This is a genomic window from Sphingomonas sp. P4_D12 (assembly GCF_056401895.1).
In genome coordinates this window covers 154,164-267,500 of the sequence record NZ_JBFUIL010000001.1, presented here as the reverse complement: position 1 = coordinate 267,500, position 113,337 = coordinate 154,164, and the positions used below count along the sequence as shown (strand labels likewise).

The following is a 113,337-nucleotide window of genomic DNA, read 5'->3' as shown; positions in this document are numbered from 1 at the left end:
TCTTGGTAACGTTGGCGACCGGAAAGCGCACGGTGTCGATCAGCCCGCCGGCAGGGTCGTAGCGCCGCGCGCTCCAGCCGCCGAACAAGCCGGTCCACACGCAGCCTTCCGCATCGACGGTCGGGCCATCTGGATAGCCGTGGCTCTTGTCGATAGTGACGAACGGACGCAGCGGACCCAGCGAACCGTCGTCGTTGATATCCGCCTGACCGATCGTTCCCGCGAACGTGTCGGTGACGTAGAGCGTGGCGCCGTCGGGCGAAATCGCCGGGCCATTGGTCACGATCGCGGCCGGCAGCCCGGTATCCGAGACCTGTCCGCCCGACAGGCGGTAGAAGCGGCCCGACGCTTGCGCCTCGCTATCGTCCATCGACCCGAACCATAAGGAACCGTCGGGACCGACCACCGCGTCGTTGAGCCGATTGTCCGGCAACCCGGGTTCGACTTCGATCCGCGCCGAGAAGCTGCCATCGGTCGGATCGAAGCGATGGATGCCGGTCTTGAGTCCTGCGACCAGCCCGCCGCCGCCGGCCGGCATCACCCAACCCACCGGCGCCGGCGCGGCCCAGCGCGTGACCTCGCCATCACCGTCGAGGCGGTAGATGCATGGCGCCTTGATATCGACGAACCAGAGCGCGTCCCCGATCCATACCGGCCCCTCGCCCAGCATTGCCCCGACGGGGGCGACAACCTCGGGCGTGACGGTCACCGCCAGCCCGCGTCGACGAAATATTCGTGGCCCGTGCACATCCGGGCATCGTCGGAGGCGAGGAACAGCACCAGCGCCGCGACATCGGCGGGCTGGATGCGTCCGTCGAGGCATTGCGCGGCGACCAGTTCGGCCTCGGCCTCGGGCGTATACCAGCGTTCCTGGCGCGGCGTCTGCACATTGCCCGGAATGACCGCGTTGACGCGGATGCCGTCGCGGCCAAGGTCCCGCGCCATCGACCGCGTCAGCCCTTCGATCGCCGCCTTGGCGGTTTGGTAGAGCAGCAGATCGGGCAGAGCGAGATGCCAGCTGATCGACCCGAAATTGACGATCGCCCCGCCGCCCGCACGGCGCATCGCCGGGATGACCGCCTGGCTGGCGAAGAATTGGTGGCGCAGGTTCACCGCCATCCGGTCGTCCCAATACGCCGGGGTGATCTCGTCGATCTTGTGGCGGTCGTCATTGGCGGCGTTGTTGATCAGGACGTCGACGCCGCCGAGCTGTTCCTCGATCGCCGCGAAGCACGCCTTGAGCCCATCGACATCGGTCAGGTCGCAGCGGCTGTAGAGCACGGCATCGGAACCACCGAGCCGCTCGACCAGCGCGTGCGCCGCATCGTCCTGCACGTCGACAAAGGCGACCCGCGAACCCTGGGCGGCAAACGCCTCGACCAGGCCTTCGCCGATCCCGCTCGCGCCGCCGGTGATCAGCACGCGCTTGTCGGCGAGACTGGGATAGCTCGCGCGGGCGCTATTGATGGCGGCCTGCAGCATCAGTTCGCGGCCTCCGCGAGCACCGGTTGCGGCGTCAATAGCCCGCGCGCGGCGAGGTTGCGCATCAGATCGCCGATCCCGAACGACCATGCCGGCGCCGCCTTTGCGCTGGTGACCTTGTTGACCAACGTCCCCAGCCTTTCGCTCGAAATCGTGACGATGTCGCCCTCCTTGTGGGTGAAGCCGCGGCCCGGCGCATCGCGATCCTGGGTCGGCGCGAACATCGTGCCCAGAAACAGGGCGAAGCCGTCGGGATAATGGTGCTCGCTCATCGCCTGGCGCACCAGGTCGGCGGGGTCACGGCTGATCTGTGCCATGCTGCTCGACCCGGTCAGGCGATAGCCGTCCATGCCCTCGATCGTCAGGTCGACGGCCGCGGCGCGCACATCGTCGAGCGTGAAATCGCCATCGAACAAGCGGATCAGCGGGCCGATCGCGCACGCCGCATTATTGTCCTTGGCCTTGCCAAGCAGCAGCGCCGAGCGACCCTCGAAATCGCGCAGATTGACATCGTTGCCCAACGTCGCGCCAACCACCTCGCCACCGGCATCGACCACCAGCACGATTTCGGGCTCGGGATTATTCCAGGTCGAATCGGAGCGCACGCCGATCATCGCGCCGAAGCCGACCGCCGACAGCACCGGCGCCTTGGTGAATATCTCCGCATCGGGACCGATCGCGACTTCGAGATATTGCGACCACATGCCGTCGGCGATCAATTTGTCCTTGAGCGTGGCGGCCTCGGGCGATCCCGGCACTACCGCGCGCAGATCGCCGCCGACATGCGCGGAAAGACGATCGCGGATCGCCGCCGCTGCCCCGGCATCGCCACGCGCGCGCTCTTCGATCACGCGCTCGAGCGTCGACACCGCGAAGGTCACGCCGGCTGCCTTGACGCACTGCAAGTCGATCGGGCTCAGCCAGTCGAGCGTCTCGATCGCGCCGAGCCGTTCGCCGCCCGCGGGATCGAACAGACGCCGCGCCAAAAGGTCGGAGACGGTCGGCGCCACGCGTGCCATATCGTGCACGATACCGTCGACGACGAGCACCGGACTCGGCCCATCGGCACGCGCCACACGGCCGACAAAGCGACCTTGCCGCCAGTCCGCAGGCAAAAATTCGGCGGAAAACGTTTCCCAGCCGGCCATGTCCAGCCATCCCCTCGTTACTTTGGTAACGCTACCTTTACCGGGAAGGGCGGTATGTCAAGCCTGTGCATCGCCATTGCGACATTATGGTGGTTGGAGTGCCGGCCTCGCAAGATTGTTCGGCTGGCGTTGCTGACTTAGTGATTTGGCCATGGCCGCCATTGGTCATCGGCTATTGGCTTGCCTTGCTACCAAGCTCGTGATGCGTGCCGATATGGTCGCGGAAGGCATCCGCTTTGTCGCGTGGCACGCGTCCGCTCCAGCGGCGCACGATCACGGCAGCACTTCCAGCACGCCATGGCCGACAATGGCGACCTTGCCGCCGACGAGAACGGAATGGACCGCATCCGCCGTTCCGCGCGGCTTGACGTCGATCAGGCTCGGCCGCCCCGCGAACCTGCCTTGATTCAGCGCGAAGATCTCGCCGGATCGGGCACCGCAGTAGCGCATGCGATAAGCGCCGACCGTTCCGGCGGCGCTGCCGGTGGCGACGTCCTCGACGATCCCGTCATTGTTCCAGTGGCGGATTTCCAGCGCCGCCTCGTCCAACAGCACCGCAAATTGCGCGCCCGCTCGCTTCACCAGCGCGGAAATGTCGGTTCTGATCCGCGCCTTCTCGAGCGCTCCGGGCACAACCGGCACGATCAGGTACCGCAAGCCAGTGCTCACGACGACCATCGGCAACTGCGGGTGGAGATCGGACGGGTCAAGGTCGAAAGCAGCCGCCACGTCGTCACGATCATCGCATTCCCCCAGGAAGACCGCCTCTCCCTGATCCAGCATCGCCGCGAAGCCAGTTGCCGCGCGCTGCGTCACGACGCTCACCGTCCGTTCCGCCAGTTCGAAAATCCAATGGCGCTCCTCTTCAGGATAGCCATGGCAGTGCAGCGCGCACGCCGCGCCGATAATGGGGTGGCCGGCGAAAGGCAGTTCCGCGAACAGATCGAAAATACGCGCGCGATAGGTGCCTGGGATCGACGTTTCCGCAAGGAAAATGGCTTCGAAATGCCGGAGCTCGCGCGTGATCGCCAGCATCTGCTCCATGGTCAGATCGGGTGCATCCGTGAAAACGGGCAGGCTATTGCCTGCATAGGGGCGGGCGGCGAATACGTCGACGTGGAGATAGCGGAGGGCATTCATAAGAGAGGTCACAATCCGGCGGCGAGGCCGGCGGCCAACGCCGCGATTGCCGACTCGTCACGGCGATAGAAGGCCCAGCCTTTCTTGCGGGTTGGCACGAGCAGCCCGCAATCGGCGAGCAGGCCGAGATGCCGCGATGCAGTTGCCGGAGCAAATCCGAGCCGCTCCCTGATGAAGTCGGCACAGACCCCGTCGGTCACGAGATCGCCATCGACCTGAGGCGGGAAATTGGCGACGGGGTCCTTCAACAATTCAAGGATTTTCAACCGCACCGGGCTGGCGATCGCCTTTAGCGCGGCGAGATCGATCGCAGGCTCGCTATTTAGCATATTTGCGAAATAGCGAATTACTACCCTTCAAGGCAAGTGCAAAGGCGTGCTGATATTGAGCTGCGAAAAATCGGACTAACCCGGCACCCGAACGTCCTGCGCCACGGGTCGCACCCGGACGCCTTTGGCGGCCGCATCACCCTATTGGAGCGTGACCGTCTGCACCAAGCTGTCCATTTCGCGCGTGACGGCGGGGGTGATATCCATGGCGTTGTTCCAGCCATAGGTGTTGTTGCGTTCGACCACCAAACTGCAGACGTTGCGGGTGACGATGCGGCCAAGCGCCTCGTTCAACGCGCGATCGATCTGCTGCTGGCCGCGTTCCTGGGCAGCGATGAAGCGGACATTCTGCTGCTGCTCGATTTCGCGCGCCTGCTGATCGAGCGCGGCCATTTGCCGCTGATATTCGATCGGCGCGGTGGCGTTCTGGCGCGCCTCGAGCTGCCGCCGCTGCTGCTCGATGCCGTTCCGCCGCTGCGCGAGATCGCCCGACAGCGACGCCTGCATCTGCTTGAGCTGCGCCTGCATCGACTGACCCGCCCGCGACGCGCCGATCGCGCCGGTGCGCGACAACAGGCACAGGCCCTGGATCGGCGGCCCAAAGGTCTGGGCCGAAACGGGCGCCCCGATACAGACCAACAGAAAGGCGGCGAGCTGTCCGAACAATCGCATGCCGCCGCCTCTCGCCCAATCAGCGCGCGGCTGCAACCCGGTCCGCACAGGCCTGGTCCTGCCAGATCACCTCGGACACGGTCACGCTATAATGGCCAGGCGGTCGCTCGAAGCGGATTTCCATCCGGCAGCGAACCCGCTCGAGGCTTCCCGGCGCGACCGGAAAAAACAGCACATAATTCCACCGCCGGGTGATGCCCTCGCCGAAATGGGGCGGGCCGATCAGCCGGTAGATGCTGAACTTGTCGACACCCGGCGTGATCATCCGCACCGCCGCCGGGCTGACCGTCGCGCCCAGCTTCTTTTCCTCCAGCGGCCGGTGAGGGAAAGCATCCGGATCGACCTTCGCCACATAGACCGGAACGGGGGCAGAGGCGGCATCCTTGGCGGTCGCCGCGGAGCCCGAAAGACCGCAACCGACGAGAAAAGTAAGCGCGAGGAACTTGAGTCTCATTGCGTCCTCCTTTGGATCAGAACTGGATGCCGAAGCCGGCATTGGCACCGACCCGCTGCTGGGTGTCGTAGGTCACCCCGGCCTTGAAGATGGTGCGACCGTCATCCATCACCCGCGAAAGACCGAGCGAGAAGGCCGACTGACCCTGATAGGTGCCGGCACCGAAAGCGAGCATGCCGCGCCCGGGTTCGAACGCCTGGGGAAGACCCGCCGCCGCCAGGGCGCCGGCGGTTCCTGCATTGGCATTCCGCTGGACCCTCCCAAGGTCGTACTGGATCCCGGCCAGCTTGATATCGGTATAGGCATTGGCCGAGGCCAGCGTGCTGGCCATACCGCTGTTGAGCTGCTGGACGTTGACCGCATCGGTCGGCGCGACACCCGCCGCGACATTGCTCAGCACCGTCGCCGGGCCGCCGGGGTTGAATGTCACCGACTTGCCGCCGGCGTCATATTGCACCGAATTGCCCGCGACCTGCTGCACCGCATAGAGTTGCGAGCCGTTGACGGCATCGGACGATCCCGCGTTCACGGCACCGGCGCCGACGTTCCGGACGACATTGCCGCCCATATTGACCACCGTGTTCTGCCCCACGGATAGGCCGCCATTGGCGGTCACCGTGCCGGCGAAGGTCGGACTGTCGGCCACCGCGACCTGGAGCTGGTTGCCGTTCAGCGTCACGACGGTGTTGGATCCGGCGGTGACGTTGAGCGTGCCGTTCGACCCGATGTTGGTCGCCGGGCCGCCATTGGCCTGGATATTCCAGCCGGCGCCGGCGGTCTGATTGATCGCCTGCAACGCGTCGTTGACGTTGTTGTAGTTGTTCCCGCCGACGTTCAGGTTGGTCGTGACGGTGCCGGTGCTCGGATCGTAGCTCGAATTGCCGCCCAGCCCCGCCGCCGTGCTGTTGCCCAGGTTGGTGACGTTATTGGCGACCGTGGTGACACTGCCGGCGATATTGGTCACGCGGTTGTCGAGGTTGGTGATCTGGGTGTTCTGCGCGCCCAGCGCATCGCCGACATTGTTGTACGTGTTGCCGCCGACCGCGTAGCTCGGCGCGGTATAGGCGCCGGTGGTGGGATTGTAGGACGCGCCGCCGCCCAGCGACGTGGCGGTGTTCTGCGCGACCTGGTTGAGCTGGCTGACATTGACCGCATCGGTCGGCGCCGAGCCTGCCGCGACATTGGTGACCTGGCGCTCGGCGCCCGCCGCGCCGACCGAGACTTCGCCGGCCGAGCTTTGCGGCGTGCCTAGGCCATAAGCGGAATAGCCGATCCGCGATCCCACCGTCGTCACCGCGCCCGCACCGAGCGCGACGCTGCCCGCGAAGCTTGCATTGGCGCCGGGTCCGATCGCGATCGACTGGATTCCGGTGGCGACCGAGTTGGTGCCGAGCGCGATACCGTCGGCTCGCGAGACCCGGGCATTCTGGCCGATCGCGTTGCCGCCGGGCGCGGTCTGATCGACTACCGCGCCATTGCCGATGCCGACGCCATTGTCGCCATTGACCACCGTAGTCGGTCCCACGGCCACGGAGTCGACCCCGACAGCCAGCGAGTCCAAAGCCACCGAATTGGCGTGGAAATATTTGGTCGAGGTGACCGACACCGATCCGATCGCGCCCTGAAGCTGGCGGAGCGTCACCGCGTCATTCGCCGCGGTACCGTCGGCGACGTTGATGATCTGGCGATATTCGCCGGTCGTCGAATTGCCGACCGACACCGCCCCGAGCAGCGTGGCATCGCTGGTATTATAGGGCACGAAGCCCAGCCCCGCCGGAATGGCGCCGATCGAAGGGGCGAGCGCGCGATCGGAGAGCGACCCGCTGCCCAGCGCGAGCGAGCCATCGACGCTCGCCACCGCATTGTTGCCCATCGCGATACTGTCGGTGTTGTTGGCCACAGCCTGCGGCCCGACCGCGACGCTGTTGGTGCCTACCGCCTGGCTGTCGGCGAGCGTCGAGGTGGAGTGGAAATATTTGATGCCGCCGCCATTGGTGATGTTGGTGACGGTCGCCCCGATGCTGGTCACGGTGTTACCGAGCGTGGTGACGGTGTTGCCGAGGTTGGTGACCGTATTGCCGAGATTGGTCACGTTCGTGCCGAGGCTGTCGACCGCCTGGTTGGTGGCGAACAGCTGCGATCCGTTGACCGCATCGGTCGACCCGCCATTGACCTGTCCCGCCGCGACATTGGTGATCGTCCGCTCGGCACCGACGGCACCGATGCTCAGCGTGCTGGTCGGCGAGGTTCCGGCGAAGGCATAATTGGTACCGTTGATCGTGATGCCGCCGGTCGCCACTGCCGCCGTCGTGGTCGAACCGTTGCCGAGCGCGATGTCGCCGGCATTGTTGGCCACCGCATTGGGGCCGATTGCGACCGAGTCCGTGCCCAGCGCCTGGCTGTCGGCCAAGGTCGAGGTGGCATGGAAATATTTGATGCCGCCGCCATTGGTGATGTTGGTGACGGTCGCCCCGATGCTGGTCACGGTGTTACCGAGCGTGGTGACGGTGTTGCCCAGGTTGGTGACCGTGCTGCCGAGGTTGGTCACGTTCGTGCCGAGGCTATCGACCGCCTGGTTGGTCGCGAACAGCTGCGATCCGTTGACCGCGTCGGTCGACCCGCCGTTGACCTGTCCCGCCGCGACATTGGTGATCGTCCGCTCGGCGCCTACCGCACCGATGCTCAGCGTGCTGGTCGGCGAGGTGCCGGCGAAGGCGTAGTTGCTGCCGTTGATCGTGATACCGCCGGTCGCCACCGCCGCCGTGGTGGTCGAGCCATTGCCGAGCGCGATGTCGCCGGCGTTATTGGCCACCGCGTTCGGCCCGATCGCGACCGAATCCGTGCCCAGCGCCTGGCTGTCGGCCAAGGTCGAGGTGGCGTGGAAGTACTTGATACCGCCGCCATTGTTGATGTTGTTGACCGTGTTGCCGAGATTGGTGATGTCGGTCGTATTCGTCGCCACCTGCTGGTTGGTCGCGTACAATTGCGAGCCGTTGACCCCATCGGTCGACGTCGCATTGATCGCGCCCGGCGCGACGTTGGTGATGACCTTATTGCCGGCATTGATGCCGGTGGTAGTGACGCTGGGCCCGCCGGCGATGGTCAGGCCGCTAGTGTTCAGCAGCGTCCCGCCGGCCGTCACGCTGTTGACCGTCAGGTCGGGGTTGGTGGCGACCGTTATGTCGGTCCCGGTGCGCGTGACCTTGATATTCTGTCCGTCGAGGAACTGGACCGTGCCGCCTGGCGCGACATTGGTCGCCGCATCGCCATTGGTGCGGACGTTCCAACCCGCATTCGCCGCCTGGCTGGTCGCGAACAGCTGCGAGCCGTTGACCGCGTCGGTCGAGGTCGCACTGATCACGCCCGGCGCGACGTTGGTGATGACCTTGTTGGCCGCGTTGATCCCGGCGGTGGTCACGCTCGGCCCGCCGGTGATGGTCAGGCCGTTGGTGTTGAGCAGGCTGTTGCCGGTGGTGACGCTGGTGAACACCGGGGCGTCCGCCATTTGCAGGTTGATCGCCCCCGTCACCGGGTCGGTCACCGTTTTCAGATTGGCGCCCGAATAGCTGCCCGCCGTGGTCGCCGTGCCCTGGATGCTCAGGGTCGCGCCGAGGTCGCGATGGACGATGCCCGCGGTCGCGTCGTTGGCGGTGAAGTTCAGGCCGGTGGTCACCACGCCGCCGGTCGACGCGGTCAGCTGGCTGACATTGACCGCATCGGTCGGGTTCACGCCCGCCGCGACATTGGTGATGGTCGTGCCGGCCGCGTTGATCCCGATATTGGTCAGGCTCGGACCGGTGCCGCCATTGGTGGTGAAGCCGGTGCTGGTGATGCTGGCACCGCCCGCGCCGCCGACATTCACCGCGGTGCCGATCGCCAGGACCGGGGCGAGGTTGAACCCGACATTGTTGCTGGCCGCGGTCTTGCTGACCACGATGTTGCCGTCGCTATTGTTCAGGTCGACACTGGTGCCCGTAGCGCTGGCCACACCGACATTGGTCGCGTTGGCGCCCTGGGCCGTCACGTTCCAGCCGGCGGTGGCCGCCTGGCTGGTGGCGAACAGTTGCGAGCCGTTGACCGCATCGGTCGAGGTCGCATTGATCGCCCCAGGCGCGACATTGGTGATGACCTTGTTGGCCGCGTTGATCCCGGCGATGGTCACGCTCGGACCGCCGGTGATGGTCAGGCCATTGGTGTTGAGCAGGCTGTTGCCGGTGGTGACGCTGGTGAACACCGGAGCGTCCGCCATCTGCAGGTTGATCGCGCCCGTCGCCGGGTCGGTCACCGTCTTCAGATTGGCACCCGAATAGCTGCCCGCCGTGGTTGCCGTGCCCTTGATCGATAGGGTCGCGCCGAGGTCGCGATGGACGATGCCGGCGGTCGCGTCGTTGGCGGTGAAGTTCAGGCCCGCGGCCACCGCGCCGCCGGTCGACGCTGTCAGCTGGCTGACATTGACCGCGTCGGTCGGGTTCACGCCTGACGCGACATTGGTGATGGTCGTCCCGCCCGCGTTGATCCCGGCGGTGGTCACGCTCGGTCCGCCGGTGATCGTCAGGCCGTTGGTGTTGAGCAGGCTGTTGCCGGTGGTGACGCTGGTGAAGGCCGGCGTCGCCGAGGTCGCGATCTGCACTTCCGCGCCGTTCTGGGTGATCGCGATATTGTTGCCCGCCGTATAGGTCACGGTCCCACCGGGAGCGACGTTCTGCACGCTGGTGCCGGTCACCGTGCCGGTGCCGGTTGCCGCCGTGGTCGCATTCCATCCGGCCGACGCGGTGGTGTTCACCGCGGTCAGCGCCGACTGCACATTGTTGTAGGTGTTACCGCCGACCGACAGGCCGGCCGTCACCGTATCCGTCGTCGGATTATAGACCGACGTCCCGCCCAGCGAGGTCGCGACGCTCTGGCCCAGATTGTCGAGGCCCGTTCCGACCGCCCCGATCGCCTGGTTGGTGGCGAACAGCTGCGACCCGTTGATCGCATCGGTCGAGCTGCCGCTGATGCGGCCCGCGGCGACATTGGTGATGGTCCGTTCGGCGCCGGGTGCCCCGACGCTTACCGTGCTGCTGGGCGTGGTGCCGACAAAGGCATAATTGGTGCCGTTGATCGTCACGCCCGCCGTCCCCACCGCCGTCGCGGTGACCGAGCCCGAGCCCAGCGCCACATCGCCCGCGCTTGCCGCGGCGATGGCGCCGTTGCCCAGCGCGACATTGCCGGCAAGGCCGGCCGCGCCCGCGGTCGAGCCATTGCCGAGCGCGACGCTGCCCTGGCCGATCGCCTTGTTGTTGTTGCCGATCGCGACCGCGCCATTGGCCTGGTTCGCGGCCGTCGCCGTCGCGGTCCCATCGCTATTGGCGATGTTGTTGGCGCCGCCGGTGAACGCACCGGTGCCGCTGGCGAAGCTCGGATCGCCGATCGCCACCGCGCCGTCGCCGAACGCGGTGTTGGAGCGTCCGATCGCCACCGCGCCGCCGGCGGCGGTGCCGGCAGTGGCCGTGCTCAGATTGCCGATCGCGACGTTCGTGCCGGTCGCGCCGGTCGTGGCGGAATCGCCGACCGCGACCGAGGAGGCACTGCCGGATGTTGCCTTATATCCCAACGCGACCGAATTCGTGAAACCGGCAACCGTGTTCTGCCCGATGGCGACGGCGCGTTGCCCCGATGCCGAGGCTGCAGTCCCTAGGAGCGGGGTGCCGCCGCCACTGCCGATCGCGATGGCTCCTGAGGCGGTCGCGCCGGCCCCGGTCGTTGGGCCCGCGCCGATGGCGATCGCATAGGCGCTGCTTCCGGACGCCGCCGCCCCGAGCGCAATCGAATTCGTGCCGAGCGCTGCGGCTTGGGAACCGATCGCCGTCGCGTTGCTCTGGCCGGTACGCGCCGAACCGCCGACCGCGACCGCCCCAAAATCGGCGCCCGAACTTTGATTGAGGGCGCCATTGCCGATCGCGACGCTGTTCGAAGCCGCCGAAACCGCGTTCGGCCCCGAGGCGACGGAGTTCAGGCCGGTCGCGCCATTATTCGTGTAGTTGCCGCGCACGGTGCCACCGTCATTCACGCTGTAATAATGCCCCTGCACCGCAGCGGTGGCGGTGGTCAGCTGGCTGACATTGACGGCGTCGGTCGGGTTCACCCCGGCCGCGACATTGGTGATGGTCGTGCCGGCCGCGTTGATGCCGGTGGTAGTCACGCTGGGGCCGCCGGCGATGGTCAGGCCGTTGGTGTTGAGCAGGCTGTTGCCGGTGGTGACGCTGGTGAACACCGGGGCGTCCGCCATCTGCAGATTGATCGACCCCGTGGCCGGGTCGGTCACCGTTTTCAGATTGGCGCCCGAATAGCTGCCCGCCGTGGTCGCCGTGCCCTTGATCGTCAAGGCCGTGCCAAGGTCGCGGTGAACGATGCCGGCGGTCGCGTCATTGCCGGTGAAGTTCTGACCGGTGGTCACCACCGCACCGGTCGACGAGGTCAGCTGGCTGACGTTGACGGCATCGGTCGGATTCACGCCCGCCGCGACATTGGTGATCTTCGTGCCGGCCGCGTTGATCCCGGTGGTGGTCACACTCGGGCCGCCGGCGATGGTCAGGCCGGTGGTACCCAGCACCGTGCCGCCCGCGGTCACGCTGTTGACCGTCACATCGTTGGCCAGATCGAAGGTGACGTCGTTGCTGGCCGTGCCCTTGGTCACGACGATGTTGCCGTCGCCGTTCTTCAGGTCGATGCTGTTGCCGGTCGCGCTGGTCGCGCCGACATTGGTCGCGTTGGCGCCCTGGGCGCTCACCGTCCAGCCCTGGCCCAGCGCGCCTACTGCCTGGTTGGTGGCGAACAGCTGCGATCCGTTGATCGCATCGGTCGAGCTGCCGCTGATGCGACCCGCGGCGACATTGGTGATGGTGCGCTGATCGGTCCCGCTGCCGACGCTAACGGTGCTGGTCGGCGTCGTGCCGGCGAAATTATAGGTCGTGCCGCCGATCACCGCGCTCGCCGTACCGACCGCTGCCGCCGTGACCGAGCCCGAACCCAGCGCTACGTCGCGCGCATTGTTCGCGATCGCGGAGTCGCCGAACGCCACCGCGCCCGCCGCAAGCGCACTGCTGGTGTTGCCTAGCGCCACACTGCCCTGGCCGACCGCCTTGTTGCCATTGCCGATCGCGACCGCGCCATTGGCCTGGTTCGCGGCCGTCGCCGTCGCCGTTCCATCGCTGTTGGCGATGTTGTTGGCGCCGCCAGTGAAGGCGCCGGTGCCGCTGGCATAGCTCGGATCGCCGATCGCCACTGCGCCGTCGCCGAACGCGGTGTTGCCGGCGCCGATGGCGGTGGCCTTGCCGCCCGTCGCGGTCGAGCCCCTGCCGACCGCCACAGCATCGGTCGAGTTCGCCACTGCGCCGAGGCCGACCGCCACAGCGTTCGCGGCCGTCGCACTGGAATTGTTGCCGACCGCGACCGCGGCCGTGCCCGTGCCCTGCGCTCCCGAACCTGCGGCAACGGAGCCGATTCCACTCGACACTGCCCCATTGCCCAAGGCTAACGCGAAATTGGCCGAGGCATTGGCGGAGGGACCGAATGCTGCCGCGCTTGTCGCCGTTGCCTGTGCGGCGGTCCCGACCGCGGCGGCGGCGTTGCCGGACGCCGTACTCTGGCGACCGATTGCCATGGAGTCGGTCTGGGATGCGGTCACGTCCGTGCCGATGGCGATCGCGCTCCCGGCTAGGGCGCCTGTTCCGGCGCCGGTGCGGGCGCCCAGATAGATGGAGTTCACACCGCTGGCAGTCGCTCCAAGGCCAATGGCCGCGGCGTTGGCCTGGCTGGCTTGAGCGTTATGGCCGATCGACGTAGTGTTATTGACGGTAACGCCGATACCGGCATTGGTGCCGATCGCGACGTTGTCGGTGCCCGTGACCAGACTGCCCGCGGAGGCGGAAAGCGTAGCGTCATAAGCGACCGTGCCGTCGCCGGTGCCGAGGGCGACGTTGCGCTGGCCCGTGACGCCGGAACCGGCGCCTCTCAAGACGTTGGGGACACCCCCGCCGACAGCGGTGTTCTGTCCGCCGCTGACGAGCGTGCCCGCCGCAATGCCCACCGCAACCGAGCTCGCGTTGCCGGTGGTGGATCCCGCGCCAGCGCCCTGACCGACCGCAACCGTGCTGCCGCCGACGGCTGTCGCCTGCGCTCCGAGCGCGGTCGCACTGTTACCAGCCGCCTGAGCACCGTTACCGACGGCGGTGGAGGCAGTGCCTGTGGCGGCGGACACCCGGCCGAGGGAAAGGGAAGAATCGCCGCTAGCTACCGATCCGTAGCCCCCAGCCAACGCCCAGTTATTGCTGGCGGTGGAGCCGACGCCAACGGCGGTGGAATTTCCTCCCGTTGCCTGGGCGTTGGTGCCCAGCGCGCTGGCACCGGCCGCGGCGGCATTTGCTGCAACGCCAATCGCGACAGTGTTGATGTTGCTTGAAGTCGCGCCGCCGCCGATCGCCACGGCCCCGCCGGCGCCTGTGGCCGACGCGTCTTGGCCGATTGCCACCGAATATTGTGTCGATGAAATCGCGCGAGTTCCGATCCCAATCGCATTGAGCTGGGAAGCCGTCACATCGGTGCCGATGCCGATGGCCCCCTGCGCAAGCGCTCCGGTTCCCGCGAGGCTACGCGCGCCGAGATAGACAGAGTTGATCTGGGTCGCGGCGGCCTGGAAGCCGATGGCGACGGCGTTCTGGGCGGCAGCGTTGGTATTATGACCTTCCGCCACGGAATCCTGTCCAGATGCCGTTGCCGTATTGCCAATCGCGACACTATCCGCCCCGCTCGCGGTCGCAGTCTGGGTGGTCGTGCCGATCGCAATGCTCCGGGGCCCCGACGCCGTGCCGTTTCCGACGGAGGTCTGGGCAAATGCCGGCGCGGGCAAGCCGAGCGCGGCGATCGCGGCCAGGCCGCCGATCACGCTCGCCGGGCTCGCAGACGCCAGCAGCACCGAGCGGGCACCGCCGCCGAAGCCGAGCGATCCGACGCCCATGTCCTTGTGGTCGACGCCCAGCACGCGATGCGCGCGGCGCAGCACCGCCATCAGCCGCCGCCGCTGTGACCAGCTCGCGCCTTCCGCGCCAACGACCCAGTTTGCGGCAAAGCGAGTGCGACGAACATTCTGCGACTCATACCCGGACATGGCACTTCCCCTTGTTGAACTGGCCGCGGCACCTCGACCGATGGCCCGGAGCGAACACACAGCGTCCCCACCGCCCCGACGCGCGGGGACGCTTTCACGACTTCCGAACTTCAAATTACGGCTATTGGAGAGGGCCGAGCGACGCGCCTTGGCTCATCCCGGCCCTCCCGGCATCACCCGATGTCGGCGCCTCGCGCAACGGTCACCACCACACAGGCGTTGCCGCTGGCGATCAGCATCGCCTGACCCTGATTGCCGCCGAGATTGTAGAGCGGCACACCGGACAGCGAGCCCGCGATGACACTGCCCGCCGGCAGCAGGGCAACGACGTCCTTGCACGCACGCTGGAACGGCGCGACGCGGACCAGCTGCCCCTCGCACTTCGTGCCGACCGGCGTCGCCACGACGACCCCGGCAGCCTGAGAATTGTAGGCGGCGGTCTTATACGTCATGCCGAGCACACCCACCACGCCATGCGCGTCCGGCGCTGCCTTCTCGGTCTGCACTTGCCCCGAATAATCGGAGCCGAGCGCGACCGTCTGGCCGAGCGCCGAGAAGAGATTGGCGCATTTGCGCACGCCGAGCTGGCCGACCTGGGCCTGGAATGGATTGGCGGGTTGGGCCGGTGCCGCTGCCTGCGGCGTGGCGGCGACGTTACCCGCCAGAAAGGCGGTGCCCAACGTGGCGAGCATCAGGCGCCGCACGCCCCGTCCGGAAACAGTCGCGCGGCGGGAAAGGGCAGAAACTGCCCTGAATTGCTTGATCACACCAATACCCCTTTTCGTTACACAAGCGCCCCACTTGGATAATCATCCAAGAAGTTGCTTCGACACCCTCACCAATAGATGGATTAGACGTTTTGACCCCATCTGACCCCTTTTGTCAGCACTACCAGACTAAGCAGACAAATTGGGCTATGCAATAGGTATTAAACGGATTTTTCTTAGTTAACAGTGAGTTAATCTGGTCGGATTTAGTATGATATCGACGTCTAGATGGGAAAATATACTGAATGATACTAATTCCGACTGACTTTCGATTGTAAACAGTTGTAACGAAACTGTTTCAATTGTCGTTCGGGGACATGTTCGCGGCCGGCGCGGCAAGCGAGTCGGCGGAAATGCAAAGTCTGGAGTCGTGCGCGATCCGCTTTTTCGTCATGCCGGCCTTGTGCCCGTTCGAGCTTTGGCTTGCCCCCGGCAAGCCAAGATCGTGTCCGGGGGACACGATCTCGCTCGAACGCCACCAGGCGGCAAGCCCGGGAAAAGAAGCTCTTGCTATGCGCCAACCTGCACGGTGGATGCCGGGACAAGCCCGGCATGACGGCTAAATGTGATGCCCGACTACGACAGCTCGCTCCGACAGTTCGCTCCAAAGTGGCCGCGGTCGCGTGCTATTCGCAGCCCAGGCTAACGCTCGAGCGCGCGGCGCCTGTCCAATCGGAGTTGGGCCGAGAAGAGATAGCCTTGCCCGTGCACCGTCTGGATCGGCGCGGGGGAGCCGGTGGCGCCTTCGATCTTGCGCCGCAATCGGCGGATCACGGCGTCGAGATTCTTGTCCCCGACCGCATCGTCCGCATAACCGAGTTCAGCACGCAATTCCGCGCGCGAGACGACCGTTCCCGTCTGGCTCAGCAGGCGCCGGACGAATTTCGCTTCGACCGCGCTGAGCTTCACCGACGGCCCGTTCGGCGCCTGCAGCCTCCAGTGGTTGGTATCGAAGAACCAATCGGACGACGCGGCGGGTGCCGCACGCGCGACCCCGTTAAGGGCGAGGCGGCGGAGCAGGTTGCGCAAGCCGTGGATCAGCTCTTCGCCATCGACCGGCTTAGTGAAATGGAGGTCCGCCCCGCTCTCGAAGCACGCGATGCGATTGCGCGCCTCGTTTCCGGTGCTCAGGGCGATGATGCCGATATTTCCCATCCCGCGCAGCCAGGACAGAATATCCAGCCCTGCCCCTTCGGCAAGATCGGCGTCGACGACGGCGATATCGCAGCCGCTCGTTGCCATGGAGCGATAGAATTCCAGCGGCGATGCGATCGCTTCGACGTCGAATCCCTCACGCTGCAGGCACTCGTGCAGCACCGCACGAGATCGCGCATCCCCTTCGATAAGGATGATGCGCATTATGCTACCGAATTCGGCTGCGAAATCAGTCGCCGGAAATCTGGTAAAAAATCTAAGCGGATCAAATGGTTGAGAGATATACCTTGGAAAGGAAATACCAATTTCACCACAACCCCCTGATAATACGTCAGAGTAATTGCTTAGGTAGGTCCGGATCGGAACTCAATACGCCAGGCAAGCAGTTCATCGCATCCGAGGCATGTATCGCAGCGATACGGAATCGCATCCAGCAGAATACGGTGTTGAGAGCTTATTCTTCGGCAGGGCGATGATCGCAAAAATTCGAAAAGCGCGGCGCCACCCGGTTGCGTCGGTCGCGATGGCTTGCGAGGTTGCGGCCATGACCGAGCTTTGCATCCGTCCCATTCGGCCCGACGACGCCGCGTCGATCGCGGCGATCTATGCGCATCATGTGCTGCACGGCACCGCGACGTTCGATACCGAGCCCCCTGAGGTCGCGGCATGGCGCGAGAAGATCGCGTCGATCACCGCGCGCGGATGGCCGTTCGTGGTCGCCGAGCGGGACGGCGCCGTGGTCGGCTATGCCTATGCCACCCAATTCCGCGACCGCCCGGCTTATGCCGAGACTTGCGAGAACAGCATCTATCTCGCGCCCGACCAGCTCGGCCGGGGGATCGGATCGCGCTTGCTGGCCGCGCTGGTGGCGGCGGCGCACCGGGCGGGATTTCGCCAGATGATCGCGGTCATCGGCGGCAGCGAGCCCGCCTCGGTCGCGCTGCACGCCAAATGCGGCTTCGTCCATGCCGGCAGGATGATCGGCGTCGGCCGCAAGTTCGGTCGGATATTGGATACAATATACATGCAGCGCGCGCTGGACGGCGAGGGCTAGGCCGGGAGCCCAAGCTGGCCGCTGTTGTTGAACCGATCCATTCCCCAAACTCGTCATCCCCGCGAAAGCGGGGATGACGAACACGACCCAACCTAAAGACTCGCGCGCGTCACGCCGCCGGGCCGGAGCCCTCCGCGCCGGCCAGCCGCAGCACTTCGCGCAGGACGATCCGGCGCGCCAGGTCGATCGACAGACCCTGCTCGTCGCGCAGCCGCTGCCACGCCTCAAAGCTCAACATCAGGTCGATCGTCTCGAACCGCACCTCGTCCTCGGTGATCGCGCGCGGCAGAAACGAGCGCAGCCGCTGCCGCATCATCCCCAGCATGCGGGCATGTTCGGCCTGGATCGCCGGCGACATGTGGCGATGCGCGTCGCCCGCGCGCTTGAACGGCAACAGGCGTTCGTAGGTCGCCGTCCGTCGCTCGATCGCCTCGATCAGCTGGCCTTGCCACTCCGTCGAATCGAACGGGATCAGCCACATCTCATAATGTTCGGCCAGCCGCCCGGTCATCGCGGCGTAGAGGCTTTCCATGTCGGTGAAGTGCCGGAACACCGTGCGCAGGCCGACTTTGGCGCGCGACGCCACCTCCTCGGCGCTCGGCGTGATCCGCCCCTCGGCGACCAGCTCGAGCATCGCCGCGACGATAGCGTTGCGGCTGTTCTGGGAGCGGCGGCGGCGGCCGTCCGGCGCCATGACGTCGGGTGGGTTCATCAGTTGGACCAGTAAATATAGGTTTCGCCGGCGCGCGGCCTGGTACCAAGCGGCCGATCGATCGCGATCGGCGTGCGGATCAGCGAGGGCCAGGCCGGCTTTACGCTGTCGCGATCATGCAGCGCGATCAGCCCCTTGAGCCGCGCCACCACGTCGGGATGGAGCGAGGCGACGTCGCGCCGCTCGGTCGGGTCGGTCTTCATGTCGTAGAGCAACGCGACATGCGGCAAATCGAGCAGTTGCAACTTCCAGTCGCCGTCGCGCACCACGCGATACGGCCCGCTGCGCCAGAACAACGTGTTGTGCGGCGCACCGGTGCGCTTGCCCTCGACGAACGGCATCAGGTCGACGCCGTCGATCACGCGGTCCTTGGGGAGCGCCGCGCCCGCGACGTCGCCGGCGGTCGAGAAGATATCGAAATGGCTGACCGGCCCCGCAATACTGGTGCCCGGACGGATTTTCGCCGGCCAGCGCATGAAGAACGGCACCTTGACGCCGCCTTCGAAGAAGGTCGCTTTCCAGCCGCGATAGGGACGATTGATGTCGGGCAGCCCGATATAATGCGCGCCGCCATTGTCGCTGGTGAAGATGACCAACGTATTCTGGTCGAGCCCCTGCGCCTTGAGCGTCGCCATCACCCGCCCGACGCCGCGGTCGAGCGCGCGGATCATCGCGGCATACACCCTCAAACGGTGATCGGCGATCTGCGGCAGCGCGTCGTAATCGGCCTTGAGCGCCTGAAGCGGCGTGTGCGGCGCGTTATACGCCAGATAGAGGAAGAACGGCCGGTTGCGGTTGGCGCCGATCGCCGCGACCGCCTGATCGGTCAGATAGTCGGTCATGTAGCGCGCCGGCCGGAATCGCTCGCTGCCATTGTACTGGACGCTGAACGGAAGGTTGGCCCAAAGGAATTTGTCGATCGGGTCGAAATCCTGTTTCGAGTTTTCGATGTCGGGGCTGTTCTCGGGCAAATACATCTGCCCGCCGATCATGAAGCCCAGGCTTTCGTCGAATCCCTGTTCCTCGGGCCGCATGCCCTTGCCGTCGCCGAGATGCCATTTGCCGAGATGCATGGTGTGATAGCCGCGTGTCCGGAGCAATTCGGCGATGGTGATCTCGCTGCCCGGCACGCCCTTGTCGGCGGTGGTCGCCGGCGCGCGCGCGGCATCCTCGTCGAAGATCGTCTTGTGTTCCCAATCGGTCTTGAAGTTGGCGATATTGCGCGAAAACGCGGCGTCGGTGCGGATCAGGCCGGAGGGGAACCAGGCCGGCGGGTGAACTTCCGCGGGCGTGAATTCGTAGCCGAAGCGCGTGGGATAGCGCCCGGTCATCAGCGCCGCGCGGCTGGGCGCGCAGGTCGCATTGCCGGCATAGCCATCGGCGAAGCTCACGCCGCCGCGGCCCAGGGCATCGATATTGGGCGTCTTGAGCAAGCCCCCGGCGACCCCGCCGCCATTGAAGCTGATATCGTTATAGCCGAGATCGTCGGCCACGATCAGCACGATATTGGGCGGCCGTTTGTCCGCCGGCACCGCGGCGGTCGCGGGACCGGGCTGCCATTTGACCGGACGGTTGTCGGCGACGCGCGGCGCGATCCATCCCGGCAAATGGAGAAAGACGTAATCCTTGGCAGCGAACCCCGCCAAGCCGATCACGCCGACCGTGCCGAGCGTCCACTTGGCCCATGTCTTCATTGCCGCGGCTCCGCGTCGAACGTGCGCCAGCCCCAGGCCAGCAGTGCAATCATGATCGCTTCAGCCGCCATCGGCGTGAACGCGATCGTCGGCGCCCCGTCGGCGACCAGGCTGATCATGCGGCCGACGATGGCGATCGACAACAAGGACAGCGGGACGAGCAGCGGCGAGCGCCATGCCCGCCACGCAGCGACCAGCGCGAAGACGCCGCCGGTGACGAAGAAGGCGGTGAAATCGGCGCGCATCGTCGCCATTCCCTGCGTCCCCAACGAGGTCAGGAAAAAGCGCAATCCCGCTTGCGCCGGGTCGAGCAGGAAGCCGAGCCCCAGCACGATGTTGAACAGCCCGACCAGACCCACGACAACGCGAACGATAGTGCGCATCCGACCCCTCCCCTGTTTTGCGCATTGTAACACCCGCAACGTGCAGCGCAATGTTTCGGCATTGATAATGCCAAAAGATGCGCGCATCCTTCCGGCATAGGGAGAAGGGGATGCGGAAACGGATCGTCGCCGCAATCGCGGTGGCTTTGGCGGCAGTCATCGGCATGGCATCGTTCCAGCGGCAAGCGGGCGCGATGATGCTGGGCGCGGCGCTCGACGAGCGCGCCGGGCTGGACCGGACGGCCGCGCTGAGCGATGGGCTGCATGTCGGCTTGTGCGGGACCGGATCCCCGCTGCCCGACCCGACGCGTGCCGGCGCCTGCACGGTGATCATTGCGGGCAAGCACATCTTCGTGGTCGATTCGGGCGAAGGCGGCGCGCGCAACGTCGCTCTGATGGGCATCCCCAACGGGCGGATCGACGGCGTCTTCCTGACGCATTTCCATTCGGACCATATCGACGGCCTGGGACCGATGATGCTGCTGCGCTGGACCGGCAACGCCGCGACCAGCCCGCTGCCGATCTATGGGCCGCCCGGCATCGAGCGCGTGGTCGCCGGGTTCGACACCGCTTATGCGCTCGATTCGGGCTATCGCACCGCGCATCACGGCCCGGCGATCGCGCCGCCGTCGGGCGCCGGCGGGGTCGCCCGGCCCTTCGCCATCCCGCCGCGCGGATCGAACGACAGCGTGGTCGTGTTCGAGCGCGACGGCCTGCGCGTCTCCGCCTTCCGCGTCGATCACGGGCCGGTCGATCCGGCGATCGGCTATCGCTTCGACTATAAAGGCCGGTCGGTGGTGGTGAGCGGCGATACCACCACGAGCACGGCGTTGGTCGCGGCAGCGCGCGGCGCCGATCTGCTGGTCCATGAAGGACTGCAGCCCGAGCTCGTCAAGCTCACGACCGCGGCGCTGACCCGGCGTGGGATCAAGGGCACCGCGCAGATCACACGCGACATCTTGAGCTATCACGCCTCGCCTGAAGCGGTCGCGCGCGAGGCGCAAGCGGCGGGGGTGCGCTTCGTGGTGTTCAGTCACGTCATCCCGCAACTACCATCGCGGATGATGTATCCGGCGTTCCTGGGCGACGCGCGGCTTCTCTATGACGGGCCGATCCTGGTCGGCGAAGACGGGATGATGTTCAGCCTGCTCCCCGGATTGCGCGGGGTGGAGTTCACGCGGCTGCCGATCGGTTAAATTTCCGCAGGCGGGAACAGCTCGTTGACGACCTTCACGCCGCGACGCCCGTATCGACGCGGATGAGATCGTCGATCAGGGCGCACAATTCCGCGGGCGCATCCTCCTGGATGAAGTGACCGCCCCCGGCGATGATCTGGTGCGGCTGACCGCGCGCGCCGGGCACGCGCTCGATGAAGGCGCGTTCCCCGCCTTTGGTCACGGCATCCTTGTCGCCGAATGCGGTCAACACCGGCCGCTCGAACCGCTCGAGCACGGCCCAAGCAGCGCGGTTCTCCGCAACCGAAGCGTGATCGGGCGTGATCGGCACCAAAACCGGAAACTGGCGCGCACCTTCCTTGTAGCTTTCGTCGGGGAATGGCGCGTCATAGGCCGCGATCTCGGCGGCGGTGAGGTCGCGTGTGGTCCCGCCGTTGACGATGAAGCCGACCGGAAATTGCGGCACGTTCTGGCTGAACGCGAGCCAGGCGTCGAACCCCTCGGACGATCCCGTCCCGACCGGCAGACCGGTGTTCGACACGACCAGCCGCGCGAAACGATCGGGAAAGGCCGCGACCAGCCGCAGCCCGATCAGCCCGCCCCAATCCTGGCAGAACAGGGTGATGTCGGTCAGGTCGAGTGCGGTGAGCCAATCGCTCGTCCAGGCGACGTGACGCTCATAGGTATAGTCGGTCCGTGCCGCCGGTTTGTCCGACTTGCCGAAGCCGATCAGGTCGGGCGCGATCACGCGATGTCCGCGCGCGACCAGATCGGGGACGAACTTGCGGTAGAGATACGACCAGCTCGGCTCGCCGTGCATCAGCAGGATCGGCGCGGCGTCGCGCGGGCCCTCATCGACATAATGGATGCGCAGCTCGGTGCCGTCGGCATCGGTCACCATGAGGTAATGCGACGCGAACGGATAATCGGCCAGATCGATGAAGCGCTCGCCCGGCGTTCTCAGCACTTCCACGGCACCTTCCCCTCGCTCTATTTATTGGCACTATGCGTGCCATAATAGCCACGAGCGGTCAACGCGAGCGCAGGGTCAGCCTCCGGCGCCGTGCCCGACGCACTGGTGATCCTGCAGATCCTCGCCTGACCCGTCATAATCCGCCGCCGGGTCGGCGCGCGCCGCAAGCAGCACGAATCCCGGCCCATCGGAGAAGGTCGCGCCCGCCAGCACCAGCGTCCAGGCGCCCATCTCGGCTGGCGGCACCTTCAATCCCTTGGCCAAGGCGGTGAACGGCTCGGTCGGCACGCTGTCGTCGCCATCGATGCGCAACGCGTAATAGCCATGGCCGGCGAGCGTGATCGGTGCCGACCAGCCTCGGCCAAGCGTCGTGAGGCGCCGGTGGAGATCGTCGCGGACATCGATGCGCAGACAATCGACGTGCAGGTGGAGCAGGTCCTGCGACCGCCCGTAGATCGAGTTGACCGCGATCCCGACATCGTCGCGAGTCAACGTCGTGCCGAGCCGCTGGTCGACCAGCCGGCGCACGCGCCAGGCGGGATCGAAATAATTGGTCGCGCCGGGCGCGAGCAATTGCGCGTCCTCGATCCCGGTGATCAGCCGCGTCGGCATGACCAGATACTGGCTGACGCCGACGCGGTCCTTGAGCACGACATAGCCTGTGTCGACGCCGCTACCGATCGACACCTCGGTACAGGGATCGGGCTTGCCGCTCGCCTGCTGATCGGGGACGCATTTGCCGTTGACGATGCCCCACAGCACCTGACCATTGGCATGGACCGGCGGTGGCGGCAGGACGACCGCCGATCGCGGCGCACTCATCGGCGTCGCGCATCCCGCGAGGAACGCGCTGCCTATGATAGCAAGAATGGCGCCGAGACCTCTGGATCGCGTCATCTATTTCCCTTTTGCGCCCCGAGCGCGCGAGGCATCCTATAGCGGCGCGTCTCGCGGCGCCCAAGCAGGCGCTCGCCTGATGGCGCCAGTCCCCGCGCAACCTCGCCAGCGCGCACGGGCCGTTGCCGCTGTCCGCCTTGTTGATCGTCATCGGCTTTTCGAGGGTCTCCGTGCCGCCACGGGGTTGCGCCGAGGCGTCATCATGCGCATCGTCTTGCCGCATGAGCGAGAGGGTACGCGCCATCGAAGGCGGGTCTCTGGTCGATCGCGCGGTCCGCTGCGTGCGCGACCATATCCGCGACAACGACCTGAAGGTCGGCGACACGTTGCCCGGAGAGGGCGCGTTCGCGGAGCAATTGGGCGTCGGCCGCGCGGTGATGCGCGAAGCCTTTTCGACCCTGGCCGCCTTACACCAGATCGATGTCGGCAATGGCCGCAAGGCCCGCGTCGCGGCGATCGACGGGTGGGTGTTGTCGACCTTGCTCGACCATGCCGTCGCCACCGCGCAAGTCACCGTCAACGAGATCTGGGATGTCCGCCGCACGCTGGAATTGCGCACCGCAGAACTCGCCGCGATCCGGCGCAGCGACGGGGAAGCGCGCGCGATCATCGGCCATGCCCAGGCGATGGCGGCGCATGGCGATGACCTCGACGAACTGACTCGCCACGACATCGCCTTCCACCAGGCGATCGCCAAAGCGAGCGGCAACGTGCTGCTCTACAACATCATCCGTTCGTTCGAATCGCTGATGACCATCGCCGTGCCCACCGCCTGGCACACCCGCACCACCGCCGAGCAGCGGGTGATGGTGCTCGACCAGCATCACCGTCTGGCGGAAGCGATCGCCAACCGCGACACCGCCGCCGCAGTGGCCGAAATGAACACGCATTTCGATACGTCGATCGCCGATTTGTTTGCGCGCTATTCGGCAGCGATCTAGGGCAACTCGCTCCACGATCTGGAGTCGCGCGATGATAGCCAGCCTGTTCGCCGTCCTGTTGCTGCAGGCGGCACCCGCCACCGCCGCGCCCGTCTGCACCGCCACCATCGCGCCGCCGGCGGGACTCGAAGCATGGAGCGTGGCGCCCGGCATGACCGGCGATGTGATCGCACCGGGCAAGAATATCGCGCTGACGCTCGAACCGATCGACAGCGTCACCTTCCCGCTGCCGCTCGAACGCAAGCCCGCCGCGGGCACGTTCGGTGGGGTCTATCACGTCACCGTGGCGACCGCGGGCACCTATCGTGTGGCGTTGCAGAATGGCGCGTGGATTGACCTGGTGCGCGACGGCAAGTCGTTGACTTCGGTCGCGCATATGGAAGGCGCGCCCTGTTCGGGGATCCGCAAGATCGTCGACTTCGCGCTGCAACCGGGCACCTATATTGTGCAATTGTCGGGCGCGAAGACCGCGCAAACGCGGATCCTGATCGCAACGAAATAGCGTGTTGCGGGTTCGCGACTGATAAAATTTGCGACAAAGCGGTGTTTGACACGCACCGATCGGGAAACCATCAGCCGCCCATGCCTTTACTTCCCCATCGTCGGGTGGCGCGGTCCGCCCTTGCCGCCCTATCGATCGGCTTGTTCGCGCTGACCGCGTGCGGCGCGCGCGACAATGAAGCGAAGGGTGGCCGGCGCGGCCAGCAAGGCACGCCCGAGGTCGGCTATATCGTCATCCAGCCGGCCAGCGTCCCGATGGTGACCGAACTCGCCGCGCGGACCAATGCCTATCAAACGTCCGAGGTCCGGCCGCAGGTATCGGGCATCATTCGCAAGCGCTTCTTCACCGAAGGGTCGTTCGTCAGGAAGGGCCAACCGCTCTATCAGATCGACCCCAGCCTCTATCGCGCGGCGACCAACCAGGCCGCCGCCAATCTAGCCAGCGCGCAGGCGAGCGCCGAGGCAGCCAAGATCAAGGCCGATCGCTACGCCCCCTTGGCCAAGGAGCAAGCAGTCGCGGCGCAGGATTACACCGACGCCGCCGCCGCGGCGCGCCAGGCCAGCGCCGCGGTCGCCCAGAACCGCGCCGCGCTGGACACCGCGAAGATCAACCTGCGTTTCACCACCGTGCCCGCGCCGATCAGCGGCAAAATCGGCCGATCGCTGTTCACCGAAGGCGCCTTGGTCGCCAACAACCAGACCGATCCGCTGGCGGTGATCTCGGCGCTCGACCCGATCTATGTCGATATCCAGCAAAGCTCCGCCGACCTATTGCGCCTGCGCCGCGCGCTCGCCGGCGGTGGGGCGGTGCCGACCAAGGCCGAAGTCCATCTGAAGCTCGAGGATGGCAGCGATTACGGCTATGTCGGCAGCGTCGAATTCTCCGAAGTCACGGTCGATCCGACGACCGGTACGGTGAATTTGCGCGCGCGCTTCCCCAATCCGCAGGGACTGTTGCTGCCCGGCATGTTCGTCCGCGCCAACTTCGCCCAGGCGAGCGACCCCAATGCGTTCCTGATCCCGCAGACCGCGGTGACGCGCGATCCCCAGGGCAACGCTCAAGTCTATGTGCTGAGCGCCGACAATAAAGCGATCCCGCGTACTGTGACGACGTCGCGTACCGTCGGTATCAATTGGGTGGTGACCGGCGGCCTGAAACAGGGCGACAAGGTGATCACCGAGGGGATCGGCAAGCTGAAACCTAACCAGCCGGTCAAGGCGGTACCCGCCGGCTCGCCGCAGAAGATCGGGGCGCCGCAAGGGGGCAAGCGCACCGGCAAGGGCGGCTGAGCCCATGTCGCGCATCTTCATCGACCGGCCGATCTTCGCCTGGGTCATCGCGATCATCATCATGCTGGTCGGGCTGGGCAGCATCTTCACGCTGCCGGTCGAGCAATTCCCCGACGTGGCGCCGCCGCAGGTCAATATCCGCGCGACCTATCCGGGCGCGTCGGCGGTCACGCTGGAAAACAGCGTCACCCAGGTGATCGAACAGCAGCTGACGGGGATCGACGGGCTGCTCTATTTCAGCTCGAATTCGTCGTCGCGAGGCCAGGTGACGATCAGCGCGACCTTCCAGAAGGGCACCAACCCCGACATCGCGCAGGTCCAGGTCCAGAACAAGGTGCAGCAGGCGCTGAGCCGCTTGCCCCAGCAGGTCCAACAACAGGGCCTGACGGTGACCAAGTCCAACCCCGACTTCCTGCTGATCGCGGCGATCTACGACACCACCGACCAGAAGACGAATATCGACGTCTCCGACTATCTGGTGTCGAATCTGCAGGACTCGATCGGGCGCATCCCGGGCGTCGGCGACACCAACGTGTTCGGCGCGCAATATGGCATGCGCATCTGGCTCAACCCCGACAAACTGCAAAGCTACAGCCTGGTCCCCGCCGACATCACCACCGCAATCACTGCGCAGAATGCCGAAGTCGCGGCGGGCGAGGTCGGCGCGGTGCCGAGCGGCCCCGACCAGATGCTCGACGCGACCGTCACCGCGCAGTCGCGCCTGTCGACGCCCGCGCAATTCGCCAACATCGTCGTCAAGACCCAGCCCGACGGATCGACCGTGCGGCTGGCCGATGTCGCACGGATCGAACTCGGCGCGGAAAGCTATGCGTCGATCAGCCGCGTCAACGGCCATCCCGGCGCCGGCATCGCGGTCAGCCTGGCGCCGGGCGCCGACGCCCTGACCACCGCCGAGCTGGTCAAGAAAGAGATCGAGAACCAGTCGAAGAACTTCCCGCAGGGCTTTGCCTACGATTTCCCCAACGATTCGACGACCTTCATCAAGCTGTCGATCAACGACGTGGTGAAGACGTTGTTCGAGGCGATCGTGCTGGTCGTCATCGTCATGTTCGTCTTCCTGCAGAGTTGGCGCGCGACCCTGATCCCGACGATCGCCGTGCCGGTCGTGTTGCTCGGCACGTTCGGCGTGTTCGCCATCGCCGGCTTCTCGATCAACACGCTGACCCTGTTCGGCCTGGTCCTCGCGATCGGCCTGCTGGTCGACGACGCCATCGTCGTGGTCGAGAATGTCGAGCGCGTGATGGAGGAGAATCCGGGGATGTCTCCCCGCGACGCCACCATCCAGTCGATGAGCGAGATCCAGATCGCGCTGGTCGCGATCGCGTTGGTCCTGTCGGCGGTGTTCCTGCCGATGGCGTTCTTCGGCGGATCGACCGGGGTGATCTATCGCCAATTCTCGCTCACGATCGTGTCGGCGATGGTGCTGTCGGTGGTCGTCGCGCTGATCCTGACGCCGGCGCTGACCACGACCTTGCTCAAGCGTAAGGAAGAGGAGCGCCACGACGGCTGGGTCTATCGCCACACCGAAAAAGCGCGCGTCTGGTTCAACACCAATTTTGAGCGGATGGTGAATTGGTACACCGCCCGCGTGGCCAGGGTGGTCGACCGCAAATGGCTGTTCCTGGCGATCTATGCCTGCGTCATCGCGATCCTGGTGATCCTGTTCGTGCGACTGCCGACCGGCTTCCTGCCGACCGAGGACCAGGGCTTCGCACAGATTCAGTTCAACCTGCCCGCCGGCGCGACGATCAACCGCACCCAGGCCGCGCAGAAGACGATCGAGGATTATTTCCTCAAGACCGAAGGGAAGAATACCGCTGCCATCTTGAGCGTCGCGGGTGCCGGTGGTGGCGGCGGCGGCGGTGGCGGGCAGAACGCCGGCCGCGGCTTCGTCGCGCTCAAGGATTGGAGCGAGCGCAAGGGCAGCGAGAACGGCGCCGATGCGATCACCAACCGCGCGACCAAGGCGCTGGGTGCCTTACGTGACGTCGAATTCTACGCGACCGTGCCGGCGGCTGTGCGCGGCCTCGGCCAATCGTCGGGCTTCACCGTCGAGCTGGAGAATAGCGGCGGCCTGACTCGTGACCAGTTCCGGGCGGCGCGCGACAAGTTGCTGGCCGATGCCCGCGCCGATCCGACACTCGCTGCGGTGCGCCCGAGCGACTTGCCCGACCAGCCCACGCTCAAGGTCGACACCGACGCCCAGAAACTGTCGGTGCTCGGGCTGACCCAGGCCAGTGTCAATGCGACCCTTTCGACCGCCTGGGGCGGCAGCTATGTCAACGACTTCAACGACCGCGGCCGCGTCAAACGCGTCTATGTCCAGGGTGATGCGCCGTACCGCTCGTCGCCCGAGGATATCGCCAAATGGTATGTCCGCGGGACAAACGGGCAGATGGTCCCCTTCTCCTCTTTCGCAACCATCTCCTGGTCGAACGCGCCGACTTCGTTGAGCCGCTTCAACGGCATTTCCTCGTACGAAATCTCCGGCCAGTCGGCGCCGGGCAAGAGCTCGGGCGATGCGATGAAGCGGATCGAGGAAATGGCCGCCAAGATCCCGGGTACCTCGATCGAGTGGAGCGGCGCGTCGTATCAGGAGCGTCTGTCCTCGGGCCAGGCGCCGATCCTCTACGGCCTGTCGTTGTTGGTCGTGTTCCTGTGCCTGGCCGCGCTGTACGAGAGCTGGACGATCCCGATCGCGGTGCTGCTGATCATTCCGCTCGGTCTGGTCGGGTCGGTGTTCGCGGTGACGCTGCGTGGGCTGCAGAACGACGTCTATCTGCAGATCGGCCTGCTGACGACCATGGGCTTGGCGGCCAAGAACGCGATCCTGATGATCGAATTCGCCGAACAGGCGGAGAAATCGGGCAAGCGCGTGATCGAGGCCGCGCTGGAAGCCGCGCGCATCCGTCTCCGCCCGATCCTGATGACCAGCTTCGCGTTCATCTTCGGCGTGCTGCCGCTGGCGATCGCGACCGGTGCCGGCGCCAACAGCCGCGTCGCGATCGGCACCGCGGTGATCGGCGGCATGCTGACCGCGACGATCCTGGCGGTGTTCTACATCCCGTTGTTCTTCGTGCTGGTCCGTCGCACGGCGCGCGATGCGCTGAAGCACCTCCACCACGAGCATCCGGCCCCGCCGCCGGCCGAACCGGAGGCGACGGCATGATCCGCAAGCTGACCGCCGTGACGATGATGGCGAGCCTGACCGCCTGTTCGCTCGCACCCAAATATGTCCGCCCGGCAACGCCGGTGCCGCAGAGCTGGCCGGTCGGCGACGCCTATCTGCGCAGCAGCGAAGCGGCGCTGCCGACGGTGCGCTATCAGGACATCTTCCGCGATCCGCGGCTGCAGGCGCTGATCACCCAGGCGCTGGCCAACAATCGCGACCTGCGCGTCGCTGCCGCCAATATCGCCGCGGCGCGCGGGCAGTTCCGCATCCAGCGCGCCGAATTGCTGCCCGAGGTGGACGCCAATGCCGGCGCAACCTTCCGCGGCGGCCAGGGATCGACCGGGTCGAAATCGAGCTTCGACACCAATATCGGCATCAACGCGTTCGAGGTCGACCTGTTCGGGCGCATCCGCTCGGAAAGCGACCGCGCGCTCAACAGCTATTTCGCGACCGAAGCGGCGGCGCGCGCGACGCGGCTGACGATGATCGGCGACATCGCCGACGGTTGGCTGGCCTATGCATCGGACAAGAGCCTGCTCAAGATCGCGCAGGACACCGCGGCCAGCGCGCAGAAGAGCGTCGAGCTGACGCAAAAACGCCTCAACGGCGGGATCGCGCCGCGCACCGATCTGCGCCAGGCGCAATTGACGCTCGACACCGCCAGGGCCGACGTCGCCAACCAGACGACCTTGCTGGCGCAGGACGTCAACGCGCTGCAATTGCTGGTCGGCGCGCCGATCGATCCGGCCAATTTGCCCAATTCGATCGATGAAGCCGGCGCGACGCTGGCGGAACTCCCGGCGGGGCTCGATTCGTCGATCCTGCTTCGCCGTCCCGACGTGGTCGAGGCCGAATATCAATTGCGCGCCGCCAATGCCGAGATCGGCGCGGCGCGCGCGGCCTTGTTTCCCAAGATCAGCCTGACCGGGCTGGTCGGCTTCGTCAGCAACGCGCTGGGCTCGCTGTTCACTGGCGGCGCCTTCAACTGGCAGGCCGGCGGCGCCGCAACCTATCCGATCTTCCGCGCCGGCGCCGGCAAGGCCAATGTCGACGTCACCAAGGCGCAGCGCGACGCCGCGGTCGCGACCTACGAAAAGACCATCCAGACCGCCTTCCGCGAAGTCGCCGACGCACTCGCGCGGCGCGGTACGATTACCGATCAGCTGACCGCGACGCGCGACCAGCTCGACGCCGCGGCGGACAATTACAAGCTGTCGGACATGCGGTACCGCGGCGGGATCGATTCCTATCTCGACAGCCTGGTCGCACAGCGCTCGCTCTATTCGGCGCAGCAGACGCTGATCAACACTCAGCTGATCCGCGCGAGCAACCTGGTCACGCTGTATCGCGCCTTGGGTGGCGATTCATTGGTCGAGGCTACCAGGGACGGACCGAAAGCGCCGGCGAATTAGGACGGATCCACCTTCGTATCTCCCCTCCCGGTAAGGGAGGGGCGCTTACGAGATAGGCAGGTCGAAATGCCCCCCGGGCATTTCTAAATTATGCCGGGGGCATGATTTACCTGCCAATCTCGTAAACGGGGGTGGGTGAAGCATCGGGCGAGGCTCGATGCCTCGTCCGATGCTATTTTGTCGATCGGTTCATGAGTCTTTTTGAGCGCGCAGACGCGCGCACCCACCCCCAACCCCTCCCTGCAAGCAGGGAGGGGAGCACCTAGGGATTGCCAGCAGAAGCTTCACCCTTCGCCTTCCGAGCGGCGATAATCTGCGCCCAGGGGTTGGGCACAGGATCGCTGATCCGCACCAGCGTGTTCTGGTCGCGATGCGCGAACGGCTTGTCCTGGCCGTGCACGGCCAGAGTCGTATCGGTGACATAGCTCCACGAGCCGTCGGCATTGAACGTTATCTCAATCCGATAATGATCGGTGCGGAAGGCGTATTCGAGGAACGCGGTCGAGCAGATGCCATATTGGGTCTGGCCGCGCTCGGCATCGACCGTGATCGTGTCGGCATCGGCGGTGGCGTGACCGGCCGCCAGCGCGACCTGGCCGCGCGGGATCGCCAGCGTCTGCATCACCAGCCCGGTGGCCGGCTCCCACAGCCAATAGCCGACCTGGTCGTGGAAGGTGATGTCCTCTTCGGCCGTGGTGATGTGGATATGGTAGCGCAGGCCATAGAAGAGCTGCGGGCCGTTCGCCTGCGGATCGATCGGTTGGAAGTCGATCCGCTCGATGAACTCGCGCCGCTCCGGCCCGTCGGCCTTGGGATTGAGGTCGACGCCCTTGCGCGCTTCCCAGCCGCCCGCCAACCGCCGCAATGGCCCCAAATTGGCGAGCGTGTCGGGGTCGACATCGGTCGGTTCGGTGAAGACGTCGGCGGGGAAGGGAGTCATGGCGGTTCCTTTCGAACCGCACCGATACCAACGATGCGCGATAAAGGGGAAGGGCAACCTAAGCCGCCTGCACCTTCCCTCTTGCCTGCGCCGTCGGCCGGGTCCAGGTGTGTTTGTGTGGTAGCACAGCGCTCCACTCGTTCAAGCATGGGCGACCGGCGCGCGGCATAAGGGCTTGGCACAAAAGAAGCGGGGACAGTGAGCATGGATAGACGCGAATTCATTTCCGCCGCCGCGGCGCTGGGCGCGACCGCCTTGTGGGCGACCGGCTCCCCCGCCGCGTCACGGCTCGCCTGGCGCGAAGACCGCAGCCTCTATCCGCAAGGCGTCGCTTCGGGCGATCCCGACGAGCAGAGCGTGATCCTGTGGACCCGGCGCCCGTTTACCGGAAAGACGCGCGCCGATTTGACTGTCGAGGTGTCACTCGACTCTGATTTCAAGAAGGTCGTGGCGACGGCGCGGGCCCCCGTACTGGCGGAATCGGACTGGACGTGTCGCGCGCTGGTCGGAGGACTGAAGCCCGCGACAGTCTATTGGTACCGCTTCACCGACGAGACCGGGGCCGGCAGCCGTGTGGGGCGGACAATCACCGCGCCGCGTCAGGGTGACTCACGCACGGTGCGCTTCGCGTTCGTGTCGTGCCAGAGCGTCAACGAAGGCGCGCAGAACGCCTTTCGCCGGATGATCTGGGAGGACGAGCGCGCACCGGCCGACCGCAAGCTCGGCTTCGTGCTCCATCTGGGTGACTTCATCTACGAGGTCGTCGAATATCCCGACGAGGTGCCGCACCGTTATTCGCGCACCGTCTACGATCTCGGGCGTATCCCGGACGCGCGCAAAGTATCCAATTTCCATGTGCCGACCAATCTCGCCGGCTATCGCCACGTCTATCGCGCGCATATCGACGATCCCGACATCCAGGACGCCCGCGCGTATTTCCCGTTCGTGTGCATCGGCGACAATCACGAATTCTCGTGGCAGGGCTGGCAGAGCTTCATCAAATATGGCGGCAAGGTTGAACCCGCACAGCCGCTGCGCGTCGCCGCCAACCAGGCGTGGTGGGAATATATCCCGTCGCGCGTCCGCAAGGCGTCGGGCGCCGGGCTCGACCGGTTCGGGCCGCCCGCGGTGGCGAAGGCGGCGATCGAGACGTTCGACGATCACGGCTTCGGCACCGAGCCCAACAATCGCATCGCGGTCGGCAGCATGACCGCCTATCGCGCGTTGCGCTACGGCCGCAACGTCGATCTCATCCTGACCGACTTTCACAGCTACAAAGCGGCGGACCCGACCGACCGGCCTGAAGCGGCGGCGCTCGACTCCGGAGAATATCCAGTCCTCCCGCAAGAGTGGATGGAGATCGTCGACGGCGGAAAGGACTATGCCGGCGGCAAGCCGCCCGCGACCATCGCGATCGGCGACAAGAGTATTCCCAATTTCCGCAAGGATGAGCCCGCTTTCACCGTGCTTGGCCGCGAGCAGAAAGCGTGGCTCAAGGACCGGCTGACCCGGTCGACCGCGACCTGGAAGATCTGGGGCGCGACCAACGGCACGCTCGACATGCGGACCGATCCGCAGAACCTGCCCGCCGGATTGATCAAGGCGCCGTGGCCGGGCAAGGGCTTCGGGACGTTCGGCAGCGGCGATTTCAGCGGCGCGTTCGCCGAGCGCGCGGAAATCTACGACACCGTCCGCGACCACAAGGTGTCAGGGTTCGTCACCGTCTCGGGCGACCGCCACAGTTTCTGGGCCGGCTATGCCGCGCCGGCCTTGCCGCCCGTCGGGTTCGCGCCGGTAGGGATCAGCTTCATCACCGGGTCGATTTCCGCGCCGGGGCTGGGCGAAGCCGCCGAATTTTTCAAGGATTCCCCCGTGCTACCGCTGTACGTGCGCAAGACGACGGCTGCCGCGCCCGAGCACACGATCAATCTGACGATCAAGCGCGGCGTCCGCAGCGCGCTGGAATATGCGGCCAGCGGCGATATCGCCAAGGCACGCGCGGTGACCAATCCCGACGTCGCGCCACATCTCGAATTCGTCGACATGGCCGGGCATGGCTATGCCGTCGTCAGCGCCGGGCCCGACACGATCGACACCGAATTCGTCTGCATCGTCCGCCCGATCGCTCGCGCCACGACGCCCGATGGCGGGCCGCTACGGTATCGCGTATCCCACCAGGCCAAGCGCTGGGCCGCCGGCGATCGACCAACACTCCCGTCACCCCAGCGAAAGAACATCGGGTTGAGCATGCCCCGCATGCTCAAGGATCGTCCGGGGGACGATCCGACCCGATGTTGGTCTCTGGCGGTGACGCGATGCCGCTTGAGATCCCAGCTTTCGCTGGGATGACGAATTTTGGAAAATGGATCGCTTCAAGAACAACGRYTTATTTKGGTTCTCAACCTAATCCTCGCGCCTCAATGCTCGAACCGCACCAGACAGAGGCCGGGAAAGCCACCCTGCCCCTGGTGCCATTGGCCGGTCCAGGTGCCGTTGACCGCGCGTGCCGCCTCCGGGCAGCGGAGGTTGGCATCGCCCTGCCCGCTGATCGCGCCGCCATCCACGCCGCGCAGTACCCCGGCGAGGTTGCCACCGGCAGCGCCGACGCCATAGCGGACAGGGCTGTTGTTCCAGAAGCCATTGGACGATGCGAGCGGCGGCGATGTCCGCGCGGGTGGCGTGGCGGCCGCGGCGCCGGCAGCCGCCGCCGATCCGGTCACATCATAGAGATCCGCATAGGATCCGCCATTTTCGGTGTAGCGGATCTTCTTGCGGTAGAGGTCGATCTGGACGCGGACGTTGCGCGCGGGGTCGAACAGGAAGACCGACCATTCGTCGCGCGCATCCTCGACAAAGGCGTTGGTCTGCTTGCCCGCTTTGTCGAATTCGGCCCAAGCGCGCGCGCCGGTCTGGCGGTACGTGCCTTGGGGATAGGTGACGCTGCGAACATTGGCGCCGGTGGCGGACACCTCCGCAGCGACTGCCGGTATGCTCGTCACGACGGCAATCGCGGCAATAGCTAGCCTCAACATCGTCCGCCTCCTCTATGGCCGGACGGACCATAAGGGAGGCGGCGCGAGGGGGCTAGACCATGAAGCCGATCGTGCGACCGGCCCATGGGTCAGGCGGCAAGCTTCGCCGCGACTTCGGCGACGCGGCGGCCCTGGTAACGGGCGCCGTCGAGATCGACCTGGCTCGGCTGACGGCTGCCGTCGCCATCGGCGATCGTGCTGGCGCCGTAAGGCGAATTGCCATGGACTTCCTTGACGCCCATCTGGCCGGCAAAACCATAATCGAGCCCGACGATCGTCAACCCGAAATGCAGCAGGTTGGTGATGATCGAGAACAGGGTCACTTCCTGGCCGCCATGCTGGGTCGCGGTCGAGGTGAACGCCGCGCCGACTTTGCCGTTCAAGGCGCCGCGCATCCACAAGCCGCCGGCCTGGTCGAGGAACGAGGCCATCTGGCTCGACATGCGGCCGAAGCGGGTCGGCGAGCCCACGATGATCGCGTCATATTCGGCGAGCTTGTCGATACCCTCGATCACCGGATGCGAGATGTCCGGCTTGAACCCGGCGGCCTTGGCGACTTCGGCCGGCGCGGTTTCGGGGACGCGGCGGATGTCGACCTCGGCACCGGCGCCGCGCGCGCCTTCGGCGATGGCGTCGGCCATCTGCTCCATATGGCCGTAGGACGAATAATAGAGAACAAGGACCTTGGTCATTGGGGGACTCCTTCAGTTGCTTGATGGGAGGCCCCCTCCCCGGGGGTCAGGGAGGGGGCTGGGCCGGCGCGTTGGGAGGAACGCCGCGCCGGCTCGGGGGGAACAGAGTGCAGTCTTAGTCGGCGTCGACCAGGACGAGCTCGGCGTCGTCGAGCGCCTTGATCTCGACGGTCTGGCCGCCGGAAATCGCGATGCCATCGCGCGCCTCATAGCGCTCGCCGTCGATCTCGACCGCGCCGGTGGCGGGGACGAGATAAGCGTGGCGCCCCTCGCCCACCGTGTGACTGACGCACTCGCCGGCCTTGACGGTGGCGCCCATCACTCGGGCATCGGCGCGGATCGGCAAGGCGCCATCATCCTCGGCGAACCCGCTGGCGAGCGTCACGAACTTGCCCGAGCGATCGTCCTTGGGGAACGGCTTGGCGCCCCAGGACGGCGAGCCGCCGAGCCGCTTGGGCTCGATCCAGATCTGGAACAGCGTGGTCGATTCAGGCTCGAGATTATATTCTGCGTGGCGGACGCCGGTGCCGGCGCTCATCACCTGGACGTCGCCCGCAGCGGTGCGGCCGACATTACCCATCGAATCCTGGTGCGTGATCGCGCCCTTGCGGACATAAGTGATGATTTCCATGTCGCGGTGCGGATGCGGCGGAAAGCCCGAATTCGGGCCGATCTCGTCGTCGTTCCACACGCGGATGGTCCCCCAGCTCATGCGCTTGGGGTCGTAATAATCGGCGAAACTGAAATGATGCCGGGCATTGAGCCAACCGTGATCGGCATGGCCCAGACTGTCGAAAGCGCGGCGCTCGATACGGGTGACAATATTGGTGTCGGTCATGAGAACCTCCATTCGTTGCCGCCAAGATAGGCATCACCGGCATCGCGTAAATGGAAACGATTGAAACCGATCGTTTCCTATTATAAGTCGCCTTGGTTCACGGGAGGATTGATGAAGCTACCCGATTTCGAGGCCTGGGCGATCTTCGCGACGGTGGCCGAACACCGCTCGTTCAGCGGCGCAGCCGACGCGCTGGGCGTGTCCAAGGCAACCATATCCAAGGCGATCACCCGGCTCGAACAGTCGCTCGGCACGTCGCTGTTCCACCGCACCTCGCGCCGGCTGACGCTGACGCAGAGCGGCGAGAGTCTCAGCGAGCATGCCCAGCGCATCCTGGCCGAGGGTCAGGCCGCCGAGGAGAGCGCGCACGATGCCGCCGCGGCGCCGGTCGGCCTGATCCGCGTCGCCGCGCCGCTGACGTTCGGCATCCGCCATGTCGCGCCCGTCGTCGCCGATTTCATGGTCGAGCATCCCGGCGTCCATATCGATCTGAGGCTGTCCGACGCGAAGGTCGACATCGTCGCCGAAGGGTTCGATATCGCGCTGCGCATCGCCGATCTGCCCGACAGCTCCTTGCGCGCGCGGCGGCTGGCGCCGGTCGAAACGCGCATCGTCGCCTCCCCGCTCTATCTCGACCGGCGCGGACGGCCCAAACATCCGCTCGAACTCGGCGAGCACGACATCTTCGCTTATGCCAACGTCCCCAGCACGACCTGGACCTTTCGCGGCCCGTCGGGCGAGGAAGTCGCGGTGCGGCCCAACGGACGCTTCACCAGCGACAACGGCGACGCCAATCTCCCGTTGCTCCATGCGGGGCTGGGAATCGCGCGCCTGCCCGATTTCATCGTCGACGAGGAAATTGCGGCAGGACGGCTGGAAGCAATTCTCACCGACTGGAAAGGTCCGTCGATCGCGCTTCACCTCGTCACGCCGCCGAGTGCGTTACGGCCCGCTCGCGTAGAACTCCTGATTGAGTTCCTTGCCGCCCGGTTTAAGGAATTATGCGCGTCGCAAACGCGACATTAATCGGCTTGCGAATCACTTTGACACCCCGCGACTCGCGGAGTCAGGCCGGTTAGCGAAGAATTAACCTTTGTCCTTCAGATGTGCTTAGGTTAATGGAATATGTCGAGTGTGGGCGGCCAACGGGGGCAGCTTGCCGCAAGTGACAGGGGGTTTCGCTGATGCGCGTGTTGCTGATCGAGGACGAGCCGACGACGGCCAAGGCCATCGAGCTCATGCTGACGACCGAAGGGTTCAACGTCTATACGACCGACCTTGGCGAAGAAGGTTTGGACCTCGGCAAGCTGTATGATTACGATATCATCCTGCTCGACCTGAACCTGCCGGACATGCACGGCTATGACGTGCTGAAGAAGCTGCGCACCGCGCGGGTCCAGACCCCGGTGCTCATTCTGTCGGGTATCAGCGAGATGGACTCGAAGGTCCGCTCGTTTGGTTTCGGCGCCGACGATTACGTCACCAAGCCATTCCATCGCGAAGAGCTGACCGCGCGCATCCATGCCGTCGTCCGCCGCTCGAAGGGCCATTCGCAGTCGGTGATCAAGACCGGCAAGCTGGCGGTGAACCTGGATGCCAAGACCGTTGAGGTCGATGGTGCCCGTGTCCACCTGACCGGCAAGGAATATGCGATGCTCGAGCTGTTGTCGCTCCGCAAGGGCACGACGCTTACCAAGGAAATGTTCCTCAACCATCTCTATGGCGGAATGGACGAGCCCGAGCTCAAGATCATCGACGTCTTCATCTGCAAGCTGCGCAAGAAGCTCAGCCTGGCGACCGACGGCGAGAATTACATCGAGACCGTGTGGGGCCGCGGCTATGTGCTGCGCGAGACCGACGAGGTCGAAGCGGCGCAGGTCGCCTGAGCCAAAAAAATCAAAGGTTAAAAGGGGGATGAGGGTCGCGGCGCCGGAAGGCACCGCGGCCCTCTTCTTGTCGGCAAGGACGGACCGCGTCCGAGCAAAGTTCACCGTCCGAAAACGCACCGCGCGGGATCGAAAAGCCGAACCGCCGCGGACGGTCCCGGGCTCACCCTTTCAAATTCGGCCCGAATACGCTAGGTCGCACTCGCTAGAGTCGCATATCGACGGTTTTCGGCGCTGCGGCACCAATCCTTCTTTCCCTGCCCCTTAAGCGGTAAGTCTTCATTCAGAAGACGGAAATCGAAGGAAATATTCATGGCCATCACTGGCACCGTCAAGTTTTTCAATGCCACCAAGGGATTTGGCTTCATCTCCCCTGACGCTGGCGGCGAAGATTCGTTCGTTCACATCAGCGCGGTCGAGCGCGCCGGCATGGCGACGCTGGAGCAGAACCAGCGCGTGTCGTACGAACTGGAAGCATCGAAGAATGGCAAGATGGCCGCCTGCAACCTGCAGAACGTCGACTGACGCCAAGTTGATACGGCGGCGCGATCCCGCGCCGCCGCTTTCCCCAAGCCGGAGAACCGCCTTGGCGCAAAATACTTTTCGTGAAAATGCGGCCGTCGCGCAAGCGGAGGCCGATGCGGCGAAGCTGGACAATGTCCGCGATCGCTGCCTGCGGGCTGCGGCGGCATGGGAAGCCATGGCCGAACGCCAGGAACGGGTCGAACGCGCCCGCGCCCAGAACCGACCGGTCGACGCGCTGGTCGATTGACGCCGATGCGGAGCCGCGATCGAGGCGACAATCCGCCCGATCCGCGGCTGCCATCGCACACCGGCCGATAGGACCGAATGCCATTTCAGCGGAGGGACAGACGATCGAACGCGAGTTCAAGTCGGCCGCCGAATTGAAGGGCGAACTGGACTGGGCACTATCCGTGCTGCTCAGCGCCGACGTCACCGGTCGTATCGCGTTTGATGAGCCGGTCCCAGCTCAAGCCGCGACCGCGCAATGCTGCAATTGGGACGTTACTGTCTGCTGCTCGCCCGACGATGACGATGTCGTCCAGGCGGCGATCATGCACGTCGCCGATCGCTGGGATCTGGCCTGACTCTATTGCTCGCGGTTTCTGGCCGGACGGCGCGCGCTCGACGGCAGTCGCACGCGAAGCCGATCGTCGAAGCCGCGCAACAGGCGCCGGCGCTCGCTCGCCGCGCGAAGCAATATCACCAGCATCGTCACCAGGATCGGGACGGCAATCACGATGAAGACAATAGCGAGTGCCTGGTGAGAGACGATGATGGTTCTCCAGCCTGCAAGCGGGAGCACGATCGGTCTCTCAGTCAGCGGCGCTCAAGGGAAACTGCCGCTGATATAGTCTCTTATCACGGCCGGCCGACCCCGGCCAGCAGCGATCCGGTCTTAGAGCGTGATGGCGTGAGTTTGCCCCGTCGTGACGGAGCGGATTTTGGCGCAGGGCGAGGAACGAGGAGGGAGCGATGCAGAATGCATCGTGACCGACGAGAGACGCTGCCCTGCGCCAAAAGGCGCCCGCCGCTTTGCGGTTGCCCGGGCGCGCCCGCTGGTCTGCGTCGCGGTCCTTGCCAGCGAACACGCCCGGGCAATCACGACGSGGCAAACTCACGTCATCACGCTCTAACCATCAACTGGCGTCAGCCCGTCTTGCGGACATAGATCTTGGCGCCGCCGATCCAGGTTTCCTCGACCTTGGTCTGGCGCAGGTCGCTAGGGCTCGCCAGCATCGGATCGCGATCGACAATGATGAAGTCGGCGAGTTGGCCGGGCGCGAGGCGGCCGAATTTCTCCTCGGCGAACCCGGCATATGAGCCCCCCTGGGTAAAGGCCCACCACGCCTGTTCGCGCGTCACCTTTTCCTCGGGCCGCCAGCCGCCGAACGGCTCGCCATTGGCGTCCTGGCGCGTGAACGCCGCCGCCCAGCCTGCCCAGGGATCGGGGCTCTCGACCGGATAATCCGACCCGAACGCGAGCGGAACGCCGTTTTTCAGCATCGTCGCCCACGCATAAGCGCCGACCAGCCGGTCCGGACCAAGCCGCGCCTCCGCCATCGCCCGATCGGACGTCGCGTGGGTCGGCTGCATCGAGGCGATCACCTTCAGGCTGGCAAAGCGCGGCAGATCGGCGGGGTCGACGATCTGGGCATGTTCGATCCGCCAGCGGCGGTCGCCCTTATAGGTGTTCGACATCGCCTCGATCGCGTCGAGCACCTGGCGGTTGGCACGGTCGCCGATCGCGTGCACCGCGACCTGGAATCCGTCCATCGACGCGCGGCTCATATAATTCTGCAGCACGTCGTCGGTCATGAACCCCGCGCCCGACTGGCCCGGCGCGTCGCTATAGGGTTTGAGCAGCCAGGCGCCGCGCGAACCGAGCGCGCCATCCGCGAACAGCTTGACCCCGGCCATGCGCAGGCGATCGTTATACAGCCACGGCGTCGGGCCGTTGCCGCCAATCCGGACCGCGGTATCGACGCCGAGGCCATAGCTCATGATCCGCACGCGCAGCGCGCCGCGGTCGCCGGAGCGGCGCATCGCCAGCCAGTCGTCCATCGACGTGCCCATGTCCGACGTCGCGGTGATGCCGAAGGCAAGCAGGATCTCCTGCGCTTTCGCCAGCGCGAGGTCGCGCTCCTTGGGCAACGGCTGCGGCACGACCTTTTCGATCAATTGCTGCGCGGCATCGACGAACACGCCAGCGGGCTGGACACCGATCTTCTCGATCCGGCCGCCTGCCGGGCTCGCGGTTTTGGCCGTAACGCCCGCTTCCCTGATCGCCGCGCTATTGGCCCAGCTGGCATGGCCGTCGGCGCGCTCAAGCCAGACCGGGCGATCGCCGACCGCCGTGTCGAGATCGGCCGCGGTCGGGAACCGGCCCAGGCCCCATTTCTCCTGGTTCCAGCCACCACCCAAGATCCATTTCTTCTCGGGATTGGCCTGGGCGTAAGCGGCGATCTTGGCCTTGGCCTCGTCGAGCGTCTTGGTGTCCGACAGATCGAGTTCGAGCGCGCGGAAGCCGAGGTCGATGACATGGCCATGCGCGTCGATGAACCCGGGGAGCAGGGTCCGCCCCTTCTGGTTCGACAGCCAGTCGAGCTTGTCGGGGCGTTTGTCGCCCGACTGAATCAGCTTCTTCACCTTGCCGTCGTTGCCGATCAACACGCCGCTGAAGTGGATCACCCGGCCATCGGCGTCCATCGTGATGCCGTTGACATTGTCGATCAGCCCGTCGGCCAATGCGGGCGTGGCGATCATCGACAGCGCGACGGCCGCCCCCACCAGCTTACGGATCATTCGCGGCCAACTCCCGTTTCTTGCGCTCAAAACGCTGCGCTGCGGCGGGCATAAGCCGTGTTCCCCCGCCGCGCTAGATCGTCTAGGCGAGCCGGCATGACTCTCGCCGAAACGACCGCCGTCATCCCCGTCACGATCGAAGACGTCCGCGCCGCGCATGCGCGCATTCGCGATTCGATCGTCCGCACGCCCACCTTCATCAGCAAGACGCTGAGCGAACTGACTGGCGCGACCGTCTATCTCAAGTTCGAGAACCTCCAATTCACCGCGGCGTATAAGGAGCGCGGCGCGCTCAATACCTTGCTTCAGCTCGACGACGCTGCGCGCGCCAAGGGCGTGATCGCGGCGTCGGCGGGCAATCATGCCCAGGGCCTGGCCTATCACGCGCACCGCCTGGGCATTCCGGCGACGATCGTGATGCCGACCAACACGCCGATCGTGAAGGTGACGCAGACTGAAGGCCATGGTGCCAAGGTCGTGCTTCAGGGCGACACGTTCGACGCGGCCTATGCCCATGCCCGCCAGCTCGAGCAGGAATGCGGCTTCACCTTCGTCCACCCGTTCGACGATGCGCGCGTCATCGCCGGCCAGGGCACGGTCGCGGTCGAGATGCTCGAGGACGTGCCGGCGATCGACACCTTCTTGACTCCGATCGGCGGCGGCGGGCTGATCAGCGGCATGGCGGTGGTCGCCGCCGCGGCGGACCATCCGATCGAAGTGGTCGGGGTCGAAGCCGAGCTCTATCCGTCGATGTACAACCGCATCAACGGCACCCAATATCCGTGCGCGGGCGACACGTTGGCCGAGGGCATCGCGGTCAAGGAACCGGGCGGAATCACCTCGGCGATGGTCCGCGAACTGGTCGACGAAATCGTCCTGGTCGGCGAACGCAGCCTCGAACAGGCGGTCAGCCTGTTGCTGCAAATCGAGAAATCGGTGGTCGAGGGTGCCGGCGCGGCGGGGCTCGCGGCGCTGCTCGAACATCCCGAGCGGTTCAAGGGCAGGACCGTCGGCGTCGTGCTGTGCGGCGGCAATATCGACACGCGCCTGCTCGCCAACGTGCTGCTGCGCGACCTCGCGCGGTCAGGCCGGCTGGCGCGGTTGCGCATCCGATTGCAGGACCAGCCCGGCGCGCTGTTCAACGTCGTCCGCATCTTCAGCGACCAGCGCGTCAACATCATCGAAGTCTATCACCAGCGCGTGTTCACCACCCTGCCCGCCAAGGGGCTGATCACCGACATCGAGTGCGAAGCGCGGGATCGTGCGCATCTCGACCGGCTGGTGGCGGCGCTGAAGGCTGCGGATTACGAGGTGACGCCGGTGGAACTGGCCTGAGGGTGGGCCGGGCGCGGTAGCTAGCGTCTGCTATTGGGCCGTTGCACGAACCCGTTAAACGGGCATTGGGCTGTCGAAAAGATGCAGCACTCCGTTCGGTCCAGCCGGAAAGCTCCATTGGCTTCATCAACGCATCGACCTCGCTGGCCTGATTGCGAAGCACCGTCGAACGGGCGGCCTCTAATGCCTTCGCAGCGTCGGTTACGTACTACTACGTAGTGCTTGTAGCCGGATTGGAGCGTAGGCCCTCGGCGCAAGAAATATTCTCATTTGATCCGGTCGCGCGATCAACTGTTGGCGCGGACGGATGACGATATCCAGCGCCCACCAAGGTGTCACGGGTGGCCTGTCCAAATCCCGCGAGTAGGGGGACGCCGCCATGGCCGACTACACTTCACAATTCTCGCTTCGTCGTCTCTGGATCATCCTCGCGGTCGGCATGGCGATCATGTTTGGAGCGCTGCTCTATTTCGGCGCGCAAATCTATCATTCGAAGCCGCCGATGCCCGGCGCGGTCCGCTCGGCGTCGGGGGAAATTCTCTACTCCGGCGAGGAAGTCCAGCGCGGGCAAAGCGTATGGCAATCGACCGGCGGAATGCAGCAGGGCTCGATCTGGGGCCACGGCGGCTACGTCGCGCCCGACTGGAGCGCCGACTGGCTTCATCGCGAGGCCGTCGCGTTGCGTGAGCGCATCGCAGGAACCGATTTCAACGCAATGCCGGAGCCCGAACAGGCGCGCGTCGGCGCGATCCTGAAGCGCGAAATGCGCACCAATGGCTATGATCCGCAAACCACGGCGATCACTGTCAGCGATCAGCGCGCCGCCGCGATCAAGGCGACCGCGGCGCATTTTGAGGACCTGTTCACCAACCGCACGCCGGCCGACCAGCATCTGCGCGAGCTTTATGCCATGCCGCAGCACGCGATCCTCACCAAGGACGAAGCGCATGCGCTGAGCGGGTTCATCTTCTGGACGGCATGGGCAACCGCCGCCGAACGTCCAGGCGACACTATCAGCTACACCAGCAATTGGCCGCACGAGCCGCTTGTCGGCAACACGCCGACCGGGGCGATCTTCCTGTGGAGCTTCCTGTCGATCTTCGTGCTGCTCGGCTCGATCGGTGCGTTGGTCTGGTACTATGCCCGCGAGTTCGACGTCTGGCGGCGCGACCTCGAACCGCTCGAAGGCTTCGCCACAACCGACGCGCTGGCGACGATTACGCTCACCCCGTCGATGCGCGCGACCGCCAAATATTTCTTCGTCGTCACCGCGCTTCTCCTGACACAGGTCCTGCTTGGCATTGTCACCGCGCACTACGCGGTCGAGGGTCAGGGTCTCTACGGCCTGCCGATGGCCGAATATTTCCCCTATGCGCTAACCCGAACCTGGCACACGCAGCTCGCAGTATTATGGATCGCGACGGCTTGGCTCGCCACCGGCCTCTACGTCGCTCCACTGCTTGGCGGCCGCGAGCCCAAATTCCAGCGATTTGGCGTCAACTTCCTGTTCGTCAGCTTGCTCGTCATCGTGATCGGGTCTTTTGCCGGCGAATGGGCGGCAATCAACCGCCAGATGGACACCGGCGCCACCAATTTCTGGTTTGGCCATCAGGGCTATGAGTATCTCGATCTCGGCCGCTTCTGGCAGATCTATCTTTTCGTCGGGCTGCTGCTCTGGACCGTGCTGGTGCTGCGCGGTGTCTGGCCCGCGCTCAAAGAGAAAGGCGGCACGTCGCTCGTCTTTCTTGTCGTCATCTCCACCGTCTCGATCGGCCTCTTGTTCGGCGCAGGGCTGCTCTATGGCGAACGCACCCACATCTCGATCATGGAATATTGGCGCTGGTGGGTCGTCCATCTGTGGGTCGAGGGCATCTTCGAGGTGTTCGCGACTGCGATCGTCTCGGCGCTGTTCGTGAAGATGGGGCTGGTCCGTATGTCGGTGGCGGCAACCTCCGTGCTGTTCGCAACGGTGATCTTTCTCGGCGGCGGCGTGCTCGGCACCTTCCACCACCTATATTTCAGCGGAACGCCGACTGCGGTGATCGCGCTCGGCGCGGTATTCTCCGCGCTCGAAGTGGTGCCGCTCGTCGTGGTCGGGTTCGAGGCCTATAATCGTGCCAAGGTCGAGCATCAGCAGGAATGGCAGACCGTCTATCACTGGCCGTTCGCCTTCTTCGCGAGCGTGTTGGTGTGGAATATGATCGGCGCCGGCATGTTCGGCTTCTTCATCAATCCGCCGATCGCGCTCTATTACATGCAGGGCCTGAACACGACCGCCACGCACGCCCATGCTGCCTTGTTCGGCGTCTACGGCATGCTCGGAATTGGCCTGATGCTGTTCTGCATGCGCGGACTGTCCGATCCGTCGCGCTGGAGCAACCGGCTGCTCAAGACCTCGTTCTGGTGCCTCAACATCGGCCTTGCGATGATGGTGTTCCTGTCGCTGTTCCCGCAGGGCCTGTACCAGACTTACCTCAGCTACACCGAATATTATGCCTACGCCCGAAGCGCCGAGGTGATCCATAGCCCCCTCATGCAGGCCTTGGTCTGGGCTCGTGTGCCCGGCGACCTCGTCTTCACGGTCGGGGTGGTCGCTTTCGCGATCTTCATGGTGAAGGCCCTGTTCTTGCGCGGCGGCCGTGAGGCAGCCGTCGCTTCGGAATAAGGGGTGACGACGACACGGGGAGAGCGGATGCTTGCGCTTCGGCGCGCGCGGATGGCGGCGTCGCCGCCATTCCTGCGCGGTGGCTTCCGGCCGTTCTTCTTCCTGGGCGCGCTCTGGGCGGTCGTGGCACTGGCGCTTTGGCTTCTCGTGCTGTGGGGCGTGCCGGCTCTTCCCACGGCATTCCCGCCCCTCGCCTGGCACCGGCACGAGATGCTGTTCGGTTTCGTCGGTGCGGTCGTCGCAGGTTTCCTGCTGACCGCGATTCCGAACTGGACGGGCCGGCTGCCGATCGCCGGGTTGCCGCTCGCCGGACTTGCCGGGCTATGGGCAGCGGCGAGGCTGGCGGTGCTGTTCTCAGCCGTTACCGGCCCGGCTGTCGCGGCGTTGCTCGATATCGGATTCTATCTCGTGCTCGCCGGGTTCGCTGCCCGTGAGGTCCTTGCGGCGAAAAACCGCAATCTCCCTCTCGTCGGCGTTGTCCTCCTGCTCGGCGTCGCCAACTCGATCGATCACGCAGCTGCGCTCGGGCTCCTGTCCGACCCCGACATCGGCGCCCGCGCCGCGATCGCCCTCATCGTCATGATGATCTCGTTGGTCGGCGGGCGGATCGTCCCGTCCTTCACACGCAACTGGATGACCAAACAGGGGATGACCGAGCGGCTGCCGTCGCAACCCACGCGCTTTGACATGCTCGTCCTCGGCGTGAGCGGCATCGCGCTTCTGGCGTGGGTGGCGCTTCCGGACTCGCCGGCTGCCGGCTGGCTCCTGGTCGGCGCGGGACTGTTGCAGACGCTCAGGCTCTCGCGATGGGGCGGACTCAGGTCCGCGCGCGATCCGCTCGTCCTCATCCTTCACGTCGGATATCTTTGGGTGCCGGTGGGTCTGTTGCTGCTCGGCGTCAGCATTCTGGACGTTTCGATTCCGCGATCGGCGGCGATTCATGCCCTTACTGCCGGCGCAATGTCGACAATGATTTTGGCCGTCATGACCAGGGCAACTTTGGGCCACACGGGCCGCGCTCTTGTCGCCACCAAGCCAACAATCCTCCTCTACTGCCTGGTGACCCTGGGCGCGGTTCTTCGCGTTACCGCCGGACTTGGTCTGATCGACTATGCAATCGGCAGGGACGCCGCGGCGGTGGCGTGGGCAACCGCGTTCGTCCTGTATCTTGCGACATATGGCCCGATGCTGTTCGGGGCGCGGCCGGGCGAAGAAAACGCCTGATACAAACGCCTCGGCTGACGCTGCCCGGCGCATCATGGATCCGCCCCTCAGCACAATGAGGCATTTTTGGCTGACCTAGCCGATAGCCTCTTCCGGGCGCTGTTCCGTCAGATGCAGCCAGACGCCAAGCGCCATCAGCAGTCCGGCGCCGAGAAGCGACCAGCTCCAGGCTTCGCGCAAAAGGAGCAGGCTGAGCACCGCGCCGAGGAACGGCGCCGTCGAGAAATAGGCGCCGGTCCGTGCCGCGCCGACCTGGCGCAATGCCAGTACGAACAGCACCAGACTGATCCCATAACCGAATAGCCCGATCAGGCCGGAGAGCGCGATCGAACCCGCGGATGGCAAGGTAGCGCCGGCGATCAGGGCAAGGCTGACGTTCACGATGCCGGCGATCAAGCCTTTCACCGCCGCCAGCGCCGGTGCATCGGCGTGCGAAATCCGCGACGTGCAATTGTTGTCGATTGCCCAGCAGAGACAGGCCGCACCAATCGCGAGCGCGCCGCCGACCATTGCCCGACCCGATCCTCCACCGAGCGACAGCAACGCCGCCCCGGCGACGATCGCTATCATGCCGAGGCCGATACGGAGGTTGAACGGCTCTCGAAAGACGACCCAGGCGATCAGCGCGGTAAACACCCCCTCCAGCGTCAACAGCAACGATGCCGCCGATCCGGTCACCGTCGTCAGCCCCAGCATCAGCAGCGCCGGCCCGACCATGCCGCCGAACACCACAGCCGCCGCCAGCCAAGGCAAGTCGGTCCGCTTGAACATCCAGCCCGTCTGTCCGCTTGCGATGCGAAAGATGGTGAGGCCGATTCCCGAGCCGAGATACAGCAAGCCCGCGAGCATCAAGGGATCGATACCTGACACCACCGCCTTGGCGGCGGGAGTGGAGGCGCCGAACAAGGCAGCGGCGGCGATCGCCAGCAATCCGCCTCTGCGTATGTCGCCCAGCGCGAACGGCCTGGTCACAGATATTTGGCCAGGGTCGCGATACGCGCCAATTCCGCTCGCCCGGCGTCGGTCAGCGGTCCGGTCGCGGTTTCCAGATGATGCTCGATATGGTCGATGACCAGCACCTTCTTTGCCGCCTCGATCGCGCTGATAACTGCCTGCATCTGTTGCGCGATGTCGAGGCCCTCGCGGCCGGTCTCGACCATATCGATGATTGTGGCCAAATGACCGTGCGCGCGCCGCAGCCGATTGAGAAGTTTCGGATCGTTGGCGTGGGACATCGCGCGGGCATATCCTCCCCGGGGGGATATGGCCAGTCTCGATAGCGGTTCATTCGGGCCCGACGAAGCGTCGCGATTCGAAGAGGTCAGTGCGTCTTCAGCACCCACAAAGCGGCCGATGTGCTGCCGCGTGCGGGGATGGCGACGATCAGCGAGCGAAGTTCTGGCACGAACAGACCGGTACGCGCGCCGGGTGCGGTCGCGACGCGCACGATCTGGCTATCGGCGTGCGTCGTCGACGAGACATCGACATGACCCGCGCCGCAGACGAGGAGGAACCGGTCGCCATCGACGAACAGATCGTCCGCATCGCCACACCCCGGTCGGGTCGACACCACCTCCCCTGCCATCGACCGCACCTGAAGCGCCGCCGGCAGGCGGTAGGCGAGCGCGAACCAGCCGCCGTCCGGGGCGATAGCAAGCGGGAAGTTCAGATTTCGCATTCCCGTCGACCAGGTCGCGGTCACCGTCCCGGCGTCGATGTCGGCGGCGACGATCGATCCGCGATCAGGGATATTGATAAGCGCCTTCCCACCGCCCAGCCGAAACCCCTCGGGGTGTCCGGCGAGCTTGAGCGTGGACAGCAGGCGATGCGTCGCAGGGTCGATCACCGCGAGCGCACCGCCGCCGTAACCGACGATGACGTGACCATTGCGGGCATCGACCCGGACATTGTCGGCATCGTCGCCCAAGTTCAGCACGACCATTTCGCGCCGATCGGCTGCGCTGTAGAAATGTACCGATCCATCACCACACGCGACGACAAGCTGTCCATCGCTGAGGACGGCAACGCCCTGCGGCTCGTGCAGGCCGGTGATCCGGCCCAAGACCCTGCCGTTCTCCAGATCCACGGCGTCAACCGTGCCGTTGGCATATTCCGCAACGAACACCTGCATGTGCGGCAGGTCGATCGCGAGATGGTCGATGCGTCCGGCGACGCCCGGCAGCTTCACTGTCCGCTCGAGCCGCAAGGGCGACGACGGATCATTCGCCGACACGGTTCGGGGCGACGCATGGCAAGCGCTCGACATCGCCAACGCTGCCATCACTGCCGCGAGCCTGACCATGCTTTTCATGCCGGACCGTTCACGCAGCCTTGGCGAAGCGCGCATCGGCCGAAGACCAGTCCGTCGTCGCCATGAAGGCGTCGACATACGAAAGGCCGAAAGGAGGCCCGATCAACGATCAACGGACGATCCCCGCCAGGTTCAGCGAGATGCCGATTGCGGACGCCGCGCCGAGGGTGGTGAAGATGCCGATCTTGAACCGGAACACCGCGAGGATCGCGAGCGCGGCAAGCGCCGCTGCCCAGGGATCGATGCTCGCGACCAATGGCGCGTCGAAATGGATCGGTCCCGCGGTAACCGGCACGGTGGCGCGAAAGATCGTGTGGATCGCGAACCAGATCGCCAGGTTCAGGATGACGCCGACCACCGCCGCGGTAATCGCCGAGAGTGCGCCCGACAGCGCGACGTTGCCGCGCAGTCGCTCGATGAACGGCGCACCGAGGAATATCCACAGGAAGCAGGGGATGAACGTCACCCAGGTCGCGAGCAGACCGCCGAGCGTGCCGGCGAGCAGCGGCGGGAGCATCCCGGGATGCCGATAGGCGCCGATGAAACCGACAAACTGGAGCACCATGATCAGCGGGCCCGGCGTCGTCTCCGCCATGCCGAGTCCGTCGAGCATCTCCTTCGCCGTCAGCCAATGATAGGCGTCCACCGCTTGCTGCGCGACATAAGCGAGCACCGCATAGGCGCCGCCGAAAGTGACGACCGCCATCGTCGAAAAGAATGTCGCGATCTTGGTGAAGACGTCGCCCGGTCCGAACAGCAGCAGCAAGGCGACGACCGGCGCCAGCCACAGCACCAGCCAGATCGACGCTTGCCACAACGACTGGCCGAGCGTCGGATTTGCGTGCGCCGGCAATTCCTCGCCGAGCAGCGTCTCCGCGTCGGGCACGATTGTTCCCTTGCTCCCGCCATGGCCGCCGCCGACCAGGAAGGCGGCGATACCGGCGCGGCCGCCAACATAACCGATCAGTCCGGCGCCGAGCACGATCACCGGGAACGGCACGTTGAGGAAGAAAATGAGGATGAAGGCACTGCCTGCCAGCGTTCGCATCGCATTGTTCTTGAGCGCGCGGCTGCCGATCCGTACCACCGCCTGCAGCACGACCGCGAGCACCGCGCATTTGAGGCCGAAGAACAATCCGGCGACCAGCCCGACATGGCCGTAAAGCACGTAGATCCAGCTCAGCGCCATGATCGCCACCACGCCCGGCAGCACGAACAGGCCACCGGCGACGATCCCGCCCTTCGTCCGGTGCATCAGCCAGCCGATATAGGTGGCGAGCTGCTGCGCTTCGGGGCCGGGCAGCAGCATGCAATAATTGAGCGCATGCAGGAACCGGTGCTCGCCGATCCAGCGTTTCTCCTCGACCAGGATGCGGTGCATGATCGCGATTTGTCCGGCGGGGCCGCCGAAGGACAAGGCGGCGATGCGCAGCCAGACCCAGAAGGACTCGCCGAGCGACACCGGCGCCGGGCGGGTCGCGGGCGCCGCGGCGCCGAGCGCGGCCGCGGTCATGCCGGCGCCTTGCCGCGCGAGACTTTGGACTGGTGCGACACCCAATCGTGAGTCTCGTGCGTGGCGTCGCGGCACCAGCGAAACAGCGCATCATAGACCAGCATTCCGGCCTCGAGCTGCGCCAGGTCATCGGAATACATGCGCGATAAGCCGAGCGAGATTGCCAGCAGTCCGGCGGCCTGCGGCACCAGCTCCGGACGCCCGGTATCGGCACCGCGCACGATCTCTGCCAGTCGAGCGAGGCCAGGCAGGCTTTGCAGATCGAACCGCTCGACCATCACGTCGAACGTGCAGCGCTCGCCGTCATGGCTCCAGGTCACGCCATCGCCCTCGATATCGAACGGCGCCGCCCCGAAACGCTCGGCGACACCGGCGACTTCCGACGGGTTGACGAACAGGAACACAGCCTGCGGATCGACGAAGCGGCGGATCAACCACGGGCACGCGATGCGATCGACCTTGGGGCGCGCCCGTGTCACCCAGAGCGTGCGGCCCTGGCCGTCGCGCTTCGGCAACACCGCATCGGGGATCATCGGCAGCTCGGCGGTTGCCCAGCCGGCTATGCCGCCGTCGAGGATTTCGGCGGCGATTCCCTCGTGCCGCAGCCATGCCGCGACCCCCTCGCTGAGCTCCCGTCCGTGCTGGCCGGCGACCACGATGCCGCGCCCTGCGAATTCGCGCGCCCAGTCGGTGACGGCGGCGTGGTCCCGTCGCAGCGCGCCGGGCAGATGGCGCGGGTCGGCGACAAAGTTGTCGGCCGTCCGGACGTCGATAATGGCCGGGCAGTTCGGCGTGCCGATCAGCCGCGCAAGTTTGTCGGGAGTGATTGCATTGATGGCAGGCATGGCGCGTCCTTCGAAAGAATCGGGACGCGATACTTCAGCATGCCGCCTCGTGGGGAAATCGCCGACCCCATGACCATATTGAGCAATGTCGCCGTTCGATTGTCAATGACGAAGGTCAGGTCGCCAGGCCGCCGCGCATCATGTTGGCGACGGTACGGAACACGGCGTCGGCCAGCACGCCCGGTTCTTCGTACAACATTTCGTCCGCGCCAAAGCCGAGTTCGACGGTGAGGCGGATATACAGCCACAAATCGTCGCGACTCATGTGCGGAAGGTGCGGCGCATAGGCCTCGACCAGCTTGCCGGTGACGTAACGGTGCGAGTCGATGCGGACATGGGCAAGCCGGGGTGAGCCGTGGAGCGCACGCAGGATCCAGACCGCTCCCGGTTCGGCGCGCGTGATCGCCGCATTTTCCCGCAACAACTCCTCGATATTATCCTGCAGATCGTCGAGCCCCTTGCCGGCGTGGCGCGCGATCCACGCCTCGAGCACGGTGTTCTGGCGCTCCATCAATCGCAGCCCCAGTGCCTCCAGCACCGAATATTTGTCCTTGAAGTAGCGATACAGGGCGGGGGGCGTGAGGCCGGCGCGCGCGCAGATCAGATTGGTCGATATGCGCTCGATTCCGACCTCGGCGAGCAATTCCCCCGCCATGTCGAGCAGCAGTTCATAGGTTTGCTGCGCGCGCTCCTGTTTGGGGAGCGGGCGTGGACTATCGCTGGGAGGCACGATCATGTCAGGCCTTGATCGATGGCGGTGGCGCGATGGACCAGCTCATCGCGCGGCCTGTCCGGTTCCGTCGTCCTCGGTGCATGCGCCTTTCAGGCTCAGGATATAGTCGTAGATCAACGTGACGCCTTCCTGATGCTCGAGGTCGCGGCCCAGCTCGGGCATCATCACGCCGGGATCGGTGCTGGCGAGGCGATAGGGCAGGATCGAGCGCTCGGGATGGCCGGGCACGACGTCGAACGGCCGGTCTCCGGTACCGCGCCCGGCCGCGACCGGCGGCTTGCACATGCCGAGCAGGCGCGGGTCGATCGTCGCCGCGTCGAGCCATAGCCCCGAGGTGCGCGCCGCGCCGGTCGGATTGTGACAATGGCTGCAATTGATATCGAGATAGGCACGCGCACGATCGACCAGGTCGATCTTGAGGTCCTGCCAGTTGGCATTGCGCGGCACGGCGCCGGCGGGCACGCCGGTCAGATAGCCCATCGCGACCAGCCGCTTCAGCTGGTCGATCGCGCCACCTTCACCGGGAAAGTCGCGGTTGAGGTGGCGCGCTTTCAGCCCGATCGGCTCGACCGCGCGGGTGCGGAAGTCCTGGACATGGCAACCCGCGCACTGATTCTGGTTCGGCACGGAATAGTCGAACGACACCTTCTTCCCGCCCTCATCGAGCGTCAGCGCGATATCGGCACCGGTCCGCGCCAACGTAGCGTCGCGGCCGTCATTATCCCAGATATACGGCAACGCGACCCAGCCGGTCGTGCGCCGGACCAGCAATCGAGTCTCGATCAGGCGGACGTGGCGGAGGTCGAGGCCCGCGACGCCAGTCTGATACGTCGCCGGCGTCATCTTGACGACCGTGTCGCTGGTCTGCGGATCCGGCGCGCTCGCCGGGGCGGTATAATAGAAGGTCTTGGTGACGATCGTCCCGACCGGAAAGTCGAAAGCGGTATCCGGCCGATAGGCGGCGTGCACCCCCTTGGGCATCCAGATCGTCCGCCACTTCTGGGCATAATCGCTGAACAGCGGCGTCTGCAGTTCGTAGGTCACCATCCCCGCGTGCGGGGCCATATGGCCATCGGCCACGGTGAACAGACCCCAGGCCGACAGCTTTTCCGGATTGTCGTCGGCATGGAAGGTCACGACCCGCGGCGCATGGCCGCAGGCCGCGAGCAGCAGCGTCGCGCAGAACGAGACGACCAGGCGAACGATCATGACTTGGTGCCGCTGTCCCTCGTCATCGCGTCGGGCAGCACGATCGCGGGCAGACGGGTCGGCGGCGCGCAATTGCGCGCCGTATCGATCCGCGCCCCGGCGAATTTGGACGGGCCATCGGCGTTGAGCGTCTTCGCCGCGCCATTCTGGACGCAGATGCCCGGATCCTTGATCTTCGGATTGGTGAACCCGTCCCACAAGATATCCGGCAGCCGCCCACCATTCACCGCCTTGAGCGGGACGAGCGTCGGGTTGCCGGGATCTTCGCCCCCGCCCGAAAAACGATTGCCGGTGACATAGATATTCTCCGGATACGGATCATACGCCGCCGCGATGCCGCGCTTGGTATCGAACCCGGTCGAATAATAGCTCGAGATGAGGACGTTGGCGGTCTTGTTGTCCTTGATATCGTTATCGAAAATCTCGACCTGGTCGTTGGAATTGACGATCACCCCAGATCCCGCCGGCACCGAGCTGACCGCGCTGCCCTTCGCACCGAAATTGGCGTGATTGTTGGCGACAACCTGGTTCTTGAAGACGCGGGTCTTGCTGCCCGGCACGGGCAGATTGGGCATGTTGAACACCAATATGCCCCCGGCATTGCCGGTGGCGGTGTTGCCATAGACGTCGGCATTGTTCGAATTCTCGATCTCGATTCCGGCGACATTGCCTTCGGCACGATTGTCGCGGACGATGATGTTGTTCGATTGCCCGACATAGATGCCGGCGTCGGATGCTCCCTTCACCACGCTGCCTTCGATCAGCACGTTGGTGACTTGCACCGGATAGAGGCCATAGGCGCCGTTCGACGTCTTGCCGCCGCCGGTCCATTCGGCGCGAACGCGACGGATCACGGTGTTCTTGACGCCGTTGACCTTGAGCGCGTCGCCCTTGGTGTCCTCGAACGCCAGATCCTCGATCGTGAAGTCGTTGCCGGTGACCAGCATGCCTTCGGCACCCGAACTCTGTCTGGCGAAGGACAGGATGGTCTTGCCCATTCCAGCGCCGCGGACCGTGACGCCGTCCACCGTCAGGCTGAGGCTGCGGCTGAGCGCATATTTACCGGGCGGGATGTCGATCACGCTGCCCGGTTTGGCGTCGAGCAACTTCTGTTGCAGGTTCTTCTCGAAATCGGGATCGACGGTGAAGCCCTGTTGGTCGACTTTCGGTCCGCAGCCGCTCATCAGCGCAAGCATCGCGACGCAGCCGGCGAGCGCAATTCCTTTGGTCATCATCCTCTCCCGTTCGATCAGAATTTGAGTCCGAGCTCGATGCCGTAAAAGCCGGGCTGGTCCCGCCGGACATAAGGCGTCTGGAACGTGTCCGCGGTTATCGTATTCAATGTGCGCAGATATTTTTCGTTGAGCAGGTTCTCGGCGAACAGCGCGATCGAATAACGCTCGCCGGGAGAGCGCCAGCCGATCTTGGCGTTGATGATGTTGCGCGGTGCCCACAGCTTGTCGATCTTCGACAAATCCACGCCTGCGCCGCCGGCCGCGACAGGAGTGGCGATGAACGCGTTGATCGCGCGCGCCGCATCGTTGAGCCGTTGACGCGAGGTATAGCTGTAGCTGGCATCGCCGAAGATCGTGCCATTGCCGGTATCGTGCTTGTAGTGCAGCCCGATGATGCCCCGGAACACCGGCTCGCCCGTGGGCTGGCCCGAAATGTCGATGCCCTGCTCGACCCGTTTCACCCATTTGGACTCGATCAGGCCGGCGGTGCCGGTGATCGAGAAATCGCGCGAAACCACGAATTGCGTGTCGAGATCGAGGCCGTACGCCTCGGAATCGCCCGACAGCGTGATATATTGCGGAACCGCGCCCCCGGTATTCTCCAGGCTGAGCGCCTGGCGGTTGCTGTATTTGAAATAATAGCCCGAGAGGTTGAACCGCACGTGGCGGTCGAACAGTTCGGACTTGATGCCGCCTTCGAAATTCCAGACCTTTTCCGGCTCGAAGAAGGAATTGACCTGGACCGAGTTGAACCCGCCGGCCTTGTAGCCGCGCGAGGCCGAAGCATAAAGGTGGACATCGGCGGTCGCGTCATATTGCACGACGAAGCGCGGTGAGACGTCGTTGAAGGCTGCCCGGCGCGTGAACTGCACGCCTTCCAGCGCGCCTTCGTCGAAGATCAGGCCGTTCGGGCCGATCGTCGCGCCGAAGAAATCGGACACGCTGAACAGGCCGTCATCGGGGAAGGCCGGCACGCCGAGGATCGCGTTGTAGAGCGCGCCAGGCGCCTTGATCGCATCGAGCCCAGGTGCGGAGAACGGGCCGTTGAACCAGCTGAATTTCTTCAGGTCATGCGTATGGCGAATGCCGGCGGTCAGGCTCAATCGCGGCGTCACCTTGAAGGTCGCGTCGCCGAACACCGCATAGCTGTCGTTGGCCGCTCGGTTGCTCATCGTCTCCTGAAAGGTGTTACCGAAAACCGGCAGACCGACGCTGTCGAGGATCGAGAAGATCGGGAATTGGCCTGCGGTCGCGTCGCTGATCAGCCGGTTCACCGAATCGGTCAGCGCCGTCACGATGCTCTGCTGGCGGCCGCGCTCGTGATAATAGCTGACCCCGGCGATCGCGCTGATCCGGTCGCTTTCATAGCCCAGCCGAACTTCCTGATAGAGGCTGGAATTGCGTTCGGCATTCTCGGTGTCGAGATAGCGGGTGGGATCGTTGGTCCCGTCTTCATCCTCGCGATTGTGCGTTTCGAAATGCTTGAACGAGCTGATGCTGGTCAAGGTGAACGCACCCATCCGCTGGGTCGCGGTCAACGAGACCCCATTGAGGAGGCGGGTTTCCTTGTTGCCGATCACGTCGTTGGCGAACGGGCCGAACGGGTCTGTGCTCAGCGCAAAGGCGCTGATCCCGACCGCCGCCGGACCATCCTTGTTGGTATCGTCGTGATCATAAGCGAGGACGAAATCGGTATTGGCACTCGGTGCCCAGCGCAGCGCGATGCGTCCTGAACTGCTATTCTCCCGCTCGCGATCGTCGTGGGAAATCGCGTCCTTCATAAAGCCGTTGCGGCGATTGATCACGCCGTCGACGCGCAGATACAAAGTGTCGGTAATCGGCACATTGCCCATCACGTCGAGCTTGGTCTTGGCATAATTGCCGAACTGCGCCGTGGCGGTCATTTCCGGCTCGGGCGACGGCTTGTTGGTGATGATCGAGATCGCGCCGGCGGAGGTGTTGCGGCCGAACAGCGTCCCCTGCGGCCCCTTCAGCACCTCGACCCGGTTGATGTCGTTGAAGAAGATCAGCGACGATCCCGAGCGGCCGGAATAGATGCCATCGATGAAAATGCCGACCGACGGGTCGGTCCCGATCCCGAAATCGTCGGTCGAGACCCCGCGAATGGTGAAGCTGGGTTGCGTCACCGACGAGTCATTGATCGTCAGACCCGGCGTGAAATTGTCGAGATCGCCGATCGATTCGGCGCTGAGCGCCTTGATATTGGCGGCACTGAACGCGGCAACGCTGATCGGCACCGTTTGCAGCGACTGTTCGCGGCGCTGCGCGGTGATGATGATGTCGCCCAGTTGCCCGGAATTGTCGGCGGTTGCGGCCGGGGGCGTCTGCGCCTGAGCGGGGTCCGGCTGCGGTGCCGGGGCGGTTTGCGCGCCCGCCGCCATTGACCACAACATCGCAGTTCCCGCCAGCAGACCTCTTTCGATCACGCTCTTCATGGGCTCTCCTCCCGCTATTTTCGCGGATTGGAGGTCATAATAAAATGATAGTCAAGGCTATATTATACGGCTTCGCGGTCTGTATTTGAGGAAGGCCATGCCGGCCCAGATCGCATTGCTGCCTCCAATGAGAGCGGCCTATCCTCCGCTCGTGCCACCGAGCACCAGTCGTGCGCCGAGCGTGCCACAAGGCTCGAATACCTCCATTGACTCGTAAATCTACATATGTTGTATTGACCTCGGCGGTTGGGCTGGCGATCGAACGCCTGCTGATTTTACAGATGGCGGACGCACATTTTCGCCGAGGCTCCGCCGGGCACGTCGCTCGTCTGGCTTTGGAAATTTTGCACTTCAGCATGGGAATTGAACCCGGGTCTCGCCGCCCGGCGATGGACGTGGCCGCTCACTGATAGGGGAAAAGACAATGCGCAGAGACCACCGGTTCACATTGCTCGGCGCGGTTATCGTTGTTGCGGTGCTCGCGAGTCCCGCGGCCGCGCAACCGGACCGATGCCCGGCTCCGGCCGAGGCCGCGGGCGGACCGAGCAACGTCCATACCCGCAACGTAGAAGCGAACTTGCGGCCGCCGGTCATCACACCGGGCGACAAACCGTTCAGCCTTGCCGAGCGGATGCGCCAATATGACGTGCCCGGACTCAGCGTCGCGGTGATCCATAACGGCAAGCTCGCCTGGGCGCGCGGCTGGGGCTTTCGCGATACTGCGAGTTGCGCGCCGATCACGCCGGAGACCGCGTTCCAGGCGGCATCGATCAGCAAGGTCGCGACGGCGATGGTGGCTCTGCGGCTGGTCGAGCAGGGCAAGATCAGGTTGGACCGAAACATCAACGAAGCGCTTCGTTCCTGGCAATTGCCGGATGATCCGAAGCTGGCGCCCAGCGGCGTCACCCTTCGTGAATTGCTGAGTCACACAGCCGGACTCGGGGTTCATGGTTTCGCCGGCTATTTACCGGGCGCGCCGCTGCCGACGCCCGTACAGATCTTGGACGGCGCACCGCCAAGCAACAGCGCGCCGGTGCGCAGCGTGCTGCCGGCCGGGCGACAATATCAATATTCCGGCGGCGGCTATGTGCTGACGCAGCTAGCCCTCTCCGACGTGAGCGGGATTCCTTTCGCCGAACTGGCCGACCGCGAGCTGTTCCGTCCGCTTGGCATGACGCGCAGCGCCTATGCGCAGCCGCCTTCCGCAGCGATCCGCGCCGACATGGCATTTGGTCATGCCAATGGCACACCGCTTCCCGGCAACTATCACGTCTACCCCGAACTGGGGCCGGCAGGATTGTGGGCCAGCGCCAGCGACCTCGCGCGATTGCTGATGGACGTTCAAGCCTCGGCCGCGGGCAAAAAGGGTCACCGCCTTTCGCCCGCCATGACGCGTGAGATGCTGACGCCGGTCAAAGACAATTGGGGACTCGGCACCGCGCTATACACGACCGGCGCCGCGCGATTTGGCCATGACGGCGTGAACGAAGGCTTCCAATCCTTCATGATTGCCTATGTCGGCAAGGGCGAAGGCATCGTCGCGCTGACCAACGGAGGCCAGGGCCGGCGGCTGATGGACGAAGTCGTTCGCGCCGTCGCGACCGACTATGGCTGGACGGATATTGCGGCGCCGGCGACCGAGGAGAAAATGCTATCGCTCGCAGAGCTCTCCAAAGCTGCCGGGTATTTCCAGGGGCCCGGGCTCTCGGTCGTTCTGGAAGCGCGGCCGGAGGGACTGTTTGCGTATACCGGCGGCCCCACCCCCGAACGTCTGATCGCACTGTCCAGCACGCGTTTCCTGTCGACCGCCATGGGCGTCACCGCCGAGTTCGCTCCCGATTATTCGAGCTTCACCTTCGTCGAAGGTGGCCCACCGATCAAGCTGGTCCGCTCAAAGGCAGCGCCACCTGTGACGAAACCGGATGGATCGTAAACGGAAATAGGTGACTCAGCGGAGTCCATCTCCACTCAAGCGCGGCGGACCTTCTTCGCCAAATCCTGCAACCCCAGCCGCTCCACACCCGTCTTGGCCAGCGCCATGGTGCCGTCGAACCCCGCCAGGGCGGCGACGGCAAGGCGATTGGCCAGGGTCGGGCGCAGCAGCAGCAGGTCGCAGCAATCGATGCCGCCGGTGGCGAACTGGCGCTTGTGCTGGCCGTCTCCCTCGGTGAAGTCGAAGCGGCGGCAGGCGGGGTCGGCGAACAGGTCGCGCAACGCCTCGACCTGGAGGACGGCGCCGACCGACAGATCGCCGAACCGCGGATCGTGGCCGACATATTCGTAGATCACGGTGCCGTCATGGACGGGACAATAGAGATAAGCGGCAGGCTCACCGCCGACATACAATAGCCAGGCGCGGACATTGCCCTCCGCCGCCATGACGTACATGCGCTGGAGGAAATCGGGCGTGTCGGGCAGGCCCGCACCCATCAGCTTTTCCTGATAGGTGGCGAGCGCGAGGCGGCGGGCGACCTCGTGGAACTCGCGCAATTCGGCGGGAGTCGCGAAGCGGCGTATGTCGAGCGTACCGCCCGAGGCGGCGGCGACCTTCTTCGCCTTGCGCTTGATGCCCGAGCGCGTGTTCGACGACAGGCAATCGAGATAGGCCTGAAACCCGATCGTCAGGTCGGCGTAGCGGCGCGTGTAGCGCTGCCGCGTGAAGGCGATCGCCGGGCTGGCCGCATAGGCGAGCGCATGGCGGTGGTGCTCGGCGAGCGAGGTGACGAGATAGCCGTCAGCGGTCGGATCGAGCGCCGGCAGATCGGGCAGGTCCCCATCGATCGCGTCGTCGAGGCTGAGCGGCACGCGAACGAGGTCGCGGCGGATCGCGCCGAGCGTGCGCGCGCCGATCTGGAATTTGAGCGGCAGCGGGCGCGCCGTGCTCACGCCGCGCGTTCCTCGACCAGGTTCGACCAGAGTTGCTCGGCCTGGCGCCAGCGCGTGCGCAGCATGTTGGGGGCGAGCGGAGTCGCCTGACTCGCACTGGCGAAGTCGGGCAAGTCGCGGAACCAGGTGGTCGGCAGCGTCGATCGCGCGTCGGCGAGCATTGCGCACAATCCTTCGAACCGCGCGACATGGACGCCGTTGGCGCGCGTGCCGGCGCGATTGGCGAGCTCGAAGCCGTGGCTGACGACGGTCACCGCCTCATGCTCCTCGGCCACCGCATGATCGAGCGCGGCGCGCATCTCGCCCAGCGACAACGCGCAGATCTGGAAATGGCGCAGATTGCCCGGCACGTCCTCGATCACCGTCACCGGGACCTCGGTCACGCCATTGTACGCGACGGGGGCGATCTGGCGCTGCGGCAGACCGATCTGGCTGGGCCACGGCGCGTCGGCGCCATTATGGCTGCTGTCGTAGCGGAAGCCGAGCTCGGCGAGCGCGACCAGCGTGTCGTCATTGGCGGCATAGCTGCCGGCGCGGAAGGCGACCGGATCGGACGCGCCGCATGCCTTGAGCAAGTCGCGCGCGCCCGCGATCAGCGCGCGTTGTTCGTCGAGATTGTAATCGATCAGCTCGAACCGGCCCGAGCTCTTGCCGGCATCGTCCGCTCTCGCGCCCGCCCAATTGGGGTGCATGTGCAGTTGCACCTCCTGCCCCGCTGCGAGGATCGTTTCAACCACTGGGCGGATCGCGTCGAGCCCGAACACCATGGTCGGCATCGGGTCGACGAAGAACGTGCCCTTGAGGCCGTGGCGGCCAAGCATATCGAGCTGATAGCGGATGCCCACGCCGGCGGGTTCGAGCGAGCGCGCGATTTGGGTCGCAAGGTCGCAGCCAGCGGCGTGATGGCGCCACATCAGCTCGGTATCGATGGTGAGGAACACGGCTGTCACGCCGCCGGGAAATAGCGGCAGACGGTGAAGATTTTGCCAATCCGCCAGGCGGCGGCTGTTACTAGCCCCTCCCCTTCAGGGGAGGGGTTGGGGGTGGGGGATGCCTCGCAGAGAGTGTCGCCTGCCGCACTACCCCACCCCAACCCCTCCCCTGAAGGGGAGGGGCTGACCGAGCTTCACCCTCATTCGCAGCCTCAGGCGTGCTCGACGACCGAAAGCCGGACCGCGAGATTGCCGCGAGTCGCTTCCGAATAGGGGCAGACGATGTGCGCGGCGTCGACCAATTCCCGCGCGGTGTCGGCATCGATCCCCGGCAGGTCGACCGCGAGCGCCACGTCGAGTCCGAAGCCGCGGCCATCGTCGCGTTTGCCGATGCCGACGCTGGCGGTGACGGTCGCCTCATCGGCGATGCGGATCTTGCGCTGGCCGGCGACGAAGCGGAGCGCGCCGAGGAAGCACGCGGCATAGCCGACACCGAACAATTGCTCGGGATTGGTGCCGCCGCCGGCGCCGCCGAGTTCCTTGGCGGTCTGCAGCTCGACGTCGAGCAAGCCGTCTTCGCTGCGGCCATGGCCGGTGCGGCCGCCGGTTACGGTGGCGCTGGTGCGGTAGAGAATGTCCATGACTGAGGCTCCTTACATATATATCGCGATAACTATTGTCGCGATGGCCGAAATAGCGCCGGGCCTGCCCTTGTCAAGATAAAACTTATCGCGATATACGTCTGCAAAGAAATTTAACGGCGGACGCGACCGATGGATGTGATGAAGCTCGATGACCAGCTCTGCTACGCGCTCTATTCGGCGAGCATGGCGGTGCAGCGTGCGTACAAGCCGCTGCTCGACCGCATGGGGATTACCTATCCGCAATTCCTGGTGCTAAACCTGTTATGGCATGACGGGCGGCAGAATGTCGGCGGATTGGCCGACAAGCTCGCGCTCGAATCGAGCACGCTGACCCCGTTGCTCAAGCGGCTGGAGGCGGCTGGGCTGGTGACGCGGACGCGCAACCCCAAGAACGAACGCGAAGTGCTGATCGAAACGACGCCGGAGGGCGAGAAGCTGAGGTCGGAAGCGGGGTGCCTGGCCGAGCGGCTAGTCGAGGCATCGGGTGCGCCCGTGGCCGGGATCATCGACCTGAACGCGCGCGTGAAGGATTTTCGCGATCGGGTCTATGCCGGGCTATGATGCCCTGGCTACGCATCACCCGATCGAGCGGACATCAGCGATCGGATGCGGTCCGCACCCTCTGACGTGACAGGATTGTAGACGATCATTCCCAGGTCCGGGCGCCCGTCGACCGCGAAGATCGAGAATTCCAGTTCGATAAGCCCGATTTTGGGATGCCGGATGCGCTTCACACCTTCCGCATGGCCGACGACGTCGTTGGCCCGCCAAAGAGCCGCGAATTGGGGGCTGGTCTGCGACAGCTCGTCGACCAACTGCGCGATCTCCGCGCCCGCCCCGGCGCGCGCCGCGTCGGCGCGGAAGGACGCCACCACGAACCGCGCCACACTCAGCCAATCGTCCTGCGCCGCCTGCACCCGTTCGTCGGAAAACATCATCCGCAGAATATTGCGCCGATCCGGCGGTAGCTTTGCATAATCGGTCAGCAATGCCGCCGCCGCGTCGTTCCACGCCACCACGTCCCAGGTCGCGGTCTTGATCAGCGTGGGACTCGGCGACAAGGCGTCGAGCACGCGCTGCAGCCGCGGCGTCACGCCCTCGGCGCCGCGGTATCGCGCCTCGGGCGGGCGGCCGAGGCCGAGCATGAAGAGATGCTCGCGCTCCGGCTCGGTCAGCATCAGCCCGGCCGCAATGCGGTTGAGCACGTCGGCGGACGGCGCGCCTCCCCTGCCCTGTTCGAGCCAGGTGTACCAGGTCGGGCTGATATTGGCGCGCTGCGCGACTTCCTCACGGCGCAGACCCGGAGTGCGGCGACGGCCTCCCCCGAAGCCGAACGCCGCCGGATCGAGCCGGGTACGGCGATCGCGCAGGAAGGTGCCGAGCGGATTGGCGGGTTCGGCGGGCATGAGCTGGGCGATCCTGTTGATGATTATACCATGATAAGGTCACTACTTTTACAGGATGAAGGATAACCCGACATAGCCCATCGAACAATATCGAAAGGCTGTTCCATGCGTGTCTTCCTCACCGGCGCCACCGGCTTCATCGGCTCTCGCATCGTTCCCGAGTTGCTCGCGGCGGGGCATGAGGTCCTTGGCCTGTCGCGATCCGATGCCGGCGCGCGCACGCTCGAAGCGGCCGGCGCGCAAGTCCATCGGGGCGATCTGGAACAGCCCGACACGCTCCGCGCCGGCGCGGACCAGGCCGACGCGGTGATCCACACCGCGTTCGATCACGATTTCTCGAACTTCGTGGCGAATTGCGAGAAGGACCGCCGCGTCATCGAGGCGATGGGCGCGGCGCTCAAGGGATCGAACCGACCGCTGCTGATCACCTCGGGCACCGGCATCGGCAATCCCGAGTCGGGCGGGCCGGCGACCGAGGACGTGCTGAACCGGAACCACCCCAACCCGCGTGCCGCGTCGGAACTGGCGGGTCAGGCATTGCTCGATGCGGGCGTGAACATCGTCTCGATGCGCCTGCCGCAGGTCCATGACACCGTGAAACAGGGTCTGGTTTCGCCCTTCATTGACCTTTCGAAGGCGAAGGGTGTTGTCGCCTATATCGGCGAGGGTACCAACCGCTGGCCCGCGGCGCATGTGCTCGATGTGGCAAAGCTCTATGTCCTCGCGGTCGAGCGGTCGGCGCCCGGCGCGCGCTATAACGCCGTGGCCGAAGAAGGCATCCCGGTCCGCGACATCGCCGAGGTCGTTGGCGCGGGCCTGAACCTGCCCGTCATTTCGCTGACTCCCGATGAAGCGCCGACGCATTTCGGCTGGCTCGCGATGTTCGCCGGACTCGACCTTCCTGCGTCCAGCGCCAAAACGCGCGAGCTGCTCGGGTGGGCGCCGACCGGGCCCGGACTGATCGAGGACCTGAAGCGGATGGATTATTCTAAGGTTGCGACGGCCGGCTGAGACAGGACAAACTGCTTCACACTCATCGTTCAGCACTACGCGTACGTGGCACCCGGATTCTCCCCTCCCTGCAAGGGAGGGGCTGGGGGTGGGTGCCGCCGAGGCACTCGGCGGCCTGCAACAGAATATACTCGGCGGCTCCGTCGGGATTAGCCAGCACGTCGGAATTCCACAGGCGAATGACGGTCCAGCCTCGGCGCCTGAGATATACCGACCGCCTCTCATCATAAGGCACGCGATCGATGTGCTGACTGCCGTCGAACTCGACGGCCAACCGAGCGCCACGGCACGCCAGATCGATGATGAACGGCGCAACGACGAGTTGCCGGGTCAAAGCCGGCCGGTGCCGCGAAACGCGATGCCAGATCGCGAATTCAGCCGGCGTGGGATTGTTGCGCAATTCGCGCGCTCTTCGCGTCAGCTCTGGATCGATACGGCGGCGCATGTGGCAAGCGTATCGTGGCGCGCTGCGCGCGCCAACCCACCCCCATCCCCTCCCTTTCAGGGAGGGGAGTTTAGTAGGGCGAGCCGCCTCTACCGCGAATGGTAAAAGTCATAGACCTGTTGCGCGACCGCAGCCGACACGCCCGGCGTCTTCTTGAGATCGTCGAGACTCGCCCCTCGCACCGACCGCGCGGTGCCGAAGTGCATCAGCAATGCCTTCTTGCGCGCCGGACCGATGCCCGGAACCTCGTCAAGCGGTGACGCGCCGATCGCCTTGGCGCGTTTGGCGCGGTGGGCGCCGATCGCGAAACGGTGGACCTCATCGCGAAGCCGCTGGAGGTAGAACAGCACCGGCGAATTGACCGGCAGCATCAACTCGCGGCCATCCATCAGGTGGAAGACCTCGCGCCCGTCGCGGCCGTGATGCGGCCCCTTGGCAACGCCGACCAGGCAGACGTCCTCGATCCCCATTTCCTCGAGCACGCCTTTGGCCGCGTTCAATTGCCCGCGGCCGCCGTCGATCAGCACGAGATCGGGCCAGTCGCCGGCATCGCGGTCGGGATCCTCCGCCTGCGCGCGCGCAAAGCGGCGGCCGAACACTTCGCGCATCATCGCGAAATCGTCGTCGGTCGCGGCATGCTTGATGTTGAACTTGCGATACTGGCCCTTGCGGAAGCCCTCCGGCCCGGCGACGACCATCGCGCCGAGCGCATTGGTCCCCTGGATATGACTGTTGTCGTAGATTTCGATGCGGTTGGGCGGCTCGGCCAGCTCGAACAGATCGGCGACTTCGCGCAGCAATTTCGCCTGGGTCGTGCTTTCCGCCAGCCGCCGATCGAGCGCTTCCACCGCGTTGCGCTTGGCCTGTTCCATCAGTCGGCGGCGGTCGCCACGTTGCGGTACCGACAGGGCGACCTTGTAGCCCGCGCGCTCGGCGAGCGCCTCGCTCAGCAGCGCGCCTTCCGCCAGCTCGCGGTCGAGCAATACGTTCCGCGCAGGCGGCACTTCCTCGTAGAATTGGGTGAGGAAGCTGGTCAGCACCTCATCCTCGGGCACCTCGTTGGTATGCGCCGGGAAAAAGCTGCGGTGCCCCCAATTCTGCCCGCCGCGGATGAAGAAGGCCTGGATGCCCATCACGCCGTCGCGGCAGGCGAGCGCGAACACGTCGGCGTCCCCGACCCCTTCGGCATTGATCGCCTGCGTCCCCTGGATGAAGGTCAGCGCCTTCAACCGGTCGCGCAGCACCGCGGCGAGCTCGAAATCCATCGCTTCGGCGGCAGCCGTCATCTGCGCACCGAGCTTGGTCTGCACCTTGGTCGACTTGCCCGCCAGGAAGTCCTTCGCGTCGCCGACCAGCTCGGCATATTCCTCGACCCCGATCCGCCCGACGCACGGCGCCGAGCAGCGCTTGATCTGATAGAGCAGGCACGGCCGGTCGCGGGTCTTGAAGAAACCGTCGGTGCACGAGCGCAGCAGGAACAGTTTCTGCAGCGCGTTGAGCGTGTTGTTGACCGACCCGGCGCTGGCGAACGGGCCGTAATAATTGCCCTTGGCGCGGCGCGCACCGCGATGCTTCTGGATGCGCGGAAAGTCGTGGTCGGCGCGCAGCAGGATGAACGGGAAGCTTTTGTCGTCGCGCAACAGCACATTGTAGGCGGGACGGAAACGCTTGATCAGCTGCGCTTCGAGCAGCAGCGCCTCAGCCTCGTTATTGGTCGTGACGATCGTCATCGATCGCGTCTGCGCGACCATCCGCTGCAGGCGTTTGGGCAGGCGGTCGACCTGGGTGTAATTGGTGACCCGGTTCTTGAGCGCGCGCGCCTTGCCGACATAGAGCACATCGCCGCGCGCATCCTGCATGCGATAGACGCCCGGGCGAGCGGGCAAGGTCTTCAGCACATTGCGGATCGCCGCGACGCCCGCCGCAAGGTCGGGCACCTCACCACCGCCGCGGACGGTGTAGGTGGCTTTGTCTTCGTTGAATCGGGTCGGCGAATTGGGGTCGGACATGCCCGGCGAATCTAGGGACTCGCCGGGCGTGAAGCTACCCCATGTTACTGGATCGCGGCGAGGTCGGTGGCGATCTTCTTGAGCACGTCGTCGGTGATCTTGCCACCCGACATCGGCGCGACCTGGTTGAGGCTCATCGACTTGAAGCTCTCATACATCGGATGCTGCGAGACGTCGCCGCCGAGATCGGCAGTGAGCACTTCCTTGGCCTTGGCGTCGGCTTCGATCGTCTCGATCGGAGTGTCGAGGGTGAACTTGCCGGCGGCGGCCGGAGCAGCGGCCGCGGGCGCGACCGGCGCGGGCGCGGGCGTAGCGGTAGGAGCCGGCGCGGTCTGACCGGCGAGCAGAGCGATAGCGATCAGCGACATCATGTTTTCGTTCTCCCCTAAAGGTTGGGCCGGTGTGGCGGCGATTGGCGTCGGAATTATGGCAGCCACCCTGCCATCAGGCGCGATGCTGATCCCAGCGATCGAATTCATAGGCGATCGAGCCTTCGACCAGCCGTTCCCACAAGTCGCCGACGAGCTGGGACGGCACGCCCGCGGTTTCGGCGGCGGCTTTGGCGTTGGCGATGACTTGCGCCTTGCGGCCTTCGTCGCGGACCGTGCCGCGATCTTGCTTGATCCGCGCGGCAGCGGTCATGAAGCGGAACCGGATCGCCAGCAGGTCGACGATCTGACGGTCCACCGCATCGACGCCGGCACGGACGTCGGTCATCGTCTGGCAGTCTTCGGGGGAAATCATGACGGCGTCCCCTAAGGGGTAAGGCAGTCAGCGGCAATGGTTCGGGATGACCGCGCCACTCTTCCTCCGTCATCCCGGCCCTGTGCCGGGATCCGACGGGCCGCGAGCTGGAAGCTGGAGCCTCTCGTCCAGGGCTTGTGGCACCTTGGATCCCGGCACAAGGCCGGGATGACGACGGAGGTGGAAGTATCGCAGCCCGTCTTAACGGGCCGGGAAAGCTCAGTTGATCCGCGACAAACCGGCGATGGTCTTGTCGACCAGCTTGGCGTCGGCGGCGGCGCCATGGCTGTCGGCGATGATCGACGTGGCGGCGCGGGTCGCGACATCGGCGGCCTTGGCACGAACCTCGGCGACCGCGGCGCGCTCGGCGGCGCCGATCTTGTCCTCGGCCATCTTGCCGCGGCGCGCGACCAATTCGGTCGCGTCGGTTTGCGCCTTGGCGACTAGAGCGGCGGCTTCCTGTTTGGCATGCGCGACGATCGCCGCGGCGTCGGACGCCGACGACGCATCGCGCTTCTTCGCTTCGACAAGCAATGCCTCGGCCTCGGCGCGCAACGCGGCGGCCTCATCGAGTTGCTGGCGGATCGTCGCGATCTTGCCGTCCAGGATGCGGCCGATCAGCGCCGGCACTTTCTGCCAGAGCATGATGCCGATCACGCACAGCATCGCCAGCGCCACCCAGGCCGGCGGGGTCAAGCCCAATGCCGACGGCTCATGGTGAAGCTCGGTGGTGCCGGTTTCCTTGGCCAGCGTGGTCGCCTGGAGATTAGCCATTGGCCAGTTCCGCTTTCACTCGTGCCGCCACCGTCGCGCGGTCGGGCGTGACGCCCGACAGCTTGGCGACGATCGCCTCGACCGCATCCACCGTGGCATCCTCGATCCCGGCGAACGCGGTCGCCTTGGCCGTATTGATGCGCGCGGTGGCCTCGGCCAGCGCCTTTTCCTGGTCGGCATTGCCTGCCTTGATCGCCTGTTCGGTCGATGCGGTGGCTTTCGCCTTGGCCTCGCCGACCAGCTTCAGGGCCTGGCTGCGCGCGCTGTCGAGGCTGGCGGTATAGCCTTCCTCGGCTGCGCGCGCGGTGTCGCGCGCTTCCTCCGCCGCGGCGATGTCGGCCGAGACGCGAGCGTTACGATCGTCGATCGTCCGCTCGATCTTCGGCACCATCGCCCGGCCGATCCCGAAATAGACCGCCGCGAACACGATCGCGAGCCAGAACAGCTGCGACGCGTAGATGGAGGCTGCTTGGGATATCTGAGGCATCGGAAGCGCTCGTTTTGCTGCTTACTTGACGACGAACAGGATCAGGATCGCGACGACGAACGCGATCAGACCCAGAAGCTCGGCGGCCGCGAAGCCGATGAACAGGCGGCCCTGCTGGCCGTCGGCGGCCGACGGGTTGCGCAGCGCGCCTTCGAGGAACGAGCCGAACACGTTGCCCACGCCGAGCGCAGCCGCGCCGACGCCGATCGCCGCGAGGCCGGCACCGATGTACATCAAACCATGATCAGTCATTTTAAACTCCCAGAATAATCTACAGCATTGAAAACGGGACTTAGTGCAGGTGCACCGCGTCGTGGAGATACAGCGAGGTGAGCAGCGCGAACACATAGGCCTGGATCGCGCAGACCAGCAGTTCGAGCGCCGAAACGCCCAGGATCATCAGGAAGCTGCCGATCCACACGACGAAGCCGATCGGGCTGCCGCTGAGGCCGGCATTGAGCCCCTGGACCGCGAAACTGCCGAACACTTCGAGCAGGATGTGCCCCGCGGTCATCGCGACGAACAGCCGCAGACCCAGCGAGAACGGGCGCACCAGGAACGAGATCAGCTCGACCGGGACGATCACCGGCAGCAGCACCAAAGGCGCGCCGTGCGGCACGAACAGCGAGAAGAATTTCAGGCCATGCTTCCAGAAGCCGACCGCCAGCACGATCCCGAACGAGAAGAACGCCAGCACCGCGGTCACCGTGATGTGGCTGGTGACGGCGAAGGTATGGAGATGCGGGATGATCGCCAGCGGCAGCACGCCGACCAGATTGGCGAACAGGATGAAGAAGAACAGCGAGAACACGTACGGCGCGAACTTCTTGCCGCCCTTGCCAATGTTCACATTGACCATCGAATCGATGAACGACACCGCGCTTTCGGCCGCGACTTGCCAGCGGCCGGGGATCAGCTGACGCTTCAGCCCGCCTGCCATGAAGACGGCGAGCAGCACGAACACGACGACCATGAACAGCGCCGAGTTGGTGAACGAGACGTCGTAGCCGAAAAGCTTGAGATCGATCAGGTGACCGACCTCGAACTGTTCCATCGGGTTGATGTCGCCGGCCATTATTCGGCTCGCTCCTTAGAAATGCGGTAGATATTGCGGAACGCGACGATGATCGCGAGCGCGAGGAAGGTCAGCAGCAGCCAGGGGCTGGTGCCGAGCCAGTAATCGAGCGCCCAACCGACGATGCCGCCGCCGAGCGGGGCGCCGATCAGTTCCATCAGGACGCGCGAGCCCTGGCCGTACCCCTTGGAAGGTTGCGGCCCGGCGCCCGAACGCGCCTGAATCAGGCACTCCGCTCCAGTTATTTGTGATCGCATCGCTGTTTGCGGAAAACCGGTACCCACTTTTCCGCGCGATACTCTAGATGCAGCGCGGATCGCGCTTCGGCGCGGCGGCAGTGCGCGTCTGCCAATTACCCGCGGGATCGCGATATTTCTCGCCCGGCGCGGTCTTGAGGATCAGGTTGCACCCGGTGGTGAACGCCATTTCCTCGACCGTCGACCCGCTCGCCGCGCTCTTCTGGGTATAGACCGCCTTGCGCTGGATGTTGATCTTGTTGACCAGCGCGGACAGGTCCTTGGTCGGGGCACCGACCGCGCCGATATAGCCATCGGGCAGTTCGCCGATCTGTCCCGCGGCGCGCGCCGCAGCATAAGCGGGGTCGCGCTCCTGCGCCGTCGCCGGCAGCGCGATCGCGATCAGGGTGCCCAGCAGCAGGGCGGAAGCAGTCATGGTGCGTTTCATCATCAGAATATTCCCGGATTCTCGTCGATCAGCGCCTTGGCCTGGCCGTCCAGTTTATACACCACTTGCTGGGTGATGTTGATGTTCAGATTGATCTCGATCGGCTTGTCCGGCGCGGTCACGTTGACGCAACCGCCGAGCAATCCGGTGGCGCAGGTCGCGCCGATCAATACCATCCGTCGCATCTTCCTGGTGGTCAGGCTCAATCGCTCCATCGTCAATCCTAATCGTATCATGGCTTGGTCTCGCTTGCGGGAGGCTGAACGGGTCGCACACCCGGCTGGATCTTGTTCTGCTCGCGGATCAGCGCGGGCAGGTTGCGCTTTATCAGCAGCGTGGGGTCGTAGAAGCTCTGCGCCGAATCGAGCAGCGAGCGGAAAGGCGCGCGGATCTTGACGTTGAACACGAATGGCAGCCGCTGCAACCGGCGGATCAGGAAGTTGGACTTGGTCCCCTCCCCCTGACTGACACCCGCGAAATGCGCTTCGGTGATGACTTCCCCCGCCAGCGGGCCGTTCAAGGTCAAATCGAGGTTGCGATAGCGCAGCGACTTCAGGGCCTGGAACGCCAGATTGCCCCACACGCCGACATCCTCCTTGGTGACCTGACCGACATAAGCCAAGGTGCCGCCGCCGGGGCGCACGTGCAATTCGCCCTTTTCGATCCGCCCGCCGGTGATGTCGAAAATCATCGGCAGCGTGCCGTCGAACACGCCGGTCGCATTCAGATTCTTGAAGTTGAATTGCTGCAGGAATTGCGCGGCATCGACCGCCGTCAGGCGGAAGGTCAAATGCCGGCCGCCGGGATCAGCGAAATCGAGCAAGGTCGGGGCGAGATCGAGCCGCCCGCCGGCAAACGGCCAGCGCGCGTCGGTGACCTGGATGCGCTGCGGGCCGAGCAACTGATAATGGACCACTCCGTCACTGACGGTGATGCCGGTATCGATCGTCTTGACCGTCGCGACCTGATCGGGTGCGGACACCATCCCCAGCAAATCGGTGAAGCGGATTTCGCCCGACAGGCCGGCGACCGGGCCGAAAGCGGCGGCAAGATTGGCGTTCTGCGTGCGGAACACGCCATTGCTGGTCACCGCCTGCGGGGTCCAGGCGATATGGCCGTGGCCAGTCACCGTGCCCGCGACATCGGCGATCACGCCTTCGGTCACCGGCGTCAGCGCTTCGGGCTGGAAGGACTTGGTGAAGGTCAGTCCAGTGACGTCGATATCGGCCGAGCCCGAACCGCTCGACAAATCGTGGGCGATCGCGACGTCGGCGACCTTCACCGCACCGTTGGTCGTGGTCAGCTTGCCGGTCGCGGCGAGGCGATTGTCGGCGAGCGTCAGCGACACGTCGCGGCCAGCCAACTGCCTGAAGCGCGGATCGTGCGCGGCATCCGCCACCGTCAGCGCGCCGCCGACCAGCAACCGCCCGTTCTCCATCCGCCACGTCCCCGCCGCTTGCGACAGGATCAGCGGCACCGCGCCGATTTGGCCGCCGGCATCGTCGAACTTGCCGCCGATCGATTGGCCGAAGCTGCCGTCGAGCGTCGCGATATCGAGCCGGGTCAGTCGCTCAGGCGCGCCGAGCCGCACCGCCAGGCGATCGAGGACGAATTGGCGGTCGCCGAGCCGCAAGGTCGCCTGGGCTACAGCGAGCGCAAGCGGATTGCTGCCAAGTGCACCGTTGAGCCGAAGGTCTCGCGCCACCGCGCCGCCGCCGATCCGTCCGCCCGCGATCCGCAGCATCGCGCCGTCGACCGGGCAAAGCTGCGTCCGGAACTCGCGCGCATCCAATCCGGAGAGGCGCAGCCGCGCGATCGCCACCGGCGCGCAGGCCGGATTGACCGCCAGGCTCCCGCGACCATCCCATTGCGCGAGCAGCGGCAGCCGCAGCCCGTCCACCGCGCCGCCGGGCAGCGGGCCGGATAAAGTCGCTTCGCTCTCGATCCGCGTCCGCCCGTCGAGCCCGGCGCTGAACCGGACCGGCGCGAGCGCGAGGCGCGCATTGCCGGCCTCGTAGGGCTCCATCGTCGCGGTGCCGGTAATCGGCGCGCCGGCGCGCTGCTGATCGAGATGCGCGCTGAGATCGGGCAATCCGCCGCCGCCGGCAACCAGATCGCCGCGCAGGATGACGCCACCGTTGGGCCAGACGATCTGCGCGCCGTCGCGGCTGGTCAGCGTGACGCTCGCGCCGCTATCGGCGACAGCGAGCAGGCGGGAGAGCTTGACCGCACCTCGCCCGCCATCGGTTGCCGCCGACAATTCGGCGGACAAGGCGAATTCGCGCGACGCATCGTCGATAGCGCGGGCAAGTTGGGCAGCCAGCGGCGCGAGCGGCGTGCCCGCGCCGGACGATCCCCATGACCGGAAGTTGGCGCGGATCGCGTCGGGCAAGGCGGCACGTCCCAGCTGCGCCTTGCCGGTGAACGCGCTTTTTGCATCGGCATAGCGATAAGCGCCGTCGATCGCCGCCGCCTGACCGGCAATGCCACCGCTGGTCAGCCGGTCCGCGGCGAGCCTCACACTCCCCTGTATGCCGCGCGCGGTACCGGCAAAGCCGAGCGATCCGGCGATCGCTTCGGCGTTCAGCGACGGCGCGGTCACGCGATCGGCGGCGAGATTGGCATGGCCATTCCAGCGATCGAACGTCTGCGCGACCGCCGCGTCGATATCGGCGCGAAACCGGGTCGCGCCGTTGCCATTGCAGCCCGCTTCGCCCGCGCGCATCGGGCCGCGGAGATGGATCGCGTCCGAGCGGATATCGATCCTGAGCGCGGCGACTGCCTTGTCCGCAGCGCAGGCGCCGCTCGCGATCCGCGCGCTGATCGCTGCCACTTGTCCCTGAAACCCGCCGTCGAGCCGACCGCTGCCTGACGCCTTCAGGCCCACCACACCCTGCGGCGCTTCCAACCGCATCCGGCCGTCCTGAAGGTCGAGCTGGATCGCGGGCAGTCGAAAGGCGCCGCCTGCCCCCTTGGGAATCAGCCGGTCGAGCGCCCCCAGCGACAGTGCACCGTCAACGATCCGCGCGCGCGTCCGCACATGCCCGGCGCGGACCCCGGTGACATGCGCGCCGCCGAAATCGACCGAGGTCTGCACTTCCACCCAATCGGCGATGAGGTCGGGGTGAGCGGGATCACCGATGACGATATTGGTGAGGCGCTGATGGCCGAGCGCAAGGTCCTCGATCGTATAGCGCGCCGGCACCTTTGCCTGCGACAAGGCATCGTCGATGAAATGCTCGGCGACCGGCTTGCGCACCAGCCACAGTCCGGCGAGCACGACCAGCAACACCGCCAGGGCGACGCCGAGCCGAAACCGGATGCGACGGGCGCGCGACGGGCGGGCAATATCCGGCTCGCTCTCGGTCATCGGGCCCTTGCTTGTTGTCATTGACCACCACGCTACACGCCGCAACGGCACCGGGGCAATTGCGTCGCCCCGGATCGCCGATTAACCCGTGACAGATGGGGGACGTTCCGGAACCGGATCATCTTGGTCACCGCGCGCGATTGCGGCAACGGCTGCTCGCCGATGCCGACGGCCTGCTCGACCATGAATTGATCGAATATCTGCTCGCGCTCGCCATCCCGCGGCGCGACACCAAGCCGCTGGCTTATGCCTTGCTGCGCGAGTTCGGCGGGATCGCCGGCCTGCTGACCGCCGCGCCCGAGGAACTGGCGCGGGTCAAGGGCATGGGCGAAACCTCGGTCGCCGCGCTCAAGATCGCGCAGGCGACCGCGCTGCGGCTGCTGAAGGCGGAGGTGGCGGAGAAGCCGTTACTGTCCAACTGGCAAGCGGTGCTCGATTACCTCCGCGCCGACATGGCGCATCACGGCAATGAGCGCGTCCGCGTGCTCCATTTAAACACCCGCAACATGCTGATCCGCGACGAGCTGATGAACGAAGGCTCGATCGACGAGGCGCCCGTCTATGTCCGCGAAGTCATCCGACGCGCGATCGACCTCAAGTCCGCGTCGATCATCCTGGTCCACAACCACCCCTCTGGCGATCCCTCGCCGAGCCGCGCGGACATCGACTTGACGCGTGCGGTGGTCGAGGCGGGGAAGAAGATGGGGATCGCGGTACACGATCATATCATCGTGGGGACGAAGGGGTTTGTTAGTTTGCGGGGTCAGGGGCTGATTTGAAGGGGCCGCGGTTACCGAGGTGGAGGAGGTCGGCATGGGTCATGACGTACAGGCCGGATTGATCGGCGGAGCGCTATTTCTCGGCGGCATGCTCACCGGCCTTATTCTCCAGAAGCTATTTGGAGCTTGGAAGAATCGCGTCCGATAGTTTGGTGTATTTAGTAAACTGTCACAGCAATTCTGGCCTGGCATTTATTAGACTGTCGCCGCAATCCAAGAGGGTGAGCGAACAATGATCTCTCCTGTGACCCTAGTCGTTAGGGCTTGGTTTTACGCTCAGCAGGATACTGCTGCGTACACCCGCGCGATTGAAAATGCAGGCTACGAGGTGAGCGCCCCGTTTCAGTTGAAAGATGGCCGAATCAATTTTGATTTTCAAATATATAGTTCGGATGAATTTGATCAGGCAGAGATCGAATCGGCAGTTTACGACATGAAGTCGAGATTGAATTTTCCCGACGGCAAAATGCCAAGCCAATCATGGATAGTTGTACGGATGCATGCCAATGCATGGCATACGCTGAATATCGATAGAAAGCTAATTGACGCTTTAAGTTCGATGAATACACAATTGTCTGTAGAAAATAGATCTTAGGTATTATCCCGACGGCAGTGTTCATCATATTTGGTGTATTTACTGTCACGTAATTCGAGCTTTAATGCTTTCTACGACTAGCCGCCGTCATTGGCCGCATGGTCAGCGAGCAGCGCCCTGAGGGCAGCGGCGGTCTCCTTTGCAGCCACCGCCTTTTTCCGTTTGTGTTCCTCCTGCTCAAGCATCTGGAAGATGACCAACTTCACGACCGGGAACATGAGTTTGCAATGTTCGTCAGTAAGTTCGTGAATGCCCTTGCTCAGCAAGGAGAACACCTTCTTGTTCTGCACCACCAAATCCGGGAGGCTGTCCTTCAAGGCTTCGATCTTCTCGTCCCAGCGCAAGCTATCATAATCAGCCGGCTTGTTTCCCTCCTCGCCGAGACGCTCGTAAGCGCGCCGGATCATTCGCTCGAAAACGCGCCGCAGGTAGGTGAAGGCGCCTGACGCGGCATCGTGCGCGAATAGCCCTAGGGCCGTCCCAAGCTCTTTGCGATCGAGCTCGTCCAACCCTTTTTCAATGTCCTTCAACTCGCCGAACGAAATGTCCGCCATCGACGGATGCTGACCGATCTTGATGAAGCGGTGTCCGACCTTGCGGAAAGCGTAGAGGTAAATGCCCACACAGCGCTGACACACTGAACGCAACCCGTAGATGTGCGGCGGATTTTGGACTCGGGCTATTCCGCGCAATCCTCCGCCTGTCGTCTGGGCGACTATTGTCGCCACGATAAATGGCGTAACCTGCTTACACCCGATACAAAAACAATCGAACGTCCCGATCCGCGCATTCGTAATCTGCCGTTCGACCTCAGCACCAACTGGATCGTCTGTGCTGACGAATGAGTAGAGCCCCTTATTAAGCAGCAAGTCGATTGCCGCTTCCCGCCCTTGATCGTGGACCTGCGTTTGCGCTTTCAGTTCAGCCTGTTCGTCTGTGTCTGCCATACGCGGAACTTAGGCACCCCCAGCGCGTCCGGCAATTCCAGATGCCCAAGGACTTTGCGCAAATATTTGGCCAGCAAACACCCCGCAATGCTGATCCGTGACTAATCTACGAACGCGGATTCAATCGACGAGGGTTGGGCTAATGTCCGCGTTTTGGTGACCGTTCACCAAAAGCACTAATTGCCGATACGGCCCTCCGTTGACACCACCCCCACCATCCCCGATAATCCCGCCCAGAGCGCATCTGGAGCGCCACCTGTCCGCGGCAAGGGAGCTTCTCCCATCCAGCTAAGAACGATACTTACGAACCCTTCTTCCGGCCTTTCGTAAGCGGACGTCTGGCATTTGGAAGGAAGGTTTCCGATGCGTCGTACACTCACGCCCAAGACCAATCTCGATACTCTCCGCAAGGACGCCAAGCGCTGGCTGAAAGCCATTCGCGCGGGCGATGAAACCGCGATCGCGCAGCTGCGCGACGCCGGCGCGAAACCGTCCGGCGATCCCGGACTGCGCGACGTGCACCAAGCGCTCGCGCTCGAATATGGCTACGAAAGCTGGGTCGCGCTCAAGGCGGCGATCGCCGATCTCGCGCTCGATCGCCAAAGCTATACCGAACGGCTCGACCAGGTCTTGCTGCACGGCTGGGATGGCGACCCGGCGGTCGCGCGACGGATCGTCGATCGCCACCCTGTCATCGCTCGCGACAGCGTGTTCACTGCCGCTACGTGCGGCGATATCGACGAGGTCGAGCGGCGATTGGCGCGCGATCCCGGTGCCGCACTCGCGGCGGGCGGCCCGAAGAATTGGACCGCGCTCGCTTATGTCGCTTACGGCCGGCTCGATCCCACGAACGGCATGGCGATCGCGCGGCTGTTGCTGGCGGCGGGCGCGGATCCGAACTTCTCGTTCAACGATGGCTGGGACAATTCCTTCACGCTGGTGACCGGCGCGATCGGCCTGGGCGAAGGCGCCAAATCGAGCCATCCCCAGGCAACCGAGTTGGTCGAGTTGCTGGTCAGCGCCGGCGCGTCGCCGTTCGACACGCAGGCGCTCTACAACATCTCGATCGTCGGCTCGGACGTCTATTGGTACGATCTGCTGTGGCGGCATTGCGAGGCGCAAGGGGTGACCGAGCCCTGGCACGATGCGGTCAGCTATCGCATCGGCGGGAACCGGCCGCTCAACCCGCTCGACTATCTGCTCGGCAATGCGGTCGGGCAGAACCATCTGGAGCGCGCCGAATGGCTGCTCGAGCGGGGCGCCAACGCCGATACGCCGCATGCCTATACCGGCCAGCCGGTCCATGCGCTCGCGCAGCTTTCCGGGTTCGTCGACATGGCCGCCTTGCTCGAGCGTCATGGCGCGGCGCGCGTGGCGCTGAGCGGCGCGCAGGCGTTCCGGGCCGCATGCCTGCGCGGTGACGAAGCGAGCGCGCGAGCGCTGCTCGCGGGCGACCCGCAATTGGTGACCAATCCCGCCCTGCTGCTAGCGGCCGCCGAGTTCGGCAATGCGCCCGCCATCGCGTTGCTGCTATCGCTGGGTGCCGATGTCGGCGGAGGCGATCATGAGGGGATCAGCCCGCTACACCGCGCGGTGCAGTCGGGATCGCTGGAGGCGGCGAATCTGTTGATCGCCGCGGGTGCCGAGATCGATCGCCGCGAGCGCAAATGGAACGGGACGCCGCTCAGTTGGGCAGTCGTGCTCGAGCAACCGCAGATGGTGGATCTGCTCGCACCGTTGAGCCGCGATATGTGGCCGCTGGTCCATCTCGGCCTGACCGAGCGGCTCGCTGCCGTGCTGAGCGCCGATCCCGATCTCGCCAATCGGGTGCGGGTGAACAAAGATACCCCGACGCCGCTTTTCTTCCTGCCCGATGACGAGGACAAAGCGGTCGAGGTCGCGCGCATCCTGCTGCGTCATGGCGCCGATCCGCGGACACGCAACAAAAGCGGCCAGACCGCGATCGACGCGGCGCGGCGGCGCGATCTCGACGAAGCGGCGGATTTGATGGAGGGCTGGCGTCATGACGGCTGAACGATCGGCACTGCCGCTGCGTATCGTGGTCGACCGACCCGTGCCGGGTGTCGCGCTGGCGCTTCAGCGCGGCGCCAGCGGCAAGGCGACGTTGGTCGGGCCGGTTCATCGCTCGGCCGACGCGCTCGTGTTCGAGCTCGACGTCACGCTGGACGGCAGCACTGCCGCCGGCGGGCCGCGCTTGCTCGGGCCGTTCGTCCAGGGACCGCCGACCGCGCGGTTCGTCTATCTCAATATCGGTGCAAGCGCCGGCCAGATCGGCTCGCTTTGGCAGCGGCGCGCCAAGGTGCCGCTCGGCGCGATTGGCTGGCAAAAGATCGAGGCGCTGGCGCCGGGCGAGCGCCTGACCGCGCATTTCAACGGCACCGCGCGCGACGGCAGCCCCGCTTGTGCCACCGTGCCGATCCTGCCGCCGGGCTGGGTGGCTAGGCGATCTTTTGCGCCCGGATGACTTTGAATTTGTCCTTGCTGATGGTCAGACGCAGCACTGGTCCTGGTCTTGGTGGGGGTTCGACTTCGACCACCCAGGTGTCCGCGGTATCCTTGATCGAATAATGTTCGCGGGGTCCGGGCGTTAGGCAGTCACCGGCCATCCCGATCTTGCGTGCGAACAATTGGGCCGACGCCAGCGCCTTCCGAGTCTCCGGCCCCAGCGATGCTAAGGGCTGGGGCTGCGAACATGCGGCTGCGGCGAGCAGGACAAGGAGGGGGGAGCACTTCATGTAGATATGAGATCACATTACATTTTGCCGCGCAAGCGGGCTCGCGCGAGGATCGCGAGCCCTCTCCCGCTTGCGGGAGAGGGTTGGGTGAGGGTCTTCTTTCTTCTTCCAAGCGGGCCCGCGCCCAAGAACAAGAAGAAGAAGAAGAAGAAGAAGACCCTCACCCTCCCACCGCTTCGCGGCGGGCCCCTCCCTCTCCCGCAAGCGGGAGAGGGAAAACGGCGAGGGAGTTTAAGGATGGCCGTCCTCAACGACGGACAGACAACGCCCCGCGCTCGGACTCGCAACAAAAGCCCGGTGACCGCGCGACGTAAGGTCTAACCCGCCACCGACCGTCCAGCGATCACCTTCAACCACGGCGCCGCGTGGAAGACACTCATCAGCAGGTACATCGGCACCATCCCGCCCAGCGGAAAGCCCGTCGTCCCGGAGCATAAAACCATCGGGCCGCTGCCCAGGCTCGTCAGCACCGCCATCGCCGCGAAGGTCGGCGATGCCGCCAGGCCCAGCCATTTGGCGAGCCCCGCGCTGCCGGCTGCGCCCGCGGTGATCATGCCTTATCCTCGTCGCGGAACGCGGCCTCGCCAGCATCGGACACTTCGACCCATTTGGGATCGGGCGCGGCTTGCTCGGCCTCGTAATTGTCGTGCCAGTTCCACCATTTATAGGGCGGCGTCTGGGGGTAGCCTTCGGGCGAATCCTCCCACGCTTCCTGGCGTCCGAGCGGAGTGATATCGAGAAAGTTCCAGGTCGAGCCCATCGCCTCGTCGCCGCGATTGTTGATGTAATAGGTGCGATAGATCTGCCCGTCCTCCCGGATGAAGACGTTATGGCCATGCCATTCGTCCACCCCGAAATCGGCATCGAAGCTGTCGGTGATCGTGTACCAGGGCATGTCCCAGCCCATCCGCGCCTTCAGCCGCGCGATATCGGCTTGCGGCGCGCGCGAGGCGTAGGCCAGCGTGGTGTCGCGGGCATTGAGATGCGCGAGATGCGCGACCTGATCGGCGCCGAACGAGCAGCCGCGACAGCCATGATCGGGCCAGCCGAACACGCCGGGCTCGAAAAAGGCGCGATAGACGATGAGCTGGCGCCGGCCCTCGAACAGGTCGAGCAGGCTCACTGCGCCATCGGGTCCGTCGAACCGATAATCCTTGTCGACCAGCATCCACGGCATCCGCCGGCGCTCGGCGGCGAGCGCGTCGCGGGCGCGGGAGAAGGCCTTCTCCTTGACCAGCATGCGTTCCCATGCCGCGGTCCAATCGGATGCCGGCACCGTCGGCGGGTGGTTCTCGAGCTTGCTGTCTTGCATGACATTCCTCCTGATCAGAAAGGCTTGCGCTCACTGCGCCTTGGTCGACGCCTCTTCCTCGGTCACCGCGCCGATCCGGCCGATGACCTGGGTCCAACCGCCGCTCATGTTGCGATAGGCGGTCTCGTTCTTCGGCAGGACGAAGCCCGAATGGACGACGCGCAGGCGTGTCCCGCCATCGACTTCCTCCAGCGTGAAAGTGACGATCGTGTCGAGCCGCGATCCGTAGCCGACATTGGCCTCATCGCCGCCCTTCCACGAATAGGATAGGCGTTCGCCCGGCACGACCTCGAGCACTTCGCACTGGATCGTCCCGTCCCATGCGCCCGCGGGTGAGGTCTTGTAGGTGAAAAGATTGCCGACCACCGGCTCGTATCCGGTTGGCGTCATGTTGAGCCAGCGCCCCATCAGGTCGCTGGTGGCCAGCGTCTTCCACACCGTGGCCGGCGCATGCGGGAACACTTCGTCGATCACGATGTCTCGCGTGTCGGCGTGCAAGATGGTGTCGGTCACGTGTCGATCTCCTTGAGCAAATCACGCAGATTGGCGAAGCGGTCGCGCCAAAAGGCGTCGTAATGGCTCAGCCAGTCGAACAGCGGCGCGAGCCCATCGGGCGTCGCGCGATAGAAGACGTTCCGCCCTTGCGGGCGTTCGGCGACGAGCCCGGCCAGCTTCAGCGATTTGAGATGTTGCGAAATCGCGCCCTGGGTGACGCCGCTCGCGCGGGTCAGTTCGGCGACATTGACCTCTCCGCCGCGCGCGAGTTGCTCGAACACGGCCCGGCGGGTCGGGTCGGCCAGGGCGCGCATGACGGCGTCGACGGGCAAGGCAGGAAGCATGCGAATCGATTAGCCAATACTAATCAATTAGTCAATACTAATGTTTCATCCGCTCGCGGCGGAGATAGATGCGCACGAAAAAGGGCCGCCGCGCCAAGGGGAAAACGCGGCGGCCCTCTGCGTGGGCGTCGTGGGAGTTAGATTACGACGCCTTTTGACCCGAAGCCTGTGAGAGGAAATTGGTCAGCTCATCCTTCGATACCGACTTGGACTTGTCGGTGTCGGCCTGGGTAAAGGCTTGGGCGACCCAGCCCTTGTTCGCGGCATCGTCCTTCACCGACGGATCGGCCTTGGTGCGCAGCGCGGTCATCCACGCGCCGAACTCGGTCTTGCTCAGCGAGCCGTTCTTGTTCTTGTCGTAGGTGCCGAACTCGCCGTTGACGACATCGGCGACCTGCGCGCCCTGGCCGGACGGCGCCGGATTGGCCGCCTGAGCGTCGGCTGGGGGCGCAGTCGGCGCGGGTGCCGTTTGCGGCTGAGCATCGGCAGTGGTCGGCGCCGGCGGCGTCGTCGGAGCCGCGGTGGTTGGTGCCGACGTGGTCTGTGGCGCCGGATTGGTCGCGGTCGGTGCCTCCGGCACCGGCGCGGTCTGCGGCTGCGCAGGTGCAGCGTTAGTATCCGGCTGCGGTGTTGCAGTCTGCGGCTGGTTCTGCGCCAATACAGGCGTAGAAATCAGAAAGGCACTAGCTAATAATACATGCTTCAGCATGGCAAATCTCCTTGCAATTTGGACCTGTTTCTGCGAAGCGGTTGTTCACCACCCCATGCGAATTGCTCTAGTAGAACATTCGACTTTCGATATGGGTCCGAAATTTCCAATATGGAAGGCCGATTTGTCCCGCGATTGGCGCAGGTCGTCGTGGACTTGTGCTTTGGTTGCGACGAGCTGACTCACGATTTTAGGGAACCGTCACTTCGGCACCACAGTGGGCAAACCGGGAACCCCTTTCCCCGGTTGGCCCGTAAAGGCGATTGAGGGTCGGGACCGCGCTTGCTATCGGCGCGGACATTCCCGGCATCCCGTTTTCGAAAGGCCCTTCATGGTCCCGCGCTATTCCCGTCCCGACATGACCGCGATCTGGGCCCCGGAGGAGCGCTTCAAGATCTGGTTCGAGATCGAGGCGCACGCCACCGACGCGCTGGCCGAGCTCGGCGTGGTGCCCAAGGAAGCCGCCGCCGCTCTATGGGCGTGGTGGGCAACCAATCCCAAGATCGACGTCGCAGCGATCGATGCGATCGAAGCAGTGACCAAGCACGACGTCATCGCCTTCCTGACCTGGGTCGCCGAGAATGTCGGCGATGAGGCGCGGTTCATGCACCAGGGCATGACCTCGTCCGACGTGCTCGACACCTGCCTGGCGGTGCAATTGGCGCGCGCGTCGGATATCCTGCTGACCGATATCGATGCGCTGCTGGTGGTGCTCAAGCGCCGTGCCGAAGAACACAAGCTGACCCCGACGATCGGGCGCAGCCACGGCATCCATGCCGAGCCGGTGACGTTCGGGCTCAAGCTGGCAGAGGCTTATGCCGAATTCGCGCGCAATCGCGAGCGGCTGGTCGCGGCGCGCAAGGATATCGCCACCTGCGCGATTTCAGGCGCGGTCGGCACCTTCGCCAATATCGACCCGCGCGTCGAAGCGCATGTCGCCGAGAAGCTCGGCCTGGCGGTCGAGCCGGTCTCGACCCAGGTGATCCCGCGCGACCGCCATGCGATGTTCTTCGCGACCCTGGGCGTGATCGCCTCGTCGATCGAGCGACTGGCGGTCGAGATCCGTCACCTCCAGCGCACCGAAGTGCTCGAGGCCGAGGAATATTTCTCGCCCGGGCAAAAGGGCTCGTCGGCAATGCCGCACAAGCGCAACCCGGTGCTGACCGAGAATCTGACCGGGCTCGCCCGCATGGTGCGCAGCGCGGCGATCCCGGCGATGGAGAATGTCGCCCTGTGGCACGAGCGCGATATCAGCCATTCCTCGGTCGAGCGCTATATCGCCCCCGACGCCACGATCACGCTCGACTTCGCGCTGGCACGGCTGACCGGGGTGATCGACAAATTGCTGATCTATCCGGCGCGGATGGAGAAGAACCTCAATAAAATGGGCGGCCTGGTCCATTCGCAGCGCGTGCTGCTGGCGCTGACCCAGGCTGGGGTCAGCCGCGAGGATTCGTACCGGCTGGTCCAGCGCAACGCGATGAAAGTGTGGGAATCGGACGGCGAGCTCTCGTTGCTCGAATTGCTCAAGGCCGATCCCGAAGTGACCGCGGCGCTGTCGCCGGCCGAGATCGAGGAGAAGTTCGACCTCGATTACCACCTCAAGCATGTCGACACGATCTTCGCGCGGGTGTTCGCGGACGCCTGAGCATGGGCCGACTGTGCCCTTTTAGGCACATCCGGATGCAACATGGCAACACAAGTGCAAATGCTGCAACTGCGAAGGATTGAAACAATATTGCGTGTTAGCGCAACTATTTCCATATGCCTTCCAGCCGGACTGATCCGGCTCTAAGGAGAAGCAACCATGCGTATCATGGAAATGCTGGCCACCGCGATGGTGAGTGTCGGCAGCCTGGCGCTGGTGGCGGGGGTCCTTTCCCTCTAAACCATCGGCCCAACCGCACCCCGTGAAAGTCGGGGGCGGTCAGGGCGGGTTGGGTGGACGACCCACCTCACATCCCTACCGAAATTTTAGCCTACCGAAATTTTAGCGACGTCTGTTGCGACTCCGGTACGTCGTACCGGGTATTCCTGGCGGCAGGGCGATCGCAGCGACGATTGGCGAAGGGAATCCCGCCGATCTACGTTGTGACCCTAAAGGGGCACGGCGGGGACCAGTGGACAATATCGATTTTGACGGGCGTGCTACGCCCGAACCGGAGCGGTCGAGCGCGACCGGCCCCGCTTTGCCGACCATCACGGTGGTCGGTTCGGCGCTGGCGCTCGCCGCCTGCGGTGGCGGCAGCGATGGCGGCGGCGCCTCCGGCGGTTCGCCGCCCCCGCCCGCCCCGCCCCCGGTCATTCCGCTGAGCGACATCCAGGCGAGCCGTTTCCTCGGCCAGGCCACGATGGGCGCGACGCGCAGCACGATCAACGCACTGGTCACCCGTGGCATCACTGGTTGGCTGAACGATCAGTTCGCGATGCCGCGTGCGACCACGCATTGGGACTGGCTGGTCGCCAACGGCTATTCGGCCGCGACCAATATCAACAACGAAGCAGGGTTCGACGCGACGATGTGGCGTCAGATGATCGTCGAGCCCGATCAATTGCGCCAGCGCGTCGGCATGGCGCTGCTCGACATGTTGGTGGTCGGGATCGACGGGCTCAACCTCAATTGGAAACAATTCGCGATGGCCGCCTATGTCGACGTGCTGCTCGACAATGCGTTCGGCAATTTCCGCGACATCCTCGACAAGATCACCACCAACGCGGCGATGGCGTCGTTCCTGACTTTCCTGGGCAACCGCAAGGCGAACGCCTCGACCGGCGCCCAACCCGACGAGAATTACGCGCGCGAGCTGATGCAGCTGTTCACTTTGGGCCTCTACCGGCTCAACACCGACGGCACCTTGGTCGGCGGCGCGACCCCGACCGAAACCTATACTCAGCTCGACGTCACCGGCCTGGCGCGCGTGTTCACCGGCCTGGTGCTGGCGAACAATACGAGCACGACGCCCGATCGCTACCGCCTGCCGCTGGTGATCAATGCGGCGATCAACGAGACCGGACCGTCGAGCTTTCTCAACGCGAGCACGACCGGGGGCGGCATGGCGGCGATCAAGACCGCGCTGGACGCCATCTTCGCGCACCCCAACGTACCGCCCTTCGTCTCGAAGCAATTGATCCAGCGGATGGTCACCAGCAACCCGACCCCCGGGTATGTCGGCCGCGTCGCCAGCGCATTCGCCGATAACGGCGCGGGTATACGCGGCGACATGAAGGCGGTGATCCGCGCGATCCTAACCGACAGCGAAGCGCGCGCCGACAGCATGATGGCCGATGCGACCTTCGGCAAATTGCGCGAACCGGTGATGCGGCTGACCGGCTGGGCGCGCGCGTTCAACATGACCTCGCCCGCCAACACCTGGCCGATCGGCGATACCAGCAGCCCGTCGACCCGGCTAGGCCAGTCGATGGGCCGCGCTCCCTCGGTGTTCAATTTCTTCCGGCCCGGCTACACGCCGCCAAGCACTGCGATTTCCAATGCCGGACTGGTCGCCCCCGAATTCCAGATCACCAACGAGCAATCGGTGGTCGGCTATGTCAATTTCATCAACGCCCTGGTCAACAATGGCAGCGGCGATGCAAAGCCCGATTATACCGACATCCTGACCAAGGCAGCGGACAGCGCCGCTCTGGTCGACGAAGTGAACGTCGTGCTGGCCGCCGGCCAGCTGTCGACCGCGACGTTGTCATCGATCCGCGCCGCCGTCGACAGCGTGTCGGCGACGGCGACCAACGGCCCCACCAATCGCGCGAAGATCGCCATCCTGCTGACGCTGGCGTCGCCCGACTATCTGACGGTGAAGTGATGAGCTGTTTCGAGCACGACCAATCCCGCCGCGCCTTCCTGAAGCGGAGCGCCGCCCTCGGCATGGCCGGCGTCGCGGCGCCCTTCGTCACCAGCCTGGCCGCGATCGGCGAGGCGGCCGCCGCGGTCTCGAGCGATTACAAGGCGCTGGTGTGCGTGTTCCTGTACGGCGGCAATGACTACGCCAACACGCTGCCGCCTTACGATGCCGCCAGCTACGCGCTCTATCAGGCCGCACGGTCGAATATCGCCTTGCCGCGCGACGCTCTGACCGCGACCGCGCTCAACCCGGCCAACAGCCTTGGCGGACGGCAATATGCGCTCGCCCCCGCCATGGCGTCGCTGCTGCCGGTGTTCGACGCCGGGCGGATGGCGGTGGTGCTCAACGTCGGCACCTTGGTGATGCCGACGACCAAGGCGCAATATCAGTCGAACGCGGTGCGGCTGCCGCCCAAATTGTTCAGCCACAACGACCAGCAAAGCTATTTCCAGGCGTCGAATCCCGAAGGCGCGACGAGCGGCTGGGGCGGCCGGATCGGCGATCTGTTCCAGAGCGGCAACGGATCGGCGACACTGACCTGCGTCAACGCCAGCGGCAATGCGGTCTACCTGACCGGACGCAGCGCGGTGCAATATGCGGTCGGTTCGGGCGGCCCGATCGCGTTGCTCAACAATGCGGCGTCGCTCTATTCGTCCTCGACCGCGATGGCGACGCTCAAGGCGCTGATGACCGGCGGCAGCGCCAATATCCTGGCCAACGAACATGCCCGGGTGAGCCAGCGGTCGCTCGACACCTATACCCAGCTGAGTGCCGCGCTGGCGGGTGCTCCGGCCGCCAATTTCCCTTCATTCCCCAGCGGCAACAGCCTGGCCGACCAGTTGAAGATCGTCGCGCGGATGATCTCGGTCTCGGCCACGCTCGGGGCGCGGCGGCAAGTGTTCTTCGTGTCGCTGGGCGGGTTCGACATGCACGACAATCTCGCGACCGATCATCCGCGCCAGATCGGGTTGGTCGCCGACGCGCTCAAGGCGTTTTACGACACTACCGGCGCGATGGGCGTCGCCGACAAGGTGACGACGTTCACCGCGTCCGATTTCGGCCGCACGCTGACGTCGAACAGCGATGGCGCCGACCATGGCTGGGGATCGATGCATTTCGTGCTCGGCGGCGCGGTGCGCGGCCGGACGATCTACGGCACGCCGCCCGCTATCGGCAGCAACACGCCCGACGATGTCGGCCAGGGCCGCCTGCTTCCGACGATCGCGGTCGACCAATATGCGGCGACCTTGGCGAACTGGTTCGGCGTCAGCGGCGGCGACATGGCGACGGTGCTGCCCAATATCGGCAATTATGCTCCATCGAGCTGGAATATCGGCTTCGTTTAAGACGAGCCGGACTCCTCCGGAGACTATCCCCAATTCGGATATATTTCCGCACAAGCGCCGGCGAGCTATGCCGGTCTTTTCGTGGGAGGCACGCGTGAAGAAACCGCAAACGGTCGCCAAGCTGACCGAACTGGGCCGTGTCCAGTTGTCGCGAACCTTTTTCATGCGCGATTTCCTCTATTCGGACATTGCCGAGATCCATGGCCTGTCGAACATTCCCGACGATCCCGATCTGGCGATCGCGGCAGGAACGCGGCTATGCGAGGATTTGCTCGAGCCGCTGCAGGACGTATTCGGGCGGATCGCGATCCGATCGGCCTATCGCTCGGCCGAGGTCAATCGGCTGGGCAACGTCAAAGGCTATAATTGCGCGTCGAACGAACGCAGCGCCGCCGGCCATATCTGGGACCAGCGTGACGCCCAGGGCCAGATGGGCGCCACCGCGTGCATCGTCGTCCCGCGCTTCGCCAACGAATGGACCGGCCCCGACGACTGGAAGCGCATCGCCTGGTGGGTGCACGACCATTTGCCTTATTCGACGATGGAATTCTTCCCCATCCGCTGGGCGTTCAACCTGCAATGGCACGAGCGGCCGCTACGGATGATCTACAGCCATATCCCGGACGCGCGCGGGTATCTGACTAAGGCTGGGATGCCGGGGTTCGATGAGGATCACAGGGAATTGTGGGGGCCGATCGTTCCCCAACTCTAATCCCTTCTCCCGGTGGGAGAAGGATAGCGTAGCTTGGCGGCGTGCCGCCTAGCGAAGCTTGGATGAGGGTAGTTTGAGAGGCGGACGGCGCGAGCAACGCGCGTCTGCCCTCACCCTTCCGCGCCTTTGGCGCTCCCTCCCTCTCCCTAAGGGAGAGGGATTGGAACTCACCCCCCGACCGCCTTCTTCACCTTCTGGAAGAAGCCCTGCGTCTGGGGGCATTCATCCCCCGTCTCGGTGCAGCGGAATTCCTCGAGCAGTTCGCGCTGCTTGGCGGTCAGCCTGGTCGGGGTCTCGACCGAGATGCGGACCACCAAATCGCCGCGACCCTTGCCCTGGAGCACCGGCATGCCGGCGCCGCGCTGGCGGACTTCGCGGCCCGATTGCGTCCCGGCGGCGACCTTGACGTCGTGCTGCTCGCCATCGAGCCCGGGAATGGTGATCGATCCGCCGAGCGCCGCGGTGGTGAAGCTGATCGGCGCGTGCGCGAACAGGGTCGTCCCCTCGCGCTCGAAGATCGCGTGCCGTTTCACATGGAGGAAGATGTAGAGGTCGCCCGCGGGCGCGCCGCGCGGTCCGGCCTCGCCTTCGCCGGTCAGGCGCACGCGCGTGCCTTCGTCGACCCCGGCGGGAATGTTGACGGTCAGCGTCTTGGTCTTTTCGACGCGGCCTTCGCCGCGGCATGACGAGCACGGATCGGCGATCACCTGGCCGGCGCCGTGGCAGGACGGACAGGTGCGTTCTACAACGAAGAAGCCCTGTTGCGCGCGCACCTTGCCATGGCCGGCGCACGTGCCGCAGGTCTTGGCCGAGGTACCGGGCTTGGCGCCCGAACCGTCGCACGCCTCGCACAAAGCGGCGACGTCGATGGTGATCGGCTCGGACTTGCCGTGAAAGGCTTCCTCCAGGCTGATTTCCATGTCGTAGCGCAGATCGGCGCCGCGCTGCGGCCGGCGCTGGCCGCCACGGCCGCCGCCCATGAACTCGCCGAACACACTTTCGAAAATGTCGGAAAAGCCCGAGAAATCGTTACCCCCGCCGAACCCGCCGGGTCCGCCGCCCTGCTGGAACGCGGCATGGCCGAAGCGATCGTACGCGGCACGCTTCTGCGGGTCTTTCAGGCATTCATACGCCTGACTGACCGCCTTGAACTTCGCTTCGTGATCCTTGCAGCCCCCGTTCTTGTCGGGGTGGTATTTCATTGCGAGCTTGCGATACGCCGACTTGATCGTCGAATCGTCGGCGTCGCGCTCGACTTCGAGCAGTTCGTAAAAATCAACTTCGGTGGTCATTTACCCGGCCCCCGCCGACTTTCCCCGCCACCCCCGCCAAGGCGGGAGCCCATCTCCTGATCCTGCCTCGGTCGAAGCGAGGGAGATGGGTTCCCGCTTTCGCGGGAATGACGGGTAGAGTCCATCACTTACGCCTTGTGGTCGTCCACTTCGGAGAATTCGGCGTCGACCACATCCTCGCCACCGGCTTCGCTGCCCGCGGCAGCACCATCGGCAGCGGGCGAGGCTTCGGACGCCGCCTGCTTCTCGTAGATCGCCTGGCCGAGCTTCATCGCGACCTGGGCAAGCGCGCTGGCCTTTTCCTTCATCGCCTCGGGATCGCCGCCCTCGACCGCGGTCTTGGCCTCGGCGATCGCCGCCTCGATCTCGGACTTCAGGGCCTCGTCGACCTTGTCGCCATTATCGGCCAGCTGACGCTCGGTGGTGTGGATCAGGCTCTCGGCATTGTTCTTCGCCTCGGCGCCTTCACGCCTTTTCTTGTCCTCGTCGGCGAAGCGCTCGGCGTCCTTGACCATCTGGTCGATGTCGGCGTCCGACAGGCCGCCCGAGGCCTGGATGCGGATCTGCTGCTCCTTGCCGGTGCCCTTGTCCTTGGCACTGACGTTGACCAGGCCGTTGGCGTCGATGTCGAACGTGACCTCGATCTGCGGCACGCCGCGCGGCGCCGGCGGAATGCCGACCAGGTCGAACTGGCCCAGCAGCTTGTTGTCCGCCGCCATTTCGCGCTCGCCCTGGAACACGCGGATCGTCACCGCCTGCTGATTGTCGTCGGCAGTCGAATAGGTCTGCGCCTTCTTGGTCGGGATCGTCGTGTTGCGGTCGATCATCCGGGTGAACACGCCACCCAAAGTCTCGATGCCAAGCGACAGCGGAGTCACGTCGAGCAGCAGCACGTCCTTGACGTCGCCCTGCAGCACGCCGGCCTGGATCGCAGCGCCCATCGCGACGACCTCATCCGGGTTGACGCCGGTGTGCGGCTCCTTGCCGAAAAAGTCCTTCACGACCTCACGGACGCGCGGCATGCGGGTCATGCCGCCGACCAGCACGACTTCGCTGATGTCCGACGCCTTGACGCCGGCATCGGCCAGCGCCTTCTTGCACGGATCGAGCGTGCGCTTGATCAAATCCTCGACCAGCTTTTCGAGGTCGGCGCGGGTGATCGTCTCCACCAGATGCAGCGGGGTCGACGAACCGCCTTCCATGCGCGCGGTGATGAAGGGCAGGTTGACCTCGGTCGTCGCGGCCGACGACAGTTCGATCTTCGCCTTCTCGGCGGCTTCCTTCAGCCGCTGCAGCGCGAGCTTGTCGGTGCGGAGGTCGAGACCTTCCTTCTTCTTGAACTGGTTGGCCAGGAATTCGACCAGCTTGTTGTCGAAATCCTCACCGCCCAGGAAAGTGTCGCCATTGGTCGCCTTCACTTCGAACACGCCGTCGCCGATCTCGAGGACCGAAATGTCGAACGTGCCGCCGCCAAGGTCATAGACCGCGATCGTCTTGCCGTCCTGCTTCTCCAGGCCATAGGCCAGGGCCGCCGCGGTCGGCTCGTTGATGATACGCAGCACTTCGAGACCCGCAATCTGGCCGGCGTCCTTGGTCGCCTGGCGCTGCGCGTCGTTGAAATAGGCCGGCACAGTGATGACCGCCTGGGTCACCGTCTCACCGAGATACGATTCGGCGGTTTCCTTCATCTTCTGCAGGATGAAGGCCGAAATCTGCGAGGGGCTGTAATCCTGACCGCCGGCCTGGACCCAGGCGTCGCCATTGGCGCCCTTGACGATATGATACGGGACCAGTTCGGTGTCCTTCTTGGTCACCGGGTCGTCGAAGCGGCGGCCGATCAGGCGCTTCACCGCGAATACCGTATTGTCGGGATTGGTCACCGCCTGGCGCTTGGCCGGCTGGCCGATCAGGCGCTCGCCATCCTTGGCGAAGGCGACGATGGAGGGCGTGGTACGCGCGCCTTCCGCATTTTCGATCACCTTGGGCTTGCCGCCTTCCATTACGGCAACGCAGCTGTTGGTCGTACCCAGGTCGATACCGATTACTTTTGCCATTGGTCCTCTGTGGCCCCTCAATCAAAATAAAACCCAGCCCGCGCCCCTCACGAGAGGCGACGCAAGCACCAAATACCCCGGCGATATAGGGGGGGATTCGCTTGCCGCAAGATTGCGTCGTGCCTAGGGATTTCAAGTGTTCCCAAAGTGGGAAGGAGAAGGAATGAAGTCCGCGCTGCTGCTGGTTCCCGCGATCGTCGCCTTGTCGGCCTGCCAACAGCCCAAGGAGGTGTCCGTCGGCAAGGCCTGGATCCGGCTCGCCGCGGTGCCATCGAACCCGTCCGCGGCCTATTTCACGCTGAAAGGCGGTCCCAAGGACGCAACGCTGACCGGCGTCTCGACGACCGCCGCAATGCGCAGCGAGATGCACGAGAGCATGAACGCCGGGGGCATGATGTCGATGGCCCCGCTCAAGCTCGTCGCGCTGCGCGCCGCCGGCGAGGTCAAGTTCGCACCCGGCGGCAAGCACGTCATGCTCTATGGTCTCAAGGCGACCGCCGGCGGAACCGTGCCGCTGACCTTCACTTTCGCCGACGGCCATAGCCTGACCGCATCGGCAAAGGTGGTTGGCGCGGGCGACCCAGCTCCGGAATGAGAAGGGTGCAGACCCATTACTAATGAGGATCGAGACAGCCATGTCCGGGATGCTGTGGGAGGAGGAGCGCAAAGAACGGGGGTTTTCCCCCGTTCGAGCGCTCCGACGCGCCACAGCGCCCGGACATGGCTGCCGCGAAGCGGTGGGACGAAAAAGCCCGCTGGAGCGGTCGGACGCTTGCCAGATAGACACCGCTATCTGGCTGCGCGCCCTCTCTCCCAGCGGGCTTTTTCGTCTCCATCTCGACCTCATTAGTAATGGGTCTGCACCCTAACTTGGCGTGAGGCAGGAGGTCCGCCCGTTGACCGCCGGCGAGATCGACCTCGCGCGGTCGGTGTTCGGCGATGCGATCGATGTCGCATCCGTGCGCGTGGTGCTCGGCAAATGGGCGTTCTTCCAGCCCAGGAGCGTGGTGATGAGCCCACGCGGCCGGATCCATTTCCATCCGCGCGGCACGGCCTATCGCGACGATTTCAGCCACGCCGAATTGGGCGAACAAGGGCTGTTCGTGCACGAGATGGTGCATATCTGGCAGCACCAGTCGGGCATCTTCCTGCCGCTGCGGCGCGTCCCCTGGGCAAGGTACGACTACGCCGTGAAGCCCGGCTGGGACTTGCGCAGATATGGTCTGGAGCAGCAGGCTGAGATCGTGCGGCATGCCTTCCTGCTGGGTCACAACGCTCTGATCCCGGGCGCGCCGCCGTTGCAGCAGTTGAAGACGATCCTGCCGTTTCGGGCGGTGCATGAGGATGCGCACCAATAACCCTCTGCCATTGGGGAGAGGGGAAGACGGGCTGGCCTATCCCTCCCACTGCGCTAAACTCTCCCAACCCAGGGGAGATGCCAATGTCACAGACGCTCGACCGTTTCCGTTCTTCGACCTGGGGCTGGCTGCGCGGCACGCTGGCCGGGTGGGGAACGCTGTTGCTGGTGCCGATTGGCGTGGTGGGCACTCTGGTGACGGGCGCGCCATTTCCGCTCGGCTTCGTCGCGCTCGCGGCGCTGATCGCAGCGGTGAAATGGTTCCAGAATCTCGCCACCACGTACGAAGTGACCGAAGACCGGCTGATCCTGCACCGCGGCATCCTCCGAAAATCGATCGACGAGATCGAGCTCTATCGGATCAAGGATATCCGGATCGACTTTTCGCTGATCAACCAATGGGCGGGAATCGGCACCATCACCCTGTTGTCGAGCGACGAGACCACCGCCGGCCGCCCGTTCGTGATCCGCTATGTCGAGCAAGCACAAGCGCGGCGCGAGAAATTGCGCGACCTGGTCAACGCCGCCAGGCGCGCGCGCGGCGTGCGCGAGTTCGACATGGTGCAGGAAGCCACCATGCCCTGAGGGGCATTTGCAGTCAGGCAACCCGGGGCGGACAGCGCGCGTTCAGTCGGTCGCGCGTAAACGCCGCATGACGATGACCGCAACGATTACTCCGGAACGCCTCAAGGGCCTGATCGGCGCCGCTCTGGTGCAGGCGGCGATCCTGTATCTGTTGGTTGCGGGGCTGGTCGTGAACCTGCCGACGATCGGGGCGGTCGAAAACGACTTGCTTGCCTTCGTGCCGCCACCGCCCCCACCCGAAATCAAGGTCGAAACCCAGCCCAAGCCGAGCCACAAGACCGAAGGCAAGGCCGCGCCGCCCAATATCAAGTCGAAGGCGACCGAAGTCACCGCGCCGCCGGTGCCGACACCGCCTGTCCCTCCCCCGCCACTGCCCGCCGCGACCAAGCCGTTCCAGGGCAACCAGTCGACCCAGGGCGCCGCGCCTGTCGCGGGACCGGGCACCGGCGCGGGCGGGATCGGAAACGGCACGGGGAGCGGCGGCGCCGGCGACGGCGACGGGAGTGGCGATGGTGACGGCCGCGAGATCGCGCCGCGCTACAAAAGCGGTCGGCTCAAATCGTCGGATATCCCCGAATCGGCCTGGGAAGCGGGTATCGAGGGCAGGGTTTCGGTGCGTTATTTCGTCAATGTCGACGGCAGCGTCAGCGACTGCCGGGTGACGCGGTCGAGTGGCTATGCGCTGCTCGACACCACCACCTGCCGGCTGATCGAGCAACGCTTCCGCTACCGGCCCTCGCTCGACGAGAACGGGACGCCGATCCGCTCGATCATCGTCGAGAACCACACCTGGGTGAACCCGCTCAAGGACGATCCTGAGGATCGGGACCGCAGCCGGGACAGGGATTAGCGCGATTTCAACCAGCGCTGCTTAAAGGCCGTGCCATGATTCACGACGCGCATGCCTTTCGCGGCGAATATATCGATGTCTGTGCCCAGATCGAACGCTGGGCAGTGGAAGTAATCCGCAACGCGGAGACAAGCGCCAGTGCGCCGCGCAAGATGCCACATCTGCTCGGTCAGAAACTGAAACTGGTCGCCGAACTCGCCTCGGACGACACGATATTCGCCAAGCCGACGCGGGTCCGTGAACTGCTGGCCAGATTGCAGGCTTATATCGACCTGAGGTCGCACCTTGCCCATGCCACTATGACGGTCACGGGAGAGGGCACTGCCGAGATCTATGCATTCGACCTGCCTGGGGCGGATGGGCCGCCATCGTGCGACGGACGCTTCTGGCTGACTCCTGACGACGGGCGAAGCCTGCTCAGCCGACTCAAGAAGAACCGCAAAGAACTATCAGACCAAAAGCTTCGGTCGGGTAGCTAGAGCGCCGCGAGATCAATCGCCCCGTTCTTGTCGAGCGCCTCCGCCGCATCGGGCATCGGATATTTGAGGCCGGTCGCGCAATTGAACAGCACCACCTCGTCCTCTTCATCGACTAGGCCGTCGGCCAGCGCCTGACGATATGCAGCAAGCGTCGCGCCGCCTTCGGGGCAAAGCAGCAGGCCGTCCTTCTTCGCGCAATCGTCCGCCGCGCGCAGGATCGCGGGGTCGCCGACCGCGACGGCCTTGCCACCGCTCTGGCGCACGGCGCGCAGGATCAGGAAATCGCCGATCGCCTTGGGGACGCGGATACCGGCGGCGATGGTGTGCGCATCCTCCCAGCGTTCGGCATGCACTTCGCCCGCTTCGAACGCGCGCACGATCGGAGCGCAGCCCGAGGCCTGGACCGCGAACATCTTGGGCCGCTCCGGGCCGATCCAGCCGAGTTGTTCGAGTTCGTCGAACGCTTTCCACATACCGATCAGGCCGGTGCCGCCGCCGGTCGGATAGAAGATCGCCTTGGGCAGGCGCCAGCCCAATTGGGCGGCGAGTTCGAGGCCCATCGTCTTCTTGCCCTCGATCCGATACGGCTCCTTGAGCGTCGAGAAATCGAACCAGAGGCCCTCGGCAGCGCCCTTGCCGACGATCGCGCCGCATTCGTCGATCAGCCCGTTGACGCGATAGACGCGCGCACCCTGCGCCGCGATCTCGCGCACGTTGATCTCAGGCGTGTCGTCGGGGCACAGCACGATCGTCTCGATGCCGACGCGACTGGCATAGGCCGCCAGCGCGGCGCCGGCATTGCCGTTGGTCGGCATCGCGATCCTGGTGACGCCCAATTCCTTGGCCATCGCCACCGCCATCACCAGCCCGCGCGCCTTGAACGATCCGGTCGGCAACCGGCCTTCGTCCTTGACCAGCACGTTAGGGCCGCCCGATTTGGCGATTGACACCAAAGGTGTCTCGATCTCGCCCAGGCTGACGATGTTTTCGGTGTGGCGAACGGGCAGCAATTCGCGCCAGCGCCAGAGATCGGTCGGCCGCGCCTCGATCATCGCGCGCGGCACGAACCCCCGCACTGCGCCGAGATCGTAGCGCACCAGTAGCGGCCGCCCGGCGCGCGACAGGCCGTGCAACTGGTCCGCCTCATAGTGCTCGCCGGTCAGCGAACATTCGAGATGGGTGACGAAGGTCGGACGCTCGGCGGTGAGGTTTGGGTTCATTCTCATGCCATATCAACCCGATGCCTCTTGCGGGAGGGGTTGAAGCGGGAGCGGCGGAAATTCCTGTAAATTCCTCCCCGGCACGGGGAGGGGGACCAAGACGCGAAGCGGCTTGGTGGAGGGGGCGGGCCCCAAGCGACGTAGGCGTGGAGGGCCCCCTCCACCACTCGCTACGCGAGCGGTCCCCCTCCCCGTACCGGGGAGGATTTTTAATCCGGTTTCTTCGCGACACCCACCAGCGACGGGCGCAACAAGCGGTCGCGGAGCATGTATCCCGCCTGCATTTCCTGGACGATCGTGCCGGGCGCCTGGTCCGACGGGATTTCGAGCATCGCCTGATGCTGGTTGGGATCGAGCGGCAGGCCCATCGCGGCGATCTTGGTGACGCCGTTGCGCTGGAATACCGCGTCGAGCTCGCGCTGGGTCGCTTCGAGCCCGGCGATCAGGCCTTTCAGCCGGTCGTCGTCGCGCAGGTCCACTGGGATCGCCGACAGGCCGCGGGCCAGATTGTCGGCGACCGACAAGATCTCGCGCGCGAAGCTAGTCACGGCATAAGCGCGCGTGTCGGCGGCCTCCTTTTCGGCACGGCGGCGGACGTTCTGCGCCTCGGCGTGCGCGTACATCACTGCGGCCTTGGCCTCGGCGAGTTCGGCTTCCAATTGGGCGACACGGTCATGCTCGGCCAGTTCGGGTGCGGCCTGTGCGGTTTCGGCGCGAAGGTCCTCGCCATTGGCGGTCGCGGTGTCGATCTTGTCGTCTTCGGTCATCATTCTCTTCGTCTTGTCCCGGAAATATAGCTGCCTCTCAACCGATCAAACGGGAGAGGGTTGCGGCGGTGAAATCCACCATGGGCACGACTCGCGCATAGTTCAACCGGGTCGGCCCGATAACACCCACCACGCCGACCACGCGTCCGTCGATCCCGCGGAACGGTCGGGCGATCACCGACGAGCCCGACAGCGCGAACAATTTGTTCTCCGCGCCGATGAAGATGCGGGTCGATTCGGCAGTGCGCGCGCTGTCGAGCAGCCCGGCGATTTCCTGCTTGCCCTCGAGATCGTCGAGCAGGTCGCGGATGCGCTCAAGGTCCTCAGCCGCGGCGGCGTCGATCAGCCGCCCCTGCCCACGCACGATCAGCACCGGCCGGCGATCCGAATCCTCGCTCCACACCGCGATGCCCTGTTCGATCAAGGTCGCCGCAGCCTTGTCGAGCGCGGCGCGGTCGGCGGCGAGCTGGCGGTCGAGCCGGACGCGCGCCTCGGCCAGGGTCAACCCGGCCAGCGTCGCCGACATGTAATTGCCCGCCTCGACCAAGGCCGCCTGGCTGGTTCCCGGCGCGAGATCGACGACGCGATTCTCGACCTGGCCGTCGTCCCCGACGATCACCGCGAGAGCGCGGCCCGGCGACAAAGGCACGAAGCTGATCTGGCGCAGCACCAATTCGCTCCGGGGGACCAGCACCAGGCCCGCGCAGGCCGACAGGCCGGAGAGCGCCGCCGTGGTCGCGGCCAGCGCCTCTTCGACCGGGCCCGAGCGCACTGCCCTGCCCTCGATCGCCGCGCGTTCCTCCAGGCTCGGCTCGGCGACGCGCATCATCCCGTCGACGAACAGGCGTAGCCCGGTATCGGTCGGCATCCGCCCGGCGCTGGTATGTGGATGGCTGAGCAGCCCGAGCGCTTCGAGCTCCGCCATGACGTTGCGGATCGACGCGGGCGACAGACTGAACGCCCCGGCATCGGCAAGTGTGCGCGACCCCACCGGCTGGCCGGTATCGAGATAGCCTTCCACCACCGCGCGAAAAATGTCGCGCGCGCGATCGGACAATTCGGTGACGGCGGGAGCGGTCATCCTGCTGATCTAGGCGGCGCAGCCCCGCTGCTCAATCCCACCACTCGCCGCAAACGCTCCGCATCGAGGTGATTGCCGCCCGTGGCTTGAGGCCCTAGGGCCGTCGCGACCTTTATCAGGAGACTTTCATGCGCCCCAGCGGCCGCGCCCCCGATCAAATGCGTGCGATCACCATCGAACCCCATTTCACCAAACATGCCGAGGGATCGGTACTGGTCGGGTTCGGCGACACCAAGGTGCTGGTCACCGCCTCGGTCGAGGACCGCCTGCCACCCTGGCTGCGCGGCAAGGGATCGGGTTGGGTCACTGCCGAATATGGCATGCTGCCGCGCGCGACGCACACGCGAGGCGCACGCGAGGCGGCGCGTGGCAAGCAATCGGGGAGGACACAGGAGATCCAGCGGCTGATCGGGCGCAGCTTGCGCGCGGTGACCGACCTGTCGCTGCTCGGCGAGCACCAGATCACGCTCGATTGCGACGTCATCCAGGCCGATGGCGGCACGCGCACCGCTTCCATCTCGGGCGCCTGGGTCGCGCTCAGGCTGGCGATCAACGGACTGATGCGCGACGGCAAGCTGACCAGCGATCCGCTGACCCAGAAAGTCGCCGCGGTCAGCTGCGGCATCTTCCAGGGCACGCCGGTGCTCGACCTCGATTATGACGAGGATTCGAATGCCGATGCCGACGCCAATTTCGTCCTGCTCGAAAATGGCCATATAGCCGAGGCGCAAGCGACCGCCGAACATGCAACGTATGACGAGGAAGCGTTGTTGAGGTTGCTTCGGCTCGCGCGGATCGGCTGTAACGAGATTTTCGCGGCACAGGCAAAGGCGGTTGGATCGGCATGAGCGGACCGGACGAGGGAATTGGCGGCGACGCGCCCCAGGCGATCCGCAAGCTGGCGCCAGGTAAATTGGTCATCGCCAGCCACAATGAAGGCAAGGTGCGCGAGATCGAAGCGCTGCTCGGGCCCTACGGAATCCGGCCCGTCTCGGCGAAGTCGCTCGACCTGCCCGAGCCCGAGGAAACCGGCACGACCTTCGTCGCCAATGCCGAATTGAAGGCGCTGCAGGCGGCCGATCTGTCGGGCTTGCCGGCACTGGCCGACGATAGCGGGCTGTGCGTCGAGGCGCTGAACGGCGATCCGGGCATCTTCTCGGCACGCTGGGCGGGGCCGGGCAAGGATTTCGGCGTGGCGATGAAGCTGGTCGAGGACAGGCTCGCCGCGGCCGGACCCGATGCGGTTCGCGACGCCCATTTCGTCTGCGCGCTGGCGCTGGCCTGGCCCGACGGCCATGTCGAATGGTTCGAAGGGCGGGTCGACGGCCTGCTGGTCTGGCCGCCGCGCGGCGAGCATGGCTTCGGCTACGATCCGATGTTCGTGCCTAACGGCCATGACCGTACGTTCGGCGAGATGACGCACGAGGAGAAGACCCCGCTGACGCACCGCGCCGCGGCGTTCAGGCAGTTAGTCGACGCGGTTCTCTAAGCCGGGGTCAGCGCGGGCTCTCGCCATAGAAATTGCCCGGCTCGGAATAGCGGCAGACGAGATAATCGTCCTCGCCATTGTTCGCCAGCGCGCAGCCGACGCGGCGGGTCGAGCTCCAGATGATCTGGGTGTAATGGCCAACATCGTCCCAATTCCCGGTGGTCGAGAGATTGGGCATCACGCCGTCGCGATAGAATTTCTTCTCATCGACCCACATGCCGACCATCTGCTGATAGCTGTACGCGTCCTGGGTGCCCATGAAGAGGTTCTCGCCCTCTCCATCGGGATCGCTGCCGCGATCATTGTCAGAATGATAGAAGCTGCTGGTGCCGGCGAGATGGTCGGCCCATTGCTTCGCATCGATGGCGAGATTGTCGTCCCAGCTGATCTCGGGCACACCCGCGGCGCGCCGCGCCTCGTTCTGACTGTCGAGCATCGCGCGGATGAAGGCGACGCCACCCGGACGCGGCATCGGCGCGTTCGCGGTCAGCGGCAGCAGCGCGATCGCGGCGAGGAAACGAAAGCGGATCATTGCCGCACGTAATGCGCGCGGCGCGTTAATTAAGGCTCGGCACGAAGGCTAAAAGCGCCCTCAACCCTATCACGTTGCCCGGCGGCGCGTAGCGGCAGACGAGGTAATCGTCGCGATCGTTGCTCGCGACCGCGCAGCCGACCCGCGTCGTCGTGCGCCAGATGATCTGGGTGTAATGCGCCACCGCCTCGCCGTTGCCGGTGGTGCTGAAATCGGGCGCGGGGGCGTTCACGAACCACTTCCGCTCGTCGATCCAGTACTGGATCATCTCGGCAAAGGAATAAGCGTCGCGCGTGCCGGTGAAGAGGTTCTCGCCCTCGCGCCCCGGCCCCATCGGCTGCGGCGCGTGCTGAAAGCGGCGGGTACGGGCGAGTTCGCGGGCATAATCGAGCGCGTGCGCGGCGAGGCCATCGTCCCAGGCGAGCGGCGGGGCGCCAACCGCGCGGCGCGCGTCGTTGTGCCTGGCGAGCATGATCTGGCGAAGCAAGGCGCCGCCGCGCTGCGCGGGCGCGGCACCGTTGCGCGGCTCGACCACGCGCTCCGGGCCGCTTTGCGCCCCGCACGCGGTCAGCGCCATCGCCAGTAGCGCGATCCCTGCTTTCCTGATCATGCGCGCGTCTCCATATGCTCGGGTCTGATGTCCGAGCCCCTCGCCTTATACGTCCATTGGCCGTTCTGCGTGTCGAAATGTCCCTATTGCGACTTCAACAGCCATGTCCGCGAGAGCGTCGACCAGGAGAGGTGGCGCGACGCGCTGCTCGCCGACCTGGCGCACGAGGCGTCGGTGTTGCCCGGGCGGCGGCTGGGATCAATCTTCTTTGGCGGCGGCACGCCGTCGCTGATGCCGCCGGCGACGGTGACGGCAGTGCTCGATGCCGCCGAACGCGCCTGGGGATTCGCGCCGGGGATCGAAATCACACTGGAGGCCAACCCATCGTCCGTCGAGGCGGCACGGTTCGCCGATCTTGCCGCGGCTGGCGTCAACCGGGTGAGCCTGGGGCTGCAGGCGCTCGACAATAAGACCTTGGCCTTTCTGGGCCGCGCCCATGACGTGACAGAAGGGCTGGCCGCGCTCGACACCGCACAGCGCGTGTTCGACCGGGTCAGCTTCGACCTGATCTATGCGCGGCCCGACCAGGGATTGGCCGACTGGCACGCCGAACTCGCGCGCGCGCTGTCGTTCGGCACCGAGCATCTGTCGCTCTATCAGCTGACGATCGAGCCGGGCACGCGGTTCCAGACCGAGGCGCTGGCCGGGCGGCTGGTGCTGCCGGACGATGACCGCGCCGCCGATCTGTTCGAACTCACCCGCGCCTTGACCGCGAGCGCTGGAATGCCCGCGTACGAGATTTCCAACCATGCGCGGGCAGGCGCGGAAAGCCGCCACAACCTGACCTATTGGCGCTACCAGGATTATGCCGGGATCGGACCGGGCGCGCATGGCCGGCGCACCGGCGTCGCGACGCAGCGGCGGCGCAAACCGGAGAATTGGATCGAGGCGGTCGCGCGCAATGGCCACGGCATCGAGCAGGAAGAACCACTCACACCGCGAGAACGTGCGGTCGAAGCGACGCTGATGGGCCTGCGGCTGGCCGAAGGGATCGACCTGGATCGGATCGCGACGCTGGGCGAGCGGCCGATCGACGAACTGGCAGACCGTCAGGCGATCGAGCGGCTGGCCGCACAGGGGTTGCTCGAGCAGGACGGCACAGGCCTACGCGCCACCGACGCGGGCATGCCGGTGCTCAATGCGATCCTGGGTGAGATCGTTCGGGCACCGGAAGAGACCTAGGCAGGTCGTCCACTTACTCGTCATCCCCGCGAACGCGGGGACCCATCTCCGGCACGTGAAGCATAAACAAACGGCGAATTCGCGGAGCTGACAGGAGCTGGGTCCCCGCGTTCGCGGGGATGACGGTTTGTCTCCGACATACCGTCGTACACTTAATACACTTCAGGCGTGGCCCGCGACGAAAGCCGCGAGTTGACCGATCGCCGTTCCCCAGCCTTCCTCGAATCCCATCTCCTCATGCTTGCGCGCATCGGCCGCAGTCTTGTGCAGCACGCGGGAAGCGTAGCGGGTGCCGTCGCCTTCCGCTTCGAAGGTGATGATCGCGGTCAGCGCGAGCCACGGCTCGACCGGATGCCAGCCTTCCCTGAGCACGGTGGTGAAGACCAGGCGCGATTCGGAAACGACCTCGAGGAAACAAGCCTCGACGTGCGGCTGGAAGTCGCCATCGCCTTCGCGCATCAAGGTCTCGAACCCGCCGCCGGGGCGCAAGTCTAGCTTGACCACCTGGCATTCGATCGGCGCCGGTATCCACCATTTCGCCAGATGATCGGGCGTGCTCCACGCTTTCCACACCCGGGCGGGCGGTGCCGCGATGAAGCGATCGATCGTGAGTTCGGACGAGTCGATGGGCATGGTCATTGCTCCTCGGGCAGTTGGGTTTCGACAAAGTCGGCGAGACGATCGGCTCTGGATCGCCAGATCTCGCGTTGCTCGGAAAGCCAGGATTCAGCGGCGGCGAGCCGCTCGGCATTGATCCGGCAGGTGCGGACGCGGCCGATCTTCTCGGAGCGGATCAGCCCGTCTTTTTCCAGCACGCGCAGGTGCTTCATGAACGACGGCAGCGCCATGGCGAAGGGCGAAGCCAACTCCGTCACCGCCGCCGGCCCCCTGACGAGCCGGCCGACGACCGCCCTTCTGGTCGGATCGGCGAGCGCATGAAAAGCGGAGTCGAGCGCGAGTTGATGGTTATCCATATGGATAACCATGGGCAAAACTTAGCCGTTTGGCAAACTAAAAATCCTCCCCCACTTGTGGGAGGGGGACCGCGCGATAGCGCGGTGGAGGGAGTGGTGGGCCGCGAGCGATGACATATGTGGCCCACCCCCTCCACCGCCGCTGCGCGTCGGTCCCCCTCCCCGTAAACGGGGAGGATTTTCTAGCTGTTAGAACCCCGCCGGCGCGGGCGAGATCGTCACCGTCGTGCCACCACGAATTTCCTGCACCTCCAACGCACGTTCGGCGATGCCGTCGCGGCTGAACCGGAACGCGCCGTCAATGCCCGAAAAGCCGTCCTTGTCGCGCAAGCGGTCCTCCGGGAACGACGCGCCGATCCGCCAGTCACGCGCGATGCGGATGGTCAGCAATACCGCGTCATAGCCCATGCTCGACAGGCGATAGGGAGCGGCGCCGAACCGTGCGCGGTATTTGACCGCATATTGGCGGTAGAGAGTGTCGGGCACGCTGGCGAACCACGCGCCGTTGAGCGCAGGCTTGGCGGCGATCGATGCCTCGGTGTTCCAGCGTTCGGTGCCAAGCACGCGCGCGCCGGCCTCGCCGTTACGGCGCAGCAGCGGAACGATCCCCGCCGCCGTCGCACCGTCATCGACGACCAGGACCGCGCCGACCGAACCGGCCTTGCCGAGGCGCAACGTCGCGCCGGTGATCGACGGATTGGTATGATCGTAATTCTGCAGCGAGATCACCTGGCCCTTGGCGGATTCGACCGCGCGCAGAAACGCGGTCGAGGCGCGCTGGCCATAGACGCCGTTGGCGACCAGGCCGCCATAAGTGGTGATCCCCTGATCGCGGGCATAATCGACGACTCGCTCGATCGACTGGCCCGGCGAATAGCCCATCAGATACGCGCCCGATCCGGCCAGACTCGAATCGTTCGAGAAACTGATCACCGGAACCCCGGCGCGCTTGGCGATCGGACCGACCGCGCGAACGTCTTCGGCGAGCAAGGGCCCGAGAATCACCCGCGCGCCGTCATCGATCGCGCGCTGCGCCGCCGCGGCCGCGCCGGTCGCGGTGTCGTAGGTGGTGATGCGCAGCGAGCTGTTGTTGGTATCGAGCAAAGCGAGCTGGGTCGCGTTGGCGATGCTCTTGCCGACGCCGGCATTGTTGCCGGTCAGCGGGACCAGCAAGGCCACCATGTGATGCTCGTTATCGGTCGGCAGGCCGGGCATCACCGGCGGGGCGACCGGCGGGGCGACGACCGCAGGACCGCGCTCTACCGGCGGTCCGGAGCGCGGCACGACGGTCGAACAGGCGCTGAGCACCAGCAGTCCGAACAGGAAAACCGCCCGCTTTAATTGCGTCAGTCGTTGCGGTGCGGTTGCTGCCTCTGCCATGACGGTCCCCTGATGTCTGATGTTCTTATGCCCGGTCTCTATATCGTCGCCACCCCGATCGGCAATCTCGGTGACCTGTCGCCGCGCGCGGCGCACGTACTGTCGAATGCCGCCTTGGTCGCGGTCGAGGATACGCGCGTGACGGCGGGACTGTTCCGCCACATCGGCATAAAACGGCCGATGATCGCCTATCACGACCATAATGCCGACCGCGTTCGCCCCGGACTGATCGAGCGGATGGGGCGTGAGGCGGTAGCGTTGGTCAGCGACGCGGGGACCCCGCTGATCTCCGATCCCGGCTACAAATTGGTCCGCGATGCGCGCGCGGCCGGGCATGCGGTGGTGACGATCCCCGGGCCGTGCGCGGCGATCGCGGCGCTGACCCTGGCCGGGCTGCCGACCGACCGGTTCCTGTTCATCGGCTTCCTGCCGGCCAAAGCAGGGGCCAAGGCGGAGGCGATCGTCGAAGTGGCGGCGATTCGCGCGACTTTGGTGCTGTACGAATCAGGCCCGCGGCTGGCGGCGACTTTGGCGCTGCTGGCGGAGAAGCTCGGCGACCGCGAAGCGGCGGTGACGCGCGAAATCACCAAGAAGTTCGAGGAAGCGGTGACGGGAACATTGTCGATGCTCGCCGCGCGTTATGCCGAAGCGGCGCCCAAGGGGGAGATCGTCGTGGTCGTGGCGCCGCCGGGCGAGGCGGCACCGGCGAGCGTGGAGGATGCGGATAGCGCGCTGGCCGAGGCGTTGACGCGGCTGCCCGCGAGCAAGGCGGCGGGGGAAGTGGCCAAGCGGCTGAACCTGGATCGCCGCGAACTCTACGCGCGGGCGATGGAGATGAAGAAGTGAGTGTGGAGCTCATCAATAGCCCCTCCCCTTCGGGGGAGGGGTCGGGGTGGGGGAGGCTTGGCTGAGCGCCGGAGACCCAACCCCACCCCCAACCCCTCCCCTGAAGGGGAGGGGCTTTAAGAGGGATCGCCGCGCCGCCGAGGCCTCGGGCCGGCGCGGGGAACGGATCGCTGCCTGGTGGCTTCGGCTCAAGGGCTGGCGCATCCTCGACAAGCGCGTCCGCACGCCGGCGGGCGAAGTCGACCTCGTCGCGCGCAAGGGCAATTTGATCGCGTTCGTCGAAGTGAAGATGCGCGCGACCGCGGCCGAACTCGATTTCGCGATCGACGAACGGCGGCTCGCTCGGGTAGCGGCGGCAGCCGAAGTATTGATGCCGCGTTATGCCGGGCCGGGCGACGATATCCGTGTCGACGTTATCCTGCTGGCGCCCGGCACCAGGCCTCGCCATATCGAGAATGCGTGGATCGGGTGACATAGCCGACTAATACGCTAAAGCATTAACCGTCATGCCAGCGAAAGCTGGCATCTCTGGCGGTAAAAGCCCGACGAGACCCCAGCGTTCGCTGGGGTGACGAGTAAGGAAAGAGAATCGCATGCCGCTGAATGTCGCCGTCCAGATGGATCCCATGGAGTCGATCAACATCGCCGGCGATTCGAGCTTTGCGCTGATGCTGACGGCGCAGGCGCGCGGGCACCGGCTATTCCATTATACCGCCGATGCGCTCAATTATCGCGACGGCCGTGTCTGGGCGAAGGCGCATCCGGTCACCGTCGAGCGCGTGGCCGGCAAGCATTTCAGCTTTGGCGAGCCGGTGAACCTGGATTTGGGCGACGAGGCCGATGTCGTGCTGATGCGCCAGGATCCCCCGTTCGACCTGGGCTATATCACCGCGACCCACCTGCTCGAGCGGATCGCGGACAAGACGCTGGTGGTCAACGATCCCGCCAGCGTCCGCAACGCGCCGGAAAAGGTGTTCGTGCTCGACTTTGCGCGCTTCATGCCGCCGACCTTGGTCACGCGCAGCCTGGAGGAAGCGCGCAAATTCCTCCACGAACATGGCGAGATCGTCGTCAAGCCGATCCATGGCAATGGCGGCAAGGCTGTGTTCAAGGTCGATCGCGAGGGCACCAATTTGTCGGCGCTGATCGAGGTGTTCAACATGACCTGGCGCGAGCCGCACATGCTCCAGGCGTTCCTGCCCGGCGTGGCCAGCGGCGACAAGCGCATCGTGCTGGTCGATGGCGAGATCGCCGGCGCGATCAACCGCATTCCAGGCGAAGGCGAATTCCGCTCCAACCTGGCGGTCGGCGGGTCGGCGGCGAAAACCGAGCTGACCGCAAAGGAGCGCGAGATCTGCGCCGCGCTCGCCCCAGAACTCAAAAAACGCGGGCTGCTGTTCGTCGGGATCGACGTGATCGGCGGCGAATGGCTGACCGAGATCAACGTCACTTCCCCCACCGGCATCGTCGCTATCGAGCGGCTCGACGGCGTGGATGTCTCGGCAATGATCTGGGACGCGATCGAGAAGAAGGTCGCGGCAACAGGATGACCGAGTGGTTCCTCGATGGCCTCGAACAATGGGGCTATGCGGCGATTTTCCTGTGGATGGCGCTGGAGAATATCATCCCGCCGATCCCGTCCGAAGTCATTATGGGCTTCGCCGGGATCGCGGTCGCGCATGGCAAGCTCAGTTTCGCCGGGGTGATGATTGCCGGCACCCTGGGCTCCACGATGGGCAATTATTTCTGGTACTGGATCGGCCGCAACGTGCCGCTGCAGAAGCTCAAGCCGTTCGTCGACCGCAACGGGCGCTGGCTGACGGTCAACTGGTCGGACGTCGAGCGGATCGACAATTTCTTCTTCCGCCACGGCCAATGGCTGGTGTTCGCGCTCCGCTTCGCGCCGTTCGGGCGGTCGATCGTGTCGCTGCCGGCCGGCATCTCGAAAATGCCGCGGTGGAAGTTCATCGTCTGGACACTGGCCGGAACGACGATCTGGAATGCGTTCCTGACCGGCGCGGGTTGGTATCTCGGCGCCAATTTCCGCGAGGCCGAGGGCTGGACCGGGCCGGCGGCGATCGCGATCTGCGCGGCGATTGCAGTCTGGTATGCGTGGCGCGTCGTGACGTGGAAGCCGCGGGCTTAGACTCGCGACGCCTGAAATTCCCCTCCCTGACAGGGAGGGGCTAGGGGTGGGTGCGCGCGTCTGCGCGCCTATAAAGACTCACTCATCGCTCACCAAAAAAGCGTCGGACGAGGCATCGAGCCTCGCCCGGCGCAACACCCACCCCTTGATCCCCTCCCTTTCAGGGAGGGGAAAACTGCTTCCCTCATGCCCGCGGATGCGCGTTCCGGTACACGTCGAGCAAATGGGCGGCGTCGACTGCGGTGTAGATCTGGGTCGAGCTCAGGCTGGCATGACCGAGCAATTCCTGAAGCTGGCGGAGGTCGGCACCGCGCCCCAACAGATGCGTCGCGAAACTGTGCCGCAGCGCATGTGGCGTGGTGCGATCGGCCAGTCCGAGACGGATCCGCGCCGCCTGAACGGATTTCCTGACCACGCCGGCCGATAGCTGCCCGCCCTTCGCCCCTCGAAACAAGGGCTCGCTGCGCACCACCGGCCAAGGCGACGCCGCGACATAGGTGTCGATCGCCTCGCGCACCTGGGGCAGTAACGGCACGATCCGCGTCTTGTCGCGCTTGCCGGTGACCGCCATCGCCTCGCCCAGCGGCAATATCGCGCCGGTCAGCCCGACCGCCTCGCCGATGCGCAGCCCTGCGCCATAAAGCAGCAGCAGCACCGCCCAATCGCGCGCGGCAATCCAGGGTTCGGCGGCGTCCTCGGCGACTTCTTCGGCCAATGCGATTGCATCGGCGGGCGAGACCGGACGCGGCACGCCTTTCTTGACGCGCGGCCCGCGCATCCGCGGCGACGCCTCGTCCCCCGCCGCCCATTTGAGGAAGGTCTTGACCGCCGACAGCTCGCGGGCAGCCGAGGAATTGCCCAGGCCCTGTCCACGCCGCCGCGCGAGATAGGCGCGCAAATCGGCCGCCGTCACGTGGCCGAGCGCCGCGCGATCCGCCTCCTCGCCCCAATGTTCGCCGAGAAACTGGACCAGGCGGACAGCAGTCGCCTCGTAGGCGCGGACGGTATGCGCCGAGCGCCGCCGGTCGCGCGACAGATGCTGGCCGAACTCGAACGGCAGCGCCGTCACGGGCGCCGCGCCCGTTGCTTGGCCGAGACCGATTTGATTACCAGCCGCCCCTCGCCCGCCGGATCGATCGGCGTTGCAACGCTGGCTAGGGCGGCATCGATCAGCGCGGCGACCGCCGGGCTGTTCATGCGGTCGCCGACCAGCTTGACGTGGCGAACGGTATTGCCCTCGCCTTCCAGCAGTGCTTCGGGATCGGGCAATGTCGGGCCGTTGGACAGGAACAGGCTGACCCAACGCGGATAGCCAGCGACCGAGCAGATGATCGACTGGCGCTTCTCGCTCGCCCCAAACGCGATCGCGAGCGCGTTGTAATTGTCATAGACCAGGATCGTCGCGCCCGGCAGCCGCGCCGACACCATCGCCACCGCGCGCCGGATCGTCGCCGCGACATCGGGCGTGAATTTGTCGATGAAGCCGTCGAGTTGTTCCTGCGGGGTCACCCCCTTGTTCTAGCGGGCATGGACGAACCGGAACAGGGCGGACGAAACCGGCATGCGCGAGGTTTCGCCTACGCACAGGAATCGCCATATGAGCGGCAATGTCCCGCGCTCGCGTCCTCGTCATGAACTCCGCTCTGGGTCCGCTCGATTATCGCGTGCCGCATGGCATGACGGTCGAGCCGGGGTCGCTGGTGGTCGCGCCTTTGGGTCCGCGCCAGCTGCTCGGCGTGGTGTGGGAGCCCGAGCGGATGCCGTCGGATGCCGAGGTCGGCGACAATCGGTTACGCAACCTGATCGACGTGCTGCCGGTACCGCCGCTGACCGATGCGATGCGGCGGCTGATCGAGTGGACGGCGGATTATTATCTCGCTTCCCCGGTCTCGGTGGCGCGGATGGCGCTGCCCTCCTCCTCCGCGCTCGAAGGCGCGCGGACCGTTACCGAATATCGCCCGACCGGGCATGTCCCCGACCGGCTGACGCCGCAACGCGCCCAGGCATTGGAGCGGATCGGCGACCGCCAGGGTCTCGTCCGCGAGCTGGCGACGATCGCCGACGTATCCGACGGCGTGATTCGAGGCCTGGTCAAGGTCGGCGCGATCGAGGCGGTTGAGGTCGATATCGACAGCCCCTTTCCGCTCCCCAATCCCGGCCACGACGTCCCGGTTCTGTCCGAAGAGCAGCAGCGCGCCGCCGACGCGCTGACCGCCGACGTCGCCGCGCATGCCTTCAAGCCGACTTTGCTCGACGGGGTGACCGGATCGGGCAAGACCGAGGTCTATTTCGAGGCGATCGCCTCCGCGATCCGCGCCGGGCGCCAGACCCTGGTGTTGCTCCCCGAGATCGCGTTGACCGAACCGTTTCTGCAGCGCTTCACCGCGCGCTTCGGGTGCGAGCCGGTGGCGTGGCATTCGGGGCTGCGCCAGTCGCAACGGCGGCGCGCCTGGCGCGCAATCGCTACCGGCCAGGCGCTGGTCACGGTCGGCGCGCGCTCGGCATTGTTCCTGCCTTATTCCAATCTCGGCCTGATCGTCGTCGACGAGGCGCACGAGACCAGCTTCAAGCAGGAAGAGGGCGTGCATTACCATGCGCGCGATGTCGCGGTGATGCGCGGCAAGTTCGAGGACATTCCGGTCGTGCTCGCCACTGCCACCCCGGCGATCGAGACGCGCCAGCAGGTCGAGATCGGCAATTATGCCGAAGTGAAGCTGCCCGGCCGCTATGGCGCCGCGGAAATGCCCGATATCGAGGCGATCGATCTGTTGCTGGACCCGCCGGAGCGCGGCCGCTGGATCGCGCCCAAATTGGTTAAGGCGATCGACGAGACCCTGGCGCGCGGCGAGCAGGCGCTGATGTTCCTCAACCGCCGCGGCTATGCGCCGCTGACCTTGTGCCGCGCCTGCGGGCATCGCTTCCAATGCCCCAATTGTACGGCCTGGATGGTTGAGCACCGGCTGGTCCGGCGGCTGAGCTGCCACCATTGCGGCCACGTCATGCCGACGCCGCGCGCATGCCCTGAATGCAAGGAAGAGGATTCGCTGGTCGCCTGCGGGCCAGGCGTGGAACGCATCGCCGATGAAGTGGCGGCGCTATGGCCCGAAGCGCGTACCGCCATCGTCACCAGCGACACGATCTGGTCCCCGGCCAAGGCGGCTGAGTTCGTCAACCGAATGGAAGCGGGCGAGATCGACATCGTCATCGGGACCCAGCTCGTCACCAAGGGCTATCATTTCCCCAATCTGACCCTGGTCGGGGTGATCGACGCCGATCTTGGCCTCGGCGGTGGCGATTTGCGCGCGGCGGAGCGCACCTTCCAACAGATCATGCAGGTGGCGGGGCGCGCCGGCCGCGGCGAGAAACCCGGCCATGTCTTCATCCAGACGCACGACCCCAAGGCGCCGGTGATGGAAGCGTTGGTGTCGGGTGACGCCGACGCGTTCACCGCAGCCGAGACCGAGGCGCGGCGCGAGGCCGGCGCCCCGCCGTTCGGCCGCTACGCCGCGATCGTGGTCAGTTCGGAAGATCAATCCGCCGCTTATGACATCGCCAAGCTGGTGGGCCGAACTGCCCCGCGGGTCGAGGGGATGGAAGTCTACGGCCCCGCCCCGGCCCCGCTGGCGATGCTGCGCGGCCGCCATCGCTATCGCCTGCTGATCCACGCGCGGCGCGGACTCGACGTCCAGGACGTGATCCGCGCCTGGCTCGGCGGGCTCGACTGGCCGTCCAAGGTTCGCGTCATTGTGGACGTTGATCCATATAGCTTTGTCTGATGCAGGCTCCTAGCCTCCGCGGCAAAGTCACGCGTTCTCCGGGGGATGGGATGGTACGCAAGTTATTGATGTCAGCCGCGCTTGTCGTGTCGGCATGGCCGTTCGCCGCGCACGCCGTATGGCAGGAAGCGAGTTCCACGCATTTCATCGTCTATGCCGACGACAAACCGGAGCGGATCAGGGCGTTCACCGAACGGCTGGAGAAATTCGATAAAGCGATGCGGGTAATGCGCGGCGTCCCCGACGAAAAGTTGGCCGACGCCGACCGCGTCCGAGTCTACATGGTGGGGAGCATCGGCGACGTTCGCCGCCTAGCCGGCAAGGGCATGAGCAACGTCGCCGGCTTCTACGAGACGCGAATAGGCGGCCCGGTGGCTTTCGTTCCGCGCGACGCGCCCAGCGGATCGGTGTTCGATCTCAGCGCTCAAGCCATTCTGCTGCACGAATATGCCCATCATTTCATGTTCCTGAACTGGCCGAACACGGTCTTTCCCGAATGGTTTGTGGAGGGTTTTGCGGAATTCAACGCGACCGCGTCCTTCAACAAGGACGGCGGTGTGACCATCGGCCAGCCCCCGGTCTATCGCGTCTGGTCGCTGGGGGACAGTTCGGCATTGCCGGCAGGTCGCATGTTGCAGCTCGACCCCGGCAAGCTGCGCGAGGATCAGACCGAGGCGCTCTACGGCCGCGGCTGGCTGTTGCTGCATTATCTGAGCTTCGACGAGTCTCGCAAAGGACAGTTGGCGAAGTATATGGACGCGATCAATGCCGGCAAGAAGGTCGAGGAAGCGACCAATGCGTTCGGCGATTTGAAGAAGCTCGATAGCGATATGACCGCCTATATCATGCGGTCGAGGATCACCGTCGCGACGCTGAAAGCGAGTTCGCTTCCGATCGGCGAGATCAAGCTGCGCGTCCTTTCCCCCGGCGAGGCAGCGGTGATGCCGGCACGCCTGCGCTCGACCCGCGGTGTCGACGCGTCCAGCGCGGACGAGGTCGCCGCGCTGGCAAGCAAGTTGGCGGCCCCATTCCCCAATGACGCCGGCGCGCAGAACGAGCTGGCCGAAGCCGCATTCGACGCAGGAGATTTGCCGACGGCCAAGGCGGCGGTCGAGCGCGCGCTGGCCGCCGATCCCAAGTCGATCCACGCGCTGATCTACAAGAGCATGGTGATGTGCGCCGAGTTGGCCAAGACCGAAGATCGCGACCCATCGCATTGGCGCACCGCACGGCACGGCTATATCGAAGCCAATCATCTCGACCCCGATAATCCCGAGCCGCTGACCCTCTATTACCAGAGCTTCTTCCAGGCGCACGCCAAGCCGACCAGCAATGCCGAGGACGGGCTGCTGTCGGCCTATACCGACGCCCCTTATGCCTATGAGCTGCGGATGAACGCGGCGATCATCCTGCTGCATCGCGGGGAGAAGGAGCGCGCCCGGCTGGCGCTGCTGCCGGTGGCCTATAGCCCGCATCGCGCCGGCTCGGTCAACACCGCGCTCGACGCGGTGACGGCGATCGACGCGGGCAAGATCGACGAAGCGCTGAAAGCGCTGGAGTCTAGCAAAAGCGACAAGAGCGAGGCGTCGCAGAGCTAGCGAACGAGAACAGATCGCCGGAAGCGCCGGAAAACAAACCGCCGATCGCGCATTGAAGCGCGGCGCGTTTCGTGGAAGGGCAGGCCTATGGTTCGTTTGCTTCGTCTGCTGGTAATTCTGACGGCCTTTGGCTGGGTTGCAGCTCCGTCGCTCGCCATGGCCGACGACATCGCGGCGGCCTCGCGTAGCGTCGTCCGCGTCGTGACGATCGCGATCGTCGATCAGGAAGTGGTTGGATTCGGCCATGGTTCGGGCTTCGCGGTCGGACCCAATCGGATCGTCACCAACGCGCATGTCGTCGAGCTCGCACAGAAATATCCCGACAATGTCGTCATCGGTGTGGTGCCCTCTGAGGGATCCAAATCGTACCAGGGTCGCGTCGTCGCGATCGATGCCAAGCGCGACCTGGCGCTGATCGAAATCACCGGCGCCGCGCTGCCGGTGGCGACGCTGTACACCGGCGCGCCCGACGACAGCATGGGCCTCGTCTCGCTCGGCTATCCCGGCAATGTCGACCTGGCGACCGCGCAATCGGCGGCGGATTATATCAAGCCGCTGGCGCCGGTGCGCTCCGAAGGGTCCTTGTCGGCCAGCCGCAATATCGACGGCATCAACGTGCTGCTCCACAGCGCGAGCATCTCGCGCGGCAATTCGGGCGGCCCGCTGCTCGACCGCTGCGGACGCGTGATGGGAGTCAATTCGGCGATCACGCGCGGCGAAGATGGCGATGCCAATTTCGCCTTCGCGATCGCCGAGAGCGAGCTTGCCGGCTTCCTGCGCGAGCACAGGCAGGCGTTCAACACGGTCGACATTCCCTGCATGAGCCTCGAAGCGCGGCTGAGCGCCGATGAGGCGGCGGACTCAGCGGCGCGCGAGGCGGCCGATGCGTCGCGCCGCGATTCCGCCGCGCGCGACCAGGCCAGCCGCCAACAGGCGGTCGAAGCGGCGCGGCTCAATGCCCAGCGCGCCAGCGAGAACGTCATGGCGATCTCGGCCTTGCTGCTCGTACTCGGCGCGTTGTCCGTCGGCGGCGGCGGTCTGCTCTATTCGCGCGGACGCCAGCGCGAGGCGATCTGGGCGGGATCGGCCGGCGGCGTGCTGATCGTCGCGGCGGTCATCGTCTTCCTGTTGCGGCCGAGCGAGGAGCCGATGCTGCCCCCGGGCTTTGCGGTACCCGTCGCGACGCCGACTCCGTCGGCGGCGGGCGCGAGCTCGCTGGGCAAGATGGCATGCAAGTTCCAGCCCGACCGCAGCCGCGTGACGGTGTCGGCCACCGCCGACGTCAATCTCGATTGGGGGCAGGACGGGTGCTTGAACGGCAAGACGCAATATGCCGATGACAACGGCAAATGGACGCGCGTGCTGGTGCCGAACGACGAGCAGACCGTATCGGTACTGCAATTCGACCCCGAGACGCGGACCTACACCGCCTATCGCTATTTCCTGAGCGCGGTGCAGATGGACGCCGCGCGTAAGGTGCGCGCGCAGAGCCCGCTCAAGCAATGCAGCGCCGATGCCGGCACGCGCAACAATCTGATGGTGCAACAGCAGTCGATCCGCGCCGCCTTGCCGACGACCTATAGCGAGAAATTGGTTTACGCCTGTTCGACCACGCCCTGACGGCGACGGACCCAAAGCGGGGCCATGAACCGACCGCGCCGCCACGCGACATAGAGCAGCACGAGTCCGAAGGCGGTCGCGACGACGATCGCGGGAAGCGACGCTTCGGCGCCGAACGCACCGCCGGTCAACAGGTCGGAGCCGCGAATATCGGGCCGCAGCACGCCATCCATATTTTCCCCGGAAACCGGGATGCCATACAGACCGCCCTGAGCCAGGTTCCACGCCGCATGGAGGCCGATCACTGCCCACAGCCTGCGAGTGATCATGTAGATCGCCGCCAGCATGATTCCGGCTTCGAACATGATCGCGATTCCCGCGAGCAGCGTCGCATTCGGATTATGCAGATGCAGGGCGCCGAATAGGACCGCCGACAGGACCAGCGCTGCCCAGCTTCCGAGCCAGCGCTCGACCAGTCG

106 protein-coding genes and 3 pseudogenes (2 of these 109 running past the window's edge) are annotated in these 113,337 nt (G+C 65.3%); 42 read left to right on the top strand and 67 right to left on the bottom strand.

Features of this window, described 5'->3' with window-relative positions:
- The 12 genes and pseudogenes from AC1DSD_RS01255 to AC1DSD_RS01200 form a co-directional block, all read right to left on the bottom strand.
- Positions 1-709, bottom strand: partial view of an SMP-30/gluconolactonase/LRE family protein gene (locus AC1DSD_RS01255; RefSeq protein WP_478027822.1) — the 5' portion only. Its footprint begins 155 nt before the window's first position; only the first 709 of its 864 coding nucleotides appear in the window; its start codon is at positions 707-709; its stop codon lies beyond the left edge, outside the window.
- On the bottom strand, positions 706-1,482 hold the full coding sequence (gene xylB / locus AC1DSD_RS01250; RefSeq protein WP_478027820.1) for a D-xylose 1-dehydrogenase: 777 nt from the start codon (positions 1,480-1,482) through the stop codon (positions 706-708). Before xylB ends, AC1DSD_RS01255 begins: the two co-directional genes overlap by 4 nt.
- Positions 1,482-2,630, bottom strand: coding sequence for a fumarylacetoacetate hydrolase family protein (locus tag AC1DSD_RS01245; protein WP_478027818.1), 1,149 nt, complete (start codon positions 2,628-2,630; stop codon positions 1,482-1,484). Before AC1DSD_RS01245 ends, xylB begins: the two co-directional genes overlap by 1 nt.
- A gap of 273 nt (positions 2,631-2,903) precedes the next feature.
- Positions 2,904-3,770 carry a PhzF family phenazine biosynthesis protein gene (locus tag AC1DSD_RS01240; protein ID WP_478027816.1) on the bottom strand — a complete coding sequence of 289 codons (867 nt, stop codon included), beginning with the start codon at positions 3,768-3,770 and terminating at the stop codon, positions 2,904-2,906.
- Positions 3,771-3,778: 8 nt separating this feature from the next.
- Entirely contained in the window at positions 3,779-4,099 is a 321-nt protein-coding gene (locus AC1DSD_RS01235) for an ArsR/SmtB family transcription factor (protein WP_478027814.1), read from the bottom strand.
- Positions 4,100-4,240: 141 nt separating this feature from the next.
- Positions 4,241-4,771 carry an OmpH/Skp family outer membrane protein gene (locus AC1DSD_RS01230; protein WP_478027813.1) on the bottom strand — a complete coding sequence of 177 codons (531 nt, stop codon included), beginning with the start codon at positions 4,769-4,771 and terminating at the stop codon, positions 4,241-4,243.
- Between the two features lie 19 nt (positions 4,772-4,790).
- Positions 4,791-5,225, bottom strand: a complete 435-nt coding sequence (locus AC1DSD_RS01225; protein ID WP_478027811.1) for a hypothetical protein — start codon at positions 5,223-5,225, stop codon at positions 4,791-4,793.
- 16 nt (positions 5,226-5,241) lie between these two features.
- Positions 5,242-9,708, bottom strand: a pseudogene (locus tag AC1DSD_RS01220) (YadA-like family protein); the annotation flags it as partial.
- A 461-nt stretch (positions 9,709-10,169) separates the two neighbouring features.
- A pseudogene (locus AC1DSD_RS01215) lies at positions 10,170-10,248 on the bottom strand (hypothetical protein); the annotation flags it as partial.
- A gap of 222 nt (positions 10,249-10,470) precedes the next feature.
- Positions 10,471-14,223: pseudogene (locus AC1DSD_RS01210) on the bottom strand (beta strand repeat-containing protein); the annotation flags it as partial.
- A gap of 323 nt (positions 14,224-14,546) precedes the next feature.
- Positions 14,547-15,077, bottom strand: a complete 531-nt coding sequence (locus AC1DSD_RS01205; protein WP_478027809.1) for a hypothetical protein — start codon at positions 15,075-15,077, stop codon at positions 14,547-14,549.
- Between the two features lie 705 nt (positions 15,078-15,782).
- Positions 15,783-16,499 (bottom strand): response regulator transcription factor, encoded by a 717-nt coding sequence (locus tag AC1DSD_RS01200; protein WP_478027807.1) that lies wholly within the window; start codon positions 16,497-16,499, stop codon positions 15,783-15,785.
- A gap of 340 nt (positions 16,500-16,839) precedes the next feature.
- Between AC1DSD_RS01200 and AC1DSD_RS01195 the strand changes: the two genes are divergently transcribed.
- Entirely contained in the window at positions 16,840-17,349 is a 510-nt protein-coding gene (locus AC1DSD_RS01195) for an N-acetyltransferase family protein (protein WP_478027806.1), read from the top strand.
- 109 nt (positions 17,350-17,458) lie between these two features.
- Here the strand turns inward: AC1DSD_RS01195 and AC1DSD_RS01190 are convergent, their stop codons facing one another.
- The 3 genes from AC1DSD_RS01190 to AC1DSD_RS01180 are packed head-to-tail and all read right to left on the bottom strand — an operon-like array spanning position 17,459 to position 20,138.
- Positions 17,459-18,061 (bottom strand): TetR/AcrR family transcriptional regulator, encoded by a 603-nt coding sequence (locus AC1DSD_RS01190; protein ID WP_478027804.1) that lies wholly within the window; start codon positions 18,059-18,061, stop codon positions 17,459-17,461.
- Positions 18,061-19,755 (bottom strand): sulfatase-like hydrolase/transferase, encoded by a 1,695-nt coding sequence (locus AC1DSD_RS01185; protein ID WP_478027803.1) that lies wholly within the window; start codon positions 19,753-19,755, stop codon positions 18,061-18,063. The genes AC1DSD_RS01190 and AC1DSD_RS01185 overlap by 1 nt, the downstream gene beginning before the upstream one ends.
- The gene (locus tag AC1DSD_RS01180) at positions 19,752-20,138 is read right to left on the bottom strand and encodes a hypothetical protein (RefSeq protein ID WP_478027801.1); all 387 of its coding nucleotides are present in this window, start codon (positions 20,136-20,138) and stop codon (positions 19,752-19,754) included. Before AC1DSD_RS01180 ends, AC1DSD_RS01185 begins: the two co-directional genes overlap by 4 nt.
- A 110-nt stretch (positions 20,139-20,248) precedes the next feature.
- Here AC1DSD_RS01180 and AC1DSD_RS01175 point away from each other — a divergent pair, with 110 nt between their 5' ends.
- A complete protein-coding gene (locus AC1DSD_RS01175) occupies positions 20,249-21,334 on the top strand; it encodes an MBL fold metallo-hydrolase (protein WP_478027799.1) in 1,086 nt (361 codons plus the stop codon).
- Positions 21,335-21,368: 34 nt separating this feature from the next.
- Here the strand turns inward: AC1DSD_RS01175 and AC1DSD_RS01170 are convergent, their stop codons facing one another.
- A complete protein-coding gene (locus tag AC1DSD_RS01170; protein WP_478027797.1) occupies positions 21,369-22,286 on the bottom strand; it encodes a haloalkane dehalogenase in 918 nt (305 codons plus the stop codon).
- Positions 22,287-22,361: 75 nt separating this feature from the next.
- Positions 22,362-23,183, bottom strand: coding sequence for a CDP-diacylglycerol diphosphatase (locus tag AC1DSD_RS01165; protein WP_478027795.1), 822 nt, complete (start codon positions 23,181-23,183; stop codon positions 22,362-22,364).
- A 221-nt stretch (positions 23,184-23,404) separates the two neighbouring features.
- On the opposite strand from AC1DSD_RS01165, the gene AC1DSD_RS01160 reads away from it, so the two are divergent.
- From AC1DSD_RS01160 to AC1DSD_RS01140, 5 genes are all read left to right on the top strand, one after another.
- Positions 23,405-24,124, top strand: a complete 720-nt coding sequence (locus AC1DSD_RS01160) for a FadR/GntR family transcriptional regulator (RefSeq protein WP_478027793.1) — start codon at positions 23,405-23,407, stop codon at positions 24,122-24,124.
- Positions 24,125-24,155: 31 nt separating this feature from the next.
- Positions 24,156-24,626 carry a hypothetical protein gene (locus tag AC1DSD_RS01155; protein ID WP_478027791.1) on the top strand — a complete coding sequence of 157 codons (471 nt, stop codon included), beginning with the start codon at positions 24,156-24,158 and terminating at the stop codon, positions 24,624-24,626.
- Between the two features lie 80 nt (positions 24,627-24,706).
- Positions 24,707-25,915: an efflux RND transporter periplasmic adaptor subunit gene (locus AC1DSD_RS01150; RefSeq protein WP_478027789.1), complete on the top strand. Its 1,209-nt coding sequence runs from the start codon at positions 24,707-24,709 to the stop codon at positions 25,913-25,915.
- 4 nt (positions 25,916-25,919) lie between these two features.
- On the top strand, positions 25,920-29,105 hold the full coding sequence (locus tag AC1DSD_RS01145; protein WP_478027788.1) for an efflux RND transporter permease subunit: 3,186 nt from the start codon (positions 25,920-25,922) through the stop codon (positions 29,103-29,105).
- Positions 29,102-30,520: an efflux transporter outer membrane subunit gene (locus AC1DSD_RS01140; protein WP_478027786.1), complete on the top strand. Its 1,419-nt coding sequence runs from the start codon at positions 29,102-29,104 to the stop codon at positions 30,518-30,520. The genes AC1DSD_RS01145 and AC1DSD_RS01140 overlap by 4 nt, the downstream gene beginning before the upstream one ends.
- A 262-nt stretch (positions 30,521-30,782) precedes the next feature.
- Here the strand turns inward: AC1DSD_RS01140 and AC1DSD_RS01135 are convergent, their stop codons facing one another.
- Positions 30,783-31,460, bottom strand: coding sequence for an FABP family protein (locus AC1DSD_RS01135; RefSeq protein WP_478027784.1), 678 nt, complete (start codon positions 31,458-31,460; stop codon positions 30,783-30,785).
- 204 nt (positions 31,461-31,664) lie between these two features.
- On the opposite strand from AC1DSD_RS01135, the gene AC1DSD_RS01130 reads away from it, so the two are divergent.
- Positions 31,665-33,809, top strand: a complete 2,145-nt coding sequence (locus tag AC1DSD_RS01130; RefSeq protein ID WP_478027782.1) for an alkaline phosphatase D family protein — start codon at positions 31,665-31,667, stop codon at positions 33,807-33,809.
- A gap of 68 nt (positions 33,810-33,877) precedes the next feature.
- Here the strand turns inward: AC1DSD_RS01130 and AC1DSD_RS01125 are convergent, their stop codons facing one another.
- The 3 genes from AC1DSD_RS01125 to AC1DSD_RS01115 form a co-directional block, all read right to left on the bottom strand.
- Positions 33,878-34,492 carry a hypothetical protein gene (locus AC1DSD_RS01125; protein WP_478027780.1) on the bottom strand — a complete coding sequence of 205 codons (615 nt, stop codon included), beginning with the start codon at positions 34,490-34,492 and terminating at the stop codon, positions 33,878-33,880.
- 89 nt (positions 34,493-34,581) lie between these two features.
- Entirely contained in the window at positions 34,582-35,184 is a 603-nt protein-coding gene (gene wrbA, locus AC1DSD_RS01120; RefSeq protein WP_478027778.1) for an NAD(P)H:quinone oxidoreductase, read from the bottom strand.
- 115 nt (positions 35,185-35,299) lie between these two features.
- Complete coding sequence (locus AC1DSD_RS01115; RefSeq protein ID WP_478027777.1) at positions 35,300-36,022, bottom strand: pirin family protein; 723 nt, start codon at positions 36,020-36,022, stop codon at positions 35,300-35,302.
- A 111-nt stretch (positions 36,023-36,133) separates the two neighbouring features.
- Between AC1DSD_RS01115 and AC1DSD_RS01110 the strand changes: the two genes are divergently transcribed.
- The 5 genes from AC1DSD_RS01110 (at position 36,134) to AC1DSD_RS01090 (ending at position 39,017) form a co-directional block, all read left to right on the top strand.
- Positions 36,134-37,048, top strand: coding sequence for a LysR family transcriptional regulator (locus AC1DSD_RS01110; RefSeq protein WP_478027776.1), 915 nt, complete (start codon positions 36,134-36,136; stop codon positions 37,046-37,048).
- A 158-nt stretch (positions 37,049-37,206) separates the two neighbouring features.
- Positions 37,207-37,908, top strand: a complete 702-nt coding sequence (ctrA, locus tag AC1DSD_RS01105; protein WP_478027775.1) for a response regulator transcription factor CtrA — start codon at positions 37,207-37,209, stop codon at positions 37,906-37,908.
- Between the two features lie 312 nt (positions 37,909-38,220).
- On the top strand, positions 38,221-38,433 hold the full coding sequence (locus tag AC1DSD_RS01100; protein ID WP_478027774.1) for a cold-shock protein: 213 nt from the start codon (positions 38,221-38,223) through the stop codon (positions 38,431-38,433).
- A 61-nt stretch (positions 38,434-38,494) separates the two neighbouring features.
- Positions 38,495-38,680 carry a hypothetical protein gene (locus AC1DSD_RS01095; protein WP_478027773.1) on the top strand — a complete coding sequence of 62 codons (186 nt, stop codon included), beginning with the start codon at positions 38,495-38,497 and terminating at the stop codon, positions 38,678-38,680.
- A 133-nt stretch (positions 38,681-38,813) separates the two neighbouring features.
- A complete protein-coding gene (locus AC1DSD_RS01090) occupies positions 38,814-39,017 on the top strand; it encodes a hypothetical protein (RefSeq protein WP_478027772.1) in 204 nt (67 codons plus the stop codon).
- A gap of 2 nt (positions 39,018-39,019) precedes the next feature.
- Here the strand turns inward: AC1DSD_RS01090 and AC1DSD_RS01085 are convergent, their stop codons facing one another.
- On the bottom strand, positions 39,020-39,235 hold the full coding sequence (locus tag AC1DSD_RS01085) for a hypothetical protein (protein ID WP_478027771.1): 216 nt from the start codon (positions 39,233-39,235) through the stop codon (positions 39,020-39,022).
- Between the two features lie 344 nt (positions 39,236-39,579).
- A complete protein-coding gene (locus AC1DSD_RS01080) occupies positions 39,580-41,235 on the bottom strand; it encodes an amidohydrolase (protein WP_478027770.1) in 1,656 nt (551 codons plus the stop codon).
- 96 nt (positions 41,236-41,331) lie between these two features.
- Between AC1DSD_RS01080 and AC1DSD_RS01075 the strand changes: the two genes are divergently transcribed.
- From AC1DSD_RS01075 to AC1DSD_RS01065, 3 genes are all read left to right on the top strand, one after another.
- Positions 41,332-42,570: a threonine ammonia-lyase gene (locus tag AC1DSD_RS01075; RefSeq protein ID WP_478027769.1), complete on the top strand. Its 1,239-nt coding sequence runs from the start codon at positions 41,332-41,334 to the stop codon at positions 42,568-42,570.
- 379 nt (positions 42,571-42,949) lie between these two features.
- Complete coding sequence (locus tag AC1DSD_RS01070) at positions 42,950-45,235, top strand: nitric-oxide reductase large subunit (protein ID WP_478027768.1); 2,286 nt, start codon at positions 42,950-42,952, stop codon at positions 45,233-45,235.
- Between the two features lie 51 nt (positions 45,236-45,286).
- The gene (locus AC1DSD_RS01065) at positions 45,287-46,459 is read left to right on the top strand and encodes an NnrS family protein (RefSeq protein ID WP_478027767.1); all 1,173 of its coding nucleotides are present in this window, start codon (positions 45,287-45,289) and stop codon (positions 46,457-46,459) included.
- Positions 46,460-46,534: 75 nt separating this feature from the next.
- Here AC1DSD_RS01065 and AC1DSD_RS01060 read toward each other — a convergent pair whose 3' ends face one another.
- From AC1DSD_RS01060 to AC1DSD_RS01020, 9 genes are all read right to left on the bottom strand, one after another.
- On the bottom strand, positions 46,535-47,431 hold the full coding sequence (locus AC1DSD_RS01060) for a DMT family transporter (RefSeq protein ID WP_478027766.1): 897 nt from the start codon (positions 47,429-47,431) through the stop codon (positions 46,535-46,537).
- A complete protein-coding gene (locus AC1DSD_RS01055) occupies positions 47,428-47,694 on the bottom strand; it encodes a metal-sensing transcriptional repressor (protein ID WP_478027765.1) in 267 nt (88 codons plus the stop codon). The genes AC1DSD_RS01060 and AC1DSD_RS01055 overlap by 4 nt, the downstream gene beginning before the upstream one ends.
- 86 nt (positions 47,695-47,780) lie before the next feature.
- Positions 47,781-48,770 carry a YncE family protein gene (locus AC1DSD_RS01050; RefSeq protein ID WP_478027764.1) on the bottom strand — a complete coding sequence of 330 codons (990 nt, stop codon included), beginning with the start codon at positions 48,768-48,770 and terminating at the stop codon, positions 47,781-47,783.
- 109 nt (positions 48,771-48,879) lie between these two features.
- On the bottom strand, positions 48,880-50,283 hold the full coding sequence (chrA, locus tag AC1DSD_RS01045) for a chromate efflux transporter (RefSeq protein WP_478027763.1): 1,404 nt from the start codon (positions 50,281-50,283) through the stop codon (positions 48,880-48,882).
- Positions 50,280-51,128: a chromate resistance protein ChrB domain-containing protein gene (locus AC1DSD_RS01040; protein WP_478027762.1), complete on the bottom strand. Its 849-nt coding sequence runs from the start codon at positions 51,126-51,128 to the stop codon at positions 50,280-50,282. Before AC1DSD_RS01040 ends, chrA begins: the two co-directional genes overlap by 4 nt.
- A gap of 115 nt (positions 51,129-51,243) precedes the next feature.
- A complete protein-coding gene (locus AC1DSD_RS01035) occupies positions 51,244-51,864 on the bottom strand; it encodes a TetR/AcrR family transcriptional regulator (protein WP_478027761.1) in 621 nt (206 codons plus the stop codon).
- Positions 51,865-51,903: 39 nt separating this feature from the next.
- On the bottom strand, positions 51,904-53,070 hold the full coding sequence (locus AC1DSD_RS01030) for an SO2930 family diheme c-type cytochrome (RefSeq protein ID WP_478027760.1): 1,167 nt from the start codon (positions 53,068-53,070) through the stop codon (positions 51,904-51,906).
- Positions 53,067-54,302, bottom strand: coding sequence for a parallel beta-helix domain-containing protein (locus tag AC1DSD_RS01025; RefSeq protein ID WP_478027759.1), 1,236 nt, complete (start codon positions 54,300-54,302; stop codon positions 53,067-53,069). The genes AC1DSD_RS01030 and AC1DSD_RS01025 overlap by 4 nt, the downstream gene beginning before the upstream one ends.
- A gap of 17 nt (positions 54,303-54,319) precedes the next feature.
- Positions 54,320-56,761: a TonB-dependent receptor gene (locus tag AC1DSD_RS01020; protein WP_478027758.1), complete on the bottom strand. Its 2,442-nt coding sequence runs from the start codon at positions 56,759-56,761 to the stop codon at positions 54,320-54,322.
- A gap of 424 nt (positions 56,762-57,185) precedes the next feature.
- On the opposite strand from AC1DSD_RS01020, the gene AC1DSD_RS01015 reads away from it, so the two are divergent.
- The gene (locus tag AC1DSD_RS01015; RefSeq protein ID WP_478027757.1) at positions 57,186-58,694 is read left to right on the top strand and encodes a serine hydrolase domain-containing protein; all 1,509 of its coding nucleotides are present in this window, start codon (positions 57,186-57,188) and stop codon (positions 58,692-58,694) included.
- Between the two features lie 35 nt (positions 58,695-58,729).
- On the opposite strand, the gene AC1DSD_RS01010 is transcribed toward AC1DSD_RS01015, so the two are convergent.
- From AC1DSD_RS01010 to AC1DSD_RS01000, 3 genes are all read right to left on the bottom strand, one after another.
- The gene (locus AC1DSD_RS01010) at positions 58,730-59,647 is read right to left on the bottom strand and encodes a GNAT family N-acetyltransferase (protein ID WP_478027756.1); all 918 of its coding nucleotides are present in this window, start codon (positions 59,645-59,647) and stop codon (positions 58,730-58,732) included.
- Positions 59,644-60,588: a polysaccharide deacetylase family protein gene (locus AC1DSD_RS01005; protein ID WP_478027755.1), complete on the bottom strand. Its 945-nt coding sequence runs from the start codon at positions 60,586-60,588 to the stop codon at positions 59,644-59,646. The genes AC1DSD_RS01010 and AC1DSD_RS01005 overlap by 4 nt, the downstream gene beginning before the upstream one ends.
- Positions 60,589-60,791: 203 nt before the next feature.
- Positions 60,792-61,220: an organic hydroperoxide resistance protein gene (locus tag AC1DSD_RS01000; RefSeq protein ID WP_478027754.1), complete on the bottom strand. Its 429-nt coding sequence runs from the start codon at positions 61,218-61,220 to the stop codon at positions 60,792-60,794.
- A 141-nt stretch (positions 61,221-61,361) separates the two neighbouring features.
- On the opposite strand from AC1DSD_RS01000, the gene AC1DSD_RS00995 reads away from it, so the two are divergent.
- Entirely contained in the window at positions 61,362-61,784 is a 423-nt protein-coding gene (locus tag AC1DSD_RS00995; RefSeq protein ID WP_478027753.1) for a MarR family winged helix-turn-helix transcriptional regulator, read from the top strand.
- Positions 61,785-61,792: 8 nt separating this feature from the next.
- On the opposite strand, the gene AC1DSD_RS00990 is transcribed toward AC1DSD_RS00995, so the two are convergent.
- Complete coding sequence (locus AC1DSD_RS00990) at positions 61,793-62,629, bottom strand: helix-turn-helix transcriptional regulator (RefSeq protein ID WP_478027752.1); 837 nt, start codon at positions 62,627-62,629, stop codon at positions 61,793-61,795.
- Positions 62,630-62,734: 105 nt separating this feature from the next.
- On the opposite strand from AC1DSD_RS00990, the gene AC1DSD_RS00985 reads away from it, so the two are divergent.
- On the top strand, positions 62,735-63,640 hold the full coding sequence (locus AC1DSD_RS00985) for an SDR family oxidoreductase (protein ID WP_478027751.1): 906 nt from the start codon (positions 62,735-62,737) through the stop codon (positions 63,638-63,640).
- A 22-nt stretch (positions 63,641-63,662) separates the two neighbouring features.
- On the opposite strand, the gene AC1DSD_RS00980 is transcribed toward AC1DSD_RS00985, so the two are convergent.
- From AC1DSD_RS00980 to AC1DSD_RS00925, 12 genes are all read right to left on the bottom strand, one after another.
- Complete coding sequence (locus AC1DSD_RS00980) at positions 63,663-64,085, bottom strand: endonuclease domain-containing protein (protein WP_478027750.1); 423 nt, start codon at positions 64,083-64,085, stop codon at positions 63,663-63,665.
- Between the two features lie 89 nt (positions 64,086-64,174).
- Entirely contained in the window at positions 64,175-66,094 is a 1,920-nt protein-coding gene (uvrC, locus tag AC1DSD_RS00975; protein WP_478027749.1) for an excinuclease ABC subunit UvrC, read from the bottom strand.
- Positions 66,095-66,138: 44 nt separating this feature from the next.
- Complete coding sequence (locus AC1DSD_RS00970) at positions 66,139-66,465, bottom strand: hypothetical protein (protein ID WP_478027748.1); 327 nt, start codon at positions 66,463-66,465, stop codon at positions 66,139-66,141.
- Positions 66,466-66,538: 73 nt separating this feature from the next.
- On the bottom strand, positions 66,539-66,838 hold the full coding sequence (locus AC1DSD_RS00965) for a chorismate mutase (protein ID WP_478027747.1): 300 nt from the start codon (positions 66,836-66,838) through the stop codon (positions 66,539-66,541).
- Positions 66,839-67,057: 219 nt separating this feature from the next.
- Positions 67,058-67,612 (bottom strand): F0F1 ATP synthase subunit B family protein, encoded by a 555-nt coding sequence (locus AC1DSD_RS00960; protein ID WP_478027746.1) that lies wholly within the window; start codon positions 67,610-67,612, stop codon positions 67,058-67,060.
- A complete protein-coding gene (locus tag AC1DSD_RS00955; RefSeq protein WP_478027745.1) occupies positions 67,605-68,099 on the bottom strand; it encodes a F0F1 ATP synthase subunit B family protein in 495 nt (164 codons plus the stop codon). The genes AC1DSD_RS00960 and AC1DSD_RS00955 overlap by 8 nt, the downstream gene beginning before the upstream one ends.
- A gap of 21 nt (positions 68,100-68,120) precedes the next feature.
- Positions 68,121-68,333 carry a F0F1 ATP synthase subunit C gene (locus AC1DSD_RS00950; protein ID WP_066586696.1) on the bottom strand — a complete coding sequence of 71 codons (213 nt, stop codon included), beginning with the start codon at positions 68,331-68,333 and terminating at the stop codon, positions 68,121-68,123.
- 58 nt (positions 68,334-68,391) lie between these two features.
- Positions 68,392-69,177 carry a F0F1 ATP synthase subunit A gene (locus tag AC1DSD_RS00945; RefSeq protein WP_478028233.1) on the bottom strand — a complete coding sequence of 262 codons (786 nt, stop codon included), beginning with the start codon at positions 69,175-69,177 and terminating at the stop codon, positions 68,392-68,394.
- A complete protein-coding gene (locus AC1DSD_RS00940) occupies positions 69,174-69,431 on the bottom strand; it encodes an AtpZ/AtpI family protein (protein WP_478027744.1) in 258 nt (85 codons plus the stop codon). The genes AC1DSD_RS00945 and AC1DSD_RS00940 overlap by 4 nt, the downstream gene beginning before the upstream one ends.
- Positions 69,432-69,474: 43 nt before the next feature.
- Positions 69,475-69,846, bottom strand: a complete 372-nt coding sequence (locus AC1DSD_RS00935; protein ID WP_478027743.1) for a YdbL family probable chaperone protein — start codon at positions 69,844-69,846, stop codon at positions 69,475-69,477.
- Positions 69,847-69,860: 14 nt separating this feature from the next.
- Complete coding sequence (locus AC1DSD_RS00930) at positions 69,861-70,043, bottom strand: YnbE family lipoprotein (RefSeq protein WP_478028232.1); 183 nt, start codon at positions 70,041-70,043, stop codon at positions 69,861-69,863.
- Positions 70,044-70,090: 47 nt separating this feature from the next.
- Positions 70,091-73,228 (bottom strand): intermembrane phospholipid transport protein YdbH family protein, encoded by a 3,138-nt coding sequence (locus AC1DSD_RS00925; protein WP_478027742.1) that lies wholly within the window; start codon positions 73,226-73,228, stop codon positions 70,091-70,093.
- Between the two features lie 95 nt (positions 73,229-73,323).
- On the opposite strand from AC1DSD_RS00925, the gene radC reads away from it, so the two are divergent.
- Together radC and AC1DSD_RS00915 are read left to right on the top strand one after the other, a co-directional pair.
- Positions 73,324-74,007: a RadC family protein gene (gene radC, locus AC1DSD_RS00920; RefSeq protein ID WP_066827535.1), complete on the top strand. Its 684-nt coding sequence runs from the start codon at positions 73,324-73,326 to the stop codon at positions 74,005-74,007.
- Positions 74,008-74,239: 232 nt separating this feature from the next.
- Positions 74,240-74,602, top strand: coding sequence for a hypothetical protein (locus tag AC1DSD_RS00915; RefSeq protein WP_478027741.1), 363 nt, complete (start codon positions 74,240-74,242; stop codon positions 74,600-74,602).
- Between the two features lie 77 nt (positions 74,603-74,679).
- Here the strand turns inward: AC1DSD_RS00915 and AC1DSD_RS00910 are convergent, their stop codons facing one another.
- A complete protein-coding gene (locus AC1DSD_RS00910; RefSeq protein ID WP_478027740.1) occupies positions 74,680-75,549 on the bottom strand; it encodes a hypothetical protein in 870 nt (289 codons plus the stop codon).
- 363 nt (positions 75,550-75,912) lie between these two features.
- On the opposite strand from AC1DSD_RS00910, the gene AC1DSD_RS00905 reads away from it, so the two are divergent.
- Positions 75,913-77,583 (top strand): ankyrin repeat domain-containing protein, encoded by a 1,671-nt coding sequence (locus AC1DSD_RS00905; RefSeq protein WP_478027739.1) that lies wholly within the window; start codon positions 75,913-75,915, stop codon positions 77,581-77,583.
- A complete protein-coding gene (locus AC1DSD_RS00900; RefSeq protein WP_478027738.1) occupies positions 77,573-78,034 on the top strand; it encodes a DUF5990 family protein in 462 nt (153 codons plus the stop codon). Before AC1DSD_RS00905 ends, AC1DSD_RS00900 begins: the two co-directional genes overlap by 11 nt.
- A 588-nt stretch (positions 78,035-78,622) precedes the next feature.
- Here the strand turns inward: AC1DSD_RS00900 and AC1DSD_RS00895 are convergent.
- From AC1DSD_RS00895 to AC1DSD_RS00875, 5 genes are all read right to left on the bottom strand, one after another.
- Entirely contained in the window at positions 78,623-78,859 is a 237-nt protein-coding gene (locus tag AC1DSD_RS00895; protein ID WP_478027737.1) for a hypothetical protein, read from the bottom strand.
- Complete coding sequence (locus AC1DSD_RS00890; RefSeq protein WP_478027736.1) at positions 78,856-79,617, bottom strand: DUF899 domain-containing protein; 762 nt, start codon at positions 79,615-79,617, stop codon at positions 78,856-78,858. Before AC1DSD_RS00890 ends, AC1DSD_RS00895 begins: the two co-directional genes overlap by 4 nt.
- Before the next feature lie 30 nt (positions 79,618-79,647).
- Positions 79,648-80,130 carry an SRPBCC family protein gene (locus AC1DSD_RS00885; RefSeq protein WP_478027735.1) on the bottom strand — a complete coding sequence of 161 codons (483 nt, stop codon included), beginning with the start codon at positions 80,128-80,130 and terminating at the stop codon, positions 79,648-79,650.
- On the bottom strand, positions 80,127-80,456 hold the full coding sequence (locus AC1DSD_RS00880; RefSeq protein WP_478027734.1) for an ArsR/SmtB family transcription factor: 330 nt from the start codon (positions 80,454-80,456) through the stop codon (positions 80,127-80,129). Before AC1DSD_RS00880 ends, AC1DSD_RS00885 begins: the two co-directional genes overlap by 4 nt.
- Before the next feature lie 142 nt (positions 80,457-80,598).
- Complete coding sequence (locus tag AC1DSD_RS00875) at positions 80,599-81,165, bottom strand: EF-hand domain-containing protein (protein ID WP_478027733.1); 567 nt, start codon at positions 81,163-81,165, stop codon at positions 80,599-80,601.
- A 331-nt stretch (positions 81,166-81,496) separates the two neighbouring features.
- Between AC1DSD_RS00875 and purB the strand changes: the two genes are divergently transcribed.
- The 4 genes from purB to AC1DSD_RS00855 all read left to right on the top strand — a co-directional run bounded on the left by purB (position 81,497) and on the right by AC1DSD_RS00855 (position 87,080).
- The gene (gene purB, locus AC1DSD_RS00870) at positions 81,497-82,813 is read left to right on the top strand and encodes an adenylosuccinate lyase (protein WP_478027732.1); all 1,317 of its coding nucleotides are present in this window, start codon (positions 81,497-81,499) and stop codon (positions 82,811-82,813) included.
- Between the two features lie 472 nt (positions 82,814-83,285).
- Entirely contained in the window at positions 83,286-84,983 is a 1,698-nt protein-coding gene (locus AC1DSD_RS00865) for a DUF1800 domain-containing protein (RefSeq protein WP_478027731.1), read from the top strand.
- Positions 84,983-86,368: a DUF1501 domain-containing protein gene (locus AC1DSD_RS00860; RefSeq protein WP_478027730.1), complete on the top strand. Its 1,386-nt coding sequence runs from the start codon at positions 84,983-84,985 to the stop codon at positions 86,366-86,368. Before AC1DSD_RS00865 ends, AC1DSD_RS00860 begins: the two co-directional genes overlap by 1 nt.
- A gap of 94 nt (positions 86,369-86,462) precedes the next feature.
- Positions 86,463-87,080 (top strand): hypothetical protein, encoded by a 618-nt coding sequence (locus AC1DSD_RS00855; protein WP_478027729.1) that lies wholly within the window; start codon positions 86,463-86,465, stop codon positions 87,078-87,080.
- A 167-nt stretch (positions 87,081-87,247) separates the two neighbouring features.
- On the opposite strand, the gene dnaJ is transcribed toward AC1DSD_RS00855, so the two are convergent.
- The gene (dnaJ, locus tag AC1DSD_RS00850) at positions 87,248-88,372 is read right to left on the bottom strand and encodes a molecular chaperone DnaJ (RefSeq protein WP_478027728.1); all 1,125 of its coding nucleotides are present in this window, start codon (positions 88,370-88,372) and stop codon (positions 87,248-87,250) included.
- 128 nt (positions 88,373-88,500) lie between these two features.
- A complete protein-coding gene (dnaK, locus tag AC1DSD_RS00845; protein WP_478027727.1) occupies positions 88,501-90,426 on the bottom strand; it encodes a molecular chaperone DnaK in 1,926 nt (641 codons plus the stop codon).
- Positions 90,427-90,589: 163 nt separating this feature from the next.
- Between dnaK and AC1DSD_RS00840 the strand changes: the two genes are divergently transcribed.
- The 5 genes from AC1DSD_RS00840 (at position 90,590) to AC1DSD_RS00820 (ending at position 93,697) form a co-directional block, all read left to right on the top strand.
- Complete coding sequence (locus tag AC1DSD_RS00840) at positions 90,590-91,021, top strand: copper chaperone PCu(A)C (protein ID WP_478027726.1); 432 nt, start codon at positions 90,590-90,592, stop codon at positions 91,019-91,021.
- Positions 91,022-91,322: 301 nt separating this feature from the next.
- The gene (locus AC1DSD_RS00835; protein ID WP_478027725.1) at positions 91,323-91,784 is read left to right on the top strand and encodes a vgr related protein; all 462 of its coding nucleotides are present in this window, start codon (positions 91,323-91,325) and stop codon (positions 91,782-91,784) included.
- Between the two features lie 83 nt (positions 91,785-91,867).
- Positions 91,868-92,368 (top strand): PH domain-containing protein, encoded by a 501-nt coding sequence (locus AC1DSD_RS00830; RefSeq protein ID WP_478027724.1) that lies wholly within the window; start codon positions 91,868-91,870, stop codon positions 92,366-92,368.
- A gap of 67 nt (positions 92,369-92,435) precedes the next feature.
- Positions 92,436-93,218, top strand: a complete 783-nt coding sequence (locus tag AC1DSD_RS00825) for an energy transducer TonB (RefSeq protein WP_478027723.1) — start codon at positions 92,436-92,438, stop codon at positions 93,216-93,218.
- Positions 93,219-93,253: 35 nt separating this feature from the next.
- Positions 93,254-93,697 (top strand): hypothetical protein, encoded by a 444-nt coding sequence (locus AC1DSD_RS00820; protein WP_478027722.1) that lies wholly within the window; start codon positions 93,254-93,256, stop codon positions 93,695-93,697.
- Here the strand turns inward: AC1DSD_RS00820 and AC1DSD_RS00815 are convergent.
- The 3 genes from AC1DSD_RS00815 to hrcA all read right to left on the bottom strand — a co-directional run bounded on the left by AC1DSD_RS00815 (position 93,694) and on the right by hrcA (position 96,765).
- Complete coding sequence (locus AC1DSD_RS00815; RefSeq protein WP_478027721.1) at positions 93,694-94,917, bottom strand: threonine synthase; 1,224 nt, start codon at positions 94,915-94,917, stop codon at positions 93,694-93,696. The two genes, AC1DSD_RS00820 and AC1DSD_RS00815, sit on opposite strands and share 4 nt — an antisense overlap.
- Before the next feature lie 209 nt (positions 94,918-95,126).
- Positions 95,127-95,684, bottom strand: coding sequence for a nucleotide exchange factor GrpE (locus AC1DSD_RS00810; RefSeq protein ID WP_478027720.1), 558 nt, complete (start codon positions 95,682-95,684; stop codon positions 95,127-95,129).
- Between the two features lie 37 nt (positions 95,685-95,721).
- Positions 95,722-96,765: a heat-inducible transcriptional repressor HrcA gene (gene hrcA, locus AC1DSD_RS00805; protein ID WP_478027719.1), complete on the bottom strand. Its 1,044-nt coding sequence runs from the start codon at positions 96,763-96,765 to the stop codon at positions 95,722-95,724.
- Between the two features lie 128 nt (positions 96,766-96,893).
- Between hrcA and rph the strand changes: the two genes are divergently transcribed.
- Positions 96,894-97,613, top strand: a complete 720-nt coding sequence (gene rph / locus AC1DSD_RS00800) for a ribonuclease PH (RefSeq protein WP_478027718.1) — start codon at positions 96,894-96,896, stop codon at positions 97,611-97,613.
- Positions 97,610-98,254: an RdgB/HAM1 family non-canonical purine NTP pyrophosphatase gene (gene rdgB, locus AC1DSD_RS00795; protein WP_478027717.1), complete on the top strand. Its 645-nt coding sequence runs from the start codon at positions 97,610-97,612 to the stop codon at positions 98,252-98,254. The genes rph and rdgB overlap by 4 nt, the downstream gene beginning before the upstream one ends.
- A 7-nt stretch (positions 98,255-98,261) precedes the next feature.
- Here rdgB and AC1DSD_RS00790 read toward each other — a convergent pair whose 3' ends face one another.
- Positions 98,262-98,786 carry a CAP domain-containing protein gene (locus AC1DSD_RS00790; RefSeq protein WP_478027716.1) on the bottom strand — a complete coding sequence of 175 codons (525 nt, stop codon included), beginning with the start codon at positions 98,784-98,786 and terminating at the stop codon, positions 98,262-98,264.
- A 25-nt stretch (positions 98,787-98,811) separates the two neighbouring features.
- Positions 98,812-99,396, bottom strand: coding sequence for a CAP domain-containing protein (locus AC1DSD_RS00785; RefSeq protein ID WP_478027715.1), 585 nt, complete (start codon positions 99,394-99,396; stop codon positions 98,812-98,814).
- A 27-nt stretch (positions 99,397-99,423) separates the two neighbouring features.
- On the opposite strand from AC1DSD_RS00785, the gene hemW reads away from it, so the two are divergent.
- Positions 99,424-100,578: a radical SAM family heme chaperone HemW gene (hemW, locus tag AC1DSD_RS00780; RefSeq protein WP_478027714.1), complete on the top strand. Its 1,155-nt coding sequence runs from the start codon at positions 99,424-99,426 to the stop codon at positions 100,576-100,578.
- A 162-nt stretch (positions 100,579-100,740) separates the two neighbouring features.
- Here hemW and AC1DSD_RS00775 read toward each other — a convergent pair whose 3' ends face one another.
- The 3 genes from AC1DSD_RS00775 to AC1DSD_RS00765 form a co-directional block, all read right to left on the bottom strand.
- Positions 100,741-101,211: an SRPBCC family protein gene (locus AC1DSD_RS00775; RefSeq protein ID WP_478027713.1), complete on the bottom strand. Its 471-nt coding sequence runs from the start codon at positions 101,209-101,211 to the stop codon at positions 100,741-100,743.
- A 2-nt stretch (positions 101,212-101,213) separates the two neighbouring features.
- Positions 101,214-101,564 (bottom strand): ArsR/SmtB family transcription factor, encoded by a 351-nt coding sequence (locus tag AC1DSD_RS00770; protein ID WP_478027712.1) that lies wholly within the window; start codon positions 101,562-101,564, stop codon positions 101,214-101,216.
- A 177-nt stretch (positions 101,565-101,741) separates the two neighbouring features.
- Entirely contained in the window at positions 101,742-102,932 is a 1,191-nt protein-coding gene (locus AC1DSD_RS00765) for a penicillin-binding protein activator (RefSeq protein WP_478027711.1), read from the bottom strand.
- Between the two features lie 12 nt (positions 102,933-102,944).
- Between AC1DSD_RS00765 and rsmI the strand changes: the two genes are divergently transcribed.
- The 4 genes from rsmI (at position 102,945) to AC1DSD_RS00745 (ending at position 105,924) form a co-directional block, all read left to right on the top strand.
- Positions 102,945-103,778: a 16S rRNA (cytidine(1402)-2'-O)-methyltransferase gene (rsmI, locus tag AC1DSD_RS00760; RefSeq protein ID WP_478027710.1), complete on the top strand. Its 834-nt coding sequence runs from the start codon at positions 102,945-102,947 to the stop codon at positions 103,776-103,778.
- Positions 103,779-103,878: 100 nt separating this feature from the next.
- On the top strand, positions 103,879-104,250 hold the full coding sequence (locus AC1DSD_RS00755; protein ID WP_478028231.1) for a YraN family protein: 372 nt from the start codon (positions 103,879-103,881) through the stop codon (positions 104,248-104,250).
- Positions 104,251-104,371: 121 nt separating this feature from the next.
- Positions 104,372-105,328 carry a glutathione synthase gene (gene gshB / locus AC1DSD_RS00750; protein WP_478027709.1) on the top strand — a complete coding sequence of 319 codons (957 nt, stop codon included), beginning with the start codon at positions 104,372-104,374 and terminating at the stop codon, positions 105,326-105,328.
- Entirely contained in the window at positions 105,325-105,924 is a 600-nt protein-coding gene (locus AC1DSD_RS00745; RefSeq protein ID WP_478027708.1) for a DedA family protein, read from the top strand. The genes gshB and AC1DSD_RS00745 overlap by 4 nt, the downstream gene beginning before the upstream one ends.
- Before the next feature lie 184 nt (positions 105,925-106,108).
- Here AC1DSD_RS00745 and AC1DSD_RS00740 read toward each other — a convergent pair whose 3' ends face one another.
- Both AC1DSD_RS00740 and AC1DSD_RS00735 read right to left on the bottom strand, forming a co-directional pair.
- Complete coding sequence (locus tag AC1DSD_RS00740) at positions 106,109-106,993, bottom strand: tyrosine recombinase XerC (RefSeq protein ID WP_478027707.1); 885 nt, start codon at positions 106,991-106,993, stop codon at positions 106,109-106,111.
- Positions 106,990-107,433, bottom strand: coding sequence for a hypothetical protein (locus AC1DSD_RS00735; RefSeq protein ID WP_478027706.1), 444 nt, complete (start codon positions 107,431-107,433; stop codon positions 106,990-106,992). Before AC1DSD_RS00735 ends, AC1DSD_RS00740 begins: the two co-directional genes overlap by 4 nt.
- A gap of 98 nt (positions 107,434-107,531) precedes the next feature.
- On the opposite strand from AC1DSD_RS00735, the gene AC1DSD_RS00730 reads away from it, so the two are divergent.
- From AC1DSD_RS00730 to AC1DSD_RS00720, 3 genes are all read left to right on the top strand, one after another.
- Positions 107,532-109,700 (top strand): primosomal protein N', encoded by a 2,169-nt coding sequence (locus AC1DSD_RS00730; RefSeq protein ID WP_478027705.1) that lies wholly within the window; start codon positions 107,532-107,534, stop codon positions 109,698-109,700.
- A gap of 68 nt (positions 109,701-109,768) precedes the next feature.
- The gene (locus AC1DSD_RS00725; RefSeq protein WP_478027704.1) at positions 109,769-111,298 is read left to right on the top strand and encodes a tetratricopeptide repeat protein; all 1,530 of its coding nucleotides are present in this window, start codon (positions 109,769-109,771) and stop codon (positions 111,296-111,298) included.
- Between the two features lie 87 nt (positions 111,299-111,385).
- Positions 111,386-112,918, top strand: a complete 1,533-nt coding sequence (locus AC1DSD_RS00720) for a S1C family serine protease (protein WP_478027703.1) — start codon at positions 111,386-111,388, stop codon at positions 112,916-112,918.
- Here AC1DSD_RS00720 and AC1DSD_RS00715 read toward each other — a convergent pair.
- Positions 112,894-113,337, bottom strand: partial view of a lysostaphin resistance A-like protein gene (locus AC1DSD_RS00715; protein WP_478027702.1) — the final stretch only. It continues 447 nt past the right edge of the window; the window shows 444 of its 891 coding nt (coding positions 448-891); its start codon lies off the right edge, out of view — the gene reads right to left on this strand; its stop codon occupies positions 112,894-112,896. The two genes, AC1DSD_RS00720 and AC1DSD_RS00715, sit on opposite strands and share 25 nt — an antisense overlap.

Excerpts from the sequence above, each read along its gene's own strand:
- xylB (WP_478027820.1), bottom strand. The coding sequence starts at position 1,482 with ATGCTGCAGGCCGCCATCAATAGCGCCCGCGCGAGCTATCCCAGTCTC.
- AC1DSD_RS01245 (WP_478027818.1), bottom strand. The coding sequence starts at position 2,630 with ATGGCCGGCTGGGAAACGTTTTCCGCCGAATTTTTGCCTGCGGACTGG.
- AC1DSD_RS01240 (WP_478027816.1), bottom strand. The coding sequence starts at position 3,770 with ATGAATGCCCTCCGCTATCTCCACGTCGACGTATTCGCCGCCCGCCCC.
- AC1DSD_RS01235 (WP_478027814.1), bottom strand. The coding sequence starts at position 4,099 with ATGCTAAATAGCGAGCCTGCGATCGATCTCGCCGCGCTAAAGGCGATC.
- AC1DSD_RS01230 (WP_478027813.1), bottom strand. The coding sequence starts at position 4,771 with ATGCGATTGTTCGGACAGCTCGCCGCCTTTCTGTTGGTCTGTATCGGG.
- AC1DSD_RS01225 (WP_478027811.1), bottom strand. The coding sequence starts at position 5,225 with ATGAGACTCAAGTTCCTCGCGCTTACTTTTCTCGTCGGTTGCGGTCTT.
- AC1DSD_RS01200 (WP_478027807.1), bottom strand. The coding sequence starts at position 16,499 with ATGCGCATCATCCTTATCGAAGGGGATGCGCGATCTCGTGCGGTGCTG.
- AC1DSD_RS01195 (WP_478027806.1), top strand. The coding sequence starts at position 16,840 with ATGACCGAGCTTTGCATCCGTCCCATTCGGCCCGACGACGCCGCGTCG.
- AC1DSD_RS01190 (WP_478027804.1), bottom strand. The coding sequence starts at position 18,061 with ATGAACCCACCCGACGTCATGGCGCCGGACGGCCGCCGCCGCCGCTCC.
- AC1DSD_RS01185 (WP_478027803.1), bottom strand. The coding sequence starts at position 19,755 with ATGAAGACATGGGCCAAGTGGACGCTCGGCACGGTCGGCGTGATCGGC.
- AC1DSD_RS01180 (WP_478027801.1), bottom strand. The coding sequence starts at position 20,138 with ATGCGCACTATCGTTCGCGTTGTCGTGGGTCTGGTCGGGCTGTTCAAC.
- AC1DSD_RS01175 (WP_478027799.1), top strand. The coding sequence starts at position 20,249 with ATGCGGAAACGGATCGTCGCCGCAATCGCGGTGGCTTTGGCGGCAGTC.
- AC1DSD_RS01165 (WP_478027795.1), bottom strand. The coding sequence starts at position 23,183 with ATGACGCGATCCAGAGGTCTCGGCGCCATTCTTGCTATCATAGGCAGC.
- AC1DSD_RS01160 (WP_478027793.1), top strand. The coding sequence starts at position 23,405 with ATGAGCGAGAGGGTACGCGCCATCGAAGGCGGGTCTCTGGTCGATCGC.
- AC1DSD_RS01155 (WP_478027791.1), top strand. The coding sequence starts at position 24,156 with ATGATAGCCAGCCTGTTCGCCGTCCTGTTGCTGCAGGCGGCACCCGCC.
- AC1DSD_RS01150 (WP_478027789.1), top strand. The coding sequence starts at position 24,707 with ATGCCTTTACTTCCCCATCGTCGGGTGGCGCGGTCCGCCCTTGCCGCC.
- AC1DSD_RS01145 (WP_478027788.1), top strand. The coding sequence starts at position 25,920 with ATGTCGCGCATCTTCATCGACCGGCCGATCTTCGCCTGGGTCATCGCG.
- AC1DSD_RS01140 (WP_478027786.1), top strand. The coding sequence starts at position 29,102 with ATGATCCGCAAGCTGACCGCCGTGACGATGATGGCGAGCCTGACCGCC.
- AC1DSD_RS01135 (WP_478027784.1), bottom strand. The coding sequence starts at position 31,460 with ATGACTCCCTTCCCCGCCGACGTCTTCACCGAACCGACCGATGTCGAC.
- AC1DSD_RS01130 (WP_478027782.1), top strand. The coding sequence starts at position 31,665 with ATGGATAGACGCGAATTCATTTCCGCCGCCGCGGCGCTGGGCGCGACC.
- AC1DSD_RS01125 (WP_478027780.1), bottom strand. The coding sequence starts at position 34,492 with ATGTTGAGGCTAGCTATTGCCGCGATTGCCGTCGTGACGAGCATACCG.
- wrbA (WP_478027778.1), bottom strand. The coding sequence starts at position 35,184 with ATGACCAAGGTCCTTGTTCTCTATTATTCGTCCTACGGCCATATGGAG.
- AC1DSD_RS01115 (WP_478027777.1), bottom strand. The coding sequence starts at position 36,022 with ATGACCGACACCAATATTGTCACCCGTATCGAGCGCCGCGCTTTCGAC.
- AC1DSD_RS01110 (WP_478027776.1), top strand. The coding sequence starts at position 36,134 with ATGAAGCTACCCGATTTCGAGGCCTGGGCGATCTTCGCGACGGTGGCC.
- ctrA (WP_478027775.1), top strand. The coding sequence starts at position 37,207 with ATGCGCGTGTTGCTGATCGAGGACGAGCCGACGACGGCCAAGGCCATC.
- AC1DSD_RS01100 (WP_478027774.1), top strand. The coding sequence starts at position 38,221 with ATGGCCATCACTGGCACCGTCAAGTTTTTCAATGCCACCAAGGGATTT.
- AC1DSD_RS01080 (WP_478027770.1), bottom strand. The coding sequence starts at position 41,235 with ATGATCCGTAAGCTGGTGGGGGCGGCCGTCGCGCTGTCGATGATCGCC.
- AC1DSD_RS01075 (WP_478027769.1), top strand. The coding sequence starts at position 41,332 with ATGACTCTCGCCGAAACGACCGCCGTCATCCCCGTCACGATCGAAGAC.
- AC1DSD_RS01070 (WP_478027768.1), top strand. The coding sequence starts at position 42,950 with ATGGCCGACTACACTTCACAATTCTCGCTTCGTCGTCTCTGGATCATC.
- AC1DSD_RS01065 (WP_478027767.1), top strand. The coding sequence starts at position 45,287 with ATGGCGGCGTCGCCGCCATTCCTGCGCGGTGGCTTCCGGCCGTTCTTC.
- AC1DSD_RS01055 (WP_478027765.1), bottom strand. The coding sequence starts at position 47,694 with ATGTCCCACGCCAACGATCCGAAACTTCTCAATCGGCTGCGGCGCGCG.
- AC1DSD_RS01050 (WP_478027764.1), bottom strand. The coding sequence starts at position 48,770 with ATGAAAAGCATGGTCAGGCTCGCGGCAGTGATGGCAGCGTTGGCGATG.
- chrA (WP_478027763.1), bottom strand. The coding sequence starts at position 50,283 with ATGACCGCGGCCGCGCTCGGCGCCGCGGCGCCCGCGACCCGCCCGGCG.
- AC1DSD_RS01040 (WP_478027762.1), bottom strand. The coding sequence starts at position 51,128 with ATGCCTGCCATCAATGCAATCACTCCCGACAAACTTGCGCGGCTGATC.
- AC1DSD_RS01035 (WP_478027761.1), bottom strand. The coding sequence starts at position 51,864 with ATGATCGTGCCTCCCAGCGATAGTCCACGCCCGCTCCCCAAACAGGAG.
- AC1DSD_RS01030 (WP_478027760.1), bottom strand. The coding sequence starts at position 53,070 with ATGATCGTTCGCCTGGTCGTCTCGTTCTGCGCGACGCTGCTGCTCGCG.
- AC1DSD_RS01025 (WP_478027759.1), bottom strand. The coding sequence starts at position 54,302 with ATGACCAAAGGAATTGCGCTCGCCGGCTGCGTCGCGATGCTTGCGCTG.
- AC1DSD_RS01020 (WP_478027758.1), bottom strand. The coding sequence starts at position 56,761 with ATGAAGAGCGTGATCGAAAGAGGTCTGCTGGCGGGAACTGCGATGTTG.
- AC1DSD_RS01015 (WP_478027757.1), top strand. The coding sequence starts at position 57,186 with ATGCGCAGAGACCACCGGTTCACATTGCTCGGCGCGGTTATCGTTGTT.
- AC1DSD_RS01000 (WP_478027754.1), bottom strand. The coding sequence starts at position 61,220 with ATGGACATTCTCTACCGCACCAGCGCCACCGTAACCGGCGGCCGCACC.
- AC1DSD_RS00995 (WP_478027753.1), top strand. The coding sequence starts at position 61,362 with ATGAAGCTCGATGACCAGCTCTGCTACGCGCTCTATTCGGCGAGCATG.
- AC1DSD_RS00990 (WP_478027752.1), bottom strand. The coding sequence starts at position 62,629 with ATGCCCGCCGAACCCGCCAATCCGCTCGGCACCTTCCTGCGCGATCGC.
- AC1DSD_RS00985 (WP_478027751.1), top strand. The coding sequence starts at position 62,735 with ATGCGTGTCTTCCTCACCGGCGCCACCGGCTTCATCGGCTCTCGCATC.
- AC1DSD_RS00980 (WP_478027750.1), bottom strand. The coding sequence starts at position 64,085 with ATGCGCCGCCGTATCGATCCAGAGCTGACGCGAAGAGCGCGCGAATTG.
- uvrC (WP_478027749.1), bottom strand. The coding sequence starts at position 66,094 with ATGTCCGACCCCAATTCGCCGACCCGATTCAACGAAGACAAAGCCACC.
- AC1DSD_RS00970 (WP_478027748.1), bottom strand. The coding sequence starts at position 66,465 with ATGATGTCGCTGATCGCTATCGCTCTGCTCGCCGGTCAGACCGCGCCG.
- AC1DSD_RS00965 (WP_478027747.1), bottom strand. The coding sequence starts at position 66,838 with ATGATTTCCCCCGAAGACTGCCAGACGATGACCGACGTCCGTGCCGGC.
- AC1DSD_RS00960 (WP_478027746.1), bottom strand. The coding sequence starts at position 67,612 with ATGGCTAATCTCCAGGCGACCACGCTGGCCAAGGAAACCGGCACCACC.
- AC1DSD_RS00955 (WP_478027745.1), bottom strand. The coding sequence starts at position 68,099 with ATGCCTCAGATATCCCAAGCAGCCTCCATCTACGCGTCGCAGCTGTTC.
- AC1DSD_RS00950 (WP_066586696.1), bottom strand. The coding sequence starts at position 68,333 with ATGTACATCGGTGCCGGCCTCGCGGCGATCGGCGTCGGCGCGGCTGCG.
- AC1DSD_RS00940 (WP_478027744.1), bottom strand. The coding sequence starts at position 69,431 with ATGCGATCACAAATAACTGGAGCGGAGTGCCTGATTCAGGCGCGTTCG.
- AC1DSD_RS00935 (WP_478027743.1), bottom strand. The coding sequence starts at position 69,846 with ATGACTGCTTCCGCCCTGCTGCTGGGCACCCTGATCGCGATCGCGCTG.
- AC1DSD_RS00930 (WP_478028232.1), bottom strand. The coding sequence starts at position 70,043 with ATGCGACGGATGGTATTGATCGGCGCGACCTGCGCCACCGGATTGCTC.
- AC1DSD_RS00925 (WP_478027742.1), bottom strand. The coding sequence starts at position 73,228 with ATGACCGAGAGCGAGCCGGATATTGCCCGCCCGTCGCGCGCCCGTCGC.
- radC (WP_066827535.1), top strand. The coding sequence starts at position 73,324 with ATGGGGGACGTTCCGGAACCGGATCATCTTGGTCACCGCGCGCGATTG.
- AC1DSD_RS00915 (WP_478027741.1), top strand. The coding sequence starts at position 74,240 with ATGATCTCTCCTGTGACCCTAGTCGTTAGGGCTTGGTTTTACGCTCAG.
- AC1DSD_RS00910 (WP_478027740.1), bottom strand. The coding sequence starts at position 75,549 with ATGGCAGACACAGACGAACAGGCTGAACTGAAAGCGCAAACGCAGGTC.
- AC1DSD_RS00905 (WP_478027739.1), top strand. The coding sequence starts at position 75,913 with ATGCGTCGTACACTCACGCCCAAGACCAATCTCGATACTCTCCGCAAG.
- AC1DSD_RS00900 (WP_478027738.1), top strand. The coding sequence starts at position 77,573 with ATGACGGCTGAACGATCGGCACTGCCGCTGCGTATCGTGGTCGACCGA.
- AC1DSD_RS00895 (WP_478027737.1), bottom strand. The coding sequence starts at position 78,859 with ATGATCACCGCGGGCGCAGCCGGCAGCGCGGGGCTCGCCAAATGGCTG.
- AC1DSD_RS00890 (WP_478027736.1), bottom strand. The coding sequence starts at position 79,617 with ATGCAAGACAGCAAGCTCGAGAACCACCCGCCGACGGTGCCGGCATCC.
- AC1DSD_RS00880 (WP_478027734.1), bottom strand. The coding sequence starts at position 80,456 with ATGCTTCCTGCCTTGCCCGTCGACGCCGTCATGCGCGCCCTGGCCGAC.
- AC1DSD_RS00875 (WP_478027733.1), bottom strand. The coding sequence starts at position 81,165 with ATGCTGAAGCATGTATTATTAGCTAGTGCCTTTCTGATTTCTACGCCT.
- purB (WP_478027732.1), top strand. The coding sequence starts at position 81,497 with ATGGTCCCGCGCTATTCCCGTCCCGACATGACCGCGATCTGGGCCCCG.
- AC1DSD_RS00860 (WP_478027730.1), top strand. The coding sequence starts at position 84,983 with ATGAGCTGTTTCGAGCACGACCAATCCCGCCGCGCCTTCCTGAAGCGG.
- dnaJ (WP_478027728.1), bottom strand. The coding sequence starts at position 88,372 with ATGACCACCGAAGTTGATTTTTACGAACTGCTCGAAGTCGAGCGCGAC.
- dnaK (WP_478027727.1), bottom strand. The coding sequence starts at position 90,426 with ATGGCAAAAGTAATCGGTATCGACCTGGGTACGACCAACAGCTGCGTT.
- AC1DSD_RS00840 (WP_478027726.1), top strand. The coding sequence starts at position 90,590 with ATGAAGTCCGCGCTGCTGCTGGTTCCCGCGATCGTCGCCTTGTCGGCC.
- AC1DSD_RS00830 (WP_478027724.1), top strand. The coding sequence starts at position 91,868 with ATGTCACAGACGCTCGACCGTTTCCGTTCTTCGACCTGGGGCTGGCTG.
- AC1DSD_RS00825 (WP_478027723.1), top strand. The coding sequence starts at position 92,436 with ATGACGATGACCGCAACGATTACTCCGGAACGCCTCAAGGGCCTGATC.
- AC1DSD_RS00820 (WP_478027722.1), top strand. The coding sequence starts at position 93,254 with ATGATTCACGACGCGCATGCCTTTCGCGGCGAATATATCGATGTCTGT.
- AC1DSD_RS00815 (WP_478027721.1), bottom strand. The coding sequence starts at position 94,917 with ATGAACCCAAACCTCACCGCCGAGCGTCCGACCTTCGTCACCCATCTC.
- AC1DSD_RS00810 (WP_478027720.1), bottom strand. The coding sequence starts at position 95,684 with ATGACCGAAGACGACAAGATCGACACCGCGACCGCCAATGGCGAGGAC.
- hrcA (WP_478027719.1), bottom strand. The coding sequence starts at position 96,765 with ATGACCGCTCCCGCCGTCACCGAATTGTCCGATCGCGCGCGCGACATT.
- rph (WP_478027718.1), top strand. The coding sequence starts at position 96,894 with ATGCGCCCCAGCGGCCGCGCCCCCGATCAAATGCGTGCGATCACCATC.
- rdgB (WP_478027717.1), top strand. The coding sequence starts at position 97,610 with ATGAGCGGACCGGACGAGGGAATTGGCGGCGACGCGCCCCAGGCGATC.
- AC1DSD_RS00790 (WP_478027716.1), bottom strand. The coding sequence starts at position 98,786 with ATGATCCGCTTTCGTTTCCTCGCCGCGATCGCGCTGCTGCCGCTGACC.
- AC1DSD_RS00785 (WP_478027715.1), bottom strand. The coding sequence starts at position 99,396 with ATGATCAGGAAAGCAGGGATCGCGCTACTGGCGATGGCGCTGACCGCG.
- hemW (WP_478027714.1), top strand. The coding sequence starts at position 99,424 with ATGTCCGAGCCCCTCGCCTTATACGTCCATTGGCCGTTCTGCGTGTCG.
- AC1DSD_RS00775 (WP_478027713.1), bottom strand. The coding sequence starts at position 101,211 with ATGCCCATCGACTCGTCCGAACTCACGATCGATCGCTTCATCGCGGCA.
- AC1DSD_RS00770 (WP_478027712.1), bottom strand. The coding sequence starts at position 101,564 with ATGGTTATCCATATGGATAACCATCAACTCGCGCTCGACTCCGCTTTT.
- AC1DSD_RS00765 (WP_478027711.1), bottom strand. The coding sequence starts at position 102,932 with ATGGCAGAGGCAGCAACCGCACCGCAACGACTGACGCAATTAAAGCGG.
- rsmI (WP_478027710.1), top strand. The coding sequence starts at position 102,945 with ATGTCTGATGTTCTTATGCCCGGTCTCTATATCGTCGCCACCCCGATC.
- gshB (WP_478027709.1), top strand. The coding sequence starts at position 104,372 with ATGCCGCTGAATGTCGCCGTCCAGATGGATCCCATGGAGTCGATCAAC.
- AC1DSD_RS00745 (WP_478027708.1), top strand. The coding sequence starts at position 105,325 with ATGACCGAGTGGTTCCTCGATGGCCTCGAACAATGGGGCTATGCGGCG.
- AC1DSD_RS00730 (WP_478027705.1), top strand. The coding sequence starts at position 107,532 with ATGTCCCGCGCTCGCGTCCTCGTCATGAACTCCGCTCTGGGTCCGCTC.
- AC1DSD_RS00725 (WP_478027704.1), top strand. The coding sequence starts at position 109,769 with ATGTCAGCCGCGCTTGTCGTGTCGGCATGGCCGTTCGCCGCGCACGCC.
- AC1DSD_RS00720 (WP_478027703.1), top strand. The coding sequence starts at position 111,386 with ATGGTTCGTTTGCTTCGTCTGCTGGTAATTCTGACGGCCTTTGGCTGG.